109 protein-coding genes and 1 tRNA gene (2 of these 110 only partly in view) are annotated in these 115343 nt (G+C 58.8%); 53 read left to right on the forward strand and 57 right to left on the reverse strand.

The window, feature by feature from the left end; translation table 11 throughout:
* The 3 genes from MUY35_RS01500 to MUY35_RS01510 form a co-directional block, all read right to left on the reverse strand.
* Positions 1-43, reverse strand: partial view of a hypothetical protein gene (locus MUY35_RS01500; RefSeq protein ID WP_248363329.1) — the 5' end (the start) only. Its footprint begins 626 nt before the window's first position; 43 of the gene's 669 nt are visible here — the first part of the coding sequence; the start codon lies at positions 41-43; the stop codon falls past the left edge of the window.
* 13 nt (positions 44-56) lie between these two features.
* Positions 57-596: a TadE/TadG family type IV pilus assembly protein gene (locus tag MUY35_RS01505; RefSeq protein WP_248363331.1), complete on the reverse strand. Its 540-nt coding sequence runs from the start codon at positions 594-596 to the stop codon at positions 57-59.
* 85 nt (positions 597-681) lie between these two features.
* The gene (locus tag MUY35_RS01510) at positions 682-2535 is read right to left on the reverse strand and encodes a TadE/TadG family type IV pilus assembly protein (protein WP_248363333.1); all 1854 of its coding nucleotides are present in this window, start codon (positions 2533-2535) and stop codon (positions 682-684) included.
* 319 nt (positions 2536-2854) lie between these two features.
* On the opposite strand from MUY35_RS01510, the gene MUY35_RS01515 reads away from it, so the two are divergent.
* A complete protein-coding gene (locus tag MUY35_RS01515) occupies positions 2855-4285 on the forward strand; it encodes a Glu/Leu/Phe/Val dehydrogenase (protein WP_248363335.1) in 1431 nt (476 codons plus the stop codon).
* Between the two features lie 60 nt (positions 4286-4345).
* Here the strand turns inward: MUY35_RS01515 and MUY35_RS01520 are convergent, their stop codons facing one another.
* Positions 4346-5713, reverse strand: coding sequence for an N-acetylmuramoyl-L-alanine amidase (locus MUY35_RS01520; RefSeq protein WP_248363337.1), 1368 nt, complete (start codon positions 5711-5713; stop codon positions 4346-4348).
* Between the two features lie 95 nt (positions 5714-5808).
* The gene (locus MUY35_RS01525; protein WP_248363338.1) at positions 5809-6567 is read right to left on the reverse strand and encodes a DsbA family protein; all 759 of its coding nucleotides are present in this window, start codon (positions 6565-6567) and stop codon (positions 5809-5811) included.
* A gap of 230 nt (positions 6568-6797) precedes the next feature.
* On the opposite strand from MUY35_RS01525, the gene MUY35_RS01530 reads away from it, so the two are divergent.
* Together MUY35_RS01530 and MUY35_RS01535 are read left to right on the forward strand one after the other, a co-directional pair.
* Positions 6798-7937, forward strand: a complete 1140-nt coding sequence (locus MUY35_RS01530) for an aminotransferase class I/II-fold pyridoxal phosphate-dependent enzyme (RefSeq protein WP_248363340.1) — start codon at positions 6798-6800, stop codon at positions 7935-7937.
* A 357-nt stretch (positions 7938-8294) separates the two neighbouring features.
* Complete coding sequence (locus MUY35_RS01535; RefSeq protein WP_248363342.1) at positions 8295-10847, forward strand: Hint domain-containing protein; 2553 nt, start codon at positions 8295-8297, stop codon at positions 10845-10847.
* 59 nt (positions 10848-10906) lie between these two features.
* Here the strand turns inward: MUY35_RS01535 and MUY35_RS01540 are convergent, their stop codons facing one another.
* The 4 genes from MUY35_RS01540 to MUY35_RS01555 form a co-directional block, all read right to left on the reverse strand.
* Complete coding sequence (locus MUY35_RS01540; protein WP_248363344.1) at positions 10907-11377, reverse strand: c-type cytochrome; 471 nt, start codon at positions 11375-11377, stop codon at positions 10907-10909.
* A 66-nt stretch (positions 11378-11443) separates the two neighbouring features.
* On the reverse strand, positions 11444-12247 hold the full coding sequence (locus MUY35_RS01545; protein ID WP_248363346.1) for a gamma-glutamyl-gamma-aminobutyrate hydrolase family protein: 804 nt from the start codon (positions 12245-12247) through the stop codon (positions 11444-11446).
* Positions 12248-12321: 74 nt separating this feature from the next.
* Positions 12322-12750 (reverse strand): heme-binding protein, encoded by a 429-nt coding sequence (locus MUY35_RS01550; protein WP_248363348.1) that lies wholly within the window; start codon positions 12748-12750, stop codon positions 12322-12324.
* A 23-nt stretch (positions 12751-12773) separates the two neighbouring features.
* Positions 12774-14897 carry a malate synthase G gene (locus tag MUY35_RS01555; RefSeq protein ID WP_248363349.1) on the reverse strand — a complete coding sequence of 708 codons (2124 nt, stop codon included), beginning with the start codon at positions 14895-14897 and terminating at the stop codon, positions 12774-12776.
* Positions 14898-15096: 199 nt separating this feature from the next.
* Between MUY35_RS01555 and pepN the strand changes: the two genes are divergently transcribed.
* The gene (gene pepN, locus MUY35_RS01560) at positions 15097-17649 is read left to right on the forward strand and encodes an aminopeptidase N (protein WP_248363350.1); all 2553 of its coding nucleotides are present in this window, start codon (positions 15097-15099) and stop codon (positions 17647-17649) included.
* Positions 17650-17713: 64 nt separating this feature from the next.
* Here the strand turns inward: pepN and MUY35_RS01565 are convergent, their stop codons facing one another.
* Positions 17714-18310: a transglycosylase SLT domain-containing protein gene (locus MUY35_RS01565; protein WP_248363351.1), complete on the reverse strand. Its 597-nt coding sequence runs from the start codon at positions 18308-18310 to the stop codon at positions 17714-17716.
* Positions 18311-18639: 329 nt separating this feature from the next.
* Between MUY35_RS01565 and gatB the strand changes: the two genes are divergently transcribed.
* Together gatB and MUY35_RS01575 are read left to right on the forward strand one after the other, a co-directional pair.
* On the forward strand, positions 18640-20154 hold the full coding sequence (gene gatB / locus MUY35_RS01570; RefSeq protein WP_248363352.1) for an Asp-tRNA(Asn)/Glu-tRNA(Gln) amidotransferase subunit GatB: 1515 nt from the start codon (positions 18640-18642) through the stop codon (positions 20152-20154).
* 132 nt (positions 20155-20286) lie between these two features.
* Entirely contained in the window at positions 20287-20682 is a 396-nt protein-coding gene (locus MUY35_RS01575; RefSeq protein WP_248363354.1) for a DUF4177 domain-containing protein, read from the forward strand.
* Between the two features lie 13 nt (positions 20683-20695).
* Here MUY35_RS01575 and MUY35_RS01580 read toward each other — a convergent pair whose 3' ends face one another.
* On the reverse strand, positions 20696-20953 hold the full coding sequence (locus MUY35_RS01580; RefSeq protein WP_248363355.1) for a BolA family protein: 258 nt from the start codon (positions 20951-20953) through the stop codon (positions 20696-20698).
* A 74-nt stretch (positions 20954-21027) separates the two neighbouring features.
* On the opposite strand from MUY35_RS01580, the gene MUY35_RS01585 reads away from it, so the two are divergent.
* The 6 genes from MUY35_RS01585 to MUY35_RS01610 all read left to right on the forward strand — a co-directional run bounded on the left by MUY35_RS01585 (position 21028) and on the right by MUY35_RS01610 (position 27602).
* Positions 21028-21654, forward strand: a complete 627-nt coding sequence (locus MUY35_RS01585; protein ID WP_248363357.1) for a DnaJ domain-containing protein — start codon at positions 21028-21030, stop codon at positions 21652-21654.
* Between the two features lie 217 nt (positions 21655-21871).
* Complete coding sequence (cobS, locus tag MUY35_RS01590; RefSeq protein WP_248363359.1) at positions 21872-22858, forward strand: cobaltochelatase subunit CobS; 987 nt, start codon at positions 21872-21874, stop codon at positions 22856-22858.
* A 5-nt stretch (positions 22859-22863) separates the two neighbouring features.
* Complete coding sequence (locus MUY35_RS01595; RefSeq protein WP_248363361.1) at positions 22864-23442, forward strand: hypothetical protein; 579 nt, start codon at positions 22864-22866, stop codon at positions 23440-23442.
* Positions 23423-25297 (forward strand): cobaltochelatase subunit CobT, encoded by a 1875-nt coding sequence (gene cobT / locus MUY35_RS01600; protein ID WP_248363363.1) that lies wholly within the window; start codon positions 23423-23425, stop codon positions 25295-25297. Before MUY35_RS01595 ends, cobT begins: the two co-directional genes overlap by 20 nt.
* A 101-nt stretch (positions 25298-25398) precedes the next feature.
* Complete coding sequence (locus MUY35_RS01605) at positions 25399-27198, forward strand: aminopeptidase P family protein (RefSeq protein ID WP_248363365.1); 1800 nt, start codon at positions 25399-25401, stop codon at positions 27196-27198.
* A gap of 62 nt (positions 27199-27260) precedes the next feature.
* Entirely contained in the window at positions 27261-27602 is a 342-nt protein-coding gene (locus tag MUY35_RS01610; protein WP_248363366.1) for a DUF427 domain-containing protein, read from the forward strand.
* Positions 27603-27614: 12 nt separating this feature from the next.
* Here the strand turns inward: MUY35_RS01610 and MUY35_RS01615 are convergent, their stop codons facing one another.
* The gene (locus MUY35_RS01615) at positions 27615-28703 is read right to left on the reverse strand and encodes an anhydro-N-acetylmuramic acid kinase (protein WP_248363831.1); all 1089 of its coding nucleotides are present in this window, start codon (positions 28701-28703) and stop codon (positions 27615-27617) included.
* Positions 28704-28832: 129 nt separating this feature from the next.
* Between MUY35_RS01615 and tyrS the strand changes: the two genes are divergently transcribed.
* The 4 genes from tyrS (at position 28833) to trpE (ending at position 34937) form a co-directional block, all read left to right on the forward strand.
* Complete coding sequence (gene tyrS / locus MUY35_RS01620) at positions 28833-30086, forward strand: tyrosine--tRNA ligase (protein WP_248363368.1); 1254 nt, start codon at positions 28833-28835, stop codon at positions 30084-30086.
* A gap of 206 nt (positions 30087-30292) precedes the next feature.
* The gene (locus MUY35_RS01625) at positions 30293-31474 is read left to right on the forward strand and encodes an aminotransferase (protein ID WP_248363370.1); all 1182 of its coding nucleotides are present in this window, start codon (positions 30293-30295) and stop codon (positions 31472-31474) included.
* Between the two features lie 81 nt (positions 31475-31555).
* The gene (locus MUY35_RS01630; RefSeq protein WP_248363372.1) at positions 31556-33397 is read left to right on the forward strand and encodes a SurA N-terminal domain-containing protein; all 1842 of its coding nucleotides are present in this window, start codon (positions 31556-31558) and stop codon (positions 33395-33397) included.
* A gap of 31 nt (positions 33398-33428) precedes the next feature.
* Positions 33429-34937, forward strand: a complete 1509-nt coding sequence (gene trpE, locus MUY35_RS01635) for an anthranilate synthase component I (protein WP_248363374.1) — start codon at positions 33429-33431, stop codon at positions 34935-34937.
* Positions 34938-35028: 91 nt separating this feature from the next.
* Here trpE and MUY35_RS01640 read toward each other — a convergent pair whose 3' ends face one another.
* The 3 genes from MUY35_RS01640 to MUY35_RS01650 form a co-directional block, all read right to left on the reverse strand.
* Positions 35029-36003, reverse strand: a complete 975-nt coding sequence (locus MUY35_RS01640; protein WP_248363376.1) for a DUF3179 domain-containing protein — start codon at positions 36001-36003, stop codon at positions 35029-35031.
* Positions 36004-36100: 97 nt separating this feature from the next.
* Positions 36101-36736 carry a peptidylprolyl isomerase gene (locus MUY35_RS01645; protein ID WP_248363378.1) on the reverse strand — a complete coding sequence of 212 codons (636 nt, stop codon included), beginning with the start codon at positions 36734-36736 and terminating at the stop codon, positions 36101-36103.
* A complete protein-coding gene (locus MUY35_RS01650) occupies positions 36729-37229 on the reverse strand; it encodes a peptidylprolyl isomerase (RefSeq protein WP_248363380.1) in 501 nt (166 codons plus the stop codon). Before MUY35_RS01650 ends, MUY35_RS01645 begins: the two co-directional genes overlap by 8 nt.
* 162 nt (positions 37230-37391) lie before the next feature.
* Here MUY35_RS01650 and MUY35_RS01655 point away from each other — a divergent pair, with 162 nt between their 5' ends.
* The 11 genes from MUY35_RS01655 to MUY35_RS01700 all read left to right on the forward strand — a co-directional run bounded on the left by MUY35_RS01655 (position 37392) and on the right by MUY35_RS01700 (position 46735).
* Complete coding sequence (locus MUY35_RS01655) at positions 37392-38582, forward strand: phosphoglycerate kinase (RefSeq protein WP_248363382.1); 1191 nt, start codon at positions 37392-37394, stop codon at positions 38580-38582.
* Between the two features lie 175 nt (positions 38583-38757).
* Positions 38758-38883, forward strand: coding sequence for a hypothetical protein (locus tag MUY35_RS17060; protein ID WP_282569150.1), 126 nt, complete (start codon positions 38758-38760; stop codon positions 38881-38883).
* Positions 38880-39050, forward strand: a complete 171-nt coding sequence (locus MUY35_RS01660; RefSeq protein ID WP_248363384.1) for a hemin uptake protein HemP — start codon at positions 38880-38882, stop codon at positions 39048-39050. The genes MUY35_RS17060 and MUY35_RS01660 overlap by 4 nt, the downstream gene beginning before the upstream one ends.
* Positions 39051-39274: 224 nt before the next feature.
* On the forward strand, positions 39275-40168 hold the full coding sequence (locus MUY35_RS01665) for a fructose bisphosphate aldolase (RefSeq protein ID WP_248363386.1): 894 nt from the start codon (positions 39275-39277) through the stop codon (positions 40166-40168).
* A gap of 191 nt (positions 40169-40359) precedes the next feature.
* Positions 40360-41592 (forward strand): Hint domain-containing protein, encoded by a 1233-nt coding sequence (locus MUY35_RS01670; protein WP_248363389.1) that lies wholly within the window; start codon positions 40360-40362, stop codon positions 41590-41592.
* Positions 41593-41752: 160 nt separating this feature from the next.
* Positions 41753-42055: a septum formation initiator family protein gene (locus MUY35_RS01675; RefSeq protein WP_248363391.1), complete on the forward strand. Its 303-nt coding sequence runs from the start codon at positions 41753-41755 to the stop codon at positions 42053-42055.
* A 257-nt stretch (positions 42056-42312) separates the two neighbouring features.
* Positions 42313-43314: a pyruvate dehydrogenase (acetyl-transferring) E1 component subunit alpha gene (gene pdhA / locus MUY35_RS01680; protein WP_248363393.1), complete on the forward strand. Its 1002-nt coding sequence runs from the start codon at positions 42313-42315 to the stop codon at positions 43312-43314.
* A gap of 24 nt (positions 43315-43338) precedes the next feature.
* On the forward strand, positions 43339-44712 hold the full coding sequence (locus MUY35_RS01685; protein ID WP_248363395.1) for a pyruvate dehydrogenase complex E1 component subunit beta: 1374 nt from the start codon (positions 43339-43341) through the stop codon (positions 44710-44712).
* 10 nt (positions 44713-44722) lie between these two features.
* Positions 44723-45001: a DUF5076 domain-containing protein gene (locus MUY35_RS01690; RefSeq protein WP_248363397.1), complete on the forward strand. Its 279-nt coding sequence runs from the start codon at positions 44723-44725 to the stop codon at positions 44999-45001.
* Positions 45002-45010: 9 nt separating this feature from the next.
* Positions 45011-46300: a pyruvate dehydrogenase complex dihydrolipoamide acetyltransferase gene (locus tag MUY35_RS01695; protein ID WP_248363399.1), complete on the forward strand. Its 1290-nt coding sequence runs from the start codon at positions 45011-45013 to the stop codon at positions 46298-46300.
* 99 nt (positions 46301-46399) lie between these two features.
* Positions 46400-46735 (forward strand): carboxymuconolactone decarboxylase family protein, encoded by a 336-nt coding sequence (locus MUY35_RS01700; protein ID WP_248363401.1) that lies wholly within the window; start codon positions 46400-46402, stop codon positions 46733-46735.
* A gap of 250 nt (positions 46736-46985) precedes the next feature.
* Here the strand turns inward: MUY35_RS01700 and cysE are convergent, their stop codons facing one another.
* Positions 46986-47789 carry a serine O-acetyltransferase gene (gene cysE, locus MUY35_RS01705; protein ID WP_248363403.1) on the reverse strand — a complete coding sequence of 268 codons (804 nt, stop codon included), beginning with the start codon at positions 47787-47789 and terminating at the stop codon, positions 46986-46988.
* A gap of 85 nt (positions 47790-47874) precedes the next feature.
* On the opposite strand from cysE, the gene MUY35_RS01710 reads away from it, so the two are divergent.
* Positions 47875-48213, forward strand: a complete 339-nt coding sequence (locus MUY35_RS01710; protein ID WP_248363405.1) for a TraR/DksA family transcriptional regulator — start codon at positions 47875-47877, stop codon at positions 48211-48213.
* Here the strand turns inward: MUY35_RS01710 and MUY35_RS01715 are convergent.
* The 24 genes from MUY35_RS01715 to MUY35_RS01830 form a co-directional block, all read right to left on the reverse strand.
* The gene (locus MUY35_RS01715) at positions 48194-48505 is read right to left on the reverse strand and encodes a hypothetical protein (RefSeq protein ID WP_248363407.1); all 312 of its coding nucleotides are present in this window, start codon (positions 48503-48505) and stop codon (positions 48194-48196) included. The two genes, MUY35_RS01710 and MUY35_RS01715, sit on opposite strands and share 20 nt — an antisense overlap.
* A 3-nt stretch (positions 48506-48508) precedes the next feature.
* Positions 48509-52432: a glycoside hydrolase/phage tail family protein gene (locus MUY35_RS01720; protein WP_248363409.1), complete on the reverse strand. Its 3924-nt coding sequence runs from the start codon at positions 52430-52432 to the stop codon at positions 48509-48511.
* Positions 52432-52878 carry an NlpC/P60 family protein gene (locus MUY35_RS01725; protein WP_248363411.1) on the reverse strand — a complete coding sequence of 149 codons (447 nt, stop codon included), beginning with the start codon at positions 52876-52878 and terminating at the stop codon, positions 52432-52434. Before MUY35_RS01725 ends, MUY35_RS01720 begins: the two co-directional genes overlap by 1 nt.
* 1 nt (position 52879) lies before the next feature.
* On the reverse strand, positions 52880-53842 hold the full coding sequence (locus MUY35_RS01730) for a DUF2163 domain-containing protein (protein WP_248363413.1): 963 nt from the start codon (positions 53840-53842) through the stop codon (positions 52880-52882).
* A complete protein-coding gene (locus MUY35_RS01735; RefSeq protein ID WP_248363415.1) occupies positions 53842-54474 on the reverse strand; it encodes a DUF2460 domain-containing protein in 633 nt (210 codons plus the stop codon). Before MUY35_RS01735 ends, MUY35_RS01730 begins: the two co-directional genes overlap by 1 nt.
* Positions 54475-54509: 35 nt before the next feature.
* Complete coding sequence (locus MUY35_RS01740) at positions 54510-55172, reverse strand: phage tail tape measure protein (protein ID WP_248363417.1); 663 nt, start codon at positions 55170-55172, stop codon at positions 54510-54512.
* Positions 55172-55381, reverse strand: coding sequence for a phage tail assembly chaperone (locus MUY35_RS01745; RefSeq protein WP_248363832.1), 210 nt, complete (start codon positions 55379-55381; stop codon positions 55172-55174). Before MUY35_RS01745 ends, MUY35_RS01740 begins: the two co-directional genes overlap by 1 nt.
* Positions 55382-55386: 5 nt before the next feature.
* On the reverse strand, positions 55387-55719 hold the full coding sequence (locus MUY35_RS01750; RefSeq protein WP_248363419.1) for a gene transfer agent family protein: 333 nt from the start codon (positions 55717-55719) through the stop codon (positions 55387-55389).
* A 2-nt stretch (positions 55720-55721) separates the two neighbouring features.
* Positions 55722-56135: a phage major tail protein, TP901-1 family gene (locus tag MUY35_RS01755; RefSeq protein WP_248363421.1), complete on the reverse strand. Its 414-nt coding sequence runs from the start codon at positions 56133-56135 to the stop codon at positions 55722-55724.
* 22 nt (positions 56136-56157) lie between these two features.
* Positions 56158-56568, reverse strand: a complete 411-nt coding sequence (locus MUY35_RS01760) for a DUF3168 domain-containing protein (protein ID WP_248363423.1) — start codon at positions 56566-56568, stop codon at positions 56158-56160.
* Positions 56565-56903 carry a phage head closure protein gene (locus tag MUY35_RS01765; protein WP_248363425.1) on the reverse strand — a complete coding sequence of 113 codons (339 nt, stop codon included), beginning with the start codon at positions 56901-56903 and terminating at the stop codon, positions 56565-56567. Before MUY35_RS01765 ends, MUY35_RS01760 begins: the two co-directional genes overlap by 4 nt.
* A complete protein-coding gene (locus MUY35_RS01770) occupies positions 56900-57511 on the reverse strand; it encodes a head-tail connector protein (RefSeq protein WP_248363427.1) in 612 nt (203 codons plus the stop codon). Before MUY35_RS01770 ends, MUY35_RS01765 begins: the two co-directional genes overlap by 4 nt.
* Before the next feature lie 169 nt (positions 57512-57680).
* The gene (locus MUY35_RS01775) at positions 57681-58793 is read right to left on the reverse strand and encodes a phage major capsid protein (RefSeq protein ID WP_248363833.1); all 1113 of its coding nucleotides are present in this window, start codon (positions 58791-58793) and stop codon (positions 57681-57683) included.
* A 151-nt stretch (positions 58794-58944) separates the two neighbouring features.
* Entirely contained in the window at positions 58945-59514 is a 570-nt protein-coding gene (locus MUY35_RS01780; RefSeq protein WP_248363430.1) for an HK97 family phage prohead protease, read from the reverse strand.
* Between the two features lie 16 nt (positions 59515-59530).
* Positions 59531-60724 carry a phage portal protein gene (locus MUY35_RS01785; RefSeq protein WP_248363432.1) on the reverse strand — a complete coding sequence of 398 codons (1194 nt, stop codon included), beginning with the start codon at positions 60722-60724 and terminating at the stop codon, positions 59531-59533.
* 196 nt (positions 60725-60920) lie between these two features.
* The gene (locus MUY35_RS01790) at positions 60921-62270 is read right to left on the reverse strand and encodes a terminase family protein (RefSeq protein ID WP_248363434.1); all 1350 of its coding nucleotides are present in this window, start codon (positions 62268-62270) and stop codon (positions 60921-60923) included.
* Entirely contained in the window at positions 62197-62547 is a 351-nt protein-coding gene (locus tag MUY35_RS01795) for a hypothetical protein (protein WP_248363436.1), read from the reverse strand. Before MUY35_RS01795 ends, MUY35_RS01790 begins: the two co-directional genes overlap by 74 nt.
* 182 nt (positions 62548-62729) lie before the next feature.
* Entirely contained in the window at positions 62730-63890 is a 1161-nt protein-coding gene (gene mltG / locus MUY35_RS01800; protein ID WP_248363438.1) for an endolytic transglycosylase MltG, read from the reverse strand.
* The gene (fabF, locus tag MUY35_RS01805; RefSeq protein WP_248363440.1) at positions 63890-65152 is read right to left on the reverse strand and encodes a beta-ketoacyl-ACP synthase II; all 1263 of its coding nucleotides are present in this window, start codon (positions 65150-65152) and stop codon (positions 63890-63892) included. The genes mltG and fabF overlap by 1 nt, the downstream gene beginning before the upstream one ends.
* A gap of 192 nt (positions 65153-65344) precedes the next feature.
* Positions 65345-66088 (reverse strand): 1-(5-phosphoribosyl)-5-[(5-phosphoribosylamino)methylideneamino] imidazole-4-carboxamide isomerase, encoded by a 744-nt coding sequence (locus tag MUY35_RS01810; protein WP_248363442.1) that lies wholly within the window; start codon positions 66086-66088, stop codon positions 65345-65347.
* 178 nt (positions 66089-66266) lie between these two features.
* Positions 66267-66500, reverse strand: coding sequence for an acyl carrier protein (locus tag MUY35_RS01815; RefSeq protein WP_248363444.1), 234 nt, complete (start codon positions 66498-66500; stop codon positions 66267-66269).
* A 212-nt stretch (positions 66501-66712) separates the two neighbouring features.
* Positions 66713-67450, reverse strand: coding sequence for a 3-oxoacyl-[acyl-carrier-protein] reductase (gene fabG, locus MUY35_RS01820; protein WP_248363446.1), 738 nt, complete (start codon positions 67448-67450; stop codon positions 66713-66715).
* 57 nt (positions 67451-67507) lie between these two features.
* A complete protein-coding gene (fabD, locus tag MUY35_RS01825) occupies positions 67508-68452 on the reverse strand; it encodes an ACP S-malonyltransferase (protein WP_248363448.1) in 945 nt (314 codons plus the stop codon).
* Between the two features lie 144 nt (positions 68453-68596).
* The gene (locus MUY35_RS01830; RefSeq protein WP_248363450.1) at positions 68597-69247 is read right to left on the reverse strand and encodes a hypothetical protein; all 651 of its coding nucleotides are present in this window, start codon (positions 69245-69247) and stop codon (positions 68597-68599) included.
* Positions 69248-69589: 342 nt separating this feature from the next.
* Here MUY35_RS01830 and rpsF point away from each other — a divergent pair, with 342 nt between their 5' ends.
* From rpsF to MUY35_RS01850, 4 genes are all read left to right on the forward strand, one after another.
* Complete coding sequence (gene rpsF, locus MUY35_RS01835) at positions 69590-69946, forward strand: 30S ribosomal protein S6 (RefSeq protein WP_248363451.1); 357 nt, start codon at positions 69590-69592, stop codon at positions 69944-69946.
* Between the two features lie 19 nt (positions 69947-69965).
* Entirely contained in the window at positions 69966-70193 is a 228-nt protein-coding gene (rpsR, locus tag MUY35_RS01840; RefSeq protein WP_085525039.1) for a 30S ribosomal protein S18, read from the forward strand.
* A 12-nt stretch (positions 70194-70205) separates the two neighbouring features.
* Positions 70206-70835, forward strand: a complete 630-nt coding sequence (rplI, locus tag MUY35_RS01845; protein ID WP_248363453.1) for a 50S ribosomal protein L9 — start codon at positions 70206-70208, stop codon at positions 70833-70835.
* Between the two features lie 357 nt (positions 70836-71192).
* The gene (locus MUY35_RS01850) at positions 71193-72959 is read left to right on the forward strand and encodes an AAA family ATPase (protein ID WP_248363455.1); all 1767 of its coding nucleotides are present in this window, start codon (positions 71193-71195) and stop codon (positions 72957-72959) included.
* Between the two features lie 263 nt (positions 72960-73222).
* Here MUY35_RS01850 and MUY35_RS01855 read toward each other — a convergent pair whose 3' ends face one another.
* Positions 73223-74398 (reverse strand): hypothetical protein, encoded by a 1176-nt coding sequence (locus MUY35_RS01855; protein WP_248363457.1) that lies wholly within the window; start codon positions 74396-74398, stop codon positions 73223-73225.
* A 540-nt stretch (positions 74399-74938) separates the two neighbouring features.
* Here MUY35_RS01855 and MUY35_RS01860 point away from each other — a divergent pair.
* Positions 74939-75436 (forward strand): lytic transglycosylase domain-containing protein, encoded by a 498-nt coding sequence (locus tag MUY35_RS01860; protein WP_248363459.1) that lies wholly within the window; start codon positions 74939-74941, stop codon positions 75434-75436.
* Between the two features lie 64 nt (positions 75437-75500).
* On the opposite strand, the gene tig is transcribed toward MUY35_RS01860, so the two are convergent.
* Together tig and MUY35_RS01870 are read right to left on the reverse strand one after the other, a co-directional pair.
* The gene (gene tig / locus MUY35_RS01865) at positions 75501-76832 is read right to left on the reverse strand and encodes a trigger factor (protein ID WP_248363462.1); all 1332 of its coding nucleotides are present in this window, start codon (positions 76830-76832) and stop codon (positions 75501-75503) included.
* A 21-nt stretch (positions 76833-76853) separates the two neighbouring features.
* A tRNA-Leu gene (locus tag MUY35_RS01870) sits at positions 76854-76938 on the reverse strand.
* A 270-nt stretch (positions 76939-77208) separates the two neighbouring features.
* On the opposite strand from MUY35_RS01870, the gene MUY35_RS01875 reads away from it, so the two are divergent.
* Positions 77209-77736 carry a Hint domain-containing protein gene (locus MUY35_RS01875; protein WP_248363464.1) on the forward strand — a complete coding sequence of 176 codons (528 nt, stop codon included), beginning with the start codon at positions 77209-77211 and terminating at the stop codon, positions 77734-77736.
* Here MUY35_RS01875 and MUY35_RS01880 read toward each other — a convergent pair.
* Complete coding sequence (locus MUY35_RS01880) at positions 77717-79336, reverse strand: NAD(P)H-hydrate dehydratase (protein WP_248363466.1); 1620 nt, start codon at positions 79334-79336, stop codon at positions 77717-77719. The two genes, MUY35_RS01875 and MUY35_RS01880, sit on opposite strands and share 20 nt — an antisense overlap.
* A 169-nt stretch (positions 79337-79505) precedes the next feature.
* Here MUY35_RS01880 and MUY35_RS01885 point away from each other — a divergent pair, with 169 nt between their 5' ends.
* On the forward strand, positions 79506-79844 hold the full coding sequence (locus MUY35_RS01885; protein ID WP_248363468.1) for a P-II family nitrogen regulator: 339 nt from the start codon (positions 79506-79508) through the stop codon (positions 79842-79844).
* 39 nt (positions 79845-79883) lie between these two features.
* A complete protein-coding gene (gene glnA / locus MUY35_RS01890; RefSeq protein ID WP_248363470.1) occupies positions 79884-81290 on the forward strand; it encodes a type I glutamate--ammonia ligase in 1407 nt (468 codons plus the stop codon).
* A gap of 182 nt (positions 81291-81472) precedes the next feature.
* Here the strand turns inward: glnA and MUY35_RS01895 are convergent, their stop codons facing one another.
* The gene (locus tag MUY35_RS01895) at positions 81473-81721 is read right to left on the reverse strand and encodes a hypothetical protein (protein WP_248363472.1); all 249 of its coding nucleotides are present in this window, start codon (positions 81719-81721) and stop codon (positions 81473-81475) included.
* A 473-nt stretch (positions 81722-82194) separates the two neighbouring features.
* The gene (locus tag MUY35_RS01900) at positions 82195-83091 is read right to left on the reverse strand and encodes an endonuclease/exonuclease/phosphatase family protein (RefSeq protein WP_248363474.1); all 897 of its coding nucleotides are present in this window, start codon (positions 83089-83091) and stop codon (positions 82195-82197) included.
* 131 nt (positions 83092-83222) lie between these two features.
* On the opposite strand from MUY35_RS01900, the gene MUY35_RS01905 reads away from it, so the two are divergent.
* The 12 genes from MUY35_RS01905 to MUY35_RS01960 all read left to right on the forward strand — a co-directional run bounded on the left by MUY35_RS01905 (position 83223) and on the right by MUY35_RS01960 (position 95001).
* Entirely contained in the window at positions 83223-84437 is a 1215-nt protein-coding gene (locus tag MUY35_RS01905) for a bifunctional alpha/beta hydrolase/OsmC family protein (protein ID WP_248363476.1), read from the forward strand.
* 111 nt (positions 84438-84548) lie between these two features.
* Positions 84549-85598 (forward strand): alanine racemase, encoded by a 1050-nt coding sequence (alr, locus tag MUY35_RS01910; RefSeq protein WP_248363478.1) that lies wholly within the window; start codon positions 84549-84551, stop codon positions 85596-85598.
* Positions 85595-86380, forward strand: a complete 786-nt coding sequence (locus tag MUY35_RS01915; RefSeq protein ID WP_248363480.1) for an ABC transporter permease — start codon at positions 85595-85597, stop codon at positions 86378-86380. Before alr ends, MUY35_RS01915 begins: the two co-directional genes overlap by 4 nt.
* On the forward strand, positions 86377-87123 hold the full coding sequence (locus MUY35_RS01920; RefSeq protein WP_248363482.1) for an ATP-binding cassette domain-containing protein: 747 nt from the start codon (positions 86377-86379) through the stop codon (positions 87121-87123). Before MUY35_RS01915 ends, MUY35_RS01920 begins: the two co-directional genes overlap by 4 nt.
* A gap of 142 nt (positions 87124-87265) precedes the next feature.
* Complete coding sequence (locus tag MUY35_RS01925) at positions 87266-87703, forward strand: paraquat-inducible protein A (protein WP_248363484.1); 438 nt, start codon at positions 87266-87268, stop codon at positions 87701-87703.
* A gap of 40 nt (positions 87704-87743) precedes the next feature.
* Positions 87744-89111 (forward strand): DNA repair protein RadA, encoded by a 1368-nt coding sequence (radA, locus tag MUY35_RS01930; protein WP_248363485.1) that lies wholly within the window; start codon positions 87744-87746, stop codon positions 89109-89111.
* Positions 89112-89162: 51 nt separating this feature from the next.
* Entirely contained in the window at positions 89163-89726 is a 564-nt protein-coding gene (locus tag MUY35_RS01935; RefSeq protein WP_248363486.1) for a CvpA family protein, read from the forward strand.
* A 230-nt stretch (positions 89727-89956) separates the two neighbouring features.
* The gene (gene purF / locus MUY35_RS01940) at positions 89957-91408 is read left to right on the forward strand and encodes an amidophosphoribosyltransferase (RefSeq protein WP_248363834.1); all 1452 of its coding nucleotides are present in this window, start codon (positions 89957-89959) and stop codon (positions 91406-91408) included.
* A 64-nt stretch (positions 91409-91472) separates the two neighbouring features.
* Complete coding sequence (locus MUY35_RS01945; RefSeq protein ID WP_248363487.1) at positions 91473-92126, forward strand: SDR family oxidoreductase; 654 nt, start codon at positions 91473-91475, stop codon at positions 92124-92126.
* Between the two features lie 131 nt (positions 92127-92257).
* Positions 92258-93055: a 5'/3'-nucleotidase SurE gene (gene surE, locus MUY35_RS01950; RefSeq protein WP_248363488.1), complete on the forward strand. Its 798-nt coding sequence runs from the start codon at positions 92258-92260 to the stop codon at positions 93053-93055.
* Positions 93052-93705 (forward strand): protein-L-isoaspartate(D-aspartate) O-methyltransferase, encoded by a 654-nt coding sequence (locus MUY35_RS01955; RefSeq protein WP_248363490.1) that lies wholly within the window; start codon positions 93052-93054, stop codon positions 93703-93705. The genes surE and MUY35_RS01955 overlap by 4 nt, the downstream gene beginning before the upstream one ends.
* A gap of 120 nt (positions 93706-93825) precedes the next feature.
* Positions 93826-95001, forward strand: coding sequence for a LysM peptidoglycan-binding domain-containing protein (locus MUY35_RS01960; RefSeq protein ID WP_248363492.1), 1176 nt, complete (start codon positions 93826-93828; stop codon positions 94999-95001).
* 68 nt (positions 95002-95069) lie between these two features.
* On the opposite strand, the gene MUY35_RS01965 is transcribed toward MUY35_RS01960, so the two are convergent.
* The 4 genes from MUY35_RS01965 to MUY35_RS01980 all read right to left on the reverse strand — a co-directional run bounded on the left by MUY35_RS01965 (position 95070) and on the right by MUY35_RS01980 (position 100745).
* Complete coding sequence (locus MUY35_RS01965; RefSeq protein WP_248363495.1) at positions 95070-97028, reverse strand: bifunctional 2',3'-cyclic-nucleotide 2'-phosphodiesterase/3'-nucleotidase; 1959 nt, start codon at positions 97026-97028, stop codon at positions 95070-95072.
* Positions 97029-97191: 163 nt separating this feature from the next.
* Positions 97192-98649, reverse strand: a complete 1458-nt coding sequence (der, locus tag MUY35_RS01970; RefSeq protein WP_248363503.1) for a ribosome biogenesis GTPase Der — start codon at positions 98647-98649, stop codon at positions 97192-97194.
* A gap of 47 nt (positions 98650-98696) precedes the next feature.
* On the reverse strand, positions 98697-100040 hold the full coding sequence (locus tag MUY35_RS01975; protein WP_248363835.1) for a PQQ-like beta-propeller repeat protein: 1344 nt from the start codon (positions 100038-100040) through the stop codon (positions 98697-98699).
* Positions 100041-100109: 69 nt separating this feature from the next.
* On the reverse strand, positions 100110-100745 hold the full coding sequence (locus MUY35_RS01980) for a hypothetical protein (protein ID WP_248363506.1): 636 nt from the start codon (positions 100743-100745) through the stop codon (positions 100110-100112).
* A gap of 227 nt (positions 100746-100972) precedes the next feature.
* Here MUY35_RS01980 and MUY35_RS01985 point away from each other — a divergent pair, with 227 nt between their 5' ends.
* Positions 100973-102211 (forward strand): efflux RND transporter periplasmic adaptor subunit, encoded by a 1239-nt coding sequence (locus MUY35_RS01985; RefSeq protein WP_248363507.1) that lies wholly within the window; start codon positions 100973-100975, stop codon positions 102209-102211.
* Positions 102208-105978 carry an efflux RND transporter permease subunit gene (locus MUY35_RS01990; RefSeq protein ID WP_248363510.1) on the forward strand — a complete coding sequence of 1257 codons (3771 nt, stop codon included), beginning with the start codon at positions 102208-102210 and terminating at the stop codon, positions 105976-105978. Before MUY35_RS01985 ends, MUY35_RS01990 begins: the two co-directional genes overlap by 4 nt.
* A gap of 78 nt (positions 105979-106056) precedes the next feature.
* On the opposite strand, the gene MUY35_RS01995 is transcribed toward MUY35_RS01990, so the two are convergent.
* A complete protein-coding gene (locus MUY35_RS01995) occupies positions 106057-107886 on the reverse strand; it encodes an ABC transporter ATP-binding protein/permease (RefSeq protein ID WP_248363512.1) in 1830 nt (609 codons plus the stop codon).
* Between the two features lie 94 nt (positions 107887-107980).
* Between MUY35_RS01995 and MUY35_RS02000 the strand changes: the two genes are divergently transcribed.
* Entirely contained in the window at positions 107981-108313 is a 333-nt protein-coding gene (locus tag MUY35_RS02000) for a winged helix-turn-helix domain-containing protein (protein WP_248363515.1), read from the forward strand.
* Between the two features lie 10 nt (positions 108314-108323).
* Here the strand turns inward: MUY35_RS02000 and MUY35_RS02005 are convergent, their stop codons facing one another.
* Positions 108324-109466, reverse strand: coding sequence for a LysM peptidoglycan-binding domain-containing protein (locus MUY35_RS02005; RefSeq protein ID WP_248363517.1), 1143 nt, complete (start codon positions 109464-109466; stop codon positions 108324-108326).
* A gap of 109 nt (positions 109467-109575) precedes the next feature.
* On the opposite strand from MUY35_RS02005, the gene MUY35_RS02010 reads away from it, so the two are divergent.
* Both MUY35_RS02010 and MUY35_RS02015 read left to right on the forward strand, forming a co-directional pair.
* On the forward strand, positions 109576-110133 hold the full coding sequence (locus MUY35_RS02010) for a TIGR00730 family Rossman fold protein (protein ID WP_248363519.1): 558 nt from the start codon (positions 109576-109578) through the stop codon (positions 110131-110133).
* Between the two features lie 244 nt (positions 110134-110377).
* A complete protein-coding gene (locus MUY35_RS02015) occupies positions 110378-111745 on the forward strand; it encodes a tryptophanase (RefSeq protein ID WP_248363521.1) in 1368 nt (455 codons plus the stop codon).
* 69 nt (positions 111746-111814) lie between these two features.
* Here MUY35_RS02015 and MUY35_RS02020 read toward each other — a convergent pair whose 3' ends face one another.
* From MUY35_RS02020 to MUY35_RS02040, 5 genes are all read right to left on the reverse strand, one after another.
* Positions 111815-112414: a superoxide dismutase gene (locus MUY35_RS02020; protein ID WP_248363523.1), complete on the reverse strand. Its 600-nt coding sequence runs from the start codon at positions 112412-112414 to the stop codon at positions 111815-111817.
* A gap of 132 nt (positions 112415-112546) precedes the next feature.
* Positions 112547-112966, reverse strand: a complete 420-nt coding sequence (locus MUY35_RS02025) for a hypothetical protein (protein WP_248363525.1) — start codon at positions 112964-112966, stop codon at positions 112547-112549.
* 95 nt (positions 112967-113061) lie between these two features.
* On the reverse strand, positions 113062-113469 hold the full coding sequence (locus MUY35_RS02030) for a hypothetical protein (RefSeq protein WP_248363527.1): 408 nt from the start codon (positions 113467-113469) through the stop codon (positions 113062-113064).
* Positions 113470-113538: 69 nt separating this feature from the next.
* Entirely contained in the window at positions 113539-114099 is a 561-nt protein-coding gene (locus MUY35_RS02035; RefSeq protein ID WP_248363528.1) for a sarcosine oxidase subunit gamma family protein, read from the reverse strand.
* Positions 114092-115343, reverse strand: partial view of a sarcosine oxidase subunit alpha family protein gene (locus MUY35_RS02040; protein ID WP_248363530.1) — the 3' portion only. 1766 nt of this gene lie beyond the right edge of the window; only the last 1252 of its 3018 coding nucleotides appear in the window; its start codon lies off the right edge, out of view — the gene reads right to left on this strand; its stop codon occupies positions 114092-114094. Before MUY35_RS02040 ends, MUY35_RS02035 begins: the two co-directional genes overlap by 8 nt.

Genomic DNA, 115343 nt, shown 5'->3' on the forward strand with positions numbered 1-115343 from the left:
TCCGCGCAACCAGAGAGGTTTGTGTGATCAAATAGGCTGACATCCTCACACCTTCCTTAGGACGGTTCATTTACATAAGTCGACACTGCGACCAGAGAAACGCCACCGGACACGTCGCGAGGAAGCCCCATGACAAACGGCGTTGTGCTAAAGAACGGGTTTGACACCATGCAGGCTCGAATAAGCAACAAATCCCCACCGCCACCGGGCCCATACACGATGTTTTCTGGCGGTTTGAAGTCATCCGCACGATCCACACATGGAATCGGACCTGTGGGCAAGTTCCAGGAAAGCGTATTTATCCGCCTCACATCAACGGTCAGTTCGCGCTCGCAATCTGAAAAAAGCATCGTTTCTTCACAGATGTTTTCTTTCAGTTCCTGAATGTTGTCGGGTCGTTTTGTTCCAAGCCTCATGCCACGCACATTCAGATCAACGGCGCGTTCCAACAAAACAGAGCGCATTCCATAAAAGGTCAGCTCGAACGATGTCAAGAACAGCGTCATGAACAGCGGAAACCAAATCACAAATTCAATGGTCGAGCTGCCGTCCGTCGCTCGCATTGAGCGAAAGTATTTCCGCAGTACTTGTTTCATTCGTTACGTTCCGTCTTACCTTGTGCCGTTTTCAGAGTGTTGCAGAGCGCCCTAAGGCAATCCGCTGCAATTGCGCCTTGTTGCATCAATGTGTGAGTCTGAGTTTGTTAATGTCCGAAGCGATCCCTTTGAACACCGCCGATATCTGCGAACTGCTCACCTTATAATGCAAAAGCTTGGGCTTTCCGTTTTCTCCGACTTTTGTTGACGCACAGGATTGCATCGCATCGGTGGCGGTATCCGGTGTCTCCATCTCAATCGTATAGATTGTTATGCCCGCATCTTTGGCGGCGGTACACTGATCCAACAAGCGCTGGTCGATGTCCCGGATTCCGGCGGTATCGTTGTCAGAGTTATTCGAGTTGGAGATTTTATACCCCGGAGAAGGCTTGTCGGGGTTCTTTGGAAGCAACCAATCAAACCTTTCGACAAATCCCCACGTATATTTCAGCTTCCAGAACGTTTCCCAGTTCAATTGACTTGTATGGCTGTCTTCCGGCGCTTCGAGCGGGGTGCAACGGTTGCCGTTGCTGGAGGGAAAACAGTCCGCTTTCCCTTCAAATCCATACGGCTCTTCATGCCAGTTCTCCGGATTGGAGTTGATTGAAGGGTGATATTCCTTTGTCGATGGATAGAACCAGAGATAACGTGGCTCCGTTACCTCCACACCATCTTCTATGAAGGTTACGTTTCGGCGGATCGACGCGATATCACGGCCGTTGTATGTGTTCAGCCAGAAGGGCGATGGCCCAGTCCGATATCCATCATACAGATAGTGATGATTGGTGTTCTGGCCATCTGTCATCAGCACCAGAAACTTGGACGACGCCGTGCTCCCCGGATTATATGGACGATTGGCAAAGTCGGCATGCACCACCCCTTCACTGATCAGATTGGTTATCACAGGTTGGGTTTCGTGGTGAAGCAAAGCGGCCCCCCACTTCATCCCGATATCAATGGCAGTATCGCCCTGGGCACCCAAGCTGTTGATTTTGGTTTCCATGTCGGTTGGCGAGTGTTCGAAAGCAACGACTTCGCGCCAGCTATCTGTATGACAAGACAAATAGGCATCCGAGTTGGTCGAACGGTAGCTACCGCCATAACGGTAAAACTTTGCCGCCTGCCGAATGAGCTTATCAGGCTCCAGGATCATGTCTGGATGCGGTTTTACGCGAACATCCTTGAAATCTCCATCTCGGAAAGTGACACAATAGGCGTCAGTTTGGGCGTCCTGGCGATCAAACTTACTTAGAATTGTCTGACCGACATTTACTTGTGTGGAGTAGGGAACCAGCGAGATTGACGTCTTGCGCTTGGTGATTGTGCAATTGGTGGATGTGGAGGGATCATTCGGATTGCACAACAGCAAGTTTGAAAACTCCAGTGCCGCTTTGCGCAGCGCTTCAATCTTTGTGTCAGTTCCAGTCGACTGATCCGCCATCGAGCCTGACACGTCCACAACCAACGAAATCTCGGTCAGCTGGTTGATTTTGGCAGCACCGCCAGATGCAGGAGCGCTCAAATAGTCGACCCCTGACCAGCTCAGGAAGGGCGAGCCAACTTTCATAATGGCTGACGCCGTCACGATGGTGCCATCTGGCCCCACGATGACGGTAATGTCGTCTTCATCCATAAGATTGGTCAGGCCAGCACGTTCAAAATAATCTAGAACGACCCCTTTACGATCATTTTCCTGATCGGGGTGCGCCGCGGCAAGAAGCGCGCGGTCCAGCGTCGACTGCAGGCGTGTTCGTTGCAATTCGTAACGCATCAGGTCGATCGAAAGACCCGAGAAGATCAGCAATGTTATAAACAGGAACATAGCGAGGATGAACATCGCGCCATCCTCTTCTTTGGCAAATCTGCCGAAGCGACCAAAGCGACCCAGCTTGGTCAGCCCTGCTTTAATACCCCCAAAGCGGTTGTCATAACGCGCCATGTCGAACTCCCTTCCCATGCCCCCGCACGGTACCAACTCACAAATACGAATACTTTTTTTACCTTATGATACTTTATCAACGGCTGTGGCGAAACTAAGGCATTTTCTGAGCAAATGCGAGTTTATCGATGTAAAAGCGCCTTATTGTGCGCGTCTCGGTGACAGAAGCGGTTGGCGGCCGCCTTTGGTGATAGCAGGGCATCAATTGTCAATGAAATTGTGGGGGTGGCAATAGAATCCATTCAGCCTAACCTGTGTGAAGTATTGTCGCAGCCAATTGATTCTGCGGCAGCGCAGAAAAGCACGCAGGGGTATGAAAATGGCCAATATCAACGAGCCGAGTTTCCGTGATTCCGTTAACCTGATGTTCGACCGAGCGGTCGCTTTGATGGACATCCCGGCGGGTCTGAAAGAGAAAATTCGCGTTTGCAACGCAACCTATACGGTCCGCTTTGGTGTGCGGCTCAGGGGTGAAATCCGCACTTTTACCGGATACAGGTCTGTCCATTCCGAGCATATGGAGCCCGTTAAGGGCGGCATCCGCTATGCCTCGGCGGTGAATCAGGACGAGGTCGAAGCGCTGGCTGCGTTGATGACGTTCAAATGTGCGCTTGTTGAAACGCCGTTTGGCGGCTCGAAGGGTGGTCTGTGCATTGATCCACGCGAATATGAAGAACACGAGCTGGAATTGATCACTCGCCGTTTTGCCTATGAGCTGGCCAAACGCGACCTGATCAACCCGTCGCAAAACGTCCCTGCCCCCGATATGGGCACGGGTGAACGTGAAATGGCGTGGATTGCTGACCAATATGCTCGCATGAACACGACCGACATCAACGCGCGCGCCTGTGTCACCGGCAAGCCAACCCACGCAGGCGGGATAGCCGGACGGGTCGAGGCGACCGGGCGCGGCGTTCAATACGGTCTGCGTGAATTCTTCCGTCACCCCGATGACGTCGCAAAAGCAAACCTGTCCGGCAAGCTTAACGACAAGCGCATCGTTGTTCAGGGTCTGGGCAATGTGGGCTATCACGCGGCCAAGTTCTTGTCCGAACAGGACGGCGCGAAGATCACGGGGATCATCGAACGCGACGGCGCGCTGACAAACGACGCGGGGCTGGATGTTGAAGCGGTGCATCAATGGATTGTTCTGCACGGCGGCGTCAAAGGATTTGCGGATGCCACTTATGTTGAAGATGGCGCGAAGGTGCTTGAGGCCGATTGCGACATCCTGATCCCGGCCGCCCTTGAAGGCGTGATCAACCTGACCAATGCCGACCGCATCAAAGCCCCTTTGATCATTGAGGCCGCGAACGGCCCAATCACCTCGGGCGCGGACGAGGTTCTGCGCAAGAAGGGCACCGTGATCATCCCTGACCTTTATGCCAACGCGGGCGGTGTGACCGTCAGTTACTTTGAATGGGTCAAAAACCTGAGCCACATCCGCTTTGGCCGGATGCAACGCCGTCAGGAAGAAGCGCGCCACCAACTGGTGGTGGATGAGCTGGAACGCCTTGACCGGTATCTGGGCGACGCGTGGTCAATGACCCCACAGTTCAAAGAGCAATACCTGCGTGGCGCTGACGAGCTGGAGCTGGTGCGATCAGGTCTGGATGACACGATGCGCACGGCCTATCAGGACATGCGCGAGGTATGGCACGAACGCGACGATGTGGATGACCTGCGTATGGCGGCCTATATCGTTGCCATCAAACGGGTGGCGGCAAGCTACCGCGCCAAGGGACTGTAAGACAAAGCGCGCCCTTACAGGGAACATGAAGGGCGCGGCTTAACCATTTGTTTTCAAGAATTATTGACGCAGACGCTCAGCCTTTGCTGCGTCCTGAAGCGACCAGTATTGCAGCGCGTCGCGGATGCCTTCTGCCGCTTTCTTGCGCCAGTTCTCGTCTTGTAAAAGTTTGCGGTCTCGCGGTGAGGATAAGAACCCCAGCTCGATCAAAGCCGACGGGATGTCTGGCGCTTTTAAAACAGAAAACCCGGCCTTCATCCTTGGTGACTTATATGTCGATTGGGTTGCGGAATGGATCCCTTCAACCAACGTATCGGCCAGCGCCTCGGATCGCGGCGTCGTTTCGGTGCGCGCCAGATCCATAAGGACCAAGGCAACCTCATCCGATTGGCGCGTCAGGTCGACACCGGCCAGAATGTCTTCACGGTCATGGCGTTCTGCAAGGGTTTGCGAGGCGGCGTCGGTGGCCTCGTCCGACAGCGTGTAGACGGTCGCCCCGGTCGCACGCCCCTGTGCCAGTGCATCAGCGTGGAGCGACAGAAACACATCCGCGCCTGCGCGGCGCGCTATGGTCACGCGTTCTTCCAGCGGGACAAACACGTCTCTTTCGCGCGTCAGAACAACCTTGAAGCCGCCCGCCCGCAGCAAGGTTTCTTTCAGTTGCAGCGCGAAGGTCAGCATCAGATCGGCTTCGACCACGCCATCGCGCTCGGCGCCGGGATCAATGCCGCCATGGCCGGGGTCCAGCACCACCACCAGATCGCCAAACCCTGTCTGGCGGGTCTTGGGTGACGGCATAGGGCGCGGGGCGGATTGCGCGAAAACCGCGCTATCTGGCGCGCCGATGGTGGCCGCAAACTCTGCGAGCGAGGATTGCGCCAGTTCCAGGTGCATCGTCGCTGTGTCATCATTGGCCGAGGCTCCGGTCATCCACGCCTTTTCCACCACCATCGGGCTGGAAAGGGTCAACACCAGCCGGGTCCAGCCGGGTCGAAAAAGCCCTGCGCGAATGTCGGTGATCCGGTCTGACGCTGCAATCAGCCCTTGAAGGTCCAGCCCGGCCCAATCCAGTTCCGAGAAATCGACGACCACCCGTTGCGGGTCATCCAGCGTAAAGACGCGCCACGGCACCGTGCGCGTCATCGAAATGTCGATAGCTGTGCCGCGCCAACGATCCTTGATCGTGACGCCCGCGCCGGTCAAGCGGGCCAGTCCGGTCAGGGTCTGCGGGCTGGTATTGGGCACCGAGGTCGCGGTGGGCTGCGCTGGCGCGGCCTCTGCGGCAGGTGCAATCGTCGGTGCCCTGTCAGGCTTGGCTTTTGGAAACAACGAGGTCGCGGGTGCCGACGTCTCTTGCGCAATCGCTGTCATCGGCAGCGGGGTCAAAAGACCCACCGCCAGCAAGACCGCCCCTGCCCTGCGTTTCATCCGTAGTGTCATATTGTTCAGACCTTGCCCGTGCCTTTGTTCTGGCCAGAGCTTATCAAGCCCTGACCAGAAGGTCAGCCACCAATGACAGGGTTTTAGCCTTCGTCGCGTTTGGTTGCGATGATCTGTTCCATCTGCTCAAGCGGCATGTAGCCGCGCGCCATGGAGTCGTGCATCACAAACGCAGGCGTGCCAGTGATCTGCAAGCGCTGCCCCAACGCCCGGTTTTCGGCCAGAATGGCGTCAACCTCGGGCGCCTCCATCCCGTCTGCAATGGCTTGCCCGTCCAGCCCAAGATCGTCGCCCAGTTTAGTCAAGCTTGCGGTCGTCACGTTGCCGCGCAGGGTGATCAGCGCGTCGTGCAGCTTGGCATAAGCGTCTTCACCAAACAATTGTTGACCCGAGATCGCAAACCGCGCGGACAACATGCTGGCTTCGCTCAGTATCGGGAACTCTTTCAAGATCAGACGCACGCCTGTGTCCTTTTCCAGAAGCTCCTGCAAGACGTCATAGGATTTGCGGCAATAGCCACATTGGTAATCCACAAACTCGACAATCGTGATGTCGCCATCAGGGTTGCCGGATATGTGGGAGTAGCCGTCATCAAACAGCGCCTCGGCATTGACCTTCACCAGATCATTATCCATCGTTTCTTGTGCTGCGGCCTGACGTTCTTCCAGCACCCCGATGGCTTCCATCAACACTTCGGGGTTATCCATCAAATAAGCGCGCACCTCGTCGCGAAAGGCGTTGCGTTCGTCATCGGTCATGCTTGACAGATCGAACGCCTGGCCAGGCATCACCGCTGCAAAGGTCAAGGCCGTCGTTAGCGCCAAGGTCCGTGTAATTTTCATGTCGTTCGTCCGTTCTTGTTTGTGCGCACCACGTGGGCGCGCGAATAATCTAGCAGGTGGGCGGGCCACGTAACTGCACATTCTCGCGATCACGTCGCGTTTAGGCGATCTGGGCGGCGCTGCCAACCACTGACCGTTTATCTGGGCTGCGACAAACCCCACATCGTCTGACCATTGACTTCGCCCAGCAGCAAGTGCACCCAATTCGCGCAAAGCATAATGAGGACCAGATGAAAAACTCAAGCCGTGGCGTCGTTGATCCGTTTATCGTGATGGATGTGATGGAAGCAGCCCGCGCCGCCGAGGCCGCAGGGCGCCACATCATTCATATGGAAGTCGGCCAGCCCTCGACCCCCGCGCCCGAAAAAGCGCGTGCGGCGCTGGTTCAGGCGATGGGGGGCGATGCGTTGGGATACACCGTGTCGCTTGGCCTTCCGGCACTTCGAGAAGGCATCGCAAAGCTTTATAAAGATTGGTATAAGTTGGATATCAACCCCGCGCGCGTGGTGGTCACACCAGGCAGTTCAGGCGCGTTCATTCTGGCATTCACGGCGCTGTTTGATGCGGGCGACAAAGTGGGGTTGGGCGAACCCGGATACCCATCCTATCGCCAAATCCTAAAGGCCCTGAACCTAACGCCTGTCGGCATTCCAACCAAAGCGGAAAATCGCCTGCAACCTGTCCCGTCCGAAATCCCCGGCGATCTGGCGGGCCTGATCACCGCCTCGCCCGCCAATCCATCCGGCACGATGCTGGACCATGCCGCGCTTGAGGGGTTGATCAGCGCTTGCCACGCCCAAGGCACCAGCTTCATCGCGGACGAAATCTATCACGGCCTGCAATATGAAGGTCGCGCTGTGTCGGCGCTAGAGGTGTCAGACGACATTTATGTGATCAACAGCTTCTCGAAATACTTCTCGATGACCGGATGGCGGGTGGGTTGGATGATCGTGCCAGAAGATCACGTGCGGCTGATCGAGCGGCTGGCCCAGAACATGTTCATCTGCCCATCACACGCCAGCCAGATCACCGCCCTTGGCGCGTTGGGCGCGCGTGGCGAGCTGGACGCAAATTTAGCCACCTATGCCGCCAATCGTCAGTTGATGATCGAAGGTCTGCCCAAGGCCGGGTTCACCAAGTTCGCCCCCCCTGATGGCGCGTTTTACATTTATGCTGATGTCAGCGACCTGACCAATGACAGCCGCGCCCTTGCCGCCGAGATTTTAGACAAGGCCAGTGTTGCCGTGACCCCCGGCATGGATTTTGACCCAAAGCGGGGTCACCAGACGCTGCGATTTTCCTATGCCCGGTCGACCGAGGATATCCGCGAAGGACTGGCGCGCCTGACCGCGTTCATGCAGGCAGTCTAGATCAACCTGCAAAATGCGCTGCCTCACAACGGTCAGGCGTTTTTTTGCACCATTTCAAGAAAACGGCACTTCCGTTTCTACCATCGGGTTCATTGCCATCGCGAAACGGTGAGTTTCGCGCCAAATCACCTAAAAATCACGTAAAAATGGTCAAAAAACCTTGATCTGGCCACAATATTTGGCCAGTTAGACGATGGTCGCAATATGGGTGTATTGGGATTTGTGATTTGGTAACGAGTCTTGGGGTAAAGAGAGAACGAGCCTTTCGAGTTTTAAAAATAAATTCGCAACGCGAAGCTGCTGCTGGCTTCGCAGGTTGGCAATGTTTGATCTTGACCTCCATTTGAGGGGAAAACGATGGCTATTCTTGATAACGCCATTTGGCTGACTGGCACCAATGGCGAAGCTGTAAATGGCAGCACCGTTGTGACGGATGGAGCTTACAGCACCACGGTCACGGGTACTTTTACGGGCACTTGGGACGCCTCTCAGAACGGCTACAACATCTCGGACTTTGGTGCGTTTGGCGTATCATCTCCGATTACTGCAAATTACGAGTTTTCTGACCCGGTCGAGAACCTGTCCTTCGACATTGAACATGTGAATGACGATGGCGGGTCGACCTATGACGACAACTGGACCATCTACGCATACGACGAAAGCGGCGGCTTGCTTGACAGCGCCGTTGTGATCGCCGGAATTACCGGGTTGGTTGATGAAACCGTGGTCGTCAACGCCGATGGCTCTGTTTCGATCGAAGCAACAGGTACGACCGCCAATGATGTGTCGGTCAGCCTTGCCGGTCCGTTATCCGAATTAAAGCTCAGCTTGCAACCCGGCCCGAACGGCAGCTTATCTGGTGGCTCGGGGATCACCGACTTTACTTTCGATGTCCCGCCGCCGATCGACACGGACGGCGACGGTATCAACGACGTCGATGATCTGGATATCGATGATGACGGCATCCTGAATGAAGACGAATACGACACCAACACACCGACGACCATCACCATCACCTTTGACGGCGACAATTATGCAAACTCCGAAACCACTTGGCAGCTTCTTGATCAAGATGGAAACGTGGTATTGGACAGCGGCGGCTTCGCATCGAACAGCGAGGTTACCATCACCTATGATATCCCCGCAGGGGAGTTCGGCGACTACTCGTTTGTCGTCAACGACACATACGGCGACGGCATAAGCGAGACAGGGCCAGCAGGATATACCGTCGAGCTTGACGGTCAGGTCGTCGCAACAGATGGCGGCAATCTGGATTTTGGCTCGTCCGTTGAACATACCTTCACAGTCGAAGAAACAACAACACCGCGCGACACGGACGGCGACGGCATTTATGACCACCTCGATCTGGACAGCGACAATGACGGAATAACTGACAATGTCGAAGCACAAACATCGGATGGCTATGTTGCCCCCTCCGGCATTGATGCAAACAATGATGGCGTTGATGACGCTTATGCAGGCGGGCTGACACCGGTTGATACAGACGGCGACGGAACTGCCGACTACATCGACACCGATAGCGACAATGACGGCGTTGCAGATGTGACCGAGGCGGGTCACAACGTGGACCAAGCCACAATAGACGCATCAGGTGATGCTGACGGTGATGGCATCGCAGACGCAGTCGATGACGTGTCCGGTTGGGACGTCAATGACACGGATGTAGACGGTGCTGGCAACTTTGACCTTGCCGACACAGACGGCGACGCGGCAGCGGATGGGTCTGGCAACACGCCGATGACTGCCGATTTCGATTATCGTGATGCGACCGGCAATAATTTCATCGTCGAAGGCACGGCCAGCGACGATGTCATAGACGCAAGCTACTCTGACGATCCGGATGGTGATTTCGTCGATAACAACGACGCCGCAGACGGATCCAACGACGATATCATTGTTGCCGGAGGAGGAGACGACATCGTCAGCGCCGGTGATGGTGACGATACCGTTGATGGCGGAGACGGTGACGACATTATCTATGGTCAGGGTGGCAACGATACGCTGACCGGTGGGTCCGGGTCCGACACGCTGGACGGTGGCGATGGCGATGACATGCTGAATGTTGGTGCGGGTGACACGGTGTCTGGTGGCACAGGCTCGGACACGATCAACCTTGATCCGACAGATGGGCTGGACGGATCGGGGTCGACGGTCACCATCGATGGCGGCGAAGATGGCGATGACAGCGACACCGACACGCTTTACTTGAACAATTTGGTCGATGGCTGGAGCGATGTGGTCTTTGACCCCGGTAACTCGGAAAATGGGACGGCCACGCTGTCGGACGGCACAACGCTGACCTTCACCAACATTGAAAATGTCTTCATTTGCTTCACGACGGATACGATGATCCTAACGGATCGCGGCGAACGCGCGATACAGAATCTGCGTCCGGGCGACATGGTGGTGACCCGTGACAATGGCCTGCAGGCGATCCGTTGGGCAGGTCAGAAAACGGTTTCCGGCAAGGGCAAGCTTGCCCCCATCCAGATCGCACAAGGTCACTTCGGTAACGACAAGCCGCTGCTTGTGTCGCCGCAACACCGCATGGTTTATGCCGGGCATGAAGCAACGCTTCTTTTCGCTGAACGCGAAGTTATGGTGCCAGCCAAACACCTGATCGACGACAAGGGCGTTGTCATCAAGCCTATGGATCAGGTGACATATTTCCACATTCTGTTTGACCGCCACGAAGTTGTCTTTGCCAACGGGGCCGCATCAGAAAGCTTCCATCCCGGCCATGAGGGTTTGGGCGCTATTGACCCGGCGGCGCGTGAAGAGTTGTTCACACTGTTCCCCGACCTGCGCGTCGATCCCAGCCACTATGGCGACACCGCCCGCATGGTCTTACGTGCCCATGAGGCCCGCGCCTTGCCAAAGGTTGCATGACGCCACCTCTGACCAGGCAAAAGCGGTCGCCCATTCACCGCTTGCTTTCGTTGACCTTGTCAATGGATGCCATTTTCCCGCTGCACCGCGCGGATGAACGCGACAACATCCGCAACCTCGGCGCGGGTGATGTCTTCGACCGGGGCCATGTTGCCGAATTTCCAATGATGCGCCCTGACACCAAGCTCGGCGGCGCGGAAGAAGGCCATGTCCCCATGGTGCGACGGCTCATAAATCTTGTGGATCAGCGGTGGCCCTAACCCGTTGCGCCCGCCCGCCGTTTCGCCGTGGCAGGACGCACATTTGGCAAGAAATACTTTCTGTCCAATACTTTGCGCATCATCCAACCGCGGCAAGGTGACCGCGACAATCTGGTCTCTTGATGCGGTTTCAGTAGCCATGCTGCCGTCAGCCGACGCCCGCGCCCCACCATCATCTGACCGCGAAAGTCGTGACATGCTCAGACCAGCCAGCGCAAGCGCCACCAGTGCGACGCCAGCATAAACGGTCTTGCGGTTGGATCGAATCATAAGATCTCCTTTTCTGTCCGCCAGCATGCGGGTTCCAGCGGGAGGAAGGTCAACAAATGTCGGGTATTATCCGCGCAACTCAGGTCTCGCGACCGAAGAACGCGCCGCAAACGGCTTGCCGGGATTGGCGACCCAATCACGCGCCGCGTCGCCGAACGCGGTAAACAGAATCCGCGACACCGCATCTTGCGCCGCTTGATATTCCGGGTGCCATTGAACCGAAAGGGTGAAGCCCGGCGCATCCCGGATGAACAGCGCCTCGGGCGTTCCGTCATCGGCATGACCTTCGATCACAATGCGCGAACCGGCGGTCTTGATCCCCTGCCCGTGCAGCGTATTGGTGCGCACCCGGCGAGAGCCGAAAAGCTGGTGAAAGACGCCGCCTTCCTCAAAACGGACGTCGTGGCGGATGGCGAACTTTTCCTCAAGCGTGCCATCGGGTGGCATCCGGTGGTTCATACGTCCCGGCAGGTCGCGGATCTCGGGATAGAGCGTGCCGCCCATGGCGACGTTGACCTCTTGAAACCCACGGCAAATGCCGAAAAAGGGCTGGCCGCGATCCACGCAGGCGCGGATCAGGGGCAAGGTGATGGCGTCGCGGCAGCGGTCAAATTCGCCATGCGCTTCGGTTTCGTCTTCGCCATATTCGGCCGGGTGCACATTGGGACGCCCCCCGGTGAACAGGAACCCGTCGCATGTTTCCAGCAATTCGTCGACCGAGACGAAGCGCGGATCGGACGGCACGATCAGCGGTAGGCACCCTGCCACCTGTGCGATTGCTTCGGAATTCATCGTCCCGCCGGCGTGGCTGGGATACTGGTCATTGATGAGGTAGGTATTGCCAATGATACCGATGATGGGGCGTCTCATGCCTGCTCCGCAATAGCGTTCGATTGCAAGAGGATAGAGGATGTCCGTCCGCGCGGCAATGCAGTGCGCGCGCCCTACCCTTCAGGCACAAGCCCCACTGCGCGAATGCCAGCTTCGCCTGCCGCAAGGTCGTTTTCCGACGTGTCGCCAGAGACTCCAAGCCCCCCTACAACATCGCCCTTCTCATTGCGCACAAGGAACCCGCCAGGCACCGGCACGAGCTTGCCACCATAGGCCACATTGGCGGCTGCGATGAAATAGGCCTGTGCTTCGGCGCGATCACGCTGCGCGGTCCCACCTATGCCCAGCATCACCGATCCATAAGCCTTGCCGCGTGCCAAATCGAACCGACCAGCGGGTGCTCCGTCAGAGCGTTCAAAGGCAATCAGGTGCCCGCCCGCATCAACGACCGCAACGGACAGGGGCTTCATTTTTGCCTTCGCAGCGTGGTTCAGCGTTTCGCGGATCATGACGCGCGCGGCGTCCAGTGAAATCTTTTCCATTTCTCTTCTCCTCCTCGGTTCGCTTAACCCGCACACTGCGCCTTTTTGGCCAGTCGATGCGCATGAAGCATGGGTTCAGTATAGCCGGACGGTTGTTCGCGACCATTGAACACCAGTTCACAGGCCGCTTTGTAGGCTTCGCCGTCAAACCCCGGCGCCATCGGTTCATAAGCCGGGTCGTCCGCGTTCTGAGCATCCACCTTCACGGCCATGGCGCGCATGGCGTCCATCACCTCGTCTTTGGACACGACGCCGTGGTGCAGCCAGTTGGCCAGCGCCTGGCTGGAAATCCGGCAGGTCGCGCGGTCTTCCATCAGCCCCACATCGTGGATGTCCGGCACTTTTGAACAGCCGACACCCGCATCGACCCAGCGGACCACGTAGCCAAGGATGCCTTGGGCGTTGTTTTCCACGTCGTCGCGGATCTCGGCGTCTGACCAGTTGGCGCCCTGCACGACCGGAATGGTAAGAAGATCATCCAGCGAGCCCCGCGGCCCCTTGGCTGCAATCTCGTCCTGACGGGACAGCACATCGACGCGGTGGTAATGGGTGGCGTGCAGGGTCGCGGCGGTCGGGCTTGGCACCCAAGCGGTATTTGCGCCCGCTTCGGGATGGGTGATTTTTTCGGCCAGCATGTCTGCCATCCGGTCAGGAATTGCCCACATGCCCTTGCCGATCTGGGCCCGGCCACGCAGACCGCAGGCCAAACCGATATCGACGTTGCGATCCTCATAGGCGCTGATCCAGGCGGCGTCTTTCATATCACCCTTGCGCACCATCGGCCCGGCTTCCATCGAGGTATGAATCTCGTCGCCCGTGCGATCAAGGAAGCCCGTGTTGATGAAGGCCACGCGGTGCTTGGCGGCGCGGATACATTCCTTGAGGTTCGCGCTGGTGCGCCGTTCCTCGTCCATAATGCCCAGTTTGACGGTGTATTGCGGCAGGCCCAGCATGGCTTCGACGCGGGTGAAAATCTCATCCGCGAAGGCAACCTCTTCCGGGCCGTGCATCTTGGGTTTCACCACATAGATCGACCCTTTGACCGAGTTGCCATCCTCGCGCATCAGGTCGTGCATGCCGATCAGGGTTGTGACCACGGCGTCCATGATGCCTTCGGGCACTTCGTGTCCGTCTTTGTCCAAAATGGCTGGGTTGGTCATCAGGTGGCCGACATTGCGCACCAGCATCAAGACACGGCCCTTATGGGTCATCGGCGAGCCATCGGGCGCGGTATAGTGAATGTCACCCGACAGTTTGCGGGTGATGGTCTTGTCGCCCTTCGTGACCTCTTCGGTCAGCGAGCGGTCCATCAGGCCCAGCCAGTTGGAGTAGGCCAGCACCTTGTCTTCGGCGTCCACGGCGGCGACGCTGTCTTCGCAATCCATGATCGCGGACATGGCGCTTTCCAGACGGATATCCGATATGCCCGCGCGGTCCTGCTTGCCCACGGGCGTCTGGGCATCCAAGCGAAGTTCGATCATCAAGCCGTTGTTTTTGAGATAAATTCGCCCTTCGGCATAGCCCGCAAATTGAGCTAGATCAGCCAGTTTGGGCGTCAAGGCGCCGTCAGTAACCGATACGGTTTCGACATCCGCCCAGCTGCCATCCGCCAGCGGCACCGCTTCATCCAGAAAGGCGCGTCCCCACGCGATCGCGCGCGCGCCGTGTTCCGGGTCATAGCCGCCGGGCTTGGGCGTGGCACCAAGCGCATCGGTGCCATACAGCGCATCATACAGGCTGCCCCACCGCGCATTGGCGGCGTTCAGAGCAAAACGAGCGTTCATGATCGGAACCACCAGTTGCGGCCCCGGAACGTCCGCAATCTCGGGGTCCACATTCGCGGTTTCGATCTGGAAATCGGGGCCTTCGGGGACCAGATAGCCAATGTCGTTCAGAAAGGCGCGATAGGCCACGGCGTCATGCGGCTGACCTGCCCGCGCCTTGTGCCAGTCATCGATCTTGCGTTGAAGGTCGTCACGTTTGGCCAAAAGCGCGCGGTTCTTGGGGCCGAGTTCGTGGACGATATCCGCAAACCCACGCCAGAAATCGTCGTATTTCAACGCGGTTTTGGCCAGGGCCCGCGTTTCCAGAAACCGTGCCAGTTCCCGGTGAACTGACAGGCCTTTGCGCTCGATATAGTCACTCATGGTAATCCCTTTGGCCGGCTCGACTTTTATTTGGCGCTAGAGTTTCCTATGCGAAACCAAACCGCAACCCCAATTTCGATGCAAAACCCTTTGGAAAAACCGAATAATCACATCTGATGTCCCAGTAACTTGATGCCAGGCGCGCGCGGGTCTAAGCAGGAGCCACCCGCCAGAGGGTGTGACCGTGAAAGGATCTGACATGACCGACACCAGCCCGCAGCCCATTTTCCTTGCCGATTACACGCCGCCCAACTGGTTGATCGAAGAGGTCTCGCTGACCTTCGTGCTGCATCCGACCGCAACGCGGGTGCGGTCCTCCATTCGGTTCACGCCGAACCCAAACGCCAAATCGCGTGATTTTTTCCTGCACGGAGAACATCTTACGTTGATCCACGCGGCGATCGACGGGTCAGACGTGTCGCCAGAACTGGTCGATGGCGGGCTGGAAGCAGACGTGCCCGATCGCGCCTTCACATGGGAGGCAGAGGTCGAGATCAGCCCCGAAACCAACACCGCGTTGGAAGGGCTTTATATGTCCAATGGCATGTATTGCACTCAATGCGAGGCCGAAGGTTTTCGCCGGATCACCTTCTATCCCGACCGCCCCGACGTGATGGCCCCATTCAAGGTGCGCATCGAAGGGGACATGCCGGTGCTTCTGTCCAACGGCAACCCCACCGGGTCAGGCGACGGTTGGGCCGAATGGCATGACCCGTGGCCCAAGCCCGCCTATCTGTTCGCTTTGGTGGCCGGTGAGCTGATCGCCCGCGAAGACAGTTTCACCACCATGTCGGGCAAAGAGGTGGACCTGAAACTGTGGGTGCGCCCCGGTGACGAGGGCAAGACCGCGTTTGGGATGGAGGCGCTGAAAGCCTCGATGAAATGGGACGAAGAGGTTTACGGGCGTGAGTATGATCTGGACATTTTCCAGATCGTCGCGGTGTCCGATTTCAACATGGGCGCGATGGAAAACAAAGGGCTGAACATCTTCAACACGTCCGCTGTGTTGGCGTCGCCCGAGACATCTACAGACGCGAACTTTGAACGGATTGAAGCGATCATCGCACATGAGTATTTTCACAACTGGACAGGCAACCGGATCACCTGTCGTGATTGGTTTCAGCTGTCGCTGAAGGAAGGGCTGACGGTGTTCCGCGACCAGCAGTTCTCGGGCGATATGCGATCCAAGGCCGTGTGCCGGATCAACGATGTGTCTGCCCTGCGCGGTCGTCAGTTCCGTGAAGACAACGGCCCGTTGGCGCATCAGGTGCAACCCGACAGCTTCGTCGAGATCAACAATTTCTACACCGCGACCATCTATGAAAAAGGCGCCGAGCTGATCGGGATGATGAAAACGCTGGTCGGCGAAGACGAATACTACAAGGCGCTGGACCTCTATTTCACCCGCCATGATGGCGAGGCCGCGACCATCGAAGATTGGGTGCGCGTGTTCGAAGACAGCACAGGCCGCGATCTGACCCAGTTCCGCCGCTGGTACAAACAGGCCGGGACACCCCGAGTGAAGGTGGCGGATGACTTCAAGGATGGCACCTATACGCTTCATTTTGAACAAGAAACACCGCCCACACCGGGGCAGAACGAAAAGTTGCCGCAGCATATCCCAATCGCCGTTGGCTTGATCGGCCCCAACGGGGACGAGGTGGTCGGCACGCAAGTTCTGGAGATGACCGAGGCCAAGCAGAGTTTTTCGTTCGACGGTCTGGGTGCAAAACCTACGCCGTCGATCCTACGCCACTTCTCGGCGCCAGTGATCTTGCAGCGTGATAGCACGCCGCAGGAGCGTGCCTTCCTGCTGGCCCATGACACCGACCCGTTCAACAAGTGGGAAGCCGGGCGCACGCTGGCCAAAGAGGTGCTTGTGGCGCTGATTACCGGCGAAGACGGACCTTTGGACGCATATCTTGACGCGATTGCGGTGATGTTGCGCGACGACAGCCTTGACCCGGCCTTTCGCGCGCTGACGCTGGGGCTGCCAAGTCAGGATGATCTGGCGCAGACGTTGTTTGATGCCGGTGTCACGCCAGACCCGCAGAAGATTTACAACGCGCAGCAAACGTTGTGGCAGGCCATGGCGGAGCACGTGCAAGACCTCCTGCCCCGCATGATGGCCGAAATGGACGTGACCGAGCCGTATGCGCCGAACGCCGAACAAGCCGGCAAGCGCGCCCTTGGCCTTGGCCTGTTGAACCTGCTGAACCGTCTGGACGGCGGGGCCGCGGCGCAGGCGCTTTATGACCGGGCGGACAACATGAGCTTGCTGCTGGGGGCGTTGGGGTATCTGCTGCAAGTCCAGAAGGGCGAAGCGGCGCTTGCTGATTTCCGCAGCCGCTTTGAAAATGACGAACTGGTCATGGACAAATGGTTCGCGATGCAAGTCGCCCATGCGACGCCTGAGACAGCGGCGGATGTGACAGAGCGGCTGACCAAGGACCCCGCGTTCAACTGGAAGAACCCCAACCGCTTCCGCGCCTTGTTCGGCGCGCTGGTCACGAACCACGCGGGGTTCCACCATGCGTCGGGGAAAGCCTATGCGCTGACGGCAGACTGGTTGATCAGGCTTGATCCGGTGAACCCGCAGACCACAGCGCGCATGACCACGGCGTATGAAACCTGGCGGCGCTATGACGCCGATCGCCAAGGCATGATGACCTCGGCACTGAAGCGCATTCTTGCGACCGAGGGGCTAAGCCGCGACAGTCAGGAAATGGTCGGGCGAATGCTGGGCGACTGATGATCGCACAAAAAAGGGCGGGTCCAGATGGCCCGCCCTTTTTCTGTCTGAATGTAACTGCTGATCAGCTGACCGCGCAGTAATTCTGATCCTTGATCCATTCCCGCATCCCATTGCGTTTACGCTCGGAATGGAACGGGCCCCAATCGGCTGCGACGCCGCGCATGCCCTTCGACACGACATTGTCGCGCGGCACGGTGACCGCCATGATGCGCACGGCGCAGCTCAGGTTCAGTTCGCCCTTTTTCAGGGCCGCGCCGGATTGCGCCTCGCAGCCATAGCCGCGCGCAGTGGCTGGCAGGATTTGCACAAGCCCATACCACTTGCCACCGCCACCCACGACGGTCGGGCGCCATGTGCTTTCATAATAGGACAGAGTGGACAAAAGCCCGGTCCAGAACGCGTTGCGCCCAACTTGGTCTTGGCTCTCATAGCCGGGGCACCATGTCTCGATGTCGGCAGGCACGGTTTGCGACAAGACCGCCCCGTGGGTTTCCAGCGCCTTCATGGTCGCGTCTGTCCAAGCCGAGGCTTGCGGCTTTTCATCCCATTTCATGGTCAGATCCGGCGTGCGCACCCCGCGCGTGCCGAAAATGTCGTTGGCCTTGGCAGCAGGCGCGATCATCATCGCGGCCATCAGGCCCAAAATAAATCGTTTCATGGTCCCTCGCTCAGGTCCGTCTGTTGTGCAATTCAATTCATCGCTGCGTCCTAGGGGAATCGCTTGCATTAAGCAACTTTACAAATGCGGCACTGCAGCAATTGGCAGACTCTCGCTTATGTCCTTATTTGCAAGGCTGGCATGCGTAGAGAATTTTCTACCATCGACAGAAAATGACCGCCTTTCTGCACTGCAGCACACGCGTTGATTGATATTATGCCAAACAGCCCGTTGCGCCCGCGCCGCTCCCGGACCGCTCGCGACCTCTTGCCCCCTGCGCGCCCCTGCCCTAGAACGCCAGAAGATCAAGAAACACGGGAAACGCGCACATGCTGGATCACCTCGCCTATGAAACCCCCGCACCGAAAGTCATTGCCGGGGCCAAGGACGATTGGGAACTGGTTATCGGGATGGAAATCCACGCGCAGGTCAGCTCGAACGCCAAGCTGTTTTCGGGCGCGTCCACCACGTTTGGCGCCGAGCCGAATTCCAACGTCGCGTTCGTTGACGCCGCCATGCCCGGCATGTTGCCCGTGATCAACGAATACTGTGTGGAACAGGCCGTGCGCACCGGGCTGGGTTTGAAAGCCGAGATCAACCTGTTTTCCGCCTTTGACCGCAAGAACTATTTCTACCCGGACCTGCCGCAGGGCTATCAGATCAGCCAGCTTTATCACCCCATTGTGGGCGAAGGCGAAGTGATCGTCGATATGGGCCCCGGTATTGGCCGCAAAGTGCGCATCGAACGCATCCACCTTGAACAAGACGCTGGGAAGTCGGTGCATGACATGGACCCGAACATGTCATTCGTAGACCTGAACCGGACCGGTGTGGCATTGATGGAAATCGTCAGCCGCCCCGACATTCGCGGCCCGGAAGAGGCCGCCGCCTTTGTCACCAAACTGCGCCAGATCCTGCGCTATCTGGGCACTTGTGACGGCAACATGCAAAGCGGCAGCATGCGCGCGGACGTCAACGTCTCGGTCTGTCGTCCGGGTCAGTATGAAAAATACATGGAGACGCAGGATTTCGGCCACCTTGGCACGCGGTGCGAGATCAAGAACATGAACTCCATGCGCTTCATTCAGGCGGCCATTGAATTTGAGGCCCGCCGGCAGATCGCCATTTTGGAAGACGGGGGCGAAATCACGCAGGAAACGCGCCTCTATGACGCCGACAAGAACGAAACGCGGTCGATGCGGTCCAAGGAAGAAGCGCATGACTATCGCTATTTCCCCTGCCCCGACTTGCTGCCGTTGGAGATTGAACAGAGCTGGGTCGATGATATCGCCAAAACCCTGCCCGAACTGCCGGACGAGAAAAAGGCGCGTTTCGTGACCGAATTCGGCCTGTCCGAATATGACGCGGGCGTTCTGACCGCCGGCGTGCGCAACGCCGCGTTTTTCGAAGCCGTCGCCGAAGGCCGTGACGGCAAGTTGGCGGCGAACTGGGTCATTAACGAGCTGTTCGGACGCCTGAAGAAGGAAGATCACTCGATCTCGGAAAGCCCCGTTAGCCCGGCGCAACTGGGTGGGATCATCGAACTGATCAGCAAGGGCGACATTTCGGGTAAGATCGCGAAAGACCTGTTCGAAATTATCTATACCGAAGGCGGCGACCCGGCCAAGATCGTAGAAGATCGCGGCATGAAGCAGGTGACGGATACAGGCGCGATCGAGGCCGCGGTGGACGAGGTGATCGCCGCCAACCCCGCCCAGGTCGAAAAGGCCAAGGAAAACCCGAAACTGGTTGGGTTCTTCGTCGGGCAGGTCATGAAAGCCACCGGCGGCAAGGCCAATCCGAAAGCGGTGAACGAGATCGTGAGCGCAAAGCTGGGACTCTAGAAAACTGACCATCTGAGGGGAAACACGCCCCTCAGGCGGCCCTCAGGCGGATTTCCGCAAGCCAATCAATCTTCTTGGACAGGACGTGCGTCGATCGTTTAGGCTGCGCCAGTCGTTTTAAGGAAACAATCCATGACGCAATACGAATATGAGGTGGTCCCGGCCCCCCGCAAGGGGAAGAAAGCCAAGGGCATCAAGGGCTCAGATGGACGCTTTGCCCACGCAATGACCGAGCTTTTGAACGATATGGCCACCGAAGGCTGGGAATACCAACGCACCGACACCCTGCCCAGCGAAGAACGTTCAGGCTTTACCGGACGCACCACGGTCTATCAAAACCTGTTGGTTTTCCGCCGCCCTTTGGCGGATGTCGAAGACGTGGCAGCAGTCGCGTCGCCAAAAATCGACAGCATTCCGACCGTTGAAGAGCCTGCGCAAGAGCGCCAGAACGCCCCGCGACTGCCATCGGCCGAGGACGCAAACGCCGTGGGCGATCACGCGCCGGCGGTGGACCATCAAAAAGCGTGACGCGGTCCAGTCGTCACGCCGCGATGTCCAATGCCAGCGCATGAATTTGCCCCACCAGCACCGTCCCCAGTGCGGCATGCACGGCGCGGTGCCGTGCGACACGCGACATCTTGCCGAAGACAGGCGCCCGGATCACGACGCGGAAATGACTTTCTCCGCCGTCCTGATACCCGGCATGCCCCCTGTGGCTCTCACTTTCGTCAATCACTTCAAGGTGTTGCGGCGAAAAGGCCGCCTGAAGCTTTTCATGTATTTGCGCGGCTCGGGTCATTTCTTCGCCATTCCCTCTTCTATACCTAGGAAAATGCAGTAAACTCTCTGGTCCGAGTCGAAAAGGGTGTTCCCATGTCTAAAAGCGATCCATTTGGTTTCGATATGTCCGTCTCTGCGGCCAAGAAAAAGAACCCGCGCGGCAAACGCGGGATGTCTGGCGCGTTCGAAACCTCGAAACGGGTTTGCGAACATGATGGGTGTCAGGAGCAGGGGCAATACCGCGCGCCGCGCTCGCCCGATCACCTGGATGAATTCAAGTGGTTCTGCAAAGACCACGTGCGGGAATATAATCTGAAGTGGAACTTCTTTGACGGCTCGTCCGAGGAAGAACTGCACGAACAGTTCGACAAGGACCGCGTATGGGAACGTGAAACCAAGCCCTTCGGCACCAAGGCCGAACAGCGCGCCTGGGCGCGTCTGGGCGTGGATGATCCCCATCAGGTATTGGGTGAAAACGCCACCCGCAATCCCGGCAAGTCGATTACCGGCACTCGCAAGCTGCCGCCCACCGAACGCCGCGCGGTGGATATTCTGGAAGCCAAGGATCACTGGACCAAGGCCGAGATTCGCAAGGCGTACAAGAAGCTGATCAAGGTACTGCACCCCGACATGAACGGCGGCGACCGGTCGCAGGAGGAACAGCTGCAAGAGGTCCGCTGGGCGTGGGAACAAATCAAGGAAAGCCGCAGCTTCAGGTGAGGCGGCAGTCATTTCGAACAGGGGGCGGTCTTCGGGCCGCCTTTTCTTTTGCCACGCCACCATTCGGCGACAGACGCGCCGTTGAGGCCAATATTCAACGGCCAATAGTGCCAGCTTACCCCTGCGTCACAAATCTCGTGACCTTCCCCTTGAACCCGTCCCGTTGATCAGGCATCACACTCTGGTTGCGACGCGCGAGGCAGAAGGATTTACGCAGATGGCTGACGGCACACAGGATATGAACGCGAAACCCACCGAAGACGTTTCGGTTCGTGAGGTTTTCGGCATCGACAGCGATATGCATGTCAAAGGCTTCGCCGACCGCATGGATCGCGTGCCCGAGATCGACCCGACCTACAAGTTTGATCCCGACACGACGCTGGCGATCCTTGCAGGCTTTACCCACAACCGACGCGTGATGATCCAAGGCTATCACGGCACGGGCAAATCGACCCATATCGAACAGGTCGCGGCCCGTCTGAACTGGCCTACGGTTCGGGTGAACCTTGACAGCCACATCAGCCGGATCGACCTGATCGGCAAGGATGCGATCAAGCTGAAAGACGGCATGCAAGTCACCGAGTTTCAGGAAGGCATCCTGCCTTGGGCGCTGCGCAACCCGACCGCGATCGTGTTTGACGAATATGATGCGGGCCGTCCCGACGTGATGTTCGTGATCCAGCGTGTGCTGGAACATGACGGCAAGCTGACCCTGCTGGACCAGAACGAGGTGATCACCCCGCACCCGTCCTTCCGCCTGTTTGCCACCGCCAACACCGTGGGTCTGGGCGACACGACCGGGCTGTATCACGGCGTGCAACAGATCAACCAAGCCCAGATGGACCGTTGGTCGCTGGTCGCGACGCTGAACTATCTAAGCCATGATGCGGAAACCAACATCGTGCTGGCGAAAAACCCGCTTTTGAACACGGAACAAGGCCGCAAGACGGTCAGTCAGATGGTAACCGTCGCAGACCTGACCCGCACGGCGTTCATGAATGGCGATCTGTCGACCGTGATGAGCCCGCGGACCGTGATCAACTGGGCACAAAACGCGCATATCTTCCGCTCGGTCGGCTATGCCTTCCGCCTGTCCTTCCTGAACAAGTGCGACGAACTGGAACGCCAGACCGTGGCCGAGTTCTATCAGCGTTGTTTTGACGAGGAACTGCCGGAGAGCGCGGTGAGCATGAGCTTGGGGTGATCTGTGTGGAACAGAGTGGTCTCTTTTCTCAATTCGATCCTAGGGTTTTAATATCCGGTTTTGCATTGCTGATTTCCATCGCAAGCTTCGGGTTTGCCTTCTTTTGGAATCTAAAAAACCAAAAATACGCGGAGTTCTCCAAGAGGTTGGCAAAGTTCAACGCGAAGCAAGGTGCGCGCGAACAGCTATTGTCTTGGGCGAGTGAAAGCATGGACGAGCTTTCCCGTGCTTACGTGCTTTGCCAGCATGGAAAAGATCATGACGAGAGACTTATGATAATGTCCAGCTTGACGTCATTGATCGATAAGGGGCGCTGGCTTCTTCCTAACCACGAGCATGAGCACTTCGGAAAAAACAAAGAAAGCGCATTCACGGGGTTTCGCCAGGGTCCACTGGACGACCTTGTAGTTGCCTACAATACCCTCGATAACATTCCGTCCCTCCCCAATTCCATCGCCGCGGAGGGGTTAATGAAATGCAAGCGTCGTTTTTCTTCCGCTGTTCAAGAGAAGTTAGATCCGAGGAATGTCAACGCAGATTTAGATGAACTGACTGGAGGCTCGAATGAACAAACCATCCGATAACCCTGCTGATCCGTTCAAGAAAGCGCTGGCTGAGGCGACGAAGACGCTTGCCGACGATCCGGATCTGTCGGTCAGCTTCACCGTTGACCCTCCGGGTATGTCCAACGACGCAGTGCGCTTGCCTCAGGTGACGCGTCGGATGACGCGCGACGAGGTGTTGTTGGCGCGTGGCACGGCGGATGCCTATGCGATGAAGCTGCGCTACCACAACGAGGCGACACACGCGAAATACGCGCCCGCCAGCGGTATGGCGCGCGAAATCTACGAGGCGATGGAAACCGCCCGTTGCGAGGCGGTGGGCGCGCGCGACATGCCGGGCACCGCTGGCAACATCGACGCCAAGATCGAAAGCGACGCAATGCGCGCGGGGTTTGACCAGATGACCGCTGCCGCCGACGCCCCTTTGTCCACCGCTGCTGGTTATCTGATGCGCCATCTCGCAACGGGCCGCGACATGCCGCCCGCCGCCGCCAATGTGATGAACCTTTGGCGTGATTTCATCGAAGGTCAGGCGGGCGACCATCTGGACAATCTGGGCGACAAGCTTGCTGACCAGCAGGAATTTGCCCGCTTCACGCGCCAGATCATCGAAGATTTGGGCTATGGCGACCAATTGGGCGACGACCCGGACAATTCCGAGGATGACAGCGACGAAGACGCTGCCCCCGATGACGATCAATCCGATGATCAACAAGATGAACAAGCGGCCGACGATCAGGACGAAACCGAAGCCGACCCCGAACGCGCGCAAGACGAACAGATGGACCCGTCTGAGGCGCAGGTGACGCTTGACGACATGGCCGATGACGAGATGAGCGACGAGGCAGAGATGACCGACGCAGACGCTCCGCTGGATCCGCCTGCGCCGCCCCCCGCGTCCGATGCCGACCCGAATTACCTTGTCTATCACAGCGAACATGATGAAGAGATCATGGCCGAAGATCTGGCCGAACCGGCCGAATTGGAACGCCTGCGCGCCTATCTGGATCAGCAGTTGGAGCCGTTGAAGGGCGCCGTCAGTCGTCTGGCGAACAAGTTGCAGCGCCGCCTGCAAGCACAGCAAAACCGCTCGTGGCTGTTTGATCTGGAAGAGGGCATTCTGGATGCGGGACGTCTGGCCCGTGTGGTTGCGAACCCGACGACCCCTCTGTCGTTCAAGCAGGAAAAAGACACCGAGTTCCGCGATACCGTGGTGACGCTGCTTCTGGACAATTCCGGGTCCATGCGTGGTCGCCCGATTTCCATCGCCGCGATCTGTGCCGACGTTCTGGCGCGCACGCTGGAACGCTGTCAGGTCAAGGTCGAGGTGCTGGGCTTCACCACCCGCGCGTGGAAGGGCGGGTTGGCGCGTGAAAAATGGCTGGCCGATGGTCGTCCGCAGCAACCGGGTCGCCTGAACGATCTACGCCACATCATCTATAAGAAGGCCGACGCCCCCATGCGGCGCACGCGCGACAATCTGGGCCTGATGATGAAAGAAGGGCTGTTGAAGGAAAATATCGACGGCGAGGCGCTGGAATGGGCGCATCGTCGGATCGTGGCCCGGCCCGAACAGCGCAAAATCCTGATGGTGATTTCCGACGGGGCGCCGGTTGACGATTCAACTTTGTCCGTTAACCCTGCGAATTATCTGGAAAAACACCTGCGCGACGTGATCGAAATGGTCGAGAAACGCAAGCAGGTTGAGCTTCTGGCGATCGGCATCGGCCATGATGTGACACGTTATTATGACCGTGCGGTCACCATCACGGATGTGGAACAACTTGCCGGTGCGATGACCGAACAGTTGGCCTCGTTGTTTGATTCCGATCCGCGAGCGCGGGCGCGTCTGTTGGGGATCAAGAAGGTCAGTTGACCCCCTTTTCACGGCTGGCGTTTCGCGGCATGGTGCGCGCGAATGTGGCCCGGTTTCCGGGCGCGCTCGTGCCCGACACATACAGCCATCGGAGACCCTCCATGTTCCAGACCTTTGACAGCACCGCCGACCCATCGCGTGGCCCGGTCCGGTTGGACCGTTTGCGCCGCGCCCTGTCGATGAAGGGTCTGGACGGGTTCATCGTGCCCCGCGCCGACGCCCATCAGGGCGAATATGTCGCCGATTGTGATGCGCGTCTGGCGTGGCTGACAGGCTTCACCGGGTCGGCCGGGTTCTGCATCGCCTTGAAGGATCACGCGGGCATCTTCGTCGATGGACGTTATCGCACACAGGTGCGCGTGCAGGCCGATATGGACGCGTTCGCCCCGGTTCACTGGCCCGAAACCCTGCCCGGTCCGTGGTTGAAAGAGACGCTCGGCAGCCAAGCGGCGAAGGTCGGCTTTGATCCTTGGCTGCACACCAAAGGCGAGATTGAGACGCTTGAGAAGGCGCTTGAGGGCACTAAGATCACGCTCATCCCCACTGACAATCTGGTGGATCAGATCTGGGAAGATCGCCCCCCTGCCCCCAATGGTAAGATCATCGAGCAACCCGTTGAATTTGCAGGGCAGTCCAGCGCAGCGAAGCGGTCGGAACAGGCGGACGGCTTGATGGCCGACGGCCAAAAATCCTGCATCATCACGCTGTCTGACAGCATCGCGTGGATGCTGAACATTCGCGGCGACGACCTGCCGCGTATTCCTGTCGTGCAAGGCTTCGCGATCCTGTCTGACGATGGCTCGGTCGCGTTCTTCACCACCGAAGGTCGCACGGTCGAGGCCCAGCTTGGCAAGGACGTGACGCTGCACCCGATCAAGGATTTCGCAGGCCACCTAAAAACGCTCGACGGACCGGTTCGGGTCGACAAGGCGACCGCGCCGCTTGCCGTTTCACAGGTTCTCGACAAGGCCGGTATCCAGATCGACTGGGCCGATGACCCCGCGATCCTGCCCAAGGCGCAGAAAAACCCGACCGAATTGAAGGGCGCGCGCGAGGCGCATCTGCGCGACGCCGCCGCCATGGTCGAGTTTTTGACCTGGTATGACGCTGCCGATAAAGCCGCCCTGAGCGAGATTGATCTGGTCACCCGGCTGGAGGAAACCCGCCGGGCGTCAAATGCTCTGTTGGATATCTCGTTTGAGACCATCGCAGGTGCTGGCCCCAACGGCGCGATCATGCATTACCGCGTGACCAATGACACAAACCGCACGCTCGCCCCCGGCAATCTGGTCGTGCTGGACAGCGGCGGGCAGTATCGCGACGGGACCACGGACATCACGCGCACTTTGCGGGTCGGTGATGTTGGCGAAGAAGAAAAACGCTGTTATACCCGTGTCTTGCAAGGCATGATTGCGTTGTCGCGCGTCTATTTCCCCAAGGGGCGGACAGGGCGCGATCTGGACCCGATCGCGCGCTATCCGCTGTTTGCCGCGCATCAGGATTTCAACCACGGCACCGGGCACGGCGTGGGCGCGTATCTGTCAGTGCATGAGGGACCGCAGCGGTTCAACGCGATCTCGGATGTCGAACTTCTGCCCGGCATGATCTTGTCCAACGAGCCCGGATATTACCGCGAAGGCGCGTTCGGCATTAGGCTTGAAAACCTTGTTGTCGTAGAAGAGGCCACCTGCCCGGTCGGTGGTGATGCGGACCGCAACATGCTGTCGTTCGAGACTCTGACCTACGTGCCGGTCGACACCAGTCTGGTGATCGCGGACATGTTGTCGGGCGAAGAACGTGCCTGGCTGAATGATTATCACGCGACCTGCGTCAAAAAACTCGCCCCCCGGCTAAGTGACGCAACGTTGGCATGGCTCAAGACGGCCTGTGCGCCGATTTGACACGCGACGTTCACACAACTTCTGGTATTGTCTCGCGACACAACCTGCAAGATGAGGATACCATGGCTGACCAACTCAAAATCCGCCCTGCTGAGGGGAAATGGACTGTTCGTGCAGGTGGTGCGGTGCTGGGTGAAAGCAAATCCGCGCTTGAGGTGATAGAGGGTAATCGCGCGCCCGTGATATATTTCCCGAAAGGCGACGTGGCGATGGCGTTTTTGGACAAAAGCGACACGATCACCACCTGCCCCTATCGCGGCGAGGCACGGCATTACTCGATCCAGACGAAATCGACGGTGATTGAGGATGCAGGCTATATGTATGACGCCCCGATTGAGGATTTGGCGGCGCTGAAGGACCACCTTGCCTTCTACGCAGAAAAAGCGACCGTGGCGCGCACCTAGGGACCGTCGGCTTTATTGACCGATTGGGATAGAAACAACGCCCCCACCGACGGCGGCCGCAACTCCTGTCGTTGTTGGCGACGATGTAGTCAGCCCGCGCGCCACCCGCACAGCAAGATAAGCGAAAGCTTGTGCTTCCAACATATCGCCGTTTAGGCCCGTGGTGTCGATATCGTCGACGGGCATTGGCAGTCGCGCGCGCAATTCGGCCATAAGGGCCGCATTGTGGCGCCCGCCCCCCGTGACCAAAAGGCGCGTCGGCTGGGTTGGGCAATGTTCCATCCCATCTGCCACGGCGGCTGCAGCGCAGGCGGCCAGCGTGCGTAGCGCATCCGCATCAGACAAATCAGCCACCATGGCCGGCAGGTCTGGAAAATCGTTTCGGTCCAGCGATTTCGGTGGCGTGCGACGGAAGTACGGATGGCTAAGAAACGCCTCAAGGCTGGGAGTGTGGATCTTGCCCGACAACGCCAGTGCGCCCCCTTCATCGCGGGATTTTCGCAAACGATGCTGCATCAGGTCATCCATCGGCGCGTTGGCCGGGCCGGTATCGAAGGCAAGGCAAGCACCAGGGATATCTGGGGTCGGCTGCGCAGGGTCGACCCATGTGACGTTGCCCACACCGCCAAGGTTCAGAAACGCCAGTGGTGCGTCGGCTTTGATGAACCGCGCGCAGGCGTGGTGGAAAAACGGCGCAAGCGGTGCGCCCTCGCCGCCCAGTTTGACGTCAGATGTGCGGAAGTCCCAGACTACTGGCAGGTCAAGCACCTGTGCCAAGGCCTGACCGTCGCCAGCCTGATGGGTGCCCAATCCGCGCGGATCGTGGGCAAAGGTCTGGCCGTGAAAGCCCAGCAATTCTGGCACCGGGTCGTCTTGCATCAGGCGGGTTATGACCGCTTTGTGGACATCCTCTACAATGCGGGCAGCGGGTGCGACTTCGGGCGCCGCGTGCCATTTTCCTAAGGCACGCGTCAAAACCCGGCGCTGGTCGTCGCTATAGGCTTGAAAACCAGTTGGGCCGAACCCAATGATCGTTTCACCGTCCGTTTCGATCAGTGCTGCGTCCACCCCATCCATCGAGGTGCCGGACATGCAGCCCATCGCCCAGACCGGACCACGCGCCAAACGCCTGCCTAACGCGTCTTTAGTGATGGCTTTCAACACGCTCTTTTCCTTTTCCCGCCCCACGTCTATACGGAAGGTTCAAAATTCAGGATGGACCAAAAGAACATGACCTACCACCCAAAATCCGACTTCATGCGTGTGATGATCGAGCGCGGCTTTCTGGCCGACTGCACCGACTATCAGGCGCTGGATGACGCGCTGATTGCGGGGGTTGTTCCAGCCTATATCGGCTATGACGCCACGGCGCAGTCGCTGCATGTGGGCCATTTGATGAACATTATGGTGCTGCGGTGGTTGCAAAAATGCGGCCACAAACCGATCACCTTGATGGGCGGCGGCACGACCAAGGTGGGTGATCCGTCGTTTCGGTCGGACGAACGCCCACTTTTGCGACCGGAACAGATTGACGCCAACATCGCCGGAATGCAGCAGGTGTTTGCAAAGTTTTTGCGCTATGGCGACGGCGAGACAGACGCGATCATGCTGAACAACGCCGAATGGCTGGACGAGCTGAACTACCTCGATTTCCTGCGCGATATCGGGCGTCATTTCTCGGTCAACCGGATGCTGAGTTTTGAAAGCGTGAAGTCGCGGCTGGACCGTGAACAAAGCCTGAGCTTTCTTGAATTCAACTATATGATCCTGCAAGCCTATGATTTCCTTGAGCTGAACCGCCGATATGGCTGTCTGCTTCAGATGGGTGGCTCGGACCAATGGGGCAATATTGTCAACGGGATCGACCTGACCCGCCGGGTTCTGGACAACGAGATTTTTGGCCTGACCACGCCACTTCTGACCACCTCGGACGGGCGCAAGATGGGTAAAAGCCAAGGCGGCGCGATCTGGCTGAACGCGGAGATGCTATCGCCCTATGAATTCTGGCAATTCTGGCGCAACACCACAGATGCAGACACCGGTAAATTTCTAAAAATCTTCACCGAGCTGTCGGTCGAGGAATGCGACCGTCTGGGCGCGCTGGAAGGGGCCGAGATCAACGAGGCCAAGATCATTCTAGCCAACGAGGTGACGCGTTTGCTGCATGGGGCCGAGGCGGCAAAAACTGCCGAAGCCACCGCACGCGAGGTGTTTGAAAAAGGTGGCGCGGGCGACGATCTGCCGACCCTGACGCTGAGCAGCGGCGATCTGGGTGACGGCATGTCCATCGTTCAGTTGTTTGTCAAATCCGGTCTGGCGAAGTCCGGCAAAGATGCCAAACGTCTGATCACAGAAAACGGCGCCAAGGTGAATGACGAAGCGCTGACAGACGCGGGTCGGATGGTTGGCGTTGGTGATCTGGGCCAGCCGATGAAGCTGTCGGCCGGTAAGAAACGCCATGCATTGGTGGTGTTGGAGGGTTGAGGCATCGGGCGGGCCCTGCAATTCAGACGACCTGTCAAATGCAGTGGCTCACTTTGTGAGCCTGAGGGGCTCTGCCCCTTGGGCCAAATCTTCGATTTGTCCCTACCCCGGGATATTTTTGCCAGAAGAAGCCAGTGGTTCTTGAAGGCGATTGCCGCTTGGCGGCGCGCTTGCTAGCGTGTTGTGACCAACATGATGAGGACAGGATGGCGCTGCTGAACCCCAATCTTGCCGCCACCTTGCCGCCGCCCGTGATGGAGGCGCGGCGGTGGGTTGATGGCAAAAGCTTTCCGGCAGAGCGCCCGTTGATCAATGTCAGTCAGGCGGCCCCCGTTGATCCGCCACCCGAACCAATGCGGCAGGCAATGGCGGACGCGGTGCTGCGCCAGCCGGAAACACATCTTTATGGTCCGGTTTTGGGATTGCCAGCGTTGCGGTCTGAACTGGCGTTCAACATCACACGTCGCTATGGCGGGGCGGTCACGGCGGGCAACATCGCGATCACCTCGGGCTGCAATCAGGCGTTCTGCGCCGCGATTGCGACTTTGGCCGCGCCGGGGGATGAAGTTATCCTTCCAACACCCTGGTATTTCAATCATAAAATGTGGCTTGATATGAGTGGCGTTCAGGCTGTTCCGTTGGCCACTGGCGAAGACCTGATGCCCGATCCTGATGTTGCGCGCGGCCTGATCACATCGCGCACCCGCGCAATTGTGCTGGTGACGCCGAACAATCCGACCGGTGCGGAATATCCGCCTGCACTGATCGCCGCCTTCCGCGACCTTGCCCGCGCGCATCGCATCGCGCTGATCCTTGATGAGACGTATCGGGATTTTCATTCCCAACCCGGCCCGGCCCACGACCTGTTTGCTGATGCCGATTGGGACGACACCGTCATCCAGCTCTACAGTTTCTCGAAATCCTATCGGCTGACGGGTCATCGGGTCGGCGCGATCACCACCTCGCCCGCGCGTTTGGCTGAGGTTGAGAAGTTTCTTGATACCGTCACCATCTGTCCGGCCCAATTGGGTCAGCACGCGGCGCTTTGGGGACTGCGAAACCTCGACAATTGGCTAGCGGGCGAGCGCGACGAGATTCTTTCGCGGGCGCAGGCCATGCGCGGCGGCTTCGCACCTTTGGCCGATAAAGGCTGGCAATTGCTGGGCTGTGGGGCGTATTTCTCCTATCTGCACCATCCGTTTGAAATGCCGTCCGACGAGCTTGCTCAGATCCTGGTTGATCAATGCGCGATCCTTGCGCTGCCCGGCACGATGTTCACGCCGGCGGGCGACAAAGCCGGCGCTAAACAGCTGCGTGTGGCATTTGCAAATATTGACGCAGACGGGATTGCGACGGTGCAGAAGCGGCTGGCGGCGTTCGCCCCCTGACTGTCATGCATCAACACATATTGGCATTCCCGGCTGGCTCACCTAAAACGCTTTGGAACAGGTGATATAAGGAACACGCGTATGGCAACCGGCAAGACATCCCGCACCTTTGGCTGGATCCTTATGGGTTTGGTGATGGTGGGGCTCGTAGGCTTTGGCTCGACCAATTTCGGCGGCTCGGTCCGGTCAGTTGCAACAGTGGGTGACACTGAGGTGGACGCCAACCGGTATCTGCGCGAGCTACAGTCGGAAATGAACGCGTTTCAGGCCGAAACCGGGCAACGACTGACCATGGAAATGGCGCGTAACCTTGGGTTGGATCAACAGGTGTTGGCACGGGTGATCGCAACCGCAGCGCTTGAGGATGAAACCGCGCGGCTTGGCATCTCGGTCGGGGACGAGGAGTTACGCAACCGCATTGTGGATATCCCTGCCTTCATGGGGGTCGACGGCAAGTTTGACCGCGAGGGCTATGCCTTTGCGCTGGAGCAATCCGGCCTGACCGCCTCGGAGTTTGAAAAAAGTCTGCGCGACGAGGTGAGCCGCCAGATTCTGCAAGCCGCTGTCGCCAACGGGGTTGCGACTCAGCCCAGCTATGTTGACACGCTGTATGGATACGCCCGCGAGACCCGCGATTTCACATGGGCCGCGATGGGGGTGGATCGGTTGACCACGCCAGTCCCCGCACCGACCGAAGCGGAACTGACCGCCTATTACGAGGCGCACCCGCAAGACTTCACGCTGCCGGAAACCAAGGTGATCACCTATGCCTGGCTGAACCCTGAGGATGTGATCCCGACACTCACTGTGGCCGAGGATCAGATCCGCACGCTGTATGACGAACGCGCGTCGGAATACCAAGTGCCCGAACGGCGCATGGTCGAACGTCTGGTGTTCAACACAACGGAAGACGCGCAGGCGGCGGCTGATGCGCTTGAAACTGGTGAAAAAACCTTCGAAGATTTAGTGGCCGAGCGCAATTTGGAACTGTCTGACATTGATCTGGGTGATTTGCCCAAGGACGAATTGGGCGCGGCGGGCGACGCCGTGTTTGGTCTGGCGGAACCCGGCGTGACCGGGCCGCATGACAGCGACCTTGGCCCTGCCCTGTATCGGATGAACGCAATCCTTGCCGCCCGCGAAACCAGTTTTGAGGACGCGCGCGAGGAATTGCACGGCGAACTGGCAGCGGATGCCGCGCGCCGTCAGATCGGCGACATGGTGGCCGAGCTTGACGATCAGATGGCCGGTGGCGCAACGATCGAAGAAATTGCCCAAAGCCACAACATGCGCCAAGGGGTGCTGAACTGGACCGCCGGTGACAGCGATGGCATTGCCGCCTATGACGCGTTCCGCGAGGCAGCCGAAGCTGTCACCACAGACGATTTCCCGGAAATCACGCTGCTGGAAGATGGCGGCGTTTTTGCGGTCCGTCTGGATGAACTGCAAGAACCGCGCCTGCAAGACCAATCGGAAGTGGCCGACGCGGTTCAGGCCGGTTGGGAAGCCGGGAAACGACTGGAACTTCTGGCCGACGAGGCGCGCGCCATGATCGCACAACTGGACAACGGCGAAAGCCTGTCATCGCTTGGACTGACCGAGGTGGTTGAGCAAGACCAGACGCGCGAAGCCTTTGTGGAAGGCACCCCGCCCAGTTTTATGACCGAGGTTTTCGGCATGGAGCCCGGCACATGGCGCGTGCTGGAAAGCGTCGATAACGTCGTTCTGGTACGGCTTGACGCCGTCGAGCCCGCCGAACAGGACAGCGACGAGGCGAAAGCGTTGAAAGAGAACTTCGCGACCGGCACCGCACAGGAAATTGCGCTGGATGTTGAAAACGCCTTCGCGCGCGCTGTTCAAGCCCGTGCTGGTATCGAGCTGAACCGCGCTGTCATCAACGCTGTGAACGCTCAGTTCCAGTGACCCGCAGCCACGCGACCGGAAAGGAAACCCAATGGCTCTGACACCCTCGTTCGAGGATTTCGAAGCCGGTTGGAACGCCGGACAAAATCAGGTGGTCTATACCCGTCTGGCGGCCGATCTGGACACTCCGGTGAGCCTGATGCTGAAGCTGACCGAAGCGCGGCGCGACAGCTTCATTCTGGAAAGTGTGACCGGGGGCGAAGTTCGCGGGCGCTATTCCATCGTTGGCATGAAACCCGACCTGATTTGGGAATGTCGCGGCGATCGGGCCCGCATCAATCGACAGGCGCGGTTTGACGCAGATGCTTTTGAGGCCATGCCGGGCAATCCGTTGGACAGCTTCCGCGCGGTGCTGGCCGAAAGCCAGATTGAGCTGCCTGCCGACCTGCCTGCCGCGTCAGCCGGGCTGTTTGGTTATCTTGGCTATGATATGATCCGTTTGGTCGAACATTTGCCGGATGTGAACCCCGACCCGCTGGGTCTGCCGGATGCGATGATGATGCGCCCGTCTGTGGTGGCTGTTCTGGATGGGGTGCGGGGCGAAGTGACGCTTGTGTCACCCGCCTTTGTTGGCGCTGGTCTGTCTGCCAAAGCCGCATATGCGCAAGCTGGCGAACGCGTGATGGACGCGCTGCGAGACCTAGACCGCGCATCACCGGGCGAAACCCGTGATCTGGGTGAAGCACGCGAGCTTGGCCCGCTGGTGTCAAACTTCAAAAAGCCCGATTATTTGGCCGCTATTGAGAAGGCCAAGGACTACATCCGGGCCGGTGACATCTTCCAAGTCGTGCCCAGCCAGCGCTGGACGCAGAACTTTCCCCTGCCCCCCTTTGCACTGTACCGCAGCCTGCGGCGCACCAACCCGTCGCCGTTCATGTTCTATTTCAATTTCGGTGGTTTTCAGGTCGTGGGGGCGTCGCCGGAAATCCTTGTGCGGGTGTTTGACCGTGAAGTCACAATCCGTCCGATCGCAGGCACCCGTCCGCGTGGCAAGACGCCCGAAGAAGATAAGGCGTTGGAGGCTGATCTGCTGGCTGACCAGAAAGAATTGGCAGAGCATCTGATGCTGCTGGATCTGGGTCGCAACGATGTGGGGCGCGTTGCCAAGATCGGCACCGTGCGCCCGACCGAGGAATTCATCATCGAACGTTACAGCCATGTGATGCACATCGTCTCAAACGTGGTGGGAGAGTTGAGCGAAGATCACGACGCGCTGTCGGCTTTCTTTGCGGGGATGCCGGCAGGCACCGTGTCGGGGGCGCCAAAGGTCCGCGCGATGGAGATCATCGACGAGTTGGAGCCCGAAAAACGCGGCGTGTATGGCGGTGGTGTCGGCTATTTCAGTGCCGGCGGCGACATGGACATGTGTATCGCCCTGCGTACGGCAGTGGTGCAGGATGAAAAGCTTTACATTCAAGCCGGTGGGGGTGTGGTTTATGACAGCGACCCCGAGGCGGAATATGAGGAAACGGTGAACAAGTCGAAAGCGATCCGGCGCGCGGCCGAGGATGCGGCGATGTTCACGCGGGGCGGGAATTAGGGGCTTTGCCCCTCTGCCTGCGGCCTTCACCCCAGGATATTTCAGGCCAGAAGAAGCGGGATTTTATCCGGCTTTGGCGTTCGGTTAAGCACTATCCGCCCAGCATCCATTTCCCTTTCGGCCAAAACGCATGGAACGCAAAGGCGAACAGGACGTCGTGCGGCACGTCGCGGCCTTTGGCGTCGCGCACCCGGATCGTGCCCACGTCGCGACCTTGTGCGATGCGGGCGGTGTCAAGAGCCGAGGCTTGACCAGCGACCCAGCTGATCACCAGCCCTGCCTCAGTTATCTTGCCTTCTTTTGAAAGGCGAGAGACTGGCCACGCGCGTTCGCCAACGCGAACGACGCGGGCCAGTGCGGGCACTCCGTGAGGGGGTTGCTCGCCGGTAAAGAAAGGGTATGGGCGGTTGCGGCTATCATAGCCCGCATAGGGGTTTTGACCATAAGGGCGGCGCGCATTTGGCTGGTCCATGACTAGGCCATCTGGGTTGCGGCTGGCAAATTCAGCCCAGCTTTCCATCCACGCAGGCAATTGTTCCAGTTGCGTGCCGTTGTGTTTGCCGACGATCCCCTCACCGATGGCCTGCTGCCACCAGCTTTCCGTTTCTCGGTCATACATCACCATGTCGGAATTTCTGAGCTTGCCTGTCACGCCGAAGGTCAGCGTCTTGCCCCCGACCCGGCGATCAAACACCATGCCCGAGTTGCAAAGTGGGCAGAAGGTGACGGCGACGGGGGTGCCACCAACGCGGTCGTTTACAATCTCGTGCCATGTCAGATAGCGCAGCGGATAGGCGCGTGGTTTATCGCCTTTGAGCTCCAAGGTCATCACCGGTTCACGCGCGCCTAGCCGAGTTTCATCGCCGACCTTGACAAATTTGGGATCACTGAGCGCGGGTATGCCATCGCGACCGGGGCCGCCTGACAGGATTTCAGTCCAATCATCGACACTGGTTCGCGTGAAATCGGTCTTGGGAAATTCCGAAGCCCATCCGTGCGGCTCGGCACGCGCGTCATGCGCCCATAGCCCTATCGTGATGGCGAGCATCGTCAGGATGATACGCATGGGGCCTCTCCTTTATGTCTGTCTGGAATTACCCTGACAGAGAAAGGAGAGGCCCCATAGCCCCCCTCACGGGGGTTTGAGAGATTGTGCGCGGGGCCTATTCGACGACGCGCACCGAGGTCATCACGTCTGGAGCGCCGGTCACCGCCCCGTTGGGGCCGTCGCCGCGTTTGATGGACTGAACCACGTCGAACCCATCTGTCACATGGCCGACAACGGTGTATTGACCGTTCAGGTTGGGACTGGGGGCGAACATGATGAAGAACTGGCTGTTGGCCGAGTTTGGATTTTGCGAGCGCGCCATACCGACAACGCCTGCAACAAACGGTTCCTGCGAGAACTCGGCTGGCAGGTCCGGATAGCTCGATCCACCCATGCCCGCGCGGCCACCATTGCCGTCAGCCTTGCCAAATTCCACGTCGCCTGTTTGCGCCATGAAGCCTTCGATTACGCGGTGAAACACCACGTTGTCATACGCGCCATCCTTGGCAAGCTGCACAATACGCTCCGCATGTTGCGGGGCCAGATCAGGGCGCAACGTGATGACGATGCGGCCTTCCGCCTCGCCTGCGACGCTGATTTCGATCTTCGGTGCGTCACCAAGCGCCACTGTGTCCACCTCGGGCGGTGTCGAGGGCAAGAACGTATAGATCGCATACCCGACGACAATTGCCACACCGGCCAGAAAGGCGGCCAGAAAGGTCCTCTTTTCACGGCGTGTGCGTTCAGTCATCAGCAGCCACCTTGACCGAGATCATCACATCAGGCTCCGCTGGCGGCTCGCCACGGGTGATGGCGTCGACATGCTCCATCCCCGACGTCACACGCCCATAAACGGTGTATTGGCCGTCGAGGAAATGGTTGTCCTTGAAGTTGATGAAAAACTGGCTGTTGGCCGAATTTGGATCCGCCGAACGTGCCGCCCCCAAAGTGCCACGGTCATGCGGCAGCCTTGAAAACTCGGCCGGAAGGTTCGGCAGCGACGACCCACCCGTGCCCGCGTGGCGCAGGGTCATCGGGTCTTTGCCGTTGGCCACGTCGCCGGTCTGCGCCATGAAACCATCAATCACGCGGTGAAAGACAACGCCATCATAGTCGCCTGCGCGCGCCAGTTCTTTCATCCGCTCGCTGTGTTTGGGGGCCACATCGGGCAGCAGTTCGATCACCACTGTGCCGCCTTTAAGCTCCATCAGGATGGTGTTTTCGGGATCTTTGTAATCGGCCATTTGGGCCTCCTGTTTGTCTATCGGTGACTTGGGTCAATTGCCCGCCAACTTATGCGCGCTTTGGGCAAGATGAAAGAGGTCACAGGCGCATTTTCGCCCCCAAACCCGTTGACCCCGGCCCCCTTTTAATGTGCAACTGCCCCGTAGCAGATGGAGAGACAGATGGCCTGGAAAACACTTGATGATATGGATCTAGACGGCATGGTTGTGCTGACGCGCGTGGATATCAACGTGCCGGTCGAAAATGGCCAAGTGACGGATGACACCCGCATTCAGCGCATTCTGCCCACCATCCGCGACATTTTGGACGCCGGCGGGAAGCCGGTTCTGCTTGCGCATTTTGGCCGCCCCAAAGGGCAGCGTGTGCCGGACATGTCGCTGTCCGTCGTGCGCCCGGCGCTGGAAGCCGCGTTGGGATGCCCGGTTAAATTCGCCGAGGATTGCATCGGCGGACCCGCCAAGAAAGCGGTTGCCGGATTGGAAAAAGGCGATGTTCTGCTGTTGGAAAACACCCGGTTTCACGAAGGTGAAACGAAGAACGATGGCGGGTTCGCGGCCTCGTTGGCGGCGTTAGGCAATGTTTACTGTAATGACGCGTTTTCGGCCGCCCATCGTGCCCATGCGTCCACGGCTGGGCTGGCGCATTTGTTGCCCGCCTGTGCAGGTCGTTTGATGCAAGCCGAACTGTCTGCTCTGGAAGCCGCCCTTGGCGACCCTGAACGCCCGGTTGTGGCGGTTGTTGGCGGGGCGAAGGTCTCGACCAAGCTCGACCTGTTGGGCAATCTGGTCAAACGGGTTGATCATTTGGTGATCGGCGGCGGTATGGCCAACACGTTTCTTGCCGCCCGGGGCATCGAAATCGGCACGTCTCTGGCAGAACACGATATGGCCGATACAGCCCGCGAAATTCTTGAAAAAGCCGACGCGGCAGGGTGCGAAATCATCCTGCCCAGCGATGTGGTCGTGGCGCGCGAATTCGCGGCGGGCGCTGCGCATGAAACCGTTGCGGTCGATGCCTGCCCTGCAGACGCCATGATCCTTGATGCTGGTCCCGAAACCGTGGCGCGCATCACCGCGGTTTTCGAGACCGCCCGGACGCTGATCTGGAACGGTCCCTTGGGCGCATTCGAGATTGAACCCTTCGACGCAGCCACAAACGCCGCCGCGAAGGCTGCGGCAGAGCTGTCTGCCGCAGGCAGGCTGACATCGGTTGCCGGTGGTGGTGACACGGTGGCCGCCCTGAACAAAGCAGATGCCGCGAAAGACTTCACTTATATTTCGACGGCGGGCGGGGCTTTCCTTGAATGGATGGAAGGGAAGGAATTGCCGGGGGTTGCGGCCCTGGGCGACTGACCGACCACTCATCGAACCAATGGAACCCGTGCCCTGAAAAGGCGCGGGTTTTTTTTGGGGAAGTATCGGGTTGACAGTTACCTGAGCGTTTTAGTAGGAAATAAACGTCAGCCAGTCGCAATCGCGATCAGCCGGAGACCTCAGGGCAACCGCCCTTCCGTGCAGGAGCGCGACAATGACCAATCCGACCAAGGGTCCTTTTCTGGCCCGAACCGATTTGACACTCTCCCTCCCCATCCTGTCTGGCCTGCGATCACTGGCCACATGGATCGAGGCGTGCCTTGAAGGAGACCACACATGACCGCCCCTCTGACCAGCTCGGCCTTTGACGGTGCCAGCCAGACCACCCCGCCACAGCACGACGCGCTGGCGTTGACCGGATCGGGGCGCAAAGCCCAAATTGTGCTCAATGACATGGTCTACACACTGACCATCACGCGGGCCGGCAAGCTGATCTTGACGAAATAGCAAGACGGCGCAGCGCGTTTCAGCTTACGTTCCAACCATCCGTTGCGCGCCCACCAAAGCACCGGAAGCAAGACCCGGAGCAATTGACCCCGCGGCCCCCAATTTCGCCCGCGGGTGTGATCGGGGGTACATTTCAATCTGCGGCGTTAGCGCCAGCAGAATTGCAAGGGTTGGCACACTCCCTTAGAACAGTGGAAATTCACCCAGATCAAAACGGGACCGACATGCCAAACCAAGCACAAATGGAACAAATCAAAGCCGGCCAAGGCTTCATTGCAGCCCTTGACCAGTCGGGCGGTTCGACCCCGAAGGCCCTGCGCCTGTATGGCATCGAAGAAGATACCTATTCGGGCGACGCGGAAATGTATGACCTGATCCACGCCATGCGGTCACGCATCGCGCAGGCCCCTGCATTTACGGGCGAGAAAGTCATCGGCGCCATCTTGTTTGAAATGACCATGGACCGGACAATCGCTGGCAAACCGACGGCAACCTTCATGTGGGAAGATCGCGGTGTGGTGCCTTTCTTGAAGGTCGACAAGGGGCTGGAAGCAGAAGTGAATGGTGCCCAGCTGATGAAACCGATGCCCGATCTGGATGCGCTCTGCGACCGCGCCGTGAAGGCCGGCATTTTTGGCACCAAGATGCGATCCGTCATCAACGCGGCCAATGCCGATGGCATCAAAGCCAACGTGGCGCAACAGTTTGAAGTCGCAAAACAGATCATCGCCCATGGCTTGGTGCCGATCATCGAGCCTGAGATCAACATCTCGATCCCTGACAAAGCGGCCGCGGAAGACTTGCTTCTGGCCGAGTTGAAAGCGCATCTGGACGCGCTGACGGAGGATCAGACGGTGATGCTGAAGCTGACACTGCCCGAGACACCGAACCACTATAAGGCGCTGGTGGATCACCCACGCGTCGCCTCTGTCGTGGCGTTGTCGGGTGGCTATTCCCGCGCCGAGGCCAACGCCCGCCTTAGCCAAAACACCGGCATGATCGCCAGCTTTTCGCGCGCCCTGACCGAAGGCCTGTCCGCGCAGCAGTCGGACGACGAATTCAACGCAATGATCGCAGACACGATCGACAGCATTTATCAGGCGTCCATCGCAGGCTGATCAAAGACAAAACCAAGCTCCGCCCGTGGCCAACGCTGCGGGCGTTTCTGTTGTGCAGGTCGTGCTGCACCATGTCGTTCTGATGAAGCCGTTATTGGCACCCTATCGGTTGCATTTTACCTTTGCGACAAAACCCTGCATACTCGTAGTTCGTTTGGTAACGGTTCGTAATTCGGTAAAAGGTCTTTCTGATGGCCAGTACGCTTCTTGGCGGCATTTCAATAAACGAAATTCTTGCTGACCCCAATGGGGCCAACAATTTCGACACCGATGGCAACGGCAACGCCCAAGGTGGCGATGAATTCATCGAGCTGATCAACACGTCGAATGCCGCCATTGATATCTCCGGATTGGAACTTTGGGACCGGGGCCGCGACAATTGGTTCACCTTTCCGTCGGGCACGGTGCTGGAGCCGGGCGCGGTCGCGGTTGTGGTCCGCAACGTTCAGAATGGCGGCAGTTTGCCCAGCGTGTCAGGCGACAACCTTGCCTTTGATGCTGACTACGGCAGCGGCGTTTTCAACAATAATGGCGACAACCTGGTCGTCTATGACCCCAACAATGACGAATTTATTCAGGCGATCTATAACGGAGACTCCGTTGACGACCCGGTTAACGGTGGTGGCTATTCCGGGTTCTCCAACACTGCGACACAGTCCGGGACGGTCGAAGACTTCGGCAACGATCAGGACGGGTTTTCGATCCAAAGGACATCGACCGGGTTCACCAATTCCCAGACGCCGACCCCCGGCGCGGACATTGTGTGCTTTGCGTCCGGCACGCTGATCGAAACCCCGGATGGCCACACCCCGATCGAACAATTGCGCGCAGGCGACCTTGTAAACACGCTGGACGACGGCTTTCAGCCCATTCGATGGATCTTTGCGCGGCGCGTCACGCTGGCGGATGTGAATGCCAATCCAAAGCTTTTGCCAATTGCGATTAGCGCCGTTTTTCAAGGCGCAAGGATGCCTGCCCGCCCTTTGCTTGTGTCACGCCAGCACCGGATTCTGATTGATGGTAAGATTGCGCAACGCATGTTTGGTGAGCCCCAGATATTGGCAGCGGCAAAAGATCTGCTTGGGTGTAACGGCATTCGGACCGTGCATCCTGACGGTGGATTTTTCTATTTCCACGTTCTGTTGGAGGGTCACCACATACTAAACGCGAATGGCATTGCGGCTGAAAGCCTGTATCTGGGACAACAAGCTTTGTCTGCAATATCACCAAGGGCGCGTGACGAATTGCAGATTTTGCTTCCTGACAGCGGTCAGGCAAAGATCCCTTTACTTCAAACGCCATCACGCCAGCTTCCTCATGGCGCGCGTGTCAAAACGCTGGTCAGACGGCATATCAAGAACAAGCGGACTGTCCCGGCGGCGTTCAACGACACGACGCTGGCACCACGCCTTCGCAGTCTCTGACCCCCGACGAACTGGCACCTGACGACAGGCTTGGCAGCGACCCACTTTTTTCGTGAACCGATTCGATTTGGGATTCACAAGGCGAATCACCTGTGCCATAGTCCCCTTGCACCACCCGAAAAGAGGTGGGCAAGAGGCAGTACATACAGATGGGAAGCCTATGGGCGCACCTCGTACACAAGCTGGTTTTGGTGGGGCGATCTACTTCGTAGTGATCGTGGGTCTTGGCCTATACTTCACCTTTGCCAGTGTGCAGGGCGACTATGGATTGTTCCGGCGCGTACAAATCGAGGCTGAGACGCGCGCGCTTATCAAAGAGCGTTATGCGCTCTCGGCCGAGATTACTGCCCTGTCCAACAAAACCCACCGCTTGTCTGACGAGTATCTGGATCTTGACCTGCTGGATGAGCAGGCGCGGTCAGTCCTTGGCATGGTGCGCGGTGACGAGATCGTACTGCGCTAGAAACCCGGTGTGGGTTGCTGAATGCACTGACCCGGCAACCCCTTCAGTCTGCGCAGCAGTTTCGACCCCGCCGGATTTGGGTTTTCCTGGTTTTCACATCATGCGTCAGGACAACGAGTGTCATGCGCCCGGTGCAAACCTGCCCTTCCTGTCCCAACGTCAAGTTTTTGTCGACCTGTAAGTCTGACTTCGGTATAAGGTAGTTTAACACTAAACTACCGCCAAAACACTGACTGACGCCAGGAGGAGGACGCCACATGGCAGCCCGCAAAAGCGCCCAGAAAAAACCCGCTAAATCAAATACATCCAAAGAAGAACTACTCTCCCACTATCGTGAGATGCTGCTTATTCGTCGATTCGAGGAAAAGGCCGGCCAGTTATATGGCATGGGTCTGATCGGCGGGTTCTGTCACCTTTACATCGGTCAGGAAGCCGTTGTTGTAGGGCTGGAAGCTGCTGCGCAGGAAGGCGACAAGCGCCTGACTTCTTATCGCGATCACGGTCACATGCTTGCTTGCGGAATGGACCCAAAAGGCGTGATGGCCGAACTGACCGGGCGCGAAGGCGGGTATTCGCGCGGTAAGGGCGGATCGATGCACATGTTTTCGAAAGAAAAGCACTTCTATGGCGGTCACGGGATTGTTGGTGCACAGGTGCCAATCGGTACCGGCCTGGCTTTTGCGGACAAATATCTGGAAAATGGCGGCGTGACCTTCACCTATTTCGGCGACGGCGCGGCCAATCAGGGTCAGGTCTATGAAAGCTTCAACATGGCGTCGCTGTGGCAGCTGCCGGTCGTCTATGTGGTTGAAAACAACCAGTACGCGATGGGCACTTCGATGCAGCGATCAAGTTCGACCCCTGATATTTACAAGCGCGGCGAAGCGTTTGCCATTCCCGGTGAAGCGGTCGATGGCATGGACGTTTTGGCGGTGAAAGAGGCTGGGCTGCGCGCCACCGAACACTGCCGGTCGGGCAATGGTCCCTATATTCTGGAAATGAAAACATATCGCTATCGCGGACATTCCATGTCGGACCCGGCAAAATACCGGACCCGCGAAGAAGTTCAGAAGGTTCGCGAAGAACGCGATGCCATCGACCATGTGCGCGACCTTCTCTTACAAGGCAAACACGCGTCGGAAGACGAGTTGAAGGCCATCGACAAAGAGATCAAAGGCATCGTCAACGACGCGGCCGAATTCTCGAAAAACAGCCCGGAACCCGCTCTTGAAGAGCTGTGGACCGACATTTACGCCTAAGCCCCGGACAGAGGAGAAGAAAAAATGGCTACTGAAGTATTGATGCCCGCCCTGTCCCCCACGATGGAAGAGGGAACACTGGCGAAATGGCTTGTGAAAGAAGGCGACTCGGTTGCATCGGGTGACATCATCGCCGAGATCGAAACCGACAAGGCCACGATGGAATTCGAAGCGGTCGACGAAGGGATCATCGGCAAAATCCTGATTGCTGAAGGCACTGAAGGTGTGAAAGTGAACACGCCGATCGCTGTCATGATCGAAGAAGGCGAAAGCGTTGATGACATCGCAGCGCCTGCAGCAGCGCCAGCCGAAACCGCTGTGCCGGAAATCACCGACGCACCTGTGGCCGCGAAGGCTGCCGCGCAGCCGATCACCCCAGTGGTCGTCGCCGAGCCAGATATTCCCGCTGGCACTGAAATGCGCGCAACCACGGTGCGCGAAGCTCTGCGCGACGCGATGGCTGAAGAAATGCGATCAGATGAGACCGTCTTCCTGATGGGGGAGGAGGTCGCGGAATATCAGGGCGCTTACAAAATCAGCCAAGGTCTGTTGGACGAATTTGGGGCCAAGCGGGTGATTGACACCCCGATCACCGAACATGGCTTCACCGGTCTTGCCACCGGCGCTGCGATGGGTGGTTTGAAGCCAATCGTCGAGTTCATGACGTTCAACTTCGCCATGCAGGCCATTGACCACATCATCAACACTGCCGCGAAAACGCGTTACATGTCGGGCGGTCAGATGTCCTGCCCCATCGTCTTTCGTGGTGCGAACGGGGCCGCTGCCCGCGTGGCAGCCCAGCACAGTCAGGATTACGCTGCGTGGTATTCGCAGATCCCCGGCCTGTATGTGGCGATGCCTTACTCGGCCTCGGACGCCAAGGGTCTGCTGAAATCGGCGATCCGTGATGAAAACCCGGTAGTCTTCCTGGAAAACGAACTGCTTTACGGTCAGAGCTTCGACGTGCCCGTGATGGACGACTACACCGTTCCGTTCGGCAAGGCGCGCATCTGGCGTGAAGGCACGGATGTGACCATCGTCAGCTTCGGCATTGGCATGAAATACGCGCTGGAGGCCGCCGACGCGCTGGCCGAAGACGGCATTTCTGCTGAGGTGATCGACCTGCGCACTCTGCGTCCGCTGGATTACGACACGGTGATCAACTCTGTCATGAAAACCAACCGCTGTATCACCGTGGAAGAAGGTTGGCCCGTCTGCTCGATCGGCAACCACCTGTCGGCAACCATCATGGAACGCGCGTTCGATTACCTTGACGCGCCGGTGATCAACCTGACCGGCAAGGACGTGCCCATGCCCTATGCCGCAAATCTTGAAAAGCTCGCGCTCGTGACCACGAAAGAGGTCATCGACGCCGCCAAAGCTGTAACCTATCGGTAAGGCCAGTTAGATGTTTGGAAGAAAAAGACCGATCAAACTGAACAATCCACTTCTCGTCGCATTCTTTGAAGACGACGGATCTTTGAATGTCCGTATCGATGCAGATCAGTTGGAAGCACCAGGTTGGGCAGGGATCATCCTTGCTGATCTTGAAACCCATTTTGCCAACGCGCTGGCTCATACCGGAAAAGCGACTTCGCCGGAAGCCGCATTGACGGATATTAGGGCCGCGTATCAGGCCGAAATTTCGCATCCTACCGACACGCCCACAGGCCACATCGAGAACTAAGGAAGAGCTATGCCAACAGAAATTCTCATGCCCGCCCTGTCCCCGACGATGGAGGAAGGCACACTGGCCAAATGGCTGGTCAAGGAAGGCGACGAGGTCGCATCGGGCGACCTTTTGGCCGAGATCGAAACCGATAAGGCCACGATGGAGTTCGAAGCCGTTGATGAAGGGATCATTGGTAAGATTCTTGTGGCTGACGGCACCGAGGGCGTAAAAGTGAACACCGCCATCGCCGTTCTGATTGAAGAAGGCGAAGAGGTCGGCGACTTGGCCACAAGCGCGTCTGCTGCTGCCGAAGCCGAGGCCGCTCCTGCAGCGGTTGAGGCTGCGGCACCCGCCGCCCCTGCACCCTCTGCCCCTGCCCCGCAAGCCGCTGATAGTGCACGCATTTTCGCCTCGCCTTTGGCGCGCCGGATTGCGGCGGACAAGGGTTTGGACCTGACGCAGATCAAAGGCTCCGGTCCCAAAGGCCGGATCGTCAAGGCCGATGTGGAAGGCGCGACGGCAACCGCACCCAAAGCAGCAATCGCTGCCGCCAGTGCACCTGCTGCGGCGCCGCCCGCGCCCGCTGTCTCCTCCGACGCGATTGCCGCTATGTATGAGGGGCGCGAGTTTGAGGAGGTCAAGCTGGACGGGATGCGCAAAATCATCGCCGCCCGCCTGACAGAAGCCAAACAGACCATCCCGCATTTCTATCTGCGCCGCGACATCAAACTGGATGCGCTGTTGGCCTTCCGTGGTCAGTTAAACAAGCAGTTGGAAGCGCGTGGTGTGAAGTTGTCGGTCAATGATTTCATCATAAAGGCCTGCGCGATTGCGCTGCAACAAGTGCCCGACGCAAACGCAGTCTGGGCCGGTGATCGGGTTCTGAAGATGAAAGCCTCGGACGTGGCAGTTGCCGTCGCGATCGAAGGCGGGCTGTTCACGCCGGTTCTGCAAGACGCAGAAATGCGGTCCTTGTCCAGCCTGTCGACCCAGATGAAGGACCTGGCCGCCCGCGCGCGCGACCGCAAGCTTGCGCCGCATGAGTATCAAGGCGGCAGCTTCGCGATCTCAAACCTTGGGATGTTCGGCATCGACAATTTCGACGCCGTCATCAACCCGCCGCATGGGGCGATCCTTGCGGTTGGTGCGGGTGTGAAAAAACCTGTGGTGAATTCTGAAGGTGCGTTGGATGTGGCGACAGTGATGTCGGTTACCCTGAGCGTTGACCATCGGGTCATAGACGGCGCGCTTGGCGCGGAGCTTCTGAATGCAATCAAGGATAACCTTGAAAACCCAATGTCGATGTTGGCCTGAATAAATATTCAGAAATAGGCATCTATTGACATGGCTCAAGGCGGACATTCCCGCCTTGGGCCATTTGCTTTTCCGACGATTAAAACTCTGGAGAAAACAATGGATTTCAAGGCCCTGCTGGACGACACGTCCGCCAACACCGACAGCTTCCGCGCCGTTCATCCCGATGCAGCCAAGGGCTTTGTCGGCATGCACCGTGCCGCGATGGGTGACGGAGCTGTTTCGACCAAACACAAGGAACTTCAGTGCATCGCCATTGGGATCGCCAAACAGTGCAATGATTGCATCGGATTCCACGTGCGCGCCGCGATCAAGGCCGGTGCAACCCGCGACGAGATTGCCGAAACGGTGTCGGTCGCGATCATGATGGGCGGTGGTCCGGGGTATATGTATGGCGCGCGCGCCCTACAGGCCTTTGACCAACTGTCACGGTAAGTGGTCTGGCCGACAAAACAAAAGGGCGGCGCAATCGCGTCGCCCCTCGTCATCTCGCAGGTTTATCACCCGGCTTTTGCGTGTCGGTTACCCGGCAACGGCGACAAGAAAAAGTGTTGAAAACCCAACAACTGTCGCAAACCAAATCTGTTTCATCTCGGATCCCCGGTGTTTGTTATCGGGTCCGTATAGATGAAGTCTGCGCATTAGGACATTGATCTATCTCAAATCTGCGGATTTCCGCCGACGGCTACTGGATCAAGGTTTGATCCATATTGATAGAGGGGCAGTCGCAACCCGCCTCGCCAACGATCCGTGCCGGGACACCCGCAACCGTTTTGTTGCTGGGAACTTCTTCCAACACGACCGAGCCTGCCGCTATACGCGAGCATGTACCGACCTTGATGTTGCCAAGTACCTTCGCACCCGCCCCGATCAGGACGCCATCGCCAATTTTCGGATGACGATCTTCGTGTTCCTTGCCCGTGCCGCCCAGCGTCACCGAATGCAGCATCGACACGTTGTCGCCCACGACAGCTGTTTCGCCAATGACGATGGAATGGGCATGGTCGATCATGATTCCGCGCCCGATGCGGGCTCCGGGGTGAATGTCGATGCCATATACTTCGGAACAGCGCATCTGGATGAAATAAGCTAGGTCTTTGCGCCCTTGCATCCAAAGGTGATGTCCAAGCCGATAGGCCTGCATCGCTTGAAACCCTTTGAAATAAAGCACGGGCTGCAGCATGCGGTTGCACGCCGGATCCCGATCCAAAACGGCCGTTATGTCGGCACGCGCGGCGTCGGACAAGTCCGGGTTCTCGGAATAGGCTTCGTCTGCAATTTCACGGAGCAACACCATGCTCATCTCATTCGAGCTCAACTTGGCCGCAAAACGATAGGACAACGCCTTTTCCAATGTCCGGTGGTGCAACACGCAAGCGTGAATCAACCCGCCCAGCAACGGCTCGTCGGACACCGCCTGTCGGGCTTCAGCAGTGATCCGATCCCATACCGGCTCAATCTTGGTCACAGTCGCGCGTTTTTCGGCCATTATCTTTCCTCACGTTGAACGCCTTTGATACACCAGATAGGATCAGAGTTCAAAATGCAAAGCCGTGATGGCAAAGATATGCGATATGAATGAAACCCAAATCCAAAGCTTTAGAAAACAGTTGATGGACACGCTGGATGCCTTGGACCGAGGCGATGCGCGCGGCGCGGCCGGTCAAAGGACCGTCGAGCTGGATCAACAGGCTGTCGGGCGGCTGAGCCGCATGGATGCACTGCAAAATCAGGCGATGGCCAAGGCCACAGGCGCCCGACGCGCCGCGCAACGCACCCGCATACAAGCCGCCTTTTCGCGGATGGATGAAGGCGAGTTCGGCTATTGCGAGGATTGCGGCGAAGACATTCCATCGGGTCGTCTTGATCTGGACCCCTGCGCCACGAAATGCGTTAGCTGCGCGATCGGCTAAGCGCTGCGCGACGGTCATTTCGCGCTTTCAGGGCGGCAAACACCGTCATCATGCAGTCGACATAGTCGGGATCGTTCAGAAACGGCTCGGCGGTCCGTGGCAGAGACATGGCAACCGACCCAAGGCTGCCATTGCCCCATGTGGGATGCGCCCGACCCAGCGCCAATCGGTACCGGTCCGCTGCTTCGGCGCGGTGCAGCATTGCCAGCATTGCGCCGGGTCGTTTGCGGGCCGGAAGTGCAAGAAGCGCACATCCGGCCGCAGCGACATCTCCTGGCAAGACAGGACGCATGGGTTACAGCGCCACATCAAGCCGGGTGAAGGGTCCCGTGCCGAACCGATCCGATATCTGGGCGACCTCAACCACATAGGAACCATTGACGAGATCAGCACTGCGCATGGCCGCATCATAGCTCCACGCCGGGGTCGACACCTCGACCTGCCGCTTCACCGATCCACCGTCAATCACCCGCACGCGATATCGCTCGGCCGCCTCGCCCAGTGGCACATCGCCGTCGTCCCAACTGTCACCGTCAATGCGGGTACGCCTGATCCAGCTGATCGCGTGATCCCCCATGGCTTCGCGCGCCGACAGATGGACGGGCGCATAGGGGCGCAGTCCGATCCCTTTGAACGCATGCACCTGATGCAGGAAGGACGGGTCTGACAAGGGCTTGCGGGCCGGGCCGATGCGGTAATGCCGGTTTAACCCACGCGCCGAGGAAGCCAGCCTGACCTGCGCCTGATGGCCGCCAAGCAGCACGAAATAGCTGCCCTCCGGCCATGTCGACGGCACAAGGGCATCTGTGCCCGCCTGCCCTCTGAGACGCGCCGTCAACTCATAGGTGCGGTCATCAACCAACTCGGCCCCGGCAAACTGGAATACCTCCCAGTTATCCGGGCTGCCGTCTCCGATCACCGCCACATTGGCACCGTTCAACATGTCATCGACTGACGTGGCGAACAGCGTGCCGTCAGTCAGTTTCACGCGCAGCGCCGGACCACGATCAATCACGCCTGACGGCGCGCGATCAAGTGCGGTTTGCGTCACGCCGATAATCGACGGCTGAGTGATCAAGCGGTTGAGCCCATAGCCGTTATCGGTGACCGAGCTGTAAAGCGCCACGCGCCCCGGCCATGGTCGGGCGGCCACTGCAATGCGCGGCTGGTGCGCGACCTCGTCCCCGGTCATTAAAGGCAGGTCCATGAACAGCGGAAACACCGGCGCGGGCGGGATGTATGGTTTGACCGCCGGAGCAGGCTCGACGCTGTCGGACGGTTGGAACAACCCCGGCTCAACCCGCACCGCCCGAATGGTCTGCACCCCGCCATGATCCACATGATCCAGACGATATTGTTCGGTCCCCGCGTCGGTTGTCAGTTCGATAACGTCGCCAGCGCCCTTTGAAAGTTCGGACGGCGGCAGCGCGAAGGTCGCCTTGTCCCGCGCCACGCGCGCCTCAGACAGCCAGCGTTCGACGATCGCACGCGCCTCGACCCGGGTCATGATCAGCGGTATTTCTGAGGCTGCGACAGATCGACTGGTTTCATCAGGGAAGATCGCTTCGACCGAACGCACGTCATAGTCGCCTTCGCCTTCGACATAGGTCAACCGGACGCGGCCTGCGATCTCGGCCTCGGGATCACGCACCCGTTCGAGCGTAGTATCGCGTTCCGCCGACAGCGCCATCTTTTCAGGATCAAGAACGTGATCCGACCGACCGGTGCGTGTTTTGAAGATCAGGATGCCTTCGCGTTCGGTCACCTCGAACCCATAGGCCAACATCAACGGCTGCAGCGCCGCGCGCGCGCCACCAACCTGGTCAACGATGTACCCACGCACCAATCCATAAAGCTTCGATACATCATAGCGTGTAACGCCGGATCGCTCGCAGATTTCGGCCACGACCGAGGCGAGCGAACGTGCCGACACCCGCCCGTTCAGCCAATGGCCACGGTCATAATTCGCCCCATCGCTCCACAATCCTTTGCGGTTTGGGAATTGTGGAAAGGGGCGTGCATCCCACGCCCAGACATGCGCGCGGCTCATATCAAGCATCTTGACGCCCGTTGCGCTGTGGGTCGGATTATTGGCAGGCATTGCCCAATGATCATATATCGCCCGCAGATATTGCGCCTGCATCTGGTCGTCACGCCGCCCGTTCGAATAGCGCGGCTTTGAGCTTTCCGAACTTTTCGGGTCCAGAAACTTGTTGGGCTGGTTCGTGCCCTTGTCGATGGCCGCGCAGCCAAGCTCCGTAAACCAAAAGGGTTTCGAGCCGGGCAGCCAGCCCGTCGGATCAGTCTGGCGCACGCCACCCACTCGGTTGTGGTGCGAACGTTTCCACCAGTTGCGCAGGTCCTTATAGCGATAAACCCACGGCTCATCATGCGCGCCATCCGTGATCGGGGTGCGGATTTGAAGATCGCGGGCATCGGCGTTCTTGTAATACCAATCAAACCCCTCGCCGCCTTCAATGTTGGATTGAAGATACGTCAGATCGTAGATCGACCCGTGATGAGCATCCGCATGGTCAAACCCGTCACGCCAATCGGACAAGGGCATGTAATTGTCGATGCCGATAAAGTCGATCTGTGGGTGGGCCCATAATGGATCAAGGTGATAGAATACATCCCCTGACCCGTCATGCGGATGATAACCAAAATACTCCGACCAATCGGCTGCATAAGAGATTTTGGTCCCCGCGCCAAGGATGGCTCGCACATCGTTTGCCAGCGCGATCAGTTGGTCAACGACAGGGAAACTGTTGCCCGGACCGCGTATTTGGGTGAGTGCGCGCAACTCCGATCCGATCAGGAAGGCATCCACGCCACCCGCAGCGGCGCATAGATGCGCGTAGTGTAGGATGAAGTGGCGGTAGGAAAAACCGGCGGGGCCAGAGTAACTGACACCATTTGGCGTGACCGTGAAGTCGCCGGGCTGCGCATTGCCAAAGAAGGCCGCAACTTGCGCAACAGCCCCGGCGGTTCCGTCAGGTGAGGCGACATGGCCGGGCGCATAAGACGTCGTGATCCGCCCGCGCCACGGCAAAACCGCCTGCCCCAGATTACCTGTCCACGGATCGGGCAACGTGTTGCCTTTCATCTGTTCCATTAGGATGAACGGATAAAAAGTGGCTTTGCGCCCGTTATCAGACGCCAGCGCAATCGCCTCCATCACCGCACGGTCGGAGGGCGTACCCCCATAGATTGGACGATTTTGCGGGTCTTTCGGCACCAAACCGGCTTGCCCCCTGCTGACGCCCGAGACACTCCAAGGCATGCTGTCGCCATCGACGGCGTGTTGTTCAACGCGCGGGCGGATGCGACAATTTCCGCAGCGCAGATCGTCGCCGAACCACGACACGACCAGCGCCGTATTGCGACAATTGGGCATTTCCTGCTGCATCATCCGGTAAGAGGTCTTGAAATCCGTCCAGCCAGACGGCGTGTTCATGTTCGACCCCTCAACCGCACCGGGGCCGCTTTTGTAAAATACGGGCGTGGTGGCCAGTGAGTATTCGCCGGTGCCGGGGATCAGCGCGACCGCACGCGTGCCGCGCGCCACTTCTTTGGGCTGGTTGCGTTGTTCGGGCCGCAGCACCTCGAAACTGAATTGCGGCACACGGTTGCCGTACTGACCCAAGGGTAAATCTTCGATCACAACATAGGCGATCCCACGATAGGCCGGGGCATGGCCTGCCCCTTTGACCGCTTCAATCTTGGGGTCGGGAAGTTGGGTATTCGTGCCCTTGTAGACCCGCATGTTCAGATCAGTGCGCGATACCTCGTTTCCGTCAGCCCAGATCCGGCCAACGCGGGTAATCTCGCCTTCGCACAAGGCGATCGCCAGGCTGATGGAATAACTATAGGTCGTCACTTCCGGCTCGGGCGGGGATGGCATCCCTTTGCCGCCGCCGCCACCTGTCGTGGTCACAGATTCCTTGAACCGGGTGGCCCAGATCACCTGCCCGCCCAACCTCGCACGGCCATATACCATGGGGATAGCCGTCCCTTCGGACGCACCGGTCAGACGCATACGGTCCACCTTGCCGGTTTCGACTGGTTCGGACCCCTCACCCAGAATGCGATTGTCGATAACCTGACCGACGGTCGCGCCGATGGCCTTACCGATCACCACTGATGACAGGCCAAGCACGCCACCACCGATAGAGGCACCTGCGGCTGCGCCGACTGCGGAGAATAAGATCGTTGCCATCAATTTGTCCCTTCAGGAAATGAAAAACACGCCACGATGCGGCGGGCCCAAGGGGCCGACAGCGAGTTTTCGACGACGCCGTGGCCTGAGTAGGCGTGGATAAACGCGGGGGCGCTACCGGCACGGGTCAATATGCCCAGATGCTTGGCGACGGCGCCGCGCTGCATCCGAAACAACAGCACATCGCCGGGCCGTGCGTCATTGTCGGGGCGTTCTTGCATATGCGCTCGTGCGGCACTCCACAGAGTTTCAAGCCGCGCCGCTTCCGACCAATCGGCCGTATAGGGTGGGACAAGCGCGGGCTCTGCCCCCAAAACGGCCCGCCACACGCCGCGGATCAAACCAAGGCAATCACACCCGCCGCCTTGGCACGACGCCTGATGCACATAGGGCGTGCCTAGCCATGCGCGTGCCTCGGTGACGATTTCACTCCGCAAGCTATCCATCTCAGCTGCCCGAGATCGGCGAGAATGGGTTTTCATCATCGCCACCCAATATGGACAAATCAGGAATCTCATTTACCTCCCGCGCATCGCCGCCGTCGTTCTTTCCATGCCCGACGGGATAAGACATCAACCAATCCTCACCCGGCACATCTGGGAAGCCACGGTAGTTCAGGAAATTGTTGAATTTAACACGACAGGTGTTGGAAAGCTTGTCACACCCCGCTTCCAATCGAACCATATCGCCGGGTTCCATACGCTCTCGTATAGCTTCCCACAATTCGATGACCCGGGCGCCGCTGCTACCCCTGCGATCGTTCTTGATAAGGCCCGACAGATCCTTGGCTGCGCCCGATAGCACGGTGAACCGCCCCCTCTCAAACCAACGATTGGGATAGGACGACATATCGGCCAGCTGAAATGTGGTTTCGTTCTCGTTTTCACCGATCGGCAGGTCAAGCTGATAGCCCGTCTGGTTCAAGTTGAAACGGCATGACCCATCGCCAAGCACCGCAGAACAAGGCATTTGATAGGTTCGCCCCTGCGGCTGGTTCAGTTTCTCAGACAGGCCATTCAGCTCTGCGCGAAACCCACCGGCTTCACGGGCAAGCTCTCCGACAGTGCCGCGAAACCGCAGATACCGCTGGTCTGTGTCTGTCCAGTTGACCAGCCAAGCCTCAACCTCGGCCCCGTCATAGCGTCCCGCGCGGATGTCTTTCTCGGTGATTGAGGTATCGTTCAGCACACCCAACGCCTCCGTATTGTCGACCGACAATCCGGTTGTTTGGCTTAACGCGCGTGCGGTCATTCCGGTGTCGGCGCGGTAGGTCACGCCGCCAATTTGCAGGTCAAGATCATGGTCAGTAAAGCCGTGCACCACACCGTCGCGCCGAGTGACTTTCCAACACCGCGCCACTGTTGTGACGCCGTGGCCCAGATGAGCTTCGAGTTCAGGGGACAACGCCATCAGACACGCACCTCCACCACAGGCACGTTCGGCGCATCACCTGCCTGAAACGACGCAACCGATGTGTGAATACGATCCGTATCAAAGCGCACCGGCACGTCGAATTCATATCCCGCTGTGACTTCGGCCCCGGTTTCAGGTGCTGTCACAAAGGTGATGCGGCCCGTGCTGTAATCCACCGTGAAATGCGCACCCTCGGCCAAAGGGTCACCCTTCAGACCCAGCTTTACTGAACCTTCAACTGGTTTTTGGATGGGTCGCTCATAGGTTTCCGTGCCTGACCTATAGGTTTTGATCAGCGTAAATTCCAACGTCTCACCATCCCCCCAGGCGATGATTTGGTCTGTGTATTCAGGTGGCTTCGACGGCAAACTGCTTTTGTAGTCGGACCAGTCCTTCCAACGAAACCCGACAAGTTGGCCGCGCCGTGCTTCAAAAAAAGCGATCAGCGTTTCAACATCATCAAGCGACCGCATTCCGATCCCCGCATCATAGCGGCGGCGCGAATGCTCCCACGGTGTGTTGCGTTCTTCGAAACCATTGGCCAACGTGACCACTTCGGTGCGCCGCTCGGGCCCACCAACGGACCCGAAACTCAGATTTGCCGGAAACCGGACCTCGTGAAAAGACATGGGCGAAACCCTCCTAGGCTCGTGAAAATCGTGATCTAGCGGTGGCGCTGACCGCGCGACAGCGCGCGCGACATCTGGGCCGCGATCTGGCTTTGCGACCGCTTGAACCCCTCAACGTCAGGCGTCGAAACATTCATGGTGATGTTGACGGGTCGACCACCCCCGCCCGCCTGCACGCCCAAGCGACCATCTGCGCCTCGCGCAAGTGGCATGATGGCTTCCGGCCCTGCTTCGCCCATCAGCCCGGTTGCACCGCGCATCGGGAAGGTCGTCGGGCTGGACACCACGCCGCCCTTGGCAAAAGGCAACACGCGACCTTGCGCAAACGCACCGCCATTTTCAAATGGCAGGAACGCATTGGTCAAAGCACCAATCCCCTGCCCCAGAATGTCACCAAAGTGACCGGTAACGGGCTTCATAGCTGCGTTATACGCGGCATCAGTCATCGACTTTGCTACGTCCTTCAGCGCGTCGGACAGCTTCATGCCATCAAACACCAGCACGTCAAACGCTTTGCGCAATCCTGACGAAATCCCCGACGACAAGGTGTTCACATCAGCACTCAGGTCCGAAACCGTCGAATGCATACCTTTGAGTTCGAAGACAAACCCGGCGGTCATCGCTTGCGCGCCACCAAGGGCCGTTTCAAGCGCGTCGATCTGTTCGTCAAAGCTGTCAATACTGTCCAATCCAGCCATCACTTTTCTCCTTCCAAGGGGGCCGAGGTCGCGTCGGGGAACGCCAAGGCCAATTCTTCCAGCCGCGATCTGAGGCAAGGCGCGGGTTGGTCATCAAGACCCGCAAGCACGATCAGCTCGATCGGTGTCAGCGCCCAGAATTGCTCTGGGCGCAACCCCAGCCGACCCAGGCCAAGACGCATGAGGCCGGGCCAGTCGAATGCAGGTATGTCGCTCACGCGGTCGGCTCGCGAGCGTCAGGCTGGGCAAAGGCGCGACTTAGAAGCTGCCCCGCCGCTTGTGCTGCCCTGACTGGACCGCCTTCGATCTCGGCGGCCAGCAGATCCTGCGCACCGCCCCGCCAGCCGCCACCACGAAGTCCCGCCACGATCAGGGCCAACACATCCCGGCTTGAAAAAGCACCGCTCTCGAACCGTTCGACCAGCCCGATGATTGTGTCTTCGCCCAGTTGCGCCTCTAACTCAGCCAAGGCGCCCAGCGTCAGCTTCATGACGCGCGGTTTCGCGTCGATCACCAGGGTAACCTCGCCCGTCCACGGATTTGCCATGATCAGAGCGCCGTGAAGCTGAGTTCGCCAGCCGACGCCATCGACAGCTCATATGTCGCCTCGCCGTTATGCGATCCCGCATATTCGATCGAAGTGATCATGAACGGGCCTTCGACCACACCAAACTCGGGCACGATCACCTGAAAGTTCGGCACTTCATTGTCGAAAAATATCTGCCGGGACCGTTCGTCGGTGGTGGCGTCCTTGAACACCCCCGAGCCCGAGATCGAGGCCGATTTCACACCCGCCCCGCCCAAAAGCTCGCGCCAGCCACCCGTGCTTTCCAGACTGGTGACATCGACGCTTTCCGCGTTGAAGCTTAGGCGCGTTGCCCGAAGGCCCGCAATGGTCTCGAACACGCCGGTGTTGGTCATGTCGAGCTTGATCAAAAGGTCCTTGCCGTTTTGCGCAGCCATGGGATCACTCCGTTGTTAAGGGTTAGTCGTCTTGAACGCGCGCGCGGAACTTCAGGTCGATCCGGCGCACATCGGCGTCCTCGACCCGACGCGCCCGCGCACGATGAAAATTCAGGTAAACAAGGCTGCCACGTGTCAGCGTCAGAGTGGCATCCACCAGCGCGTCACTTACCGCAGCGGCCACGTCCTTGGCCCCTTGGAAACCAGCGGCATCCGTGACCACGCTGATTGTGATTTCATGCACAGCGCCGTGGCCGGTCATGTCAGACCGCTCGCGCACATCCTCTGGCCCAAGGCTTACATACGTGCCGGTGATGATGCCCGCTGGCACCGCGTCATAGATCGCGCCGGAAACCAACGTGGACAACGTCGCGTCCGCAACGAGGCATTGGTAGACCGCCTGTTGCAAGGCCGCTGAAACGCCATAACTCATGCCGACACCTCCTCTTGTGCGAAACAGGTCAGGAACTGTGCGCCCGCATCGGCTTCCGTGACCGCAAGGATGCGAAAAACACGCCCGCCTGCGCGGAACCGTTGATCGGGCTGGGGCCGCGATGGGGCACCAACGGGCGCAGCGCGCACCGTGATGCGAAACGCGATGGTTGACACTGTTGCAAATCCTGCCGCACGTTCGCGTCCTGTACGCGGTTTGATCTCGGCCCATAGCTCTCCCAATGTTTGCCAGCTCTGGGTGAAGCCACCGGCGCCATCGGGCGTGCGGACAGGCGCTTCAAGGGTCAGCTTGCGGTTTAGGATGGGCGGCTTCATCGTGCACCTCCGCCGCCGAACAGACGCACCGTCCGATAGCGTTGGATCAGCGCCGCGACCGCAGAAGGCAATTGGCTCTGACCCATCGTGCCTGTGCCACTATCCGACCGGTTTTCGTAAAAGCTCGCGGCCAGCATCAGCACCGCTTGGGCAAGGTCGGCGGGCATGTCAGACCAAGTCGGACCAAATCCGGCCTCAAAACCGATGATCACTTGCCCGCCCACCGGGATTGCCGGCAGGCAGATCCCCGTCGACACCAATCGCGGACGGTGCATGTCAGCTTCCAGCACATAGCGGCTAGTGGCGATCAGTTCTGACCCTCCCAAACGATCGGTAATCGACAGGCTGCTGATTTGGCTGACCGGGGCCACCGGCAAGGCTTGCGTGGCAAGATCGCGCCAAGCGGTAAGCGTCCAGGTAAAGCTGCGGGACAGAAGGATCTTGCCAGTACGCGCCTCGATGGCGGCCATGGCGGCCCTTAGATAGGCCTTCAGCACCGTATCCTGCACCCCGTCATCGGCAAACCCGGTGCCAAGCCGCAAGTGGTCCTTGAATTGGGCGACCGGAAGGGCCGTGCCCGGCACTGTGGTCTGCTCGACTAACATCATGGATCATCTCCGAAATTCGGGCCCCTCACGTCATGGGGGATGGGGTGGGCGCGCACCTTCCGCATTGCTCGGACGGAGGGGGAGCAGCTAGACAACACGGGGTGAGGTCGGCGCGCGCCCGGTCCCGCACCCGCCAAAAAGGCGCAGTGCGGGTCTCGGGTTCAGGCTCTTACGAGACCGAGAACTTCAGAAGCTTGATCGCAGCAAAATCGCTGATATCACCGCCAACGCGCTTGGTCGCATAGAACAGCACATGCGGCTTGGCCGAGAACGGGTCACGCAGAATACGCGTGTCAGGACGTTCCGCGATGGTGTAACCCGAGCCGAAGTCGCCAAAGGCGATTGGCGTGGCGTCGGTGCCAATATCCGGCATATCCTCGGCGATCAGCACCGGATAACCCAACAGACGCGCCGGTTCACCGGCAGCCAGACCGTCCGACCACAGGAAGCGGCCATCCATGTCCTTCATCTTGCGCACCGAACCCGCGGTTTTCGAGTTCATCACGAAGCTCGCGCCCGCGCGGTATTCAGCATCCAGCGCATAGACCAGATCAATGATCGCATCAGCCGGGTTCGAGGCGTCGAAGTCGCCCGAGGTTCCGGTCGCGATGTAACCCAGATTGCCCCAGGTCCAGCTGTCGTTGTCCACCGTGGTGTGGGTCAGGATACCGGTCGGTTTGTCGATACCGTCGCCCGAGATGAACGACGCAGCTTCTGCACGGGCAAACTTGTCCGCAATCCGCGCTGCCAACCAGGTCTCGATTTCGAACGCGCTGTCGTCCAGCAGGCGCTGCGATGCTTTGGGAAGCGCCGACAGCTCGTGCAGGGGAATGGTGATGCGCTCAATCGACGGGGTGCCGGTCTCGACGGTCGATCCGGTTTCCGTGGCCCAGCCCGAGCCCACATCCGAATGATCAACCAGCACGTCATATGATGTGGCTTCGACGTTGACCACGTTGGAGACAGCGCGCAGCGATGCGGTCGATTTCAGCACGCTTTGGATGGTCGCAGCCGTCTGCGGGTCGACCAGGTAGCCCCCATCGCCAGCAACGGCGGTCGACATGGCTTTGCCTTCCAGTTCCAGACCACGCAACGCGTCATCATCGCCAGAGCGCAGATAGGCCTCGAACGCTTTTTGATGCGGTGCTTCCAGATCGGCAGCAGCGGCAAGATGCGGACGAGCCGCGGTGATTTGAGATTTGCGATCCAGCATGGTCAGTCGCTCTTCCTGTTGTTGAAGTTTGGTTGAAATATCGTCGTGAAACGTGTTGATATCACTCATGAAACCAGCCAGCGCGGTCTTAACCTCGGCAGCCGGGGTCAAGCCCGCAACCGGGCCAGAATCCGGGCCTGCGGGCGCGGCCGACTGGCCCTGAGCTTTCGTCTCGTTCTTGCTCATCTATGGGTCCTTCTCAGGGGGTCAGATCGCTGGCTCAGGATTTTCGGGCCAGCATGTGGCGGGCTTCGGTGATCGAAGCCGCCAGTTCACGCAAAGTGGCATCAGCAGCAGGCGTATCGCCCTTTGCCCCCACTCGCGCCGTCGGAAGCATCGGGAAGGTGACAAGCGACACCTCCCAAAGCTCCAACTCGGTCAAAAGCCGTTGGCCCTTGTCGTTCTTGGTTGCCCGCTTGGTGCGATAACCGATCGACAGACCGTCAATCGCGCCGGCTTCAATCAGTGCGGCGGCTTCGCGCCCCTTGGCGACATCCGTCAGAATGCGCCCTTTGACGTAAAGCCCGCGCGCGTCCTCGCGCACTTCGTCCCACACGCCAATCGGCTGTGCCGGGTCGTGTTGCCACAGCATCTTCACGCCACGATCCGCCCCTTTCAGCGCGCGCAGGGATTTGCCGTAGGCACCGGGGGCCACGATGTCGCCTCCCGTGTCGCATTGGTCAAAGAAGCTGGCATAGCCTTCGATCAGAATGCCCTCGTCCACTTCGGACGTGTCGCCCAGCTTGACGAATTTATGCTCAAGCCCCAGATCGGGCTGAAATTCACTCATGGCTTTTCCTCGATTGTTAAACGTCGTCAGAGGCGACAGGCGGCAGACCCAGAAGGCTGCGTTTTTCGGCATCGGACAGGAAACTGGCCTCGGCCACGCGGCGCCATTGCTGGTCACGCTCAGCGGACAGTGCGGGTACTTGGTCAAGGTCGGGCTTCAGCACCACGCTTTCACCGGTGAACCCCGCCAGCCAATGGCCGACACTGGCCGCCACGCGCGACACCAAGGGCACGACGGTCAGGCGATAAAACGCCCGGCTGGCTTCCTGATAGTTTGCATAAGTCGCATCACCCGGAATGCCGATCAGCATCGGCGGCACCCCAAAGGCCTGCGCAATTTCGCGTGCGGCGGCCTCTTTCGTTTTCTGGAATTCCATATCCGAGGGGCTGAACCCCATGGGCTTCCAATCCAGACCGCCTTCCAACAACATCGGACGTCCGGCATTGCGCGCGCCCACGTGGTGGCTTTCCATCTCGGACAGCAGCCGGTCATATTGGTCTGCGCTCAGTTGCGCCTGCCCGTCCGCGCCCTTGTAGACGATGGCGCCCGACGGCCTTGCGGCGTTGTCCAGCAGCGCTTTCGACCACCGGCTCGCCGCATTGTGCACATCAATCGCCGTGGCGGCGGCTTGCAAAGGGGACAGCCCGTAATGATCATCCTGCGGGTGGAAGGCTTTGACGTGGCAGATCGGCGATGACCCCTCGCCCACATGAAAGCGGTGTTTGCGCGCACCAACCGTGTAGTCATATGCCACCGGCCAGCCATCCGCCCCCGGCACCAGGTTCATCCGGTCCGAACGCAGCACATGAAGTTCTGACACCGACCCGTCTTCGCTGGCCACCGCTTCGAAATAACCGTTCCCGGTCAACAGCAACTGCCCGAAGAAGGCTTCAAACAGTTCAGCACGGCCCTGTGCCGCATTCGGGCGGGCCAACAGGTCTAGAAGCGGATGAACCTCGAACCGCTGCGCATCGTCCTGAAGCACCAAGGGCAGCGCGGCGGCGGCCTCTGCGATCAGCTTGACCGACCGAAACCCAACCGGATTGGCTGCAAAGCCAGTCTTGGTCAGGCTGACCACATCGCGCGGGCTCCAGGCCACACGCCCCGCACCGCCATAGGCGATGACCGGCCCGGTCGCGGACGCTTTGGTTTCGGTCGGCTGCGTGGCCATATGCGCTGCATCGCCACGCTTGAGAAAGTCGAATACCATCGGCTGGTGCTCCTCGCGTTCTGTCCAAGTCGGGGATGACCCCCGGCAAACCTCTCCCGCCCGGCGAAACGCGTGTCGCGCTACCGGTCGGTGAAAAGTCTGTCTCTTTGATGTCAGGCGGGGCCCGTGGGCTGGTTGGGCTCAGGACCCCGCCTTTCGATGTTTTGCACTCTGCCACCCGAGGTTAAAAAACTCTTTAACCCAGCGTGCGCACCTGCGGCCTGCGCCATTTGGCAACGGGCTCAATGATCAATTCATGCAGCGCCCAGACCAACGCATCAACGCGGTCCGGGCTACCCTTGCCCTCGAAGCCCTGAATGGTCATGCGGCACATCTGGTCTTCCAGCGCAGGCATCCCGCCCACATGGGCCACCCGTCCCTGTTCATAAAGCGCAGCGACAGGCTCGGCCCGCGCCGACTTGCCCCGCGTGGCGCGCACGGCGCGAAACGAAACGGTCGGGTCAATCTGTCGGATCACCGATTCCACCAGATCACCGCCTTGATTGACCTCGGCCACCAAACGGTCCGCCTTGTGGCGGCGCATGGCTTCCAGTGCTGCCTCCGCCCACTGAGATGGACTAGCGGCCGATACGCTCGCATCATCCAGCACAACGGCGCGCCAATCCCCCGGCGCGCCCTGCGCCACGACGCCTGCGACGATGATCCCACATTCATCCGAACCCTTGTGTCCCGTGACCGGCGGGTCAACCGCCACCACCACGCGATCAAAGGCTGGCAGGTCACCCGTGACGCGTGCCTTATCCAGCCCGGCCATGGTCCACAGCGCGTCCTCGGTGTCTTCTAGCAGCACACCGTCCAACTCTTGCCGGCCCAGTCGCGTGTCCGCATATCGGCTGCGCACCTCCTCAAGGAAACTTTTCGCCAGATAGGCCCGGTTGGCTTCCGTTGGCGCTTGGGTTGTCACGGTCGAGGGGTTCTTGAGGATTGCTTTCAACACCCCAACATTGCGCGGCGTCGTGGTCACGCATTGGCGCGGGTGACTGCCCAGCCGCAGCCCAAACTGGAGCATATCCCACGTCTCTTCCGCCTTTTTCCACTTTGCCAACTCATCCACCCACGCCGCGTCAAATTGTGGGCCGCGCAGGCTTTCCGGCTCATAGGCTGAAAACACCTGTGCCACCGCCCCGTTTGGCCAGACCAGCCGACGTCGCCCTGCCTGCCATTCCGGGCGGCGATCCGGCGGCGAACACGCCAGAATGCCGCTTTCGCCGAAAATCATCACCTCGCGCACTTGGTCAATGGTTTCGCCTACCAGCGCCACCCGGCGCGAACGGCCGGGATCAAGGGGGCCTGCCCCCTCAACCTCGGCGCGCGCCCATTCGGACCCGGCACGCGTCTTCCCCGCGCCACGCCCGCCCATGATAACCCATGTGCGCCAGTCGCCTTCCAGGGGCAATTGGTGATCCAGCGCCCAGAACTCGAACAGGTAAGGCAACGCCACCAAGGCACCATCACTCAGGCTGTTCAGAAACGCCGCCCGCTCCTCTTGCGTCGCGCAGGCAAGCCAGTCGGCGCCAGATTTCATCCCGGGCCTGAGCAAGGTCGAGTGCGACCGCTCCGGCCCCGCCAAAGGCGTTGCTTCCACTTTGTTCAAGACGTTTCCTTTCCTCGAATACCGTTTGCATGGCACGGCGCACCTCGGCCACGGCTTTCGCCAAACCCGGTGTGGTTTCACAATTGGCCAGTTCCGCCGCGCTCAACTGACGGTCCAGCTCTTTCAAAACACGCAGAAAAAACGTGTCCGCGATCTTCAGATACTCGTCCGAAGCCGCGTCCTTCCCCAAGGGCGTGATCATTGTCATTTTTTTATTTGCCTCTCATGCTCGTCTCCGAACGAGCGACATGAAAAAACGGCCCCGGGCGGGTGCCCAAGGCCGTTACATTCACGTCTTCTAGCGTATCTCAGAACCTACGGGCGACCGTGCGTTCTGTCAAACTGACCCGCGGCAACAGCGTGCGGCAAGATCATGTTTTATTTACCAAATCACTGGTTCGCACGCTCCGTTTCGATCTCGCGCCACTTGGCGACATTGCGGTTGTGTTCATCCAACGTTTCCGCAAATGCATGACCGCCCGTGCCATCGGCCACGAAGAAGATGTAGTCCGTCGTGTCCGGGTTCATCGCCGCCTCGATGGCCGCCTTGCCGGGATTGGCAATCGGTGTCGGCGGCAGGCCCTCAATCACATAGGTATTATAAGGCGTCTCGCGACGAAGCTCGCTTTGGCGCAACCCTCGCCCCAACGCCCCTTGACCATTGGTCACACCATAGATCACGGTCGGGTCGGTTTGCAGCCGCATCCCTTGGTTCAGACGGTTCACGAACACGCTTGCCACCTGCCGCCGTTCTTCGGCCACGCCGGTTTCCTTTTCGACGATAGACGCCATGATCAACGCTTCTTCCGGGCTGGCATAGGGCAGATCAGGCGCGCGCGCCTCCCAGGCAGCGGCAAGAATGCTGCTCTGGGCCGCCTGCATATTGGCCAGTAGCGTCGCGCGTTCGGCCCCCGGCTTAACCTCATAGCTGTCTGGCGCAAGGCTGCCTTCGGCTGGAATTTCGGTGACATCTCCGGCAAGAAAATCAGCTTTGTTCAGGCTGTCCACAATCTGCCAGCTGGTCACACCTTCCGCCAACGCGATGCGATAGCGCGTGTCGCTCTCGCCGCGCACCTCTGTATAGGTTTCGGGTGCAGCGCCTTCCAGTTCAGCCGGCTTAAACTCAGCTGTGATTTCGTATTCCTGTGTTGCCGGATCCAGTTCACGCACCTGCATGACCGCCGTCAGAACGCCGATCCGATACAGCACTTCAGTGCCACAGGTCGAGGCCCCACCGCGCGTCACAACATCCACGATATCCTGCATCGACGCGGCTTCGGGCACCAGGAAAGACCCGGCCTTCAACGCCGAGGTCTTGTCGGAATACTCAACCCCCAACCTGAAGATCGTGGCGCTGGATATCGCGCCTTGATCCGTCAGCTTATCTGCGACCCGAGAGAAGTTAGAGCCCTTCTCGACGCGCAGGCAAATGGCTTCTGCCAAGGGACCGGGACCGGTATACTGTTTCTTACCCCATGCGATCACCCCGACCGCAACGATCATGATGACAACGAACAGACTTAGCGCGTTCGAGGCGATATTACGCCACATCAGTCAGCGACCTTGCCCATGATCAGGCTGGCATTGGTGCCGCCAAAACCAAAGCTGTTGGACAGAACCGTGTTGATCTCGCGCTTCTCCGCCTTGTTGGCGGCCAAACTCAGGCGCGGCTCAACAGCGGGGTTATCCAGATTGATGGTCGGCGGTGCGATTTGGTCGCGAAGGGCGAGGATGCAGAAAATCGCCTCCACCGCGCCCGCAGCCCCCAACAGGTGACCGATTGAGCTTTTGGTCGAGCTCATCGTGGCCTTGTCCGCCGCGTCGCCCAACAGGCGTTCGACGGCGCTCAGTTCGATCGTGTCGGCCATGGTCGAGGTGCCATGCGCGTTGATATAGTCAATCGCCGACGGCTCAAGCCCCGCCTTGGCAAGGGCAGCCTGCATCGCACGGAACCCACCATCACCGTCCTCGGACGGGGCTGTGATGTGATAGGCGTCGCCTGACAGGCCATAACCCAGCACCTCGGCATAGATCTTGGCGCCGCGCGCCTTGGCATGTTCGTATTCTTCAAGCACGACAATACCAGCACCCTCGCCCATGACGAACCCATCACGGTCGGCGTCATAGGGGCGGCTGGCCGCTTGCGGGTCGTCTTCACCCTTTGTAGACAGCGCCTTACACGCATTAAACCCGGCAATGCCAAGCTCGCAAATCGCGGCCTCGGCCCCTCCTGCGATCATTACATCCGCGTCCCCGGTCTGGATCAGACGCGACGCGTCGCCAATGGCATGGGCACCGGTCGAACAGGCCGTAACAACCGAATGGTTCGGGCCTTTGAAACCAAACTTGATCGAAACCTGACCCGAAATCAGGTTGATCAGCGATCCCGGAATGAAGAACGGCGAGACACGGCGCGGGCCGCGTTCATGCAAGGTGATCGAGGTTTCAGCAATTGTCGCCAAACCGCCAATACCGGACCCGATCATCACACCCGTGCGCTGTCGGCTTTCTTCGTCTTCCGGCAACCAGCCCGCATCCTTCACGGCCATTTCAGAGGCCGCCAGCCCGTAAAGGATAAAATCATCTACCTTACGGCGTTCTTTGGGCTCCATCCAATCATCGGGATTGAATGTGCCATCCGTTCCATCCCCAAGCGGCACTTCGCACGCATATTTTGTTGTCACACGCGAGGCATCAAACTTGGTGATCGGACCCGCGCCCGACTGCCCGTCGAGAATGCGTTTCCAGGTTTCCTCGACCCCACTCGCAAGAGGGGAAACCATACCCAGACCTGTAACGACCACTCGACGCATTATGCTGACCCCTCTCAGGTTTTCAAATGTCACAGCGTGATAGCGCGGCTGGGTTGGTCGGGGCAAGACGAATTCCACTTGTCCGGCAAAAGCCGCCGATCACCTGACGTCCAACCGTCCGACCTTGAAGCCGGCCGACGGCACATGCGCGAAACCAGCGCGTCACCGGCCAATTTCTTGTTTTCACTCACGTCAGATGAACTCTGCCTTGGCCTCGGGTGCTGGGCGCGCCACTGCAAGTGCCTCGCCCAGATCCACATTTTTCGAGAACAGCGCGCGTCCGATCAATGTGCCCGCGATATTGGGGATGTATTTCAGTCGTGCAACGTCATCCAAATCATGCACCGTGCCGGCTGCAATGACCTGATGGCGGGTTGCTGCGGCCAGTTTGCTCAAAAGTCCCAGCTGCGCGTCCGGCTGATCAATGTCACTATCGATGTCGGTGATCAACACGCTGGCCAGCGGAATATCCGCATAGGATGCCAGAAAGTCCTCGGGCGTGATTGCCACGGGGTTACGCCATCCGTCGGTCATCAACTTACCCTGCCAGATATCCGCAGCCAGAACGATCTGATCAGGATACCGGTTGGCAAGTTCTTTCACCATGTCAGGATCGCGTGCGGCAATGGTTCCCAACACCAAGCGTCCAACCCCTTTCTCGATCCAGTTTTCAACCATGTCGCGGGTGCGAATACCGCCCGCGACCTGAACCGAGCAGCCTGTGTGTTTGATAATGTCTGCAATCAGCGCGGCATTCTCACCTTTGCCGTCAACCGCATCGAAATCGGTAACATGTATCCATTCCGCACCGGCTTCAGCGAAGCTTTGCGCCGTTTCCACCGGGTCCACATGCCAGATCGAGGGCTCTTCGAGACGCCCCCGGCGCAGCGTCACGCAACGTCCGTTCTGCAATTCAAGTGTCGGATAGATGATCATGGATCGCCTCCTTCGCTAAACCATCGGTGGTTTAGTCAAACAGTACCACACCGTCAGAAGCGTGATCAAATTCGGCTTAATGCGATCAGAAAGCGGCGCGGCATCCGAATCCAACACAAAAAAAGAAACGGCCCGCCGAATGGCGGGCCGTTTCGAGAATTAAGATAATCCTGAAAGCTTAGACAGCTTCAGTGATGAATTTCACGGCGTCGCCGAAGGTCTGAATGGTTTCAGCAGCGTCGTCCGGGATCTCGATACCGAACTCTTCTTCAAAAGCCATAACCAGCTCGACTGTGTCCAGGCTGTCAGCGCCAAGGTCGTCGATGAACGAGGCCGATTCCGTAACCTTGTCCTCTTCAACACCCAGGTGCTCAACAACGATTTTTTTCACGCGATCTGCGACGTCGCTCATGATAAATCCTCACGTTTATTCAGGCACATGGCCTTTTTCGATAGACCCGGGATGGGCCACTTAGTTTTCAGCGCGTTACGCCAATATCCCCCACCCCGAAAGGCACGTTGGGGAAAAACATGCGCCGCCTATAGCACATCGTATTAGATAGGCAAACGCTTTAGACCTTCAATCGGTCAGGTGGCCGGACGACGCCCGGCCCGCCAAGCCTATCACAACATTGCCATACCACCATTCACGTGAATCGTGGCTCCCGTGGTATAACCCGCCTCTGGCGAGGCCAGATAAAGGACGGCGGCGGCAATCTCTTCGGGCGTGCCCATGCGTGCGGCAGGAATTTGAGCGTTGATCTTGTCTTTTTGGTCGTCTGTCAGCTTGTCGGTCATTGCGGTTGCGATGAAACCCGGTGCCACACAATTGGCGGTGATGCCACGGCTCGCGACCTCGTACGCGACTGACTTGGTCAGCCCCACCATACCAGCCTTTGACGCCGCATAGTTCACCTGACCGGGGTTACCCGTTGCGCCCACAATCGAGCTGATGTTGATAATCCGACCCCATCGCGATTTCATCATCGGACGCATGACACCACGGCACAAACGCATGGTCGAGGTCAGGTTGACGTTGATCACGCTGTCCCATTCATCGTCGGACATACGCATGAATATCTGGTCGCGGGTAATCCCCGCGTTATTGACCAGAATATCGACCGACCCCATTGCCTCGATGGCTTGCTTGGGCAGCGCATCAACTGCCTCGCCATCCGACAAGTTGCAGGGCAGCACATGAGCGCGTTCGCCAAGTTCAGCAGCCAGTGCCTCAAGCGGTTCCACGCGGGTGCCGGACAAGGCAACAGTTGCGCCTGCCTTATGCAGGGCGCGTGCAATCTCGCCGCCGATCCCACCAGATGCGCCCGTCAACAACGCGTTTTTACCATTCAGATCAAACATCTGAGCATCCTTCTTCAAGTTTACAATGCACCACGTTTTTCAGCGGCCACCAAACAATTATCCGACTTTGAACGCCTCTATAGCAGCAGCAACATCCTCGGGCGTGCCGACAGCGCGGGTCCCAACATCTTTTGCAATACGCCGGACCATCCCGGACAGCGCCTTCCCAGCACCGATTTCCCAGATCTCAGTCACGCCCTTGTCTGCCATCCACGCGACGCTCTCGCGCCACCGGACCGAGCCTGTCACCTGCTCAACCAGCAGCGACCGGATCTCGTTCGGGTCGGAAATGGCGGAGGCACGCACGTTGGCCACCAAAGGTACCGTTGGCGTCTTCATATCAACTAACGCCAGCGCTTCGGCCATCACTTCTGCTGCGGGCTGCATCAAAGCGCAATGGAACGGCGCACTCACCGGCAGCAACATGGCACGCTTTGCGCCCTTGGCCTTGGCAATCTCAAGCGCGCGCTCCACAGCTTCTTTGTGACCAGACACGACGACCTGCGAGGGGTCATTGTCATTGGCGGCCTGACAGACCTGACCTTGGGCGGCCTCCAGCGCCACCTCTTGCGCGGTCTCAAAGTCCAGTCCAAGAAGCGCCGCCATGGCGCCAACACCGACCGGAACGGCCTCTTGCATCGCCTTGCCACGCGCGCGCAGCAGGCGTGCCGTGTCTGCAATCGTAAAGGTGCCGGCCGCCGCCAAGGCAGAGTATTCGCCCAACGAATGGCCCGCCACATAGGATGCTGCCTCAACCGAAACGCCTTCGGCCTCCAACGCCCGCATCGCAGCCAATGACGTTGCCATCAGCGCAGGCTGTGCATTTTGGGTCAGCGTCAATGCGTCCTGCTCACCTTCCCAGATAAGCGCCGATAGATTTTCGCCAAGCGCATCATCCACTTCGTCAAATACGGCCTTTGCGGATGGGTATGCATCAGCAAGGGCCTTGCCCATCCCGATGCTCTGGGCACCCTGCCCGGGGAATACAAATGCGCGGCTCATGGGCTCTCCTGTTGCTGTGAAGCTTTCTCAATGGGCATAGCGCGCAGGCGCGTTTGGCGCAATCCGCTTTGCCAGAAATGAAAACCGGCACGCATCATTCAAGATGCGCGCCGGTCAAGGCTTTAACCTAAATTCTTTATGAGATCAGGAGGCTGACACCCGCGCCAAAGAGATTGCGTTGCCCTTGACCCGCGAGATTCTGCGGTTTTCCGGGTCGCGCCTGCGGCGTGCACCGCTGAGGTCGGTCACAAGCTGCGCCTGAATGGGTTCCAGCGCTGCCTCTTCGCCCGCGATAACCTCGTAGGCGTCCATGCCGCTGCCAATGCGCGCATACAGAGCCGCCTCACATGTGTCATCATTCGCACGAAGGATCAGAAACGATCCAATATCGCTAAATGGAACACGCGTGTCCTGCCGAAACCGGTTCAAACCGTCCTTGTGCCCAATCCGCAACTCTCGTTTGTCCAGATCAACCTGTGCTTCGACCTGTCGGGCGTCGCGGCCGTACCAAAACAACAACCAGCCAAACACAAACAAAAGGCCCGTCAGGCCAAGTTTCATCGCCATGATCAATGGGTCTGCAAAAGCATTTCCTGCAAATGACCAAACGCCTGCGATGACCAGCATCAGCACCAGACCTACGAACCGGCCAAGCGCATGTGTGATCCGCAAGATCCCTGCATCCGCACCGGCCGTGCTAAGACGATACCCCCAAGGTGTTTGAACAACCTTTGGTGCGGCACCGCCCCGCATGCTTTGATCAGACGAATTGGCCTGCTGATTGTTGTTGTGCATTGTTAAGCTACCCTTTTCAGTCCAATGCGACGGATTTCGATGCCGTCAGCGCTACTTTTTCCTTACCTACTTGGCTCGCATGCAACTGTGACGGGATTGCGGCACGCGTCTGGTCTTTCGCAGGCAATCGCGCCTGAAAAGCACTCTTCTTAGCAGGCCACCGCGCAAGTCTTACCGCGCGCGCCGAACTGGGTGAAACAACCTTGCACCACTGGGCCAAGCGTGTATAAGGCACCGTCCTTTCCGTGTGTTTATGAACCGCGTGGCCTCTCGTGGATGGGTGGCGGAAAGGCGCAAATACCCATCCTTTGAAGCGCGCCAGAGAAAAGAACTGGAGCTCACATGCCGCTCTACGAGCACGTCTTCATCTCGCGTCAGGACTTGTCCAATACGCAAGCTGAGAACCTCATCGAACATTTTGGCACCGTGCTGGGTGACAACGGCGGGAACGTCGTTGACAGCGAGTACTGGGGCGTCAAAACGATGGCCTACAAGATCAACAAGAACCGCAAGGGTCACTATGCCTTCCTCAAAACCGATGCACCCGCAACGGCCGTTCAGGAAATGGAGCGATTGATGCGCCTGCATGACGACGTCATGCGCATTTTGACGATCAAGGTTGACGATCACGCCGAAGGCCCGTCGATCCAAATGCAAAAACGTGACGAGCGCGCCGATCGCCGCCCGCGTGACCGCTAAGTTCGAAAGGATCTAAACCATGGCAACTAAACCATTTTTTCGCCGTCGCAAGGTATGCCCGTTCTCTGGCGACAATGCGCCGAAGATCGACTACAAAGACACACGCCTTCTGCAGCGTTACATCTCTGAGCGTGGCAAGATTGTCCCCTCGCGGATCACCGCTGTGTCGGCCAAGAAGCAACGCGAACTGTCGCGCGCCATCAAACGCGCCCGCTTTCTCGCTCTGCTTCCCTACGCCGTTAAGTAAGGAGATCTGATTATGCAAGTTATCCTTCTGGAACGTGTGGCCAAACTTGGTCAGATGGGCGACGTCGTTGACGTCAAGCCGGGCTTTGCCCGCAACTTCCTTCTACCCCAAGGCAAGGCGCTCAGCGCTTCGCAAGCCAACATCGCATCCTTTGAAGCCCAGAAAGCGCAGTTTGAAGCGAACAATCTGGAAACCAAAAAAGAAGCCGAGGCTCTGGCCGAGAAACTCAACGGACAACAGTTCATCGTGATTCGTTCGGCATCGGACGCTGGCGCTCTCTACGGCTCGGTCACTCCGCGTGACGCCGCAGACGTCGCCACCGAAGGTGGTTTCACCGTCGACAAGAAACAGGTCGCTCTGAAAGCTCCGATCAAATATCTGGGGATGCACACCGTCCACGTCATCCTGCACCCCGAGGTCGAGGTCGAGATTGATCTGAACGTCGCGCGCTCGCCGGAAGAAGCAGAATTGCAGGCTTCGGGCAAGTCGATCCAAGAACTGGCAGCTGAAGCTGAAGCCGAAGCCGAGTTCGAGATTGCAGAGCTGTTCGATGACATCGGCGCAGCCGCATCCGAAGACGACGAACTCGCGGAAGCCGTTGAAGAAGAAGCCGCAACTGACGAGGCTTCGGAAGAGGACTAAGCTCCCTTCTGTCGAAAAGACAAAGGCCGCTCCGATCGGGGCGGCCTTTTTTTGTCGGCACGCCCGCAGTGCAAACGCGCTTACCGTTCGCACCGCGTGTTTGATTCGGACCAGCCCGGCAGAATACTTGCGGTTAGTGAGGGCCATTCGAACGGTTGCCATTGTTCGCCTCGTCTCTCAAAAAACGAACGATAGAAGCACCTGAAACCCCGGTCGCGGCGACACCAGTCCGAGCCGAAGTTCAGATCATTCACTAGAATCGACGGCGAAGACCGATTAGACTGTGAAGATTAACATAGAAAATAAAGATTCGAATTACCTAAGGCCCGTTCTTCATAAATGAAGGCCTGTACTAATATGCCCGATGTAATTGGTAGCGATGTCAGACCTTTTTCATTTGCGCCAAACACCAAATTCATGGTCCCGGTCAGACCGCATAAAATTGTTCGCGACGCTTTGACCAAAGCCGTCGGCGGGCCGCCGACGATTGCCTTGGTGACGGGCGACTGGGGAAGCGGCAAGACGCTGATTGCTCGGTCGATCCTAGATCATTATGCGGACCAGGACGATGTACGAACTGCCTTTCTGGCAAATTGCTCAGGAGCTGAAGGCGAGGTCATCGCTGATTTTGCGCGCTGGTTGCATGGCCGTGAAATTCGGACCACAGCAGCATGGGACAGCGTCGTGAGCGCGCTTGAAAAAGCGAAATCAGATCATGTCAAAATCCTTTTGATTGTCGATGAGGCGCAAGCACTGTCGCAGTCAGTCGCCGAAGATATTGCCCGCTTGGCGCAATACTCGATCGGAAACAATCTCGACCTTCATCTTTTTCTTTTTGGTCAGACCAAATTTGAAAATACGTTGAAAACTGGCGCCTTCAAAAAGCTAAACAGACTCATAACGCTTAGGCTACGTATTGACAGACTCACTGACGGCGAAGCCAAGGTCTACGTCACAGAAAGGCTTCGTCTTGCTGGTGCAACCGATCCGGTATTCAGCGATGATGCCGTGCAACAGATCCAAAACGCATGCCACGGAAACCCGCGCCGCATAAGCAAGCTTTGCGAAATACTCCTGTTCCTCGCACGGGGGGAAGGCCTTCCCTATATCGGAGACAAATTTACCCGACATGTTCTGATCAACAATGTGTCGCCAGATAACATGAGCCTCACAAGCCCGGTTGTCGAATTGGACACTGCAGAGCTTGCGCGGGACATTCCAAAAGACCTTCGCAAAGCAAAATCCGCCGACGTCGATTTGCCCACCACACTCGTGATCGACGCACCGCATGAAACCGCTGACATCGCGCCAACACGTAAAGGGGAAGACACATATGTCACCCCGCAAACAACAGTTGAGAGTGAATCTCAGACACCGCGAAACTGGATCAGGCCGATTTCCGGCGTCGCAATTGCCGCAGGCTTAGCCGGTGTCTTGGTTGTCTCCATTCCCACCTTTCCACCTGATGGGTTGATGCCGCTCAATGGGTCTGTTTCCCCATTGCAAATTGACGACGCGGTCGCTGTAAGTGGACAAATAGCCAATGTCACATCTGAAAATTTTGCCAGTGGGCCCGTATCGACCGTAACAGCCGTATATCGGGTCCCAGATGCCCTGCGCGCCACCGATGGCACAGATCAGGGCGGCGATGCTGATTTCTTGCGAGCGATTAACTCCGATAACCCGCAACAGACCGCGATCCTGTTCTCTTTGGCGGCCCTGCAGGGACATGCGACTGCGACCACGTATCTCGGCCAGCTTTACGCAACCGGTGATGGCGTCGTTTTTTCGCCTATACTGGCCGACCGATGGGCCGCCGTGGCGGGCGGCGAGTTGGACGTCAGCAAACTGGCTGCGACAGACAATAGCCAAGTGACTAAACCATCAGGTGAACCGCTCTTCGCGCGGGTGTCCGGCGACAAACTTGACCTCGTTTGGGACGGAGCGGCGGATAACTTTCGCGTTGAACTGGCTGACGCGGATGGTGGTGCGATCGGTCATTATAAAACGCCCCTGACGGCCGCACGGATTGATAGGCCTGTCGGGGCGGTTGCTTGGCGCGTTAGTGCAGACGACCTCCCCTTCAGTGCTTGGCACCCTATCGAAACTGGCGGCGCGGACTAATTCGGCAGCCGACGGTCACGCAAATTCAGGACTTGTATGCCGCGTTCCCGGCGAATTCGGGCGCAGTCGGCCGTGCGGAGCAGGTGGATCGGTTGCATTCTGCCGGACCCGCAATCACGCAATTGCCGATTTGCGTCGCTGGTCATTTGCGAACGCATTGAAAGCTTTCAGTGAGCCATCGCTCTCATCCCCGATCGAAATTTGGCCGACAATTGGACCCACCAATATGCGCCCAGCTCTATATCTTCTTTACACTATGGGTTTCAACACCGACGCAGATTGCGCAAGAGAGATACGAGCGTTTGGCGATTTATGGTATCGAACACTGACACGAGTGCTTCATGCGTGCAGGTCCCTGCGACCAGCAGACGCTCCAGTTCGTCACGCTGTTGCGTCGTGGCGTCCCCCAGCCCCGGAGCAACCCTAAGCGCGTTGCGAACGGCATCTGGTGCGCGCGGGTTCAAGTTTGCCGCCGCGCTCGACGCGGCAGGCGCTGGCTGTGTCTCAAGCGTCTCGGTCGGCTTTGGTGCAGTTGGCTGTTCTGTGACAAGTGCGGACAATTCCGCTTGAGCCTGCTCTATCTGATCACGCGTGTCTGCCAACGTCGCCTGATCTTCTTTGATCAGCGCAAAGAGCACCTCGAGTTCCGTCAATGCAGCGTTTCGGGCAGCTTCATCGGCCTCTGCCTCGGCAGTGGATTGGGCCAATTTCTGCTGCACCAGATCATGTTGGTCGCGGGCAATCTGCATCTGCTCGCCGAGGCCAAGCAATTCAGACTGCATTCCCGCAACTTCGTCAGTCAATCCACCTTTAGCAACACGCAGTTGGTCCACGTCCGCAGAGAGGGCGCTCTGCTCATTTTGCATCTCTTCGATCCGAGCTTTCAGCGCCTGACTTTTGGCAGTCATCGCCTCCACCTCTTGCGTCACCGGCTCAAGCGCCGACTTCGCGGCTTTTTTCTGGCGCGTCAGATAGGCAAGCTGCTGTTCTGCGAGCGCATTCGTATCCGCAAGGTCAGATGCTTCAGCCGTCAACGATTTCAATTCTTCTTCGACCGAGGTATGAGTATCTTTGGCAGCAGATATTGCGGCTTCGATTTCGGCAAGCTGGCTGGTGCGATCTTCAATGGCAGTTTCAGCCTGCTTGACACTTTCAGACACGCTTTGCTGCCGCTGGACGACCTGCTTGGTATCTGCCTTTACATTTTTCAGCTTGAGTTGCGCTTCCTCAAGAACGGCAGTCACGCTTTTCAACTGCTCTTCTGCCGCCGCCGCTTTCGCTTCAAGATCGGCAATAACGCGGCGATATGCGCGAGCGCGCTCTGACATCTGGCTTTCGCTTTCAACCGACGTCTCTTGTTGAGCGAATGCGGGTGTCGTGGACAGTGACAACACGGTAAGCAATACGATGACGCAGATGACCCGGAAGCCTTCGGCCATGCCTAAATCTCCCAAAAAATATTTATTTCAATAGATGAAATGATGCTAAAATATTGGTAATTTTTCAACTGTTAATATTTCGCCCATCGAGCGGCGCGACCTGATGCAGGGTCGGTGGGAACGGTTCTGTAAAGGCAGAATCACAAGTGAATGGCTGGAAACGGCCCTGTGACAGCAATAAATGCGAAGCCCTGACCTTTCAGATTGACCCACCCTTACGCCCCGCGATGTGTCCACCATTATGGACAAGATAAACAGCGGCGCAGCGAGATCGCGAACCCGCTGACCCGCAAATGAACAAGCAGGAAAGACGCCGTGTGATGACCATTTATCTGGTCTCAGGCGGCTGCTGAACTGCGGTGATATACGGCCCGCAGAAACTTCAGGCCGACTTTGCACAATCAGTGGTGCTGCACGCCCAAGGGCACTTGCATCTGCGCTGGTCTCTTTGGACGCAAAGAAGACATCTGTCAGCACGCCACCGCCGACGGCCGCAAATGCCACTATCCGACCCGATGGCGCCTATCTATACTTGATGTCATGAAGCACCTTTCTCGACGCACAGCCCTCATGATCCTCTCTTCTTTCACGGTGGCGGCCTGTTCTGGCGGTCGACCTGATGAAACAGTGACAAGCAGCACATCTGCCGGGTCGTTCAAGCCACCGCTCTATCCGAACGAAACGCCTGAATTGCGGGCACTGATCAACAAATGGGCCGACCATTACAAAATCCCGCGTGAATTGGTCCATCGGCAGGCGGTGCGTGAAAGCACCCATCGACCATGGGCGCGCAACGGGCCGTATTGGGGGCTCCTGCAAATCCTGCCCCAGACCGCACGGACGATGGGACATCGCGGCCCCGCGAAAGAGCTTTTGAACCCGGATGTAAATCTGAAATATGCGGGCAAATACCTGCGCGGCGCATACATCGTTGCAGGCGGGAACATCGACATGGCGATGAAATGGTACGCGCGCGGGTATTATTACGAAGCCAAACGTCTGGGGCTGTTGGTTGAAACCGGGTTGAGGCCGGGTTAACCGACACCCAAACAAAAAAGGCCGCCCAATCAGGCGGCCTTTTCTTTGATCGGCGTGGCCGGTCTTATTCTTCTTCCAGCGCCTCAACGGCCTTTTGCAGATCGTCTTTGGACACTTCCTTTTCCGACACTTTGGCCAGCTCAAAAACATAGTCGATGACTTTGTCTTCAAACAGTGGTGCCTGAATTTGCTGGCGCATCTGCGGGTTTTGCTGAACAAATTCAAAGAATTGACGTTCCTGACCCGGATACTGGCGCGCTTGGTTCATGACCGCTTGGGTCATCTCGGCGTCAGTCACTTCGATCTCGGCTTTCTGGCCCAGCTCGGCGAGCAGAAGACCAAGGCGCACACGGCGACCGGCCAGTTTTGTGTGCTCTTCAGTCGGCTCGACTTCCGGGTGGTCGTGGCCTTCCACGTCCGGGTTTTCTTCGTGCCACAACTGGTGTGCGATCTGCTTGGCTTCGGCATCCAGCAATGACGGCGGCAAGTCAAAATCAACCAGTTTGTCCAGCTCATCCAGCAGGCCACGCTTCATGACGGCCCGTGCAGCACCCGAGAATTCAGCTTCCAGACGTTCGCTGATCTGACCCTTCAGGGCCGCCAGATCGTCCGCGCCAAACTTCTTGGCCAGTTCGTCATTTAGTTCGGCAGCAACAGGCTCTTTGACCTCTTTCACTTTGCATTCAAAGACAGCGTCCTTGCCCGCAAGGTTCTCAGCGCCATACTCAGCCGGGAAAGCCACTTTCACGTCAAGCGCGTCGCCAGCTTTCACGCCAACCAGCTGCTCTTCAAAGCCCGGAATGAACGACCCTGAGCCCAGCACCAGCGGGTAATCTTCCGCCGCACCGCCGTCGAACGCTTCGCCGTCAACTTTACCAAGGAAGTCGATCACAACCTGATCGCCATCTTTGGCTTTCGAGCCCTTCTTGCGGTCTTTGAAATCCTGCGCGGTTTCAGCAAGGCTGCCCAGCGCTTCTTCGATGTCCGCGTCACCGGCTTTGACGACCAGCTTCTCAAGCTTGATCTTCTTCAGGTCGACCTCGGGAATATCGGGCAGAGCTTCATAGCTCATCTCGACCTCAACGTCGTCGCCTTCTTTCCAATCTTCGTTGGTCATCTTCACGTCGGGCTGCATGGCCGGACGGTCACCGCTGTCTTCAAAATGCTTGCTCATCGCGCCGTCAACGGCTTCTTGCATGGCTTCGCCCATCAGGCGTTGACCAAACTGCTTTTTCAGCAGAGCCATCGGCACTTTGCCTTTACGGAAGCCCTTCATTTCGACTTCGGGCTGCGCCTCGATCAGCTTTTCGTTGACTTTTGCGTCCAGATCAGAGGCCGGAACCACAATCTTATAGCCGCGTTTCAGACCTTCGTTCAGGGTCTCGGTGACCTGCATCATCTTGTCCTTTTCCATTTCTGGTGCGGGTGAAGGGACTCGAACCCCCACGCCTCGCGGCGCCAGAACCTAAATCTGGTGCGTCTACCAATTCCGCCACACCCGCAAAAAACCGTGGGCAGCCCGCGCCAAATCGGAGGGGCCGCCCAAATTCGCGCCCTTCTAGCACCGGTATGGACGGGATGCGAGAGGAAAAACGCCCGCTTTGGCCATTGATCAGCGGCAATTCGCGACGAAATGGCCACAGTGATTGCAGCGATCTGCCCCAAGACCCCGTTGCCCACCAGAAAACAGGTGATTTCGCCCACCAGCTTGCTAGCCTGCCGGTAATGAGCAGAGCCCAACAACCGGGCCACAGACGAAGGCAGGACGAAGAATGACACCCAACTCCTTTTCAGGGCGCGCGGTGGCTGGATATGTGCGCAACACTTGTCCAACCGCTGGTATTGGCCCCGGCGCTTTGGTGCGCACATTGCACGGCAATCGCGCGATCGAAACACTTGTCCCCGGTGACCGTATCCTTTGCGCGGACGGAACCCGTGCGCGTCTTGCGTCTGTCAGTCGCCATGCCGCCCCCGCCCGCAAGCTGTGCCGCATCTCGCCCAAAGCACTGGCCGAGGGGCGCGCGCGCACTGATCCCAACCCTGTTGTGTTGTCAGATCAACAGCATGTGATGGTGGGCGGCTGGATGGCGCGGGCAATGTTTGGCCGCGACCGGGCGCTTGTGCCCGTGTCCGCTATTGCAGACGGAGAGCTGATCCGCCGCATGGATCTGGACGCCAAACTGCCCCTGTTCCAACTGCATTTCGACGCACCGCAGTTGGTCCGCGTCGGGGGGCTGAACGTTCTTTCCACACCCGCCCACCAGCCAGCGACCGAGACGTCTAAACACCCAGCTTTCTAAACACATCAGGCAGGACCTCTGGCAAATCCTCGACAATCAACCCCGGCCCGAAACTCAGCGCGCATTCTACATGCAGCCAAGCGGCGCTCTCAGCCGCTTGCATCGGGTTGAAGCCCCGCGCGAGCAGCCCTGTGATGAACCCCGCCAGCACGTCGCCAGATCCGGCTGTCGCCAACCAAGGCGCGGACCGCTCATAGGCGGCTGAGTTGATGGAACACCGCCCATCCGGCGCAGCAATCACCGTATCCGGCCCTTTGAACAGCACGACGCACCCTGCCCGCACGGCGGCCTCTCGCGTGGCATCCACCTTGGAATAGGCCGGCCCTTTGGTGGCAAGGGCGTTCAGCTTCTCGGCAATATCTGGGAACAACCGCGCGAACTCGCCCGCATGGGGTGTCAGCACGCAGTTTTCATGCAGCATGCCGAAAAGCTCGGCTGGGCTGTCCGCATAAGCCGTCAACGCATCCGCATCCAGCGCCGTCGCCCGCTTGGCCGCCAGCGCCACCGGCACCAACTCCCGCGCGCGTTCCAGCCCCAACCCCGGTCCAAGGCACAGCGCATTCAGCCGTTCATCCGCCAGCACAGCCTGCAATGTCTGCGCATCCCCAACAGGAGACAACATAATCGCATCCAACCGCGCTGCGTTTTCTTGGAGTGCGCCGGGTGTGGGGGCGACGGTGACAAGCCCTGCCCCGATGCGGAGCGCTCCACGGGCTGCAAGACGGGCAGCGCCGCCTTTGCCGGATGGACCGGACAGGATGAGGGCGTGGCCGTGGGTGTATTTGTGCGTTCCGCTACGCTTCTCCGTTCGCTTGACCTGATCAATTAGCCGAACCGTGGAACCGTTGCCTGCTATTGAATAGCCGTTCGCATCCACCCGTTTTTTTTGCTCATGCGTCAATGGTTCTTGCTGATTTACTTGCGTCATGAGGTCTTTGATCGAATGAAACACCGGTACAGCACACCCAATGTCCTTTACTCTCACATTCCCACAAAGTGCAGCACCGTCAGAAAGGCGATGCCCCAATTTCTCTTTGTGAAACGTGACAGTAAGGTCCGCCTTTCCGCTTATGTCATTTAGTTCCTTGCCACTGTCGGCACAAACGCCAGAGGGTACGTCGACCGCTACACAACGAAAGTGAGGATGCACTTTGTGAAGATAACTAAACGCATAGGAAATCTCCTCAGAGATACCTCGCGTCAACCCCGTTCCAAAAACCGCATCTAACAGCAGATCACACTGAGGGAGCCAAAATCCTTTCGGCATTGGCTTAACCTCACCAAGCTCCCCCCACCGCTCATAATTCACCCGAGCATCCGGTGGCAGCTTCTCGGCGTCCCCATACAGGAACACCTCAACTTCCCAGCCCCACTCTTTCAGAAGCCGTGCCACGACAAACCCGTCGCCGCCGTTGTTCCCGGGCCCGCACAGAACCACCGCCTTGTGAGAGGTCTTGGAAAGCTCCGGCCATTCCTCGAAAATGGCCTCGACCACGCCCCTGCCCGCACGCTCCATCAACTCGAGCCCTGTAACCTCGCCCGACTCAATCGCGGCTTGCTCGATCGCCCTCATTTGGGCCGCTGTCAGCAATTCAGTCATGGGTCACCTTTCGTCACATGCTCAATTCTTAAACCAACTGCCTAAATATTGTGCAGTCGCCCGTAAATCGGTCAGATAGGACCGCCCTGTGTCAGCCTATCCAATTGTCCCGCCCTTGGGAAAGTGGTCTTTGAGTCGCGACACGCATGAGCCAAATGGGGGGATGCAGATGAAAAAGATCGAAGCCATCATCAAGCCGTTCAAGCTGGATGAAGTGAAAGAAGCGCTTCAGGACATCGGGGTGCAAGGCCTCTCGGTGATCGAAGTGAAGGGGTTTGGCCGTCAGAAAGGCCACACAGAGCTTTATCGCGGCGCGGAATATGTCGTCGACTTCCTGCCCAAAGTGAAGATCGAAGTCGTCCTGCCCGCCGATCAGGTGGACGAAGCCATCGAGGCGATCGTCGAGGCTGCCAAGACAGATAAAATCGGTGACGGAAAAATCTTCGTCACCCCCGTTGAACAAGCGATCCGTATCCGCACCGGCGAAACCGGTTTGGACGCGGTTTGACACAGTCCCAGTTAAGATAAGAACCAGAGGATAAGAGACATGAGCGTTAAAGACGTACTCAAACAGATCGAGGAAGACGACATTGCCTATGTCGACATCCGTTTCACCGATGTGCGCGGCAAGCTGCAGCACGTGACCGTGGATTGCGACCTTGTCGACGAAGACTTCCTTGAAGAAGGCTTCATGTTCGACGGCTCGTCCATCGCGGGCTGGAAGTCGATTGAAAACTCGGACATGAAGCTCATGGCGGACCTGGACAGCACCTATATTGACCCGTTCTATGCGGAAAAAACCCTGTGCATCCACTGTTCAATCGTTGAGCCGGACACCGGCGAGGCATATGGTCGTGACCCCCGCGGCACCGCCCAGAAGGCTGAGGCTTACCTGAAATCATCGGGCATCGGCGACGTGGCCTATATGGGGCCGGAAGCCGAGTTCTTCCTGTTTGACGATGTGCGTTTCTCAAACACCATCAACAAAGTCTCGTTTGAAGTGGACGCGGTGGACGCGTCGTGGAATTCAGACACCGAATACGAAATGGGCAACACCGGTCACCGTCCGGGCCTGAAAGGCGGCTATTTCCCCGTGAATCCGATTGACGACGCGCAAGACCTGCGGTCGGAAATGCTGACCACGATGAAACAGCTTGGCATGAAAACCGACAAGCATCACCACGAGGTCGCCTCGTGCCAGCACGAGCTTGGCCTAATCTTCGACAGCCTGACCAAACAGGCTGATGAACTTCAGAAGTACAAGTATGTCATCCACAACGTAGCGCACGCTTACGGCAAAACGGCGACGTTCATGCCCAAGCCGATTGCGGGCGACAACGGCACCGGGATGCACGTGAACATGTCGATCTGGAAAGACGGCAAGCCGCTGTTTGCGGGCGACAAGTATGCTGACCTCAGCCAGGAAGCGATCTGGTTCATTGGCGGCATCCTGAAGCACGCCAAGACGCTGAACGCTTTCACCAACCCGTCGACCAACAGCTACAAGCGCCTGATCCCCGGTTTTGAAGCCCCCGTCCTGCGCGCCTATTCGGCCCGTAACCGGTCGGGTTGCGTCCGTATCCCGTGGACGGAAAGCCCGAAAGCCAAGCGCGTGGAAGCCCGTTTCCCTGACCCCGCCGCGAACCCTTATCTGTGCTTCGCAGCGCTGCTTATGGCTGGCCTTGACGGCATCAAGAACAAGATTGACCCCGGCCCCGCGCAGGACAAGAACCTCTATGATCTTCCGGCAGAAGAGCTGGAAGGCATCGACACAGTCTGCGCGTCCCTGCGTGAAGCACTGGAAAGTCTGGCAGCAGATCACGACTTCCTGCTGGCCGGCGACGTGTTCACCAAAGACCAGATCGACGGCTATATGGAGCTAAAATGGGACGAGGTTTTTGCATTCGAACAGACCCCTCACCCCATTGAATACCAGATGTATTACAGCTGCTAGGAGCAGGGCAGGTTGAGCTGCACAAACACGAAAGGGCGCCAAATTCGGCGCCCTTTTTCATTGTGACTGGGTCATACCAGCACTGAAAGACTTTTCTGTTCTAGCGTTTCCACCAACATTCCGCGGGCGTCATCCCGGCCTGACGGGAACCAGTCATTAACCCAACTATCCACCGCAACTCATTACTGAGCGCGGTATACCTTCAGTTGCTCAGCCCCGCGGCCAATGCAAATCCGATCTGCTTCACGCTTGGTCATGCTTTCGGGTTTTGAAATCGCTTCATCCCACTGAACACGATCAGGCGTGTAAAGCTGGCACGTCACCTTGCCTTTCGGCGTGTTCACCTCGACGGGTGTGCTTTCATAGCTGGAACGCAGACAGCCCGACAACAACACGGCCCCTGCCAGCACGATAAATCCAGTTCGCATCATTTTTTCAACCTCTCAAACCAAGCTGCTTGCGAAGAAGCTGCGGACTTTCACAGCCTCTATTTTTTTGTTGGTCGATATCTCATGTCGCTCCAACCGATAGTCATATGCACCTCTTTTTCAAGGCGTTTCATGAAATAAGTGTTGAAAAACAACATTTACGCACCGAAAAATAGCATCTCCCGCTCTAATTCAACCAAGCATAGATTTTCGTCCGATTCATCGGCGGATGACCGCCAAGGTTCGACCAGAAAACCCAAAAAAAGAACTAGCCAAGGGAATCGGTGCTGATTTTCGGGCGACTTAAGTGCGTATTGAAAACACCGCCCAAGTTTCCTTGGCTCGCGATAGATATAACTTTTGACCAGAGCGGGACCGGTAGTTTCCGCGTCCATGTGTCGTCTTGGGTGAAGATTTTCCCAGCGCCATCAGTGTGTCAAACTTGGCAACCGTTTCGGTCAACAGCCTAGTCGCCGTTATGGCAGCGCAAACCGCGCAAATAGTCCATAGTGGTCCGAGCCAAGGCGCTCTAGACGCTGCACGCTGCCATCGCCACCGCTGACCAGCACATGATCTATCGGCACCCGCATCCAACCTTGCAACTTGGTCAATGTCACATGCGGCGGGCCGATCCGTTGGGTAGAGCTGGCCAGCTCGATACTGCTCAATGCGTCACTCCAAGGGACCATGTTGAAGTCACCACCAATGACCAGCGGCCCACCCGCGTTATCACGTGCAAGTTCGCCAAGAATGGGCAGAAGCCGCGCGATATGGGCGGGCTGACTTTTCGGCCAAGGCCAATGCAGGTGGATCGAAACGACCCAAACCCGCCCTTTGGGTGTAGTGACCTGCATTGCGGCCAACCCATCAGCCTCAGCACAGAAGCCCGTCCCCGCCACTATCGGCCAGCGCGACGCAACCGCCACCCCGCCAACGGTCGCGAACGGGCAGAACTGGCGAGCTATATAGATGTCGTCCAGTGGGTCGAAAACCGCCATGTTTGCCCCGCTGACTTCCTGCAAAGTCAAAAAGTCAGGACGACGCGCCAGCACATCCGCTGCCAGCAGCGCGGGATCATCAACCAGAAAACGCATGTTCTTTTGATAAAGGCTTAGGTCGGCCCTGCCCGACGCGCTGACAGCCCCGCTCATCCAGAAGATCGGACCCAGCGCGACACCTGCCGCAACAATGCCGCACAGCGCCCACCAACGCGCAGAGGCGATCCAAAGCAGGGCTGCCAAAAACAAAATCGCCACCGCTATCTGCGGACGGAACACGGCCAGGCTGTCACCAGCCGGATGGTACTTCCCCAAATAACCCGCAGCCAGCGCGATAAGTGCCAGCAATAACAGGTTTTTCAGACCACGTTTCATCATGCGCCCTTGTTACCCCCATTGCCGAAGAAAGGAACATTCAATCACCCTTGCGTGAGCAACGCTCCGCCGATCTTGTGAGCTAAGCGTAGGATGCCCAATGTGCAAGCACGCACCGATGGGAGTCGCCGATGAAAACCGAAAAATTCAGTTTCACTGGTCATGCAGGACACGCATTGGCCGCACGGCTTGATTTGCCGGACGGTCCACACTTGGCGACCGCCCTGTTTGCGCACTGCTTTACCTGCGGCAAGGATATTGCTGCGGCGCGCCGGATTGCGGCCCGGCTGGCGGGTCTTGGGATTGCAGTGCTGCGGTTCGATTTCACCGGGCTGGGTCATTCGGATGGAGAGTTTGAGAACACACATTTCTCGTCCAATGTCGATGACATCGTGCTTGCCGCAAAGGCATTGTCTGACCGTGGCATGTCCCCCAGCCTTTTGATCGGGCACTCGCTGGGCGGGGCCGCGATTATCAAAGCCGCTAGCCTGTTGCCCGACACCAAAGCTGTCGTCACCATAGGCGCCCCGGCGGATCCCGCCCATGTGGTGGATAATTTTCGCGAAGCGGTGCCGCGCATCCGTGCCGAAGGCAGCGCCGAGGTTCGATTGGGCGGCCGTCCCTTCCGCGTCAGCCACGAATTTATCAAAGACGTTGAAGCCAGCGATCTGGACACGGTGCTTGGCACGTTGAAGCCCTCGCTTCTTGTGTTGCATGCGCCACGCGATGAAGTCGTCTCGATCGACAATGCCGCGCGCATCTTTATGGCCGCAAAACACCCGAAAAGCTTTGTGACGCTGGATGATGCGGATCACCTCATCTCTCGCGTTGCGGATGCGGAATATGCGGCAGATGTGATCGCCGCTTGGGCCGCCAAATATGTCGAACTGGCACCCCCTGCCCCACCGCCGGGTGCCCCGGAGGGCATCGTGCGCGCGTCAGAAGCCGACCCGCGCGGCTTCTTGCAAGACATTCAATCCGGGCCGAACCACCATACATTCGCGGACGAACCGCTGGCCTATGGCGGCACCAACAAGGGCATGTCGCCCTATGGATTTCTGGCCGCTGGTCTGGCGGCCTGCACGTCCATGACCATCCGGATGTATGCCCGGCGCAAAGGGTGGCCGCTTGACCATGTCCGGGTCGATGTCAGTCACGACAAGGTCCACGCACAAGATGCCGAAACCGGCACGCGCGACCGGATCGACCAGTTTCGCCGCGAAATTTATCTGCAGGGCGCGCTGGACGCCGACCAAAAGGCACGCCTGCTTGAAATCGCAGATCGCTGCCCGGTCCACCGCACACTGGAAGGCTCAAGCGAGGTCGTGACGGTTCTGGCCGAATAATCTGACATCCCCGTCATTCCGCACAACACTGCGCGGGGAAATCCGCGTGGGGGGCCTCAGGATCGGCTTTTTGCCTTGACCTAAGCCACCGGCACGTCAAAAACCCCCCTTATGAGTACAGGCAGACTTACCATTGATCTGGACGCCGTGGCCGCCAACTGGCGGGCGCTGGACGCCAAAACGGGCCAAGACGTGCAAACCGCCGCTGTGGTCAAAGCTGACGCCTATGGGCTTGGCGTGGCCAAGGTTGCCCGCGCCTTGGCCGCCGCTGGCGCGCGACGTTTCTTTGTGGCCGTGGCCGAAGAAGGTGCCGCCTTGCGCGAAGCGCTTGGTCCGGGGCCCGAGATCAGCATCTTTGCGGGCCATATGTCTGGCGACACCGACATGATCCATGATCTGGGCCTTGTTCCCATGCTCAATTCGGTCGACCAACTGACCCGCCATTTCGAAGCCCTGCCCGGCCATCCGTTCGGCGTACAACTGGACACCGGCATGAACCGCTTGGGCATGGAGCCAGCCGAATGGGCCACTCTGCGCGATCTGATCGTGTCGCAGAACCCGCGCCTAATCATGAGCCATCTGGCCTGCGCGGACGAGCCCACGCACCTGATGAACCGCCAGCAACTCGACATGTTCCACGAGATGACCGAGGGCCTTGACGTGCCGCGCAGCCTATCCGCCACCGGTGGCATCCTGATGGGGGCGGACTATCATTTCGACCTGACCCGCCCCGGCATTGGCCTGTATGGTGGCCTGCCCTTTGACAGCGCCGAAGCGGTTGTGACGCTTGACCTGCCGGTGGTCCAAATCCGCGACGTCGCCGCTGGTGAAAGCGTCGGATATTCAAATGCGTGGATCGCGGAACATCCAACCCGTGTGGCCACGGTCAATGGTGGCTATGCCGACGGGCTTGCCCGCGCAATCTCGAACCACGCGGTTGTGTTTCACCAAGACACGCCATGCCCAATCCTTGGCCGCGTGTCGATGGACCTTATCACAGTAGATGTGAGCCATCTGAAAGAAACCCCGAAGGCGCTGACAATGCTGGGCGACCACCAAAGCCCGGATGATCTGGCTGACGTGGCGGGCACAATTGGCTATGAAGTCCTGACACAACTTGGCGCGCGCTATGCTCGCTATTACGCGCGAGGTCGCGGATGAAGCCGCTCACCTACCCATTGGCCACCCTTGGCCGTGCGACATTGGGCTTTCTGGCCATGGTGGGGCGCGTCGCAATTTTCGCGGGCCAATCGCTCAGCCATATTGTGCGCCCACCTTATTATCCGCGCGAGTTTCTGAACGCGCTGTTGAACATCGGCTATTTCAGCCTGCCGGTCGTCGGCCTGACCGCGATCTTCACCGGCGCGGCCCTTGCCTTGCAAATCTACTCGGGCGGCCAGCGTTTCTCGGCCGAAGCCGTGGTGCCGCAGATCGTCGCCATCGGCATGGTGCGTGAACTTGGCCCGGTGCTTGTGGGCCTGATGATTGCCGCTCGTGTCACCTCCTCCATCGCAGCCGAAATTGCGACGATGAAAGTGACCGAGCAGATAGACGCCCTCGTCACCCTGTCCACACACCCGATGAAATACCTGACCGCCCCGCGCGTGCTGGCGGCAATCCTTGTCGTGCCGGCCCTTGTGGGCATCGGCGATATCATCGGCATCATGGGCGGCTATATCGTGGGCACCAAGCAGTTGGGCTTCGCGCCCGGCGCTTATCTGACCAACACGTGGAACTTCCTTGAAACCGCCGACATCGTGTCGTCCCTTGTGAAGGGCGCGGTTTTCGGGTTCATTGCCGCCGTGATGGGCTGCTATCACGGGATGAATTCCGGACGCGGCGCGCAGGGTGTGGGCCGTGCCACCAAAACCTCGGTCGAGGCTGCTGCCATCATGATCCTTGCCGCCAACTTCCTTCTCACCAGCTTCTTCTTTACCTCATGATTGAATTAACAAACGTCCATAAGAGCTTTGGCCCCAAGAAGGTGCTGGCAGGTGTGAACCTGACCATTCCGCGTGGCGAAAGCATGGTGGTGATCGGCGGCTCGGGCACCGGGAAATCGGTGCTTCTGAAATGCATCCTTGGCTTGATGACACAAGACAGCGGCACGATCACGCTGGATGGTGAAGACACACTGAAAGCCGAACGCGACGCGTTTCTGGCCCGCTTCGGGATGCTGTTTCAAGGTGGCGCGCTGTTTGACAGCCTGCCCGTCTGGCAAAACGTCGCCTTCCGCCTGCTGCGCGGCTCACTCGCCCGCCCGTGGCCTGAAGCACGCGAGATCGCGGTCGAGAAACTGCGCCGTGTCGGTCTGACTGCGGATGTGGCCGACTTGTTCCCCGCCGAGCTGTCCGGCGGCATGCAAAAACGCGTCGGGCTCGCCCGCGCCATCGCCGCCGAGCCTGAAATCATCTTCTTTGACGAACCCACCACCGGCCTTGACCCCATCATGTCCGGCGTCATCAACGACCTGATCCGCGAGATCGTCGTCGAAATGGGCGCCACCGCCATGACCATCACCCACGACATGTCGTCCGTGCGCGTGATCGCTGACAAGGTGGCGATGATACACGGGGGCAAGGTCCAGTGGACGGGTCCGGTGAGTGAGATGGACGCCTCTGGCGATCCGTATCTGACCCAGTTCATTTCGGGCAGCGCCGAGGGGCCGATTGAGGCGGTGCGTTAACCACCCCTTCGCCCGGCGGCCCCGCCGGGCAGCGCCCGACCGCCCCCATGCGCGGGCGCTTCGCTTCCGCCCGCGGTCAGGCTCTGCCCTCTTCTTCCTCTCATAGACTTAGCAATCACTTAACCAGGTTCTCGTTGCCCCCATGCTCAAATACCTCAACCTCGCCCTCCTCATCGCCTTCCCCATCGCGTGGTTCGCCCCCCTCATGCGAGCCGGCATCAACCTTCCGCTCTTCGGCCTCAAGGAAGTCAGCGTGATCTCGGGCCTGCAAGCCCTGTGGGACACGGATGTGATCCTTGCCCTGCTTGTCACTTTCTTCGCGGTGTTCGCCCCGATCATGAAGGTGCTGGGCCTTGCGCTGATCCAGTTCGGCATGACGCGCCGCAAGATGCTGCCCATCTTCAACGTCTTGGGCAAACTGGCGATGGCCGACATCTTCCTGATCGCGCTTTACATCGTCATCGTGAAGGGTGTTGGCATGGCGAAGATTGAAACCGGATGGGGCCTTTATCTGTTCACCGCCTGCGTTCTGACCTCCATCGCGATCAGCTTCACGACGGCCAAATGGCAGCGGTTCTGACGCCTCTTGCAAGCCCCGGTATCGTCAGGCAAAAAGCCCCATGGCAAAAGCTCAGAAAACCTTCACCTGCAACGCCTGCGGCGCGTCCTCGTCCAAATGGTCGGGGCGGTGCGAGGCGTGCGGGGAATGGAACTCGATCGTTGAGGAGGTGCCGCTAAGTGCTGGTCCTGCCTCGAAATCCTTGGGTGGCAAGCGCGGATCTCCGATCACCCTGACGAACCTGTCCACCGAAGAAGCCCCGCCGCCGCGCACCGAATGCGGCATGGCAGAGCTTGACCGCGTGCTGGGCGGCGGTCTAGTGCCCGGATCGGCCATTCTTGTGGGCGGCGACCCCGGCATCGGCAAGTCGACCTTGCTTCTGCAGGCCGCTGCGAAGTTCGCGCGTGCTGGCCTGCCCACAATCTATGTCTCAGGCGAAGAAGCCTCGGCGCAAGTGCGGATGCGGGCACAACGCCTGGGCCTGACCGACGCCCCTGTTCGGCTGGCCGCCGAAACCAATCTGCGCGACATCATGACGACGCTCGACACCGAACGCCCGGCGCTGGCGATCATCGACTCCATCCAAACCATGTGGGCCGATCATGTGGACAGCGCGCCGGGATCGGTCAGCCAAGTGCGCACCGCCGCGCATGAGCTGACAACATTTGCCAAGAAACGCGGCATCTCGGTCGTTCTGGTCGGCCACGTCACTAAGGACGGCCAGATCGCTGGCCCCCGCGTGGTCGAACATATGGTCGACACGGTGCTGTATTTCGAAGGTGAACGTGGCCACCAGTTCCGCATCCTGCGCGCCGTCAAGAACCGCTTCGGCCCCGCCGACGAAATCGGCGTGTTCGAGATGACAGGCAAAGGCTTGGCCGAGGTTCTGAACCCGTCCGCCCTGTTCCTGTCTGACCGTGAAGACCCGGCCCCCGGTTCAGTCGTTTTTGCAGGCATCGAAGGCACGCGCCCCGTACTGGTCGAATTTCAGGCCCTTGTCGCGCCCTCCTCCCTCAGTCAGCCACGGCGAAGCGTTCTGGGCTGGGACAGCGGGCGTCTGGCGATGATTCTGGCCGTCCTTGAAGCCCGCTGCGGCATCCCCTTCGCCGGGCTGGACGTCTATCTTAACGTGGCAGGCGGCATGAAGATTTCCGAACCCGCTGCCGACCTTGCTGTGGCGGCGGCGCTACTTTCGGCACGCGAGGACGCTGCAATCCCGAAAGAGACTGTGGTTTTTGGCGAAATCAGTCTATCAGGGGCGTTGCGCCCCGTGGGACAGACCGAAAACCGGTTGAAAGAAGCGCAAAAACTTGGTTTTACCGCCGCAATCGCGCCCACGCGCAGCAAGATCGGCTCGGGTTCCGGGTTGAAGATACAGAAGATGGCGGACCTGACCGGGTTCGTTGGTGAGATTTTCGGGGCCGGTTAGCCCCTTGATAAAGGACGGTCACGAGCTTTTGCCGGGCCGAAGTGAGACGACATGGAAGGCTTTACCTTGATTGACGGGATCGTTGCGGCGGTTATCCTGATTTCGGCCATTCTGGCTTATTCGCGCGGGTTTGTGCGCGAAGGCATGTCCATCCTTGGATGGATCGCGGCGGCCATTCTGGCGTATATCTTTGCACCCCGCGCCCTGCCGCTGGTCAAGGAAATCCCGGTCCTGAAGGACTTCATCGCCGACAGTTGCGAATTGTCGATGATCGCGGCCTTTGCGGGTGTCTTTGCCTTGGCGCTGGTGATTGTGTCGATCTTCACACCACTGTTTTCATCTGCCGTCCAGCGGTCCGCCCTTGGCGGCGTGGACCAGTCGCTTGGCTTTATTTTTGGTGTAGCGCGCGGCCTCCTTTTGGTGGCCATCGCACTGGTCGTTTATGACCGCATCGTCACCACGGACACGATCCCAATGGTCGATGACAGCCGCACCGCCAAGATTTTCGCGCGCACTCAAGACAAAATCAACGAACAGATCCCGGAAGACGCCCCCGGTTGGATCGTCGGTAAATACGAAGAACTTGTTGGCGCCTGCTCAACGGGCATTCAATAATCTCCGCCACAGCAAGCCAAAATGTTTGACTGTTTGAAACGCGTCTGATCGGGCGCGTTTCTTTTTCTGCGCCCGAACTGCACCTGATCCCACGCCCAACTCCGCGCAAAAACGCCATGGTCACCAGATAGTTTCGTGACAGATCGTGGCCTGTCGATTAAGACGGAGCCAACGCCACGGAATCGGAGTTCGCTGCCATGTCCGACACCTCGCCCACCGACACCCTTTTTATGCCTCCAGCGCATCCCTTTGATGACGACAAGCTGAAGGAAGAATGTGGTGTTTTCGGTGTCGTTGGCCTTGCAGATGCTGCAAATTTTGTGGCTCTTGGCCTGCACGCCCTGCAACACCGGGGACAAGAAGCTGGCGGCATCGTCTGCCATGATCCCGAACAAGGCTTCAACTCTGCGCGCCGCTTTGGCTATGTGCGCGACAACTTTACCAAAGCCAGCTTGATGGAAACGCTGCCCGGCCCAATCGCCATCGGCCACGTGCGTTATTCCACAGCCGGGTCAAAAGGCGCTGTCATCCGCGACGTGCAGCCCTTCTTTGGCGAATTTTCCATGGGCGGTGCGGCTATTGCCCACAATGGCAACATCACCAACGCCGTGGCCCTGCGCCGCGAATTGGTAGAACGCGGGTCGATCTTTCAAAGCTCGTCTGACAGCGAATGTATTATTCACCTGATGGCGCGCTCCCTGCAACGCAACATCCCGGAACGGATGGAAGACGCGCTGCGCCGCGTCGAAGGCGCGTTTTCCGTGGTGGCGATGACACGTACAAAAATGATGGGCGTGCGCGACCCACATGGCGTGCGCCCGCTGGTGTTGGGACGCTTAGGGGAAGGCTGGGTTCTCTCCTCTGAAACTTGCGCGTTGGACATCATCGGGGCCGAATTCATTCGCGAAATCGAGCCCGGCGAGATGGTTGTGATCAGCGCGGAGGGCGTGGAAAGTCGCTTTCCCTTCCGCCCGAAACCCTCGAAGTTCTGCATTTTCGAACATGTGTATTTCTCGCGTCCCGATAGCAGCTATGGCGGTCGCTCCGTCTATGAAACCCGCCGCCAGATCGGCGTCGAGTTGGCACGCGAAAACCCCGTGGACGCCGATATCGTCTGCCCCGTGCCCGACAGCGGCACGCCTGCCGCGATAGGGTACAGTCAGGAAAGCGGCATTCCTTACGCGATGGGGATTATCCGCAACCAGTATATGGGCCGCACCTTCATTGAGCCGACCGAACAGATCCGCAACATGGGTGTACGCCTGAAACTGAATGTCAACCGCGCCCTGATCAAGGGCAAGCGCGTGGTGTTGGTCGACGACAGCGTTGTGCGTGGCACGACGACCCGTAAAGTCAAAGACATGATGCTGGACGCGGGTGCCGCAGAGGTTCATTTTCGCATTGCGTCCCCGCCCACCGCGTGGCCCTGTTTCTATGGCGTGGACACACCGGAACGCGAAAACCTGCTGGCCGCCTCAATGACCGAGGAGGAGATGCGCGAGCACCTCACCGTCGACAGTCTGAAATTCATTTCGCTGGACGGCCTGTATCGCGCGGTTGGCGAGGCGAAGGGGCGCGACAAAGCTTGCCCGCAATACTGCGATGCCTGTTTCTCGGGTGAATACCCGGTCACACCTTCTGATAAGGTTGAAAGTGGGTTCAAGCTGCAAGCGGCAGAATGACACGCCGATCCCAGCGGTCAGCTTTTGCCTTGCCCTTGGCCTCGTTGGATGAAAAAACACCGCCATGACGGATACACAGAAAATCGCATTGGTCACCGGAGCGTCGCGCGGACTTGGCGCGGCATTGGCGCTTGAGCTGTCCAAGACCCACCATGTTGTCGCCGTTGCCCGCACCACCGGCGCGCTGGAAGAGCTGGACGACAGGATCAAGGCCCAAGGCGGCGTGGCGACGCTGGCGCCGATGGATATCACCAACAAGGACGCGATGGCGCATCTGTGCCGGTCGATCCATGATCGTTGGGGGCCGGTTGATGTCTGGGCGCATACCGCGATCTACGGCCCGGCCCTGATGCCCACGCCGGATCTGGATGACAAAGGCTGGACGCAAGCGCTGAACACCAATGTCGAAGCGACGCGCAACCTGATTTTCATGGTCAACGCGCTGATGACCGATGACAGCACGGCTTTATTCTTCGCCGATGATCATGCCGGGCAGAAATTCTTCGCAGGCTACGGCGCGACGAAAGCTGCGCAGATGGCCTTGGTGCGCAGTTGGGAGGCTGAAAACACCAAACTCGGCCCGCGCGTGGTCATTGCAGAGCCCAAACCGCTTGCCACATCAATGCGCGCACGGTTCTTCCCCGGTGAAGATCGCAGCAAACTGGTCCCTGTCGATATCGAGGCACGGCGCATCCTGTCGGACGCCGGTCTGGCCTAAGCGCAGGTCACAGCGTCCACATGCCTTGCGCCAAAAGACGCGCTGTGCTTGCCGCGCGCGCCAAGCTGTCTTATTGAGAAACCAAGACTGCCCCAATCCAAGGGCGGATAGCCGGGTAAAAGGGCAGAACCATGCGCATTCTCATCACTAATGACGACGGGATCAACGCGCCGGGGTTGAAAGTGGCCGAGGCCATCGCCCAAGAAGTCGCGCTGGAGCTTGCCGGCGAAAAGGCCGAAATCTGGACCGTCGCACCCGCGTTCGAACAATCGGGCGTCGGCCACTGCATTTCCTACACCCATCCCTTTATGATCGCCGAACATGCCCCACGCCGCTTTGCCGCCGAAGGCAGCCCCGCCGATTGCGTCATTGCCGCGATCTATGACGTGATGCCGGACCGGCCCGACCTTGTGATCTCGGGGGTGAACCGGGGCAACAACTCGGCCGAAAACGCGCTGTATTCCGGCACGCTTGGCGCCGCGATGGAGGCCGCCTTGCAAGGCATCCCGGCGATCGCCCTATCGCAATATATGGGCAACGGCACCAAAGGGTTAGGCAATGTTTTTGAAGCGGCGGCAACATGCGGCGGCGATATCGTGCGCCGACTTCTGGCGGATGCGCCTTGGGAGCACGGCGCCGACTATCGGCTATTTTACAACGTGAACTTCCCGCCTGTCGGAGCTGATCTGGTAAAAGGCGTAAAAGCCGCACCGCAAGGCTGGCGACACGATGCATTTTTCGGGATCGATGCGCAAAACAGCCCGTCGGGGCGTAAATTCTTGTGGATCAAGGGGGGTCCACAGGCCAACCCGTCCTCGCCCGGCATGGATGTGACGCTTAACCTTGATGGCTATGTGTCTGTGACGCCGATGCGCGCCGATCTGACGGCTCATGATCAACTGGCGGCTTTGGGGACGTTGTTTGAATGAACAATGCTGACGCGATAGATGCGGAACGCAAGATGCAGTTCCTGTACGCCCTTCGCTCGAAAGGCGTAACAAACGCGCGCGTCCTGTCCGCGATGGAAGAAATCGACCGCGGCCCATTCGTGCGTGGCTTGTTTGCCGAACGCGCCTATGAGGACATGCCGCTGCCGATTTCATGCGGGCAAACCATCTCGCAACCCTCGGTGGTTGGTCTGATGACCCAAGCCGCGCAGATCAATCCACGCGACAAGGTGCTGGAGGTCGGCACGGGGTCTGGCTATCAGGCCGCGATCCTGTCTCGGCTTGCGCGTCGTGTCTATACCATCGACCGCCACCAGAGGCTGGTGCGCGAAGCCCGCGAGCTGTTTGCGGCGATGGACCTGCACAACATCACCACCATTTCCGGTGACGGATCGCGTGGATTGCCCGATCAGGCGCCGTTTGATCGTATCATTGTGACCGCAGCCGCCGAAGACCCGCCCGGTCCCCTCTTGGCGCAGCTTGCCATTGGCGGTATCATGATCGTGCCGGTGGGCCAGTCCGATGCCGTCCAGACCCTGATCAAGGTGACGCGCAACGACGAAGGCTTTGAGTATGACGAGCTTTTGCCGGTGCGTTTCGTGCCCCTTCTGGAAGGGCTGGGGCAGGACTGACGCGACATAGCTAGACCGGGGAACCGGAACCGTGGGGGCACCCCCGCACAGCAGTGACAAGGCCCGCAAAGGGTCGCAACCAGAGCCTGACAACAGGCCAATGGATTGAGGATGAGAGCAATGCTACTCCAAAGCACGACCGAATTGCGTGCGCCCCGCCCCGTGCGGCGGCGTCAAATGCGCTCTGCCGCCCTGTTGGGGGTATTGGTGGGACTGACGGCCTGCGACAACACTTTTGACATGGATATGCGCCGCTTTGCCGATGGCGGCCTGTCGACAACCCAAGCGGCGCAAAGCGCAACCACCGCGGCCCGACCCAAGGCGGATGCGCGCGGTGTGATCTCGTACCCAAGCTATCAGGTGGCGTTGGCCAAACGCGGCGATACGGTGGCAAATATCGCCAGCCGCATCGGCATGGCACCGGCTGAATTGGGCCGCTATAACGGTGTGTCAGTTGACGCTCGGCTGCGCGAAGGCGAGGTTCTGGCCCTGCCGCGCCGTGTGGCCGAACCCACAACCGGTGTGATCCAACCAACCGACAACATCGACATCACGGCCTTGGCGGGCGACGCCATTGACCGCGCGGGCACGACAACTGCGACCCCTGTCGCGACCGTTACATCCGGCGAACAGCCGACCCGCCACCGCGTGAAACGAGGCGAAACCGCCTATTCCATCGCGCGCACCTATGGCGTGTCGGTCCGGGCGCTGGCTGATTGGAACGGCCTCGGCTCTAGCCTGACAGTACGCGAAGGCCAGTTTCTGATGATCCCGGTCAAGGTGGACGCCCCGGTCAAACCAACCCGCGTCAGCCAACCGGGGCAAGGTTCGACCGCGCCCATACCGCCGTCGTCAGCTAAGCCGTTGCCGAAGGATGAGGCCAAACCAGCCAAAGCACCCACCCCGACGTCGCCCAAGCTGGAAGAAACCCGCACGCCCGCAAGCACCGCCCGCATGTCGCTGCCAGTGGCAGGCAAAGTCACCAGCTTGTTTGACGCCGATAAGGCCGGATATATCCTTGTGTCCGCCGGTCCCGGCGCGTCCGTCAGCGCGGCGGCCAGCGGAACGGTTCGGCTGGTGTCCAAGGACGTCGAGGGCGAAGAGATTGTCGTCATCGATCACGGCGACGGCACCCAAAGCGCCTATAGCTTCATCTCCGGCATCAAGGTGAAGAAGGGACAAAAAGTGAAGCGCGGCCAGCAAATCGCGACCGCCTCAAAGAACCAATACAACGCAATCCAGTTCCTTGTGTTCAAAGGGACAGAGCCGGTCGACCCAATGCCATACCTGAACTAAAGCCACTCACGGCTATTACGAAAGGGGCGGCCAGCGGTCGCCCCTTTCTCATTTCGCAGCGGCAACCTTCAAAGCGTGATACGGAACAGCGCAAAGCCTGTGTCTGACATATCGGCCTCTTCGATAGTGACACCCGGCACTGTAGCCGCGTGTTTCGCTGCAGCGGGGCCGGTTTCGAACAGAACGGTCGTGTTCTCCATCGGTGCGAAGGTCCAATTTGCATCCGCCTTGGGACTGATCGTGCCTTTCTCGACGATATAGCGCACGATCACGTCGCGGTTGGTATCCGGCCCTTCGAAGATCGTCGTATCGCCACCAGCGCCGGGGAAGCTGCCCCCGCCGCCCGCGCGGTAGTTGTTGGTTGCGACGATGAATTCCTGTTCTTCATCAATTGGTTGTCCATCGAACTGCAAGTCGACGATTCGGTGAGCATCGGGCGCAATCACCTCGCCATCCTTGTTGTAGCGGGCCGGTTGGCTCAGGTCGATTTGATAGGTGACACCATCAATGACGTCGAAATTGTAAGACGGCATTTCGGGGTTCAGAAGCACCGCGTCCTGTGCCCCCGGCTCGATCTGGTTGAAAATGGTGGCCGAGCGTTCCAGCCATTCGCGCACAGTGGCACCGTTGATCCGCACCGCGCGCACAGTGTTGGGATAGAGATACAGGTCGGCCACGTTCTTGATTGCCACGTCACCCACATCGACATCGGTGTAATATTCAGGACCGCCGCGCCCACCAGCTTTAAACGGCGCTGCGGCAGACAGGATCGCAAGCCCTTCATGCTCGGTCCCTTTCATCATCTGCTCAATGTACCAGGTCTGGGCGTTTGACACGATCTGCACCGACGGATCATCCGCGACCAGCGCGAAATAGGAATGCAGCGGCGCATCGGTTTTCCCCACCGCCCGGCGCACATATTCCAGCGTCTCATCATGCTCTTTCTGAACCGACGCCAGCACGGCGGCACTGCTTTCCACCAACGGCGTGATCGAGCGATCTTCGCCACGCTCATAAATAGGTCGCGCCTCGGAGGTGTGCGACACGACGCGCCACGCGCCGCCATCATGCTCCAGCATCAAGTCAATCAGGCCCATATGCGAGCCCCAGAACCCTGCCATTGTAGCCGGAATGCCCATCAACGTGCCCGCTTCCACATCCACACCCGCGAAATCGGCATAGGTCGAGGACGGGAACACAAGATGCGAATGCCCGGTCAGAACCGCGTCGATACCTTCGACGGCAGCCAGCGGGACCGATGCGTTCTCCATCCCATCTGTATGCTCGGCAGCCCCGATGCCCGAATGCGACAGCGCAATGATCAGATCCGCGCCCTCTTCACGCATCTGCGGGACATAGGCACGCGCGGCTTCAACAATGTCACGCGCCATGACATTGCCTTCCAGATGCTGTCGATCCCAGTTCATTATCTGGGGCGGGACAAAGCCAATAAAGCCAATGCGGATGGGTTGCACGGTGCCGCCGCCATTGGTGATTTCGCGATCAACAATAACGTAGGGCGGCACTAGGGTTTCATCCTCGGGCGGGGTTGCGCCAAGCTTCTTGGCAACATTTGCACAAACCACCGGGAAGCCAGCACCCGCGATAGATTTCATCAGAAAATCAAGGCCATAGTTGAATTCATGATTACCCAGCGTTGACGCGTCAAAGCCCAATGTGTTCATCGCGTTGATCACCGGGTGGGTGTCACCTTCTTTCATGCCCCGCTCATAGGCGATGTAGTCGCCCATCGGGTTGCCTTGCAGAAAATCGCCATTGTCCAGCAGCAGCGAATTGGTGGCTTCAGCCCGGATATCCCCAATCAGGGTTGCGGTGCGCGCAAGCCCAACCGTGTCGGTTTCCTTGTCAGAATAATAGTCATAGGGGAACACATGCACATGCAGGTCAGTGGTCTCCATGATCCGCAAATGCGCCTGATTGGGTGACGCTTGCAGTGAATAAGGATGCAGGGCGATGAACCCTGCGGTGCCGGCTAAAAAGCCGCGACGGGATAGGGTAAGAGACATGGGGACCTCCAGATCAGACCAAGTTGGAAACAGGCTAGGGGGGCATCATGACAGTGAAATGATCGGTTTGGCAAATTTTTACCCCACTAGAAAGCAACGCCCCGCTGATCGGGATGATCAACGGGGCCTGTCAGTTGCATGTTTTCAATGGCGGGCGGAAGCATTAGTCGTCCGCGCGGCCCTTGCCCAAATGTTTGCGTAGGCGTGACGGTGTCGACTTCTTGCGGTTCTTATAGGGGTTCTTGTCCCCCTGCCCGCGCATCGTCAGACGGATCGGTGTGCCGGGCATGTCGAAATCTTCGCGCAGCGCATTAACCAAATAGCGGCTGTAGCTTTCGGGCAATTTGTCAGGATGCGAGCACATGACGACAAAGCCCGGCGGGCGGGTTTTTACCTGTGTCATATAACGCAGCTTGATCCGGCGGCCGCCCGGCGCGGGGGGCGGGTGAGCTGAGATCATTTCGGCCAGCCAACCGTTCAGTTGGGCGGTTTTAACCCGGCGATTCCAGACGTCATGGGCGCGCATCACCGCGGCTTGCAGGCGGTCCAACCCCTTACCCGTCTTGGCCGAGATGGTGACAAGCGGCGCGCCACGCAGTTGCGGCAACAGGCGGTCAAACGCCTCCTTCAATTCTTTCAGCTTGGCCTGCTTCTCAGGCTCTGCGTCCCATTTGTTTACCGCGACGACCACGGCACGGCCTTCGCGTTCGGCCAAGTCAGCGATGCGCAAATCCTGCTGTTCAAACGGGATTTCGGCATCCAGCAAAACCACCACAACCTCGGCGAACTTCACAGCCCGCACACCGTCCGAGACGGATAGTTTCTCTAGCTTTTCCTGCACTTTGGCGCGTTTGCGCATTCCGGCAGTGTCGAAAATTCGCGTCGGCACACCATCCCAGTCAAACCGAACTGAAATCGCGTCGCGGGTTATGCCAGCCTCCGGTCCAGTCAGCAACCGCTCTTCGCCAAGCAGCTTGTTAATCAGGGTGGACTTACCTGCGTTCGGGCGGCCAATCACGGCCACTTGCAAGGGTCTGTCGTTGGTTGGCACGCGGGGGCCGTCATCCGCATCCTCGTCATAATCCACATCCGTTTCCGGAGCGGTCGCGGCGGCGCGTTCTTCAAATTCTTCCGAGATCGGACGCAGCACATCCATCAGCTCGCCCATGCCTTCGCCGTGTTCACCCGACAGACGGATCGGTTCGCCCAGGCCAAGCGAGAAGGCCTCCAGATACCCCGCCTCACCCGCTTTGCCTTCGGATTTGTTCGCGGCAAGGATCACATGCGCGTTCTTGCGGCGCAGGATGTCGGCAAAAACTTCATCCGACGGCAGGATGCCGACGCGGGCGTCCACCAGAAACAGGCAGGCATCGGCCATTTCAACGGCACGTTCGGTCAGGCGACGCATCCGGCCCTGAAGGCTTTCGTCGGTGGCCTCTTCAAGCCCCGCGCTGTCGATAACGGTAAAACGCAAATCACCCAGCCGCGCCTCGCCTTCGCGCAGGTCGCGGGTCACGCCCGGCTGGTCATCGACCAGCGCAAGGCGTCTTCCAACCAACCGGTTGAATAGGGTGGATTTGCCCACATTCGGGCGCCCTACAATGGCAAGGGTGAAGCTCATATCGCTCTCCGGGTCACGTCAAGCGCCCCGCATACACGGTTTACCGGTCAGCGCAAAGCCAGAAGTTTGCCATCGCGAGACACGATGTAGGCGGTGCCGTTCACAACCACCGGGCGGGTTGCCGCGCCACCGGGAATGGCCACTTGACCAACCAGCGCGCCGTTCACCGGATTGAAGCCGCGCATCACCCCATCTGACGACGCAACCCACAGTCTTCCACCCGCCAGAACCGGGCCAAGATTGGCATAGATCGACTTGCGTTTACGGGTTTTCGCCTTTGTATAGTATGGCAGCGGCACGCCCCAAATTCGTTCGCCAGTCTTGGCGTCCAGCCGCACAAGCTGTGCTTCGTCCGACACAAGGAACACCGACCCGCCCGTTACCCAAACGGGGCTGACCGCGCCTTCTTTTGCGGTCCACAGGCGTTCGCCTGACATGTTGATGGCAACCGTGCGACCCACCGGGTTGCCGGTGTAAATGATGCCGTCCTTCACAACCGGCTCACCGGTGATGTCGGTCACGATGGAATAGGCACGGCCCGCACGTTCACCCGCGATCAGGCTTGACCACGTACGCGCACCACCTTTTTTCAAAGCCGCCACCACCTCGCCCGAGGCGAAGGGCAACAGCACCAGACGATCGGTGACGGCAGGCGAGGATACGCCCACGACGCCTTCTTGGCTGGGGGTGCCAGACAGGCGCCATTTCACGCGGCCGGTGCCGGTTTCAATTGCCCACGCGCTGTTGTCGCGGCTGACCACATAGACAAGCCCACCCGAAACAGCGGGCGCGCCAGACCCCGACGCATCCATTTTCTGTTGCCATTTGACTTTGCCGGACGCTGCATCAAGTGCGCTGACCATACCGAAGCCCGATGTTACATAGACTGTGCCGTCCGCATAAGCCAAACCGCCGCCCGACGCGTCGTCTGATCGGTCAGATGGCGGAGTGAGGTCACGCGACCACAGGGTTGCCCCGGAGGTTGAGGTTGCCACCACCTGTGCGCGGCTATCCAAGGTAAATACCCGACCGGCTGCGACCACCGGTTCTGCGGTGATGCGGTGTTTGCGGCCATTGCCTTGCCCGATTGACGCAGCAAAGCGCAGCTGCGGCGCGGGCGACAAGGCGGGATGCTGAACGCGATGGGTCAGGCTGCCGCCCAAATGAGTCCAGCTTGCATGATTGACGGTTGCAGGCAGTGAAATCGGGCGCGCGCCATCCTGACGGCCTGCGCCTTCGACAGATGCGGCCGCTTCAGACAACTCGGCGGCCCCTAACGTTTGCGGGTTCAGGCTGCGCAGATCTTCACGATCGCCCGGTAAAATGTATTCCTGTTGGGAACATGCCGCCAAAAGGCTCAACGAGACCAAAATTCCGGCGCTTTGTTTCAACTTCACGATATGCCCCCCGGGATACCAAAAAATGTCTTTTCAACCCGGATCATTGTCCGGTGTGGATGGTCAGGATGTCTCTAACGATCCACCCAGCGCCACAATCAACTGAGACGCGCGCCGACGCAAGGCCCCAGACGCCTCGTCATCCACCAAAAGCGCTTTCAGGCGGGTGATGGCCGCGTCTTGTTGGCCCTCGTCAACTTCGACCAGCGCCAATTGTTCTTCCGCCAGCACGCGAAACGGTGCGCCGGGCGCGGCCAATGGCTCTAGGCGCGCGCGCCGCGCGGCAGGGTCAAGACCCGATCCGTCTTTTGACACAAGTTTCAACTGAGCCAAATCGCGATACAGTGGATCAATGCTGGTATCGTCGGCCAAAGCGCGCAAGGCGTCCACACCATTTGTGCCCTCTGCCGCTGCCAACATTGCGACCACCACCGCCGCATCCCCGCTGGCATCAATTGCTGCTAGGGCCGTTGCACGCTCGGTCGCATCCGCTTGTTCCTCGGCGGCTAAAATGGCGTCGCCAAGCGCCTGCGCGGCGGACCGGTCGCTGGCTTTGCGCCATTCGTTATAGGCCGCACCACCCACCAGCAAGACGACCAGCAAAACGGCGATCCAGCCGTATTTACGCATGGCGGCGTACAGCTTGTCGCGACGAACCTCTTCGCTGACTTCATCAATGAAAGTATCGGTCTCGCTCACGGCGGTGCCTCCGGGTCAAAATCTCCCCTCCTTTTGCCCCAATGACGCGCGGATGCCAAGGGGGTGCATATTGCCTGACCCTTCGGCTTAATTGGGTGATCTTTTTGGCGCGTTTGGCGGCGGGCAATACTGCCCTTCCGGTTGAGCGGGTCAGGGAAGCCGCACTTGTCCCCGGGTAGGACTCGGCTTATCTTTCGTCATAATAATTAACATCGGCAGGAAATCTTATGCGCCTCTTCCCAATAATCACAGCGATCCTTGTGGTGGCAGGCATGTTCATGCTGGTGTTTCAGCGCGACACACTTGAAACAGCGGCCGGGGCGCCAGTGACGCAAGCGGATGAGGCAAGCACCGCCGCGGACGACACATCAGATGCCGCGCCAAACGAAGGCGTGTCAGTTGTGGCCCTGCGCAGCGCGGCCCGCGAGATCGAGATGCCCGTCCTTCTGCGCGGCCGAACCGAGGCCAACCGTCGGGTCGAGTTGCGCGCCGAGACCACAGGTCAGGTTGTTTCTATGAAGATATCCAAGGGCAGCCATGTCGAAGAAGGCGACATTTTGTGCCGTCTGGATGCTGGCACACGCGAAGCGAGCTTGGACGAAGCAATCGCGCGGTTGGCTGAGGCAAAAGCCCGCGCGCCCGAAGCCGAAGCCCGCGTGATCGAAGCACAAGCCCGGCTGGACGAGGCGACATTTAACCTGACCGCCGCCACCAAGCTGTCCGCTGGCGGTTTCGCCTCGGACACGCGGGTCGCCAACACCAAAGCATCGGTGGAAGCCGCACGGGCGGGCTATATCGCGGCGCAGTCCGGTGCCTCCAGTTCTGCCGCAGCGATCCAATCCGCAGAAGCAGGTGTGGCCGCCGCAAAGCGCGAGATTGAGCGGCTGGACATCCGCGCGCCCTTTCCCGGCACCCTGGAAACCGACAGCGCGGACGTTGGAACGCTTTTGCAACCCGGCGCGGCTTGCGCAACTGTGGTGCAGTATGACCCGGTGCGGGTTGTTGGCAGCGTCTCAGAACTTCAGGTCAACCAGTTAAGGGCCGGGTTGCGCGCCGATGTGCGCCTTGCCTCGGGTGGCGAATTGTCGGGCAACGTGACGTTTGTGGCAGACACCGCCGATCCGGTGACCCGAACCTTCCGCGTTGAGGTTGAGGTCACGCAAGACGATGGTGCCCCCGTCGTACGCGCGGGCCAAACCGCCGAGGTGGTGATCACCGGAAACGGTCTGCCGGCACATTTGGTGCCCCAAAGTGCGTTGACGCTGGATGATGACGGGCGACTTGGTGTCCGGATTGTAACAGGCGACAGCGTGGCAGGATTCGCCCCCGTGACAATGGTGCGCGACAGCGTCGAGGGCGTGTGGGTCACCGGACTTTCAGACCCCGCCGAGGTGATCATCGTCGGCCACCACTATGTCACCGATGGCGTGGCGGTTGACGTCACTTATCAGGAGCCCGGCTTATGATAGGTATCGTCGACTGGGCCGCCAATCGGGCCCGGATGGTCATCGCTTTCGTGATCCTGTCGGTTCTGGCCGGCGCGATCGCCTATGTCAGTCTGCCCAAGGAAGGCGAGCCAGACATCGAAATTCCGGCTCTTTTCGTCTCGGTCCCCTTCCCCGGCATTTCTGCCGTCGACGCCGAACAACTTGTGCTGCGCCCGATGGAGACAGAGCTGGCCGACATTGACGGGCTAAAGACCATGTCAGGCACCGCCGCCGAAGGCTATGCCGGGGTCGCGCTGGAGTTCGAATTCGGCTGGGACAAGACCAACGTGATGGCCGATGTCCGCGATGCCATGAACTCGGCCGAGGGGAAATTTCCCGCCGGGTTTGACAGCTATTCGGTGAACGAAATCAACTTTTCGGAATTTCCGATCATCATCGTGAACCTGACCGGCAATGTGCCGGAACGCACATTGGTACGTCTGGCGCGTGATTTGCAAGACAAGCTGGAAGGGCTTGACGCGGTGCTGGAAGCCTCGCTCGCCGGGTATCGCGACGAGATGCTGGAGGTTGAAATCGACCCTCTGAAGCTTGAGGCCTATAACGTCACAGCGGGCGAACTGATCCGGGTCGTACAGAACAATAACCAGTTGATCGCGGCGGGCGACGTCAAGACGCCCACGGGATCGACCGCCATAAAAATCCCATCCTCGTTTGACGAGGTGCAGGATGTTTATGACCTGCCGGTAAAGGTCAACGACGACAGCGTCGTAACACTGGGCGATCTGGCGACGATCCGCCTGACTTTTGAAGACCGCGAAGGTACCGCGCGTTTCAATGGCGACACCACCGTCGCCCTGCAAGTTGTGAAACGCAAAGGCTATAACCTGATTGATACGGCCGCACAAGTGCGCCGCCTTGTGGATGTTACCCGCAAGGAATGGCCCGCCGATCTGCGTCAGGCTGTGAAAATCGGCACCTCGAACGACCAAAGCTTCGTGGTGGACAGTATGGTGCGCCAGTTGGAAGGGTCGGTCATCACGGCCATCGCGCTGGTGATGATCGTGGTTTTGGGCGCGCTTGGCACCCGGCCCGCACTGCTGGTGGGCTTTGCAATCCCAACCTCGTTCCTGCTGACCTTCGCGCTATTCGGAGCCCTGGGGGTCACAATTTCGAACATCGTCATGTTCGGGCTGATCCTTGCGGTGGGGATGCTGGTCGACGGCGCGATTGTTGTCGTTGAATACGCCGACAAGAAGATCAGCCAAGGCGTTGGGCCGATGGCGGCCTATACGGCGGCGGCTAAGCGGATGTTCTGGCCGATCGTCAGCTCAACCGCGACGACGCTGTGCGCCTTCTTGCCCATGCTGTTCTGGCCCGGCATCCCCGGCCAGTTTATGGGCTGGCTGCCCAAGACGCTGATTTATGTGCTGTCGGCGTCGTTGCTGGTGGCCTTGGTCTATCTGCCAGTGGTCGGCGGCGTGTCGGGCCGGATCAGCCGCACCATTGGCTTTCTTTCCGACGCGCTGCGCGGTCTGCCAGTTTGGCTGCGGATCACGCTCGTCCTGCCGTCGGTCTATGTTCTGTTCTTGTCCGGCTTCCAGCTGCTGAACCCAGGCTACCTGTTCGGCGGCGTGCCTCCGTTTGAAGGGGTCATGGCGATCATGCCGGGCGCGGTGATGTTCCTGCTTGGCGCAGCGGCGACCTCGATCACGCTGGGGTCGCTGAGCTGGCACCGGGAAGCGAAGACCGTGAAAGGTGGCTATCGCCGAACATGGTTTGGCCACCTGATCCACTTTATCTCGGGCAACCCGATCATGCCGCTGGTGGCTATCGCGCTGGTCATCGGCTTCGTTGTTTCGACCTTCATGATGTATGGCCGTAACAATCTGGGTGTCGAGTTCTTTGCCGACAGCGAACCCGAACAAGCCATCGTCTATGTGCGCGCACGCGGCAATCTGAGCCTGCAGGAAAAAGACGCGATGGTCCGGCAGGCAGAAGACATTGCGCTGTCCACCAAGGGCATCGAAAGCGTGTTTGCCTTTGCCGGCGCGGGCGGGCTGAACCAGAATACCGGCGGCGCGATGGGGCCGCGCGACAGTATCGGCCAGTTGCAGATTGAGCTGGTGGCGTGGGAAGATCGCCCGTCAATCGAGCGCGACGCGCCGCTGTTCGGCCTGATCCCTTTTACCACGACCGAGATTGACCCGGAATTTGACGGCGACGCGGTCATGGCCCGGCTGGAACAACGCCTGTCCACCTTGCCCGGATTTCGCACCGAGGTTCTGAACCTGAACCGCGGCCCAGCCTCGGCCAAGCCCGTGCATCTGCGTTTGAAAGGCGACAACTGGGAAGCTTTGGAGACCGCAGCCTCCGCCGCCATAGCCCAGTTCAACGCAACCCCCGGCCTGACCGCCATCGAAGACACGCTGCCCCTGCCCGGCATTGACTGGCAGCTGAAAGTCGATGTCGAAGAAGCCGGGCGTTACGGCACCGATGTCGCCACAGTGGGCGGCATGGTGCAGCTTGTGACCAACGGCATTCTGCTGGACACGATGCGGGTGGACAGCTCGGATGAAGAGATTGAAATCCGCGTGCGTCTGCCCAAGAAAGATCGTGTTCTGTCCACGCTTGATGGGTTGAAACTGCGCACCTCGACAGGGCTTGTGCCGCTGTCCAACTTTGTAACCCGCAAGCCAGTGCCCAGCTTGGCGCAGATCGACCGGGTGGACCAAAGCCGCTATTATGACGTGAAGGCGGGCGTGCAGGATGGATTGGTCCGGCTGACCGACCCCGAAGGCGGCGAACGCTATGTCGGCGCAGATGAGGCGGACCAAATTCTGGCAAGCGACGAAGGTGCCGATCTGACCCGAATGCCGGTCACCCCCAGCGACCGGATCGCCGCCCTGACCGCGTGGATCGACAGCGTCGACCTGCCTGTCGGAGTGACTTACGAATGGACCGGTGATCAGGAAGATCAGGCCGAAAGCCAGGCGTTCCTTGGGCAAGCCTTTATCGGCGCGCTTGGGCTGATGTTCATCATCCTGCTGGCGCAATTCAACAGCTTTTACAACTCGGTTCTGGTGCTGCTGGCTGTGGTTCTGTCCACCACCGGTGTTCTGGTTGGAATGATGGTGATGCAGCAGCCGTTTTCGATCATCATGACTGGCACGGGCATCGTCGCCTTGGCGGGGATCGTGGTGAACAACAATATCGTGCTGATCGACACCTATCAGGATTACGCGCGCTTCATGCCGAAGATCGAAGCCATCACCCGCACCGCCGAGGCGCGCATCCGCCCGGTTCTGCTGACCACCATCACCACCATGGCCGGTCTTGCACCGATGATGTTCGGCCTGTCGCTGGATTTCTTCAAGGGCGGCTATTCGCTTGATGCGCCCACTGCCCTTTGGTGGAAACAACTGGCGACCGCTGTGGTGTTCGGACTTGGCATCGCGACGGTGCTGACGCTTATCTTCACTCCCTCTATGCTTGCCCTGCGGGTGTGGATATCGGCCGGCGCTTATCGTTCGGCCAACGGGCTGCGCGCGCTGGCACTGCGCTCGGGTCAGACGGCGCGTGATGTGGCGCTGGACAAAGCCGCGCGCAAACAGCCGATCCACGAGCTCCTATGGGTCACCGAAAGCGATCTGGGCCCGGCTGGCAACACGCAAGAGCCCCCTGTCATGGATCAGGGAAATGCCGAAGGCGAGGGTAAGGCGACCGCCGAGCCTGATACTGAGGCGCCGAAACGGCCCGGCAAATCACCGCTTCGAGCTGCCGAGTGAACCAAGCAAACATCGAAACATAAGAAGGGCGCACAAGTATCTGTGCGCCCTTCTCTTTTAGCGAACGGACAAAAGCGCTTAGGCAGCGGCGATGTCTGTTGCCTCTTCTTCGCTGGCTTGGCGAGCCCACATCGCGGCGTAACGCCCACCTTTGTCCAACAGTGCGTCATGGCTGCCACGTTCGACCACCTCGCCCGCTTCAAGCACCACAATCTCGTCGGCATCAACGATGGTGGACAGGCGGTGCGCGATGGTGATGACCGTGCGCCCCTGCCCCATTTCGCGCAAGCTTTCCTGAATGTCGCGTTCGGTTTGGGTGTCCAGCGCCGAAGTCGCCTCGTCCAACAACAATATCGGCGGGTTCTTCAGCAACGTTCGCGCGATGCCGACGCGCTGCTTTTCACCACCTGACAGTTTCAGGCCGCGTTCGCCGACCTGCGTGTCATAGCCTTCGGGCAGGCTGATGATGAAATCATGGATTTTCGCGGCTTTTGCGGCGGCCACAACCTCGTCACGGCTGGCCTCTGGCCGTCCGTAGGCGATGTTGTAATAGACGCTGTCATTGAATAGCACCGTGTCCTGCGGCACGACGCCAATGACACCGTGCAGACTGTCTTGGGTCACATCGCGCACGTCCTGCCCGTCGATAGACAAGCTGCCACCGTTGACGTCATAGAAGCGAAACAGAAGTCGTCCAATGGTCGATTTTCCCGACCCCGACGGGCCGACGATTGCGACGGTCTTTCCGGCCGGTACATCAATCGACACACCTTTCAGGATGGGTCGTTCCGCGTCATAGCCAAAGCGCAGATCATCGAACTTCAACGCGCCGCCGGTGACTTTGATATCAGGCGCGCCGGGCGCGTCTTTCACGTCGGCCGGTTGTTCAAGCAGGTTAAACATCTCGTCCATATCGACCAGCGACTGGCGAATTTCGCGATACACGGTGCCAAGGAAATTGAGCGGCATTGTGATCTGGATCATATAGGCGTTGACCATCACGAAGTCGCCGACCGTCAAATCCCCGGCTTGCACGCCAATTGCGGCAAGAACCATCACACCCATCAGGCCCAGCGTGATCAGAAACGCTTGCCCGAAGTTGAGGAAGGCCAAGGAATACGAGGTCTTCAGCGCGGCTCGTTCATACCCCGCCATCGCCACATCATAACGTTCGGCTTCGCGCGTCTCTGCGCCGAAATATTTGACGGTTTCAAAGTTCAGCAGGCTGTCGATGGCCTTTTGGTTGGCATCTGTGTCTTGGTCGTTCATTTCCTTGCGGATACGCACGCGCCATTCGGTCACTTTGAAGGTGAACCAGACATAGATGGCAATCGTGACCACCACGACCGCCAAATACCAAACGTCAAAAACGAAGAAAAGGATGGCCGAGATCATCACAAGTTCCAGCACCAGCGGGCCCATGGAAAACAGCATGAAGCGCAGAAGGAAATCGACACCCTTCACGCCACGTTCGATGATCCGCGACAGCCCGCCCGTCTTGCGCGTGATGTGATAGCGCATCGACAGGCGATGAATGTGGGTGAACGTTTCCAGCGCCAATAAGCGCAGCGCGCGTTGGCCAACACGAGCAAAAACGGCGTCTCGCAATTGCTGAAACCCGTTGGTCATCATCCGCGCCATACCATAGGCCAGCGTCAGTCCAATCGCACCGATCGCCAGCGCCCATGCCTCGCCTGTCGCATCGCCGCTCAGGACGTCGACCGCACCTTTATAAAGAAACGGCGTCAGGACCGAGATCACTTTGGAGGCCAAAAGCATCACCAGCGCGATGACCACACGGTATTTCACCCAAGGATGTTCGTCGGGCCAAAGATAGGGCGCAACACGCTTGATCGTGCGCCAGCCATTCTTGGGGGAATCGGTGGTTGTGATACGGGAAGGAGCCATTCGTAACCTTATTCTGGCTAGACCCGGCGGCAGAAACTGCGCAGCGGGTTCGCTGGGGCTTGTGTTATTTCAATATTTCACCGATATTTGAAATATGGAGCAGAGTCGAGTCCTCAAATCCCTGTCCGCGATGGCACATGACACCCGGTTGGAAATCGTGCGCCTGCTTGTGGCGCGCGGTGATGAGGGGATGGCGGCGGGCGCGATATCTGACGCCCTTGGTGTCTCTGCCTCTGGTCTGTCCTTTCATTTGTCGCAGTTGGAAACGGCTGGGCTGTTAACCTCGCGCAAGGCATCGCGCCATGTGATCTATGCCGCGAACCGCGCCGCCCTTGGAGGTGTGATCGCCTATCTGCTGAATGATTGCTGTGCGCGCGACCCCGACATTTGCGCCTGCGCCAGCGAGAACGCGCAAGCACTCGGTTAAGGGCGCGTGCCTACTCCGCGTCGGGTATCGCAAATACCTGTCCGGGGTAAATCAGGTCCGGGTCGCGGATTTGTTCACGATTGGCGGCAAAGACACGCACGTAAAGCGGGCCTTCGCCCAAGTGATCACGCGCAATTGCCCACAGAGTCGATCCAGGTTGCACGGTTACCGCTTCGACCCGCACTTTGGGGCTTGTCGGTTGGGTGTTTGCAACCGCTGCCAGTTGCGCGGGCTCTTCGCGTTTGAACGGCGTTTCCGTACGCGAGGCGACAGACCCGTCATCGGCCAATTCGTCCACCCGCAAAGTGTAGACCCCGCTTGGCACCGTGGACAATGGTACACGCCATTGACCGCTTTCTGACACCTCGCCAATCTCAATCGGGGTGTTGTCCAGATAGACCCGCAGGTCAGCACCACTTTGCCCTCGGCCCGACAAGGCGACATCACCCACATCGTCATAAGTGATTGCGTCGATGACGATGTTGTCGACGGCAGGGCGACCGCCCCCATCTTGTAAAACCGCGATGCCCTGCTCATCTGCCAGCAAGACCTGCGGGGCGGCGGCGATTGTCGTATCCTCATCCGAAGTCTCTGGCACAGCTTCGGGTTCTGTTGTGGGCGTGGTCGCGGCGGTGGTGTCGGCTGGCGCGGGCTTGGCGGCCATCGGCGCGATCAGAACCGTCTGCGGGCTTTCGCTGTTTTCGATGACCCGACCACTGTCATCCAACTCAGCGATACCCAGTGCTCCGGGTGTCTCAATTGGTAGATCCAGAAGCGCCACAAAATTGCCGTCGCTATCAACGGTGATATCTTCAAGCGGTTGACCGTCAAGTGTCAGCTGGATCGTGCTGTCGGGCTTTGCATGACCCGCCACAACAGCGCTGCCATCCGGGTCCACGCGCACGACATCAAAGCCAGATGCCTCTGAGGCAGATGGCGTATCCTCTTGTTGCTTGGCATTTGGGGCGGTGATCTGCGGCGCTGCTTCTTCTGTCGATGTCTGCGCAGACGATGCTGGTGCGGGCACTTGGGTGACCGGCGTTTGGTATCGAGACCACAAAAACCACGCCGCACCAATCGCCACGACAAGACCAATGCCTGCCGCGATCATCAGCCCTTTGGGCTTGTTGGTGCTGCCCGTTTCGATTGTCATATGCGCCCTCTGTCGGCCGATCTTTACGTCGCGCCTGCTTGTTGAACACTAGCAATCCCGCTAACACCGGTCAAAAGATCATTCGGACATGGGGCTATTGGGGACGAACATGACACAACACACGGCATCTGTCTGCGTATATTGCGGCTCGCGGTTTGGGACAGACCCGGCCTTTCGCGAGGTTGCGGCGGCACTTGGCACGGCGCTTTCAGGCAATGGCTGGCGGCTGGTTTATGGCGCGGGTGATGTCGGGCTGATGGGCACCGTGGCCGCTGCGGCGCAAGACGCAGGTGCGGCAACGTTTGGGGTGATCCCCAAGCACCTTTTGAAAAGGGAGGCGGGCAAACGCGATCTGACCACCTTCATCGTCACCGAAAATATGCATGAACGCAAAAAAGTGATGTTCATGAATTCGGACGCTGTGGTTGTTCTGCCCGGTGGGGCCGGATCGCTGGACGAATTCTTCGAGGTTCTGACTTGGCGCCAGTTGGGCCTGCATGACAAACCGATCCTGCTTTTGAATGTAAACGGTTTTTGGGACCCGTTGGTCGGCCTGCTGGATCACGTGATTGATCACGGATTTGCCGAAGACAGCCTGCGCGGTTTCATGACCGTCGTGACGGATGTGGATCAGGCGATGGCGGCCCTGTGCGACGCCTTGTCGTGACGAAACACGCGCTGATGATCGCCAGCACACGTTTGGTCGTTTTGCCCCGGCGATGATCTGTAATACCTGCGCAGATGGCATCGCAAGGCTTGACGACTGCAAGCCCCTCGTGACAGAAATTACAGGCAACTTGAAGGGCGCTGAGCGCGGTCCGCATCTGTGGACAACCGTGGCGCTAGGGTCCCTTTCGCGTTGAACAGTTGCCGCGATGTGCATGGGTCCTTTAACAAAAGGCCCTGAACCCATGAAAACAATCATAGAACCCTTCCGCATCAAATCGGTCGAACCGATCCGCATGACCACCCGCGCCGAGCGCCAAGCGTTGATCCGGGACTGCAATTACAACCTGTTCGCCCTTGATGCAGTCGACGTGCTGATCGACCTGCTGACCGACAGTGGCACCGGGGCGATGTCGTCCGAACAATGGGCGGCCATCATGCGCGGCGATGAAAGCTATGCCGGGTCGCCCAGCTTCCACCGCTTTCGCAAGGCGGTCGCGAACCTCATGCCGTTTCGCCATATTATCCCGACCCATCAAGGGCGCGCCGCCGAGGCCATATTATTCTCGATGATGGGCGGAAAGGGGCGCGTGATCCCGTCAAACACCCATTTCGACACCACCCGCGGCAATATCGAAGCCTCGGGCGCGGTGGCGGTTGATCTGGTGATCGACGAAGGCAAAGACCCGGCTTGTGAGCATCCGTTCAAAGGCAATATGAATATCGAGAAGCTCGATTCTTGTCTAAGCGAACATGGCGACGCGGTGCCCTGCGTGATGCTGACCATCACCAACAACGCCGGCGGCGGCCAACCCGTCAGCCTTGAAAATATCCAAGCCGTCGCCCACACCGCCCGCGCGCACGGCAAACTCTTTTTCATAGACGGTTGCCGATTTGCCGAAAACGCATGGTTCATCAAGTGCCGCGAACCGGGTCAACAGGATAGAACCATCACCGAGATCGTGCGCGACTGCTTCGCCCCGGCGGATGGCATGACCATGTCCGCCAAGAAGGATGCGTTCGGCAATATCGGCGGCTGGCTGGCGCTGAATGACGACGCATTGGCTGATATCGCCCGCGCCCACCTGATCCGCACCGAGGGCTTTCCCACCTATGGCGGGTTGGCCGGGCGCGATCTGGACGCGCTGGCACAGGGGTTGAGCGAGATCGTGGACGAAGACTACCTGCGCTACCGCATCCGCACCAATGAGTATATCATCGAGCAATTGGATGCGTTGGGCGTTCCGGTGGTAAAACCGGCAGGCGGGCACGCGGTGTTTGTCGATGCGCGCAGCTGGCTAACTCACATCCCGCCCACCGAATACCCCGGGCAAGCGCTGGCGGTGGCGCTTTATGAAATCGCCGGTGTGCGCAGTTGCGAAATCGGCACCGTGATGTTTGGTCGCCAGCCCGACGGCTCTGAACAGCCCGCCGCGATGGACCTTGTCAGGCTGGCCTTTCCCCGCCGCACCTATACCCAAAGCCACGCGGATTACATCATTGAGGCCTTTGGCGAACTTGCGCAGATGCGCGACAGCCTGACCGGGTATCGCATTACGTGGGAGCCTGACCTTATGCGCCACTTCACCTGTAAATTTGAGCCGTTGGTCTAATCAAAGCTGCACAAATAGAAAGCGCCCACCCGTTTCCGGATGGGCGCAAGTCCTGCGTATGTGAAAGGCTTACAGGCGCGAGGCCACGTTTTCCCAGTTCACGAGGTTGTTCAGGAAGTTGTCCAGATAGGCAGGGCGCTTGTTGCGGAAGTCGATGTAGTAGGAATGTTCCCACACATCGCAACCAAGAAGCGCGGTCTGGCCGAAGCACACCGGGTTCACGCCGTTTTCGGTCTTGGTGACCTTCAGCCCGCCATCCGTGTCTTTCACCAGCCAAGCCCAGCCCGACCCGAATTGACCCGCACCGGCAGCCGCAAACCGCGATTTGAACTCGTCAACCGAGCCAAAGCTGTCATTGATCGCTTTTTCAAGCTCACCCGGCATGGACGATTTGCCCGGACCCATCATTTCCCAGAATTGGTTGTGGTTCCAAAGCTGGCTGATGTTATTGAAAATGCCGTTCTGAGCGACTGCCGACTTGTCATAGGTGCCGGTGATGATGTCCTCAAGCGACTTGTTTTCCCACTCGGTCCCAGCGATCAGCTTGTTGCCGTTGTCGACATAGGCCTTGTGGTGAAGGTCGTGGTGGTACTCCATCGTTTCCGCCGACATGCCAAGATCAGCAAGTGCATCGTGAGCGTAAGGAAGATCGGGAAGTTCAAAAGCCATTTTGGGCCTCCTGTTCATGCGTGTTTCCGTTACGTCCTAGATGGGGTAGCGGACGGGGCAAGGTCAAGGGGCACATGTGATGCCCATCCAAATATCGCACTTGCACCCAGCCTTCCGCATTGCATCGGCCTGCTATTTTACAACACAGGTTCCGCTGTCGCGAAAAGTGTTGTCAAATCCAACAGGCTTCATGAAGACCTTGGCCTTGAGGCTCCGTTTCAGGACAGTCAATCGGTAGACATGCTTTGACGTCACAGGCAAAGCGCTTCGCGTCGTGCCGCCGGGTAGGCTGACGGTATAGGCAAATGTCACTCTTTTTTCGTTGTCGGTGATGCGGCTCACAGTTTGGGGTTTGCCAAAAAAATTGTTGAGCACACCGTCAATAACTGTGGCCGCTCCGTTTTTTTCATCATAGTCAACATACATGGTCGGACCCATCCAGTTTCCACCCGACCTGCTCATTTTTAACTTGCATTCATATGTCTTAGCTGCCGCTGGAACTGCAATGACGGACAATGCGGCAATACACGCCGCAGCACAAAACTTCTTCATTTTCAAATACCTTGTAAGATTTTTTCCGAACCGAACGGATGCCACGGCTTTCGCTGGCTCGCAACCCCTCTAGGTTGTTGCTGCGGCAAACTAACTCATCTTATCCGGCAAGCGCCCTGACCCAGATACCCATTCGGATAGCCACGCGGTTTTGATCGGATCACGACCTTCAAGGACGGCTTCAGGATCGTCGCCCGGAACGCCAGCGCCGGTGTATACTGCCGCCCTTGCCCTTGAGTGTTTGTCAGGCGCGTGATCTCCCACGCGATAGTGACGCGTTTGGGGTTTTCGGTGACAACCCGTGCGGTCATGGGTTTTCCGACGAAATACTTGATCAACGGATCCCAGACATCGGCGGTTTGAGCATGTGGCGTATGGTCAACCAAAAGCCGGGTGGGCAGCCAGTCGCCGGTGCCTTTCGGCGTGATATCGCAATTGTAAATATCAGCGCGCGCTGGCGCGATTAGACAGAACAGAAAAAGGGCCGCCAGACAAACGCGCATGCGTTAATCATAGCGACCCTCAACTTATGGTTGCAACACCCGATTTCGGGGATGCGATATCTCACGACATCAAACGATGCCGACTTCTGAACCCGGTTGAACCGCGTCCTTCAGCAGGTCGAACGCATATTGCGCCACTGACCTGAAGCAGATCAGCTCTGCTGTCTGGTCATCGGTCAGATAAAACGCGGCCGGGATCTGGGCGACCCTTGTGCGACGCAACTGACCGGGCACCATGACGGCTGTGTCTGCGGGGCTGAGCTTGGCCAGCACTTCGCGCACCGCGTCACCGGTCAAGCGATAGACCGCACGCGCATCAGACACGTTGACGACCAGAGCATGCTCCTTCGCCAGCGTCTTGGTCGCTGCCGCGACAAGGTCCGCTGCCTTGGAATGGTCCACGACAAGCAAAAGCTCATCCGGCGACATCCAGCCTGCGCGACCCTTCGCGCCTTCGGTAATCTGGCCCTGCCCCGGCATCTCGGCGCCCGTGGCGGTCTTGACCGCCTTGGTGACACCTTCCGACGACAGATCGCCGCGCAGGGTGATCATGCCGACCAATCCGGCCTCTTCGACCTTGCAATAGCCATCAAACGACGCGCCTTGCAGTGCGGATACAGCATTAGACATTCTGCTTCTCCCCGTCCTTGTCATAGAAGACCGGATCAACAATCCGCGCCTTCATCTCGGTGTTTGAACCGTCCACGGTCGGGAAGCTCAGCACATCGCCCATCCGATCAGGTCCGTGTTTTACCAAACCCATCGCGATGCCTTTCTTCAGCGTCGGCGAATAATAGGTCGAGGTGACGCGCCCGATCATGTTCCTGTGACCATACTGGTTTTCGCCGCCTTCGACCGCATAAGCGCCGTCCGGCAGAACCGATCCGTCGAGCGTTTCCAGCCCCACCAGCTTCCAGCGATCCGGGTCTGTCATATGGCTACGAAGCTGAGCGCGCTTGCCAAGAAAGTCCTCTTTCTTCTTGGAAATCGCCCAGTTCAGCCCCAGATCCTGCGGGATCACGGTGCCGTCGGTTTCGTCCCCAATCATGATAAAGCCCTTCTCGGCCCGCATGATGTGCAAACATTCGGTGCCATACGGCATGACGCCGAATTCCTCTCCGGCCTCAAGAAGCGCATCCCAGAAGGCGCGGCCTTGGCTAGCGGGCACGGCAATTTCATAAGACAGCTCGCCCGAGAACGAGATGCGATAGACGCGCGCATCGAACGCGCCGATCTTGCCGTCTTTCCACTGCATGAAGGGAAGTGTTTCCTTGGACACATCCATCCCGCCCAGCTTTTCCAACAGCTTGCGCGCGTTGGGGCCGACCACGGCGACCTGCGCCAGTTGCTCGGTGATGTTTGCGACGTAGACTTTCCAGTCCCACCATTCGGTTTGCAGCCATTCCTCCATCCACGCATAGATGCGATCAGCCCCGCCCGAGGTCGTGTGGCAGAGCCACGTGTCTTCGTCGATCCGGGCGACAACACCATCGTCCGACAGGAACCCGTTTTCCGAGCACATCAGACCATAGCGGCATTTGCCCACGGCAAGGTTCGACATCATGTTGGTATACATCATGTCCAGAAACTTGCCCGCGTCCGGACCTTTGACGATCAGCTTGCCGAGGGTTGAGGCATCCAGAAGCCCGAGCTTTTCGCGGGTGTTCAGAACTTCGCGATGCACGGCTTGTTCGTTGGTTTCACCCGGTTTGGCATAGCAATAGGGGCGCCGCCAATGGCCGACAGGTTCCATGTAAGCGCCAGCGTCTTCGTGCCACCCGTGCATCGGCGTGCGGCGGAGCGGCTGGAAGATCTCGTGACGCGCTTCGCCTGCAATCGCACCGAAGCTGATCGGCGTGTAGGGCGGGCGGAAA

It is taken from the genome of Aliiroseovarius sp. S1339 (assembly GCF_023195695.1).
Lineage (GTDB): Bacteria > Pseudomonadota > Alphaproteobacteria > Rhodobacterales > Rhodobacteraceae > Aliiroseovarius.

Excerpts from the sequence above, each read along its gene's own strand:
- MUY35_RS01505 (WP_248363331.1), bottom strand. The coding sequence starts at position 596 with ATGAAACAAGTACTGCGGAAATACTTTCGCTCAATGCGAGCGACGGAC.
- MUY35_RS01510 (WP_248363333.1), bottom strand. The coding sequence starts at position 2,535 with ATGGCGCGTTATGACAACCGCTTTGGGGGTATTAAAGCAGGGCTGACC.
- MUY35_RS01515 (WP_248363335.1), top strand. The coding sequence starts at position 2,855 with ATGGCCAATATCAACGAGCCGAGTTTCCGTGATTCCGTTAACCTGATG.
- MUY35_RS01520 (WP_248363337.1), bottom strand. The coding sequence starts at position 5,713 with ATGAAACGCAGGGCAGGGGCGGTCTTGCTGGCGGTGGGTCTTTTGACC.
- MUY35_RS01525 (WP_248363338.1), bottom strand. The coding sequence starts at position 6,567 with ATGAAAATTACACGGACCTTGGCGCTAACGACGGCCTTGACCTTTGCA.
- MUY35_RS01530 (WP_248363340.1), top strand. The coding sequence starts at position 6,798 with ATGAAAAACTCAAGCCGTGGCGTCGTTGATCCGTTTATCGTGATGGAT.
- MUY35_RS01535 (WP_248363342.1), top strand. The coding sequence starts at position 8,295 with ATGGCTATTCTTGATAACGCCATTTGGCTGACTGGCACCAATGGCGAA.
- MUY35_RS01540 (WP_248363344.1), bottom strand. The coding sequence starts at position 11,377 with ATGATTCGATCCAACCGCAAGACCGTTTATGCTGGCGTCGCACTGGTG.
- MUY35_RS01545 (WP_248363346.1), bottom strand. The coding sequence starts at position 12,247 with ATGAGACGCCCCATCATCGGTATCATTGGCAATACCTACCTCATCAAT.
- MUY35_RS01550 (WP_248363348.1), bottom strand. The coding sequence starts at position 12,750 with ATGGAAAAGATTTCACTGGACGCCGCGCGCGTCATGATCCGCGAAACG.
- MUY35_RS01555 (WP_248363349.1), bottom strand. The coding sequence starts at position 14,897 with ATGAGTGACTATATCGAGCGCAAAGGCCTGTCAGTTCACCGGGAACTG.
- pepN (WP_248363350.1), top strand. The coding sequence starts at position 15,097 with ATGACCGACACCAGCCCGCAGCCCATTTTCCTTGCCGATTACACGCCG.
- MUY35_RS01565 (WP_248363351.1), bottom strand. The coding sequence starts at position 18,310 with ATGAAACGATTTATTTTGGGCCTGATGGCCGCGATGATGATCGCGCCT.
- gatB (WP_248363352.1), top strand. The coding sequence starts at position 18,640 with ATGCTGGATCACCTCGCCTATGAAACCCCCGCACCGAAAGTCATTGCC.
- MUY35_RS01575 (WP_248363354.1), top strand. The coding sequence starts at position 20,287 with ATGACGCAATACGAATATGAGGTGGTCCCGGCCCCCCGCAAGGGGAAG.
- MUY35_RS01580 (WP_248363355.1), bottom strand. The coding sequence starts at position 20,953 with ATGACCCGAGCCGCGCAAATACATGAAAAGCTTCAGGCGGCCTTTTCG.
- MUY35_RS01585 (WP_248363357.1), top strand. The coding sequence starts at position 21,028 with ATGTCTAAAAGCGATCCATTTGGTTTCGATATGTCCGTCTCTGCGGCC.
- cobS (WP_248363359.1), top strand. The coding sequence starts at position 21,872 with ATGGCTGACGGCACACAGGATATGAACGCGAAACCCACCGAAGACGTT.
- cobT (WP_248363363.1), top strand. The coding sequence starts at position 23,423 with ATGAACAAACCATCCGATAACCCTGCTGATCCGTTCAAGAAAGCGCTG.
- MUY35_RS01605 (WP_248363365.1), top strand. The coding sequence starts at position 25,399 with ATGTTCCAGACCTTTGACAGCACCGCCGACCCATCGCGTGGCCCGGTC.
- MUY35_RS01610 (WP_248363366.1), top strand. The coding sequence starts at position 27,261 with ATGGCTGACCAACTCAAAATCCGCCCTGCTGAGGGGAAATGGACTGTT.
- MUY35_RS01615 (WP_248363831.1), bottom strand. The coding sequence starts at position 28,703 with ATGGGCTGCATGTCCGGCACCTCGATGGATGGGGTGGACGCAGCACTG.
- tyrS (WP_248363368.1), top strand. The coding sequence starts at position 28,833 with ATGACCTACCACCCAAAATCCGACTTCATGCGTGTGATGATCGAGCGC.
- MUY35_RS01625 (WP_248363370.1), top strand. The coding sequence starts at position 30,293 with ATGGCGCTGCTGAACCCCAATCTTGCCGCCACCTTGCCGCCGCCCGTG.
- MUY35_RS01630 (WP_248363372.1), top strand. The coding sequence starts at position 31,556 with ATGGCAACCGGCAAGACATCCCGCACCTTTGGCTGGATCCTTATGGGT.
- trpE (WP_248363374.1), top strand. The coding sequence starts at position 33,429 with ATGGCTCTGACACCCTCGTTCGAGGATTTCGAAGCCGGTTGGAACGCC.
- MUY35_RS01640 (WP_248363376.1), bottom strand. The coding sequence starts at position 36,003 with ATGCGTATCATCCTGACGATGCTCGCCATCACGATAGGGCTATGGGCG.
- MUY35_RS01645 (WP_248363378.1), bottom strand. The coding sequence starts at position 36,736 with ATGACTGAACGCACACGCCGTGAAAAGAGGACCTTTCTGGCCGCCTTT.
- MUY35_RS01650 (WP_248363380.1), bottom strand. The coding sequence starts at position 37,229 with ATGGCCGATTACAAAGATCCCGAAAACACCATCCTGATGGAGCTTAAA.
- MUY35_RS01655 (WP_248363382.1), top strand. The coding sequence starts at position 37,392 with ATGGCCTGGAAAACACTTGATGATATGGATCTAGACGGCATGGTTGTG.
- MUY35_RS17060 (WP_282569150.1), top strand. The coding sequence starts at position 38,758 with ATGACCAATCCGACCAAGGGTCCTTTTCTGGCCCGAACCGATTTGACA.
- MUY35_RS01660 (WP_248363384.1), top strand. The coding sequence starts at position 38,880 with ATGACCGCCCCTCTGACCAGCTCGGCCTTTGACGGTGCCAGCCAGACC.
- MUY35_RS01665 (WP_248363386.1), top strand. The coding sequence starts at position 39,275 with ATGCCAAACCAAGCACAAATGGAACAAATCAAAGCCGGCCAAGGCTTC.
- MUY35_RS01670 (WP_248363389.1), top strand. The coding sequence starts at position 40,360 with ATGGCCAGTACGCTTCTTGGCGGCATTTCAATAAACGAAATTCTTGCT.
- MUY35_RS01675 (WP_248363391.1), top strand. The coding sequence starts at position 41,753 with ATGGGCGCACCTCGTACACAAGCTGGTTTTGGTGGGGCGATCTACTTC.
- pdhA (WP_248363393.1), top strand. The coding sequence starts at position 42,313 with ATGGCAGCCCGCAAAAGCGCCCAGAAAAAACCCGCTAAATCAAATACA.
- MUY35_RS01685 (WP_248363395.1), top strand. The coding sequence starts at position 43,339 with ATGGCTACTGAAGTATTGATGCCCGCCCTGTCCCCCACGATGGAAGAG.
- MUY35_RS01690 (WP_248363397.1), top strand. The coding sequence starts at position 44,723 with ATGTTTGGAAGAAAAAGACCGATCAAACTGAACAATCCACTTCTCGTC.
- MUY35_RS01695 (WP_248363399.1), top strand. The coding sequence starts at position 45,011 with ATGCCAACAGAAATTCTCATGCCCGCCCTGTCCCCGACGATGGAGGAA.
- MUY35_RS01700 (WP_248363401.1), top strand. The coding sequence starts at position 46,400 with ATGGATTTCAAGGCCCTGCTGGACGACACGTCCGCCAACACCGACAGC.
- cysE (WP_248363403.1), bottom strand. The coding sequence starts at position 47,789 with ATGGCCGAAAAACGCGCGACTGTGACCAAGATTGAGCCGGTATGGGAT.
- MUY35_RS01710 (WP_248363405.1), top strand. The coding sequence starts at position 47,875 with ATGAATGAAACCCAAATCCAAAGCTTTAGAAAACAGTTGATGGACACG.
- MUY35_RS01715 (WP_248363407.1), bottom strand. The coding sequence starts at position 48,505 with ATGCGTCCTGTCTTGCCAGGAGATGTCGCTGCGGCCGGATGTGCGCTT.
- MUY35_RS01720 (WP_248363409.1), bottom strand. The coding sequence starts at position 52,432 with ATGGCAACGATCTTATTCTCCGCAGTCGGCGCAGCCGCAGGTGCCTCT.
- MUY35_RS01725 (WP_248363411.1), bottom strand. The coding sequence starts at position 52,878 with ATGGATAGCTTGCGGAGTGAAATCGTCACCGAGGCACGCGCATGGCTA.
- MUY35_RS01730 (WP_248363413.1), bottom strand. The coding sequence starts at position 53,842 with ATGGCGTTGTCCCCTGAACTCGAAGCTCATCTGGGCCACGGCGTCACA.
- MUY35_RS01735 (WP_248363415.1), bottom strand. The coding sequence starts at position 54,474 with ATGTCTTTTCACGAGGTCCGGTTTCCGGCAAATCTGAGTTTCGGGTCC.
- MUY35_RS01740 (WP_248363417.1), bottom strand. The coding sequence starts at position 55,172 with ATGGCTGGATTGGACAGTATTGACAGCTTTGACGAACAGATCGACGCG.
- MUY35_RS01750 (WP_248363419.1), bottom strand. The coding sequence starts at position 55,719 with ATGGCAAATCCGTGGACGGGCGAGGTTACCCTGGTGATCGACGCGAAA.
- MUY35_RS01755 (WP_248363421.1), bottom strand. The coding sequence starts at position 56,135 with ATGGCTGCGCAAAACGGCAAGGACCTTTTGATCAAGCTCGACATGACC.
- MUY35_RS01760 (WP_248363423.1), bottom strand. The coding sequence starts at position 56,568 with ATGAGTTATGGCGTTTCAGCGGCCTTGCAACAGGCGGTCTACCAATGC.
- MUY35_RS01765 (WP_248363425.1), bottom strand. The coding sequence starts at position 56,903 with ATGAAGCCGCCCATCCTAAACCGCAAGCTGACCCTTGAAGCGCCTGTC.
- MUY35_RS01770 (WP_248363427.1), bottom strand. The coding sequence starts at position 57,511 with ATGATGTTAGTCGAGCAGACCACAGTGCCGGGCACGGCCCTTCCGGTC.
- MUY35_RS01775 (WP_248363833.1), bottom strand. The coding sequence starts at position 58,793 with ATGAGTGATATCAACACGTTTCACGACGATATTTCAACCAAACTTCAA.
- MUY35_RS01780 (WP_248363430.1), bottom strand. The coding sequence starts at position 59,514 with ATGAGTGAATTTCAGCCCGATCTGGGGCTTGAGCATAAATTCGTCAAG.
- MUY35_RS01785 (WP_248363432.1), bottom strand. The coding sequence starts at position 60,724 with ATGGTATTCGACTTTCTCAAGCGTGGCGATGCAGCGCATATGGCCACG.
- MUY35_RS01790 (WP_248363434.1), bottom strand. The coding sequence starts at position 62,270 with ATGAAATCTGGCGCCGACTGGCTTGCCTGCGCGACGCAAGAGGAGCGG.
- MUY35_RS01795 (WP_248363436.1), bottom strand. The coding sequence starts at position 62,547 with ATGACAATGATCACGCCCTTGGGGAAGGACGCGGCTTCGGACGAGTAT.
- mltG (WP_248363438.1), bottom strand. The coding sequence starts at position 63,890 with ATGTGGCGTAATATCGCCTCGAACGCGCTAAGTCTGTTCGTTGTCATC.
- fabF (WP_248363440.1), bottom strand. The coding sequence starts at position 65,152 with ATGCGTCGAGTGGTCGTTACAGGTCTGGGTATGGTTTCCCCTCTTGCG.
- MUY35_RS01810 (WP_248363442.1), bottom strand. The coding sequence starts at position 66,088 with ATGATCATCTATCCGACACTTGAATTGCAGAACGGACGTTGCGTGACG.
- MUY35_RS01815 (WP_248363444.1), bottom strand. The coding sequence starts at position 66,500 with ATGAGCGACGTCGCAGATCGCGTGAAAAAAATCGTTGTTGAGCACCTG.
- fabG (WP_248363446.1), bottom strand. The coding sequence starts at position 67,450 with ATGTTTGATCTGAATGGTAAAAACGCGTTGTTGACGGGCGCATCTGGT.
- fabD (WP_248363448.1), bottom strand. The coding sequence starts at position 68,452 with ATGAGCCGCGCATTTGTATTCCCCGGGCAGGGTGCCCAGAGCATCGGG.
- MUY35_RS01830 (WP_248363450.1), bottom strand. The coding sequence starts at position 69,247 with ATGCACAACAACAATCAGCAGGCCAATTCGTCTGATCAAAGCATGCGG.
- rpsF (WP_248363451.1), top strand. The coding sequence starts at position 69,590 with ATGCCGCTCTACGAGCACGTCTTCATCTCGCGTCAGGACTTGTCCAAT.
- rpsR (WP_085525039.1), top strand. The coding sequence starts at position 69,966 with ATGGCAACTAAACCATTTTTTCGCCGTCGCAAGGTATGCCCGTTCTCT.
- rplI (WP_248363453.1), top strand. The coding sequence starts at position 70,206 with ATGCAAGTTATCCTTCTGGAACGTGTGGCCAAACTTGGTCAGATGGGC.
- MUY35_RS01850 (WP_248363455.1), top strand. The coding sequence starts at position 71,193 with ATGCCCGATGTAATTGGTAGCGATGTCAGACCTTTTTCATTTGCGCCA.
- MUY35_RS01855 (WP_248363457.1), bottom strand. The coding sequence starts at position 74,398 with ATGGCCGAAGGCTTCCGGGTCATCTGCGTCATCGTATTGCTTACCGTG.
- MUY35_RS01860 (WP_248363459.1), top strand. The coding sequence starts at position 74,939 with ATGAAGCACCTTTCTCGACGCACAGCCCTCATGATCCTCTCTTCTTTC.
- tig (WP_248363462.1), bottom strand. The coding sequence starts at position 76,832 with ATGCAGGTCACCGAGACCCTGAACGAAGGTCTGAAACGCGGCTATAAG.
- MUY35_RS01875 (WP_248363464.1), top strand. The coding sequence starts at position 77,209 with ATGACACCCAACTCCTTTTCAGGGCGCGCGGTGGCTGGATATGTGCGC.
- MUY35_RS01880 (WP_248363466.1), bottom strand. The coding sequence starts at position 79,336 with ATGACTGAATTGCTGACAGCGGCCCAAATGAGGGCGATCGAGCAAGCC.
- MUY35_RS01885 (WP_248363468.1), top strand. The coding sequence starts at position 79,506 with ATGAAAAAGATCGAAGCCATCATCAAGCCGTTCAAGCTGGATGAAGTG.
- glnA (WP_248363470.1), top strand. The coding sequence starts at position 79,884 with ATGAGCGTTAAAGACGTACTCAAACAGATCGAGGAAGACGACATTGCC.
- MUY35_RS01895 (WP_248363472.1), bottom strand. The coding sequence starts at position 81,721 with ATGATGCGAACTGGATTTATCGTGCTGGCAGGGGCCGTGTTGTTGTCG.
- MUY35_RS01900 (WP_248363474.1), bottom strand. The coding sequence starts at position 83,091 with ATGAAACGTGGTCTGAAAAACCTGTTATTGCTGGCACTTATCGCGCTG.
- MUY35_RS01905 (WP_248363476.1), top strand. The coding sequence starts at position 83,223 with ATGAAAACCGAAAAATTCAGTTTCACTGGTCATGCAGGACACGCATTG.
- alr (WP_248363478.1), top strand. The coding sequence starts at position 84,549 with ATGAGTACAGGCAGACTTACCATTGATCTGGACGCCGTGGCCGCCAAC.
- MUY35_RS01915 (WP_248363480.1), top strand. The coding sequence starts at position 85,595 with ATGAAGCCGCTCACCTACCCATTGGCCACCCTTGGCCGTGCGACATTG.
- MUY35_RS01920 (WP_248363482.1), top strand. The coding sequence starts at position 86,377 with ATGATTGAATTAACAAACGTCCATAAGAGCTTTGGCCCCAAGAAGGTG.
- MUY35_RS01925 (WP_248363484.1), top strand. The coding sequence starts at position 87,266 with ATGCTCAAATACCTCAACCTCGCCCTCCTCATCGCCTTCCCCATCGCG.
- radA (WP_248363485.1), top strand. The coding sequence starts at position 87,744 with ATGGCAAAAGCTCAGAAAACCTTCACCTGCAACGCCTGCGGCGCGTCC.
- MUY35_RS01935 (WP_248363486.1), top strand. The coding sequence starts at position 89,163 with ATGGAAGGCTTTACCTTGATTGACGGGATCGTTGCGGCGGTTATCCTG.
- purF (WP_248363834.1), top strand. The coding sequence starts at position 89,957 with ATGCCTCCAGCGCATCCCTTTGATGACGACAAGCTGAAGGAAGAATGT.
- MUY35_RS01945 (WP_248363487.1), top strand. The coding sequence starts at position 91,473 with ATGACGGATACACAGAAAATCGCATTGGTCACCGGAGCGTCGCGCGGA.
- surE (WP_248363488.1), top strand. The coding sequence starts at position 92,258 with ATGCGCATTCTCATCACTAATGACGACGGGATCAACGCGCCGGGGTTG.
- MUY35_RS01955 (WP_248363490.1), top strand. The coding sequence starts at position 93,052 with ATGAACAATGCTGACGCGATAGATGCGGAACGCAAGATGCAGTTCCTG.
- MUY35_RS01960 (WP_248363492.1), top strand. The coding sequence starts at position 93,826 with ATGCTACTCCAAAGCACGACCGAATTGCGTGCGCCCCGCCCCGTGCGG.
- MUY35_RS01965 (WP_248363495.1), bottom strand. The coding sequence starts at position 97,028 with ATGTCTCTTACCCTATCCCGTCGCGGCTTTTTAGCCGGCACCGCAGGG.
- der (WP_248363503.1), bottom strand. The coding sequence starts at position 98,649 with ATGAGCTTCACCCTTGCCATTGTAGGGCGCCCGAATGTGGGCAAATCC.
- MUY35_RS01985 (WP_248363507.1), top strand. The coding sequence starts at position 100,973 with ATGCGCCTCTTCCCAATAATCACAGCGATCCTTGTGGTGGCAGGCATG.
- MUY35_RS01990 (WP_248363510.1), top strand. The coding sequence starts at position 102,208 with ATGATAGGTATCGTCGACTGGGCCGCCAATCGGGCCCGGATGGTCATC.
- MUY35_RS01995 (WP_248363512.1), bottom strand. The coding sequence starts at position 107,886 with ATGGCTCCTTCCCGTATCACAACCACCGATTCCCCCAAGAATGGCTGG.
- MUY35_RS02000 (WP_248363515.1), top strand. The coding sequence starts at position 107,981 with ATGGAGCAGAGTCGAGTCCTCAAATCCCTGTCCGCGATGGCACATGAC.
- MUY35_RS02005 (WP_248363517.1), bottom strand. The coding sequence starts at position 109,466 with ATGACAATCGAAACGGGCAGCACCAACAAGCCCAAAGGGCTGATGATC.
- MUY35_RS02010 (WP_248363519.1), top strand. The coding sequence starts at position 109,576 with ATGACACAACACACGGCATCTGTCTGCGTATATTGCGGCTCGCGGTTT.
- MUY35_RS02015 (WP_248363521.1), top strand. The coding sequence starts at position 110,378 with ATGAAAACAATCATAGAACCCTTCCGCATCAAATCGGTCGAACCGATC.
- MUY35_RS02020 (WP_248363523.1), bottom strand. The coding sequence starts at position 112,414 with ATGGCTTTTGAACTTCCCGATCTTCCTTACGCTCACGATGCACTTGCT.
- MUY35_RS02025 (WP_248363525.1), bottom strand. The coding sequence starts at position 112,966 with ATGAAGAAGTTTTGTGCTGCGGCGTGTATTGCCGCATTGTCCGTCATT.
- MUY35_RS02030 (WP_248363527.1), bottom strand. The coding sequence starts at position 113,469 with ATGCGCGTTTGTCTGGCGGCCCTTTTTCTGTTCTGTCTAATCGCGCCA.
- MUY35_RS02035 (WP_248363528.1), bottom strand. The coding sequence starts at position 114,099 with ATGTCTAATGCTGTATCCGCACTGCAAGGCGCGTCGTTTGATGGCTAT.